The sequence below is a fragment of the Streptomyces sp. NPDC026500 genome, assembly GCF_055567635.1.
The window spans coordinates 171,497-286,839 of record NZ_JBVHQB010000011.1 but is presented as its reverse complement, the minus strand read 5'-3'; the positions used below and the strand labels follow the sequence as shown (position 1 = coordinate 286,839).

Annotated in this window: 85 protein-coding genes and 4 pseudogenes (2 of these 89 running past the window's edge); 44 read left to right on the top strand and 45 right to left on the bottom strand. The window is 70.6% G+C overall.

The features are described 5' to 3' along the window. Positions 1-282, top strand: partial view of a DUF6286 domain-containing protein gene (locus tag ACZ4N5_RS22005; RefSeq protein WP_467758745.1) — the final stretch only. The gene continues 411 nt to the left of window position 1, outside the view; only the last 282 of its 693 coding nucleotides appear in the window; its start codon lies beyond the left edge, outside the window; its stop codon occupies positions 280-282. 9 nt (positions 283-291) lie between these two features. Further along, positions 292-885 (top strand): alkaline shock response membrane anchor protein AmaP, encoded by a 594-nt coding sequence (gene amaP / locus ACZ4N5_RS22000; protein ID WP_467758744.1) that lies wholly within the window; start codon positions 292-294, stop codon positions 883-885. A 433-nt stretch (positions 886-1,318) separates the two neighbouring features. Here amaP and ACZ4N5_RS21995 read toward each other — a convergent pair whose 3' ends face one another. The 5 genes from ACZ4N5_RS21995 to ACZ4N5_RS21975 form a co-directional block, all read right to left on the bottom strand. Then, entirely contained in the window at positions 1,319-1,816 is a 498-nt protein-coding gene (locus tag ACZ4N5_RS21995) for a DNA polymerase ligase N-terminal domain-containing protein (protein ID WP_467758743.1), read from the bottom strand. A 208-nt stretch (positions 1,817-2,024) separates the two neighbouring features. Continuing rightward, positions 2,025-3,563 carry a sensor histidine kinase gene (locus tag ACZ4N5_RS21990; protein ID WP_467758742.1) on the bottom strand — a complete coding sequence of 513 codons (1,539 nt, stop codon included), beginning with the start codon at positions 3,561-3,563 and terminating at the stop codon, positions 2,025-2,027. Beyond that, positions 3,560-4,303, bottom strand: a complete 744-nt coding sequence (locus tag ACZ4N5_RS21985; protein ID WP_467758741.1) for a response regulator transcription factor — start codon at positions 4,301-4,303, stop codon at positions 3,560-3,562. The genes ACZ4N5_RS21990 and ACZ4N5_RS21985 overlap by 4 nt, the downstream gene beginning before the upstream one ends. 49 nt (positions 4,304-4,352) lie before the next feature. Further along, positions 4,353-6,596 (bottom strand): ArnT family glycosyltransferase, encoded by a 2,244-nt coding sequence (locus ACZ4N5_RS21980; RefSeq protein WP_467758740.1) that lies wholly within the window; start codon positions 6,594-6,596, stop codon positions 4,353-4,355. Positions 6,597-6,613: 17 nt separating this feature from the next. Next, positions 6,614-7,903 (bottom strand): bifunctional glycosyltransferase family 2/GtrA family protein, encoded by a 1,290-nt coding sequence (locus ACZ4N5_RS21975; protein WP_467758739.1) that lies wholly within the window; start codon positions 7,901-7,903, stop codon positions 6,614-6,616. Positions 7,904-8,304: 401 nt separating this feature from the next. Between ACZ4N5_RS21975 and ACZ4N5_RS21970 the strand changes: the two genes are divergently transcribed. Beyond that, on the top strand, positions 8,305-8,907 hold the full coding sequence (locus ACZ4N5_RS21970) for a transposase (RefSeq protein ID WP_467758738.1): 603 nt from the start codon (positions 8,305-8,307) through the stop codon (positions 8,905-8,907). A 13-nt stretch (positions 8,908-8,920) separates the two neighbouring features. Here ACZ4N5_RS21970 and ACZ4N5_RS21965 read toward each other — a convergent pair. Beyond that, positions 8,921-9,127: pseudogene (locus ACZ4N5_RS21965) on the bottom strand (IS256 family transposase); the annotation flags it as partial. A 343-nt stretch (positions 9,128-9,470) separates the two neighbouring features. Here ACZ4N5_RS21965 and ACZ4N5_RS21960 point away from each other — a divergent pair. Further along, complete coding sequence (locus ACZ4N5_RS21960) at positions 9,471-11,189, top strand: serine/threonine-protein kinase (protein ID WP_467758737.1); 1,719 nt, start codon at positions 9,471-9,473, stop codon at positions 11,187-11,189. A gap of 774 nt (positions 11,190-11,963) precedes the next feature. On the opposite strand, the gene ACZ4N5_RS21955 is transcribed toward ACZ4N5_RS21960, so the two are convergent. The 3 genes from ACZ4N5_RS21955 to ACZ4N5_RS21945 all read right to left on the bottom strand — a co-directional run bounded on the left by ACZ4N5_RS21955 (position 11,964) and on the right by ACZ4N5_RS21945 (position 18,778). Further along, on the bottom strand, positions 11,964-15,704 hold the full coding sequence (locus ACZ4N5_RS21955) for a substrate-binding domain-containing protein (RefSeq protein ID WP_467758736.1): 3,741 nt from the start codon (positions 15,702-15,704) through the stop codon (positions 11,964-11,966). Positions 15,705-16,040: 336 nt separating this feature from the next. Further along, positions 16,041-17,477 carry an SAV_2336 N-terminal domain-related protein gene (locus tag ACZ4N5_RS21950; RefSeq protein ID WP_467758735.1) on the bottom strand — a complete coding sequence of 479 codons (1,437 nt, stop codon included), beginning with the start codon at positions 17,475-17,477 and terminating at the stop codon, positions 16,041-16,043. Then, entirely contained in the window at positions 17,474-18,778 is a 1,305-nt protein-coding gene (locus ACZ4N5_RS21945; RefSeq protein ID WP_467758734.1) for a VMAP-C domain-containing protein, read from the bottom strand. The genes ACZ4N5_RS21950 and ACZ4N5_RS21945 overlap by 4 nt, the downstream gene beginning before the upstream one ends. A gap of 344 nt (positions 18,779-19,122) precedes the next feature. On the opposite strand from ACZ4N5_RS21945, the gene ACZ4N5_RS21940 reads away from it, so the two are divergent. Beyond that, a complete protein-coding gene (locus tag ACZ4N5_RS21940) occupies positions 19,123-19,545 on the top strand; it encodes a hypothetical protein (RefSeq protein ID WP_467758733.1) in 423 nt (140 codons plus the stop codon). Between the two features lie 19 nt (positions 19,546-19,564). Here ACZ4N5_RS21940 and ACZ4N5_RS21935 read toward each other — a convergent pair whose 3' ends face one another. Then, positions 19,565-24,565 carry a hypothetical protein gene (locus ACZ4N5_RS21935; protein WP_467758732.1) on the bottom strand — a complete coding sequence of 1,667 codons (5,001 nt, stop codon included), beginning with the start codon at positions 24,563-24,565 and terminating at the stop codon, positions 19,565-19,567. Between the two features lie 280 nt (positions 24,566-24,845). Next, the gene (locus ACZ4N5_RS21930) at positions 24,846-25,769 is read right to left on the bottom strand and encodes a LysR family transcriptional regulator (RefSeq protein ID WP_467758731.1); all 924 of its coding nucleotides are present in this window, start codon (positions 25,767-25,769) and stop codon (positions 24,846-24,848) included. Between the two features lie 131 nt (positions 25,770-25,900). On the opposite strand from ACZ4N5_RS21930, the gene ACZ4N5_RS21925 reads away from it, so the two are divergent. Continuing rightward, the gene (locus ACZ4N5_RS21925) at positions 25,901-26,734 is read left to right on the top strand and encodes an inositol monophosphatase family protein (RefSeq protein ID WP_467758730.1); all 834 of its coding nucleotides are present in this window, start codon (positions 25,901-25,903) and stop codon (positions 26,732-26,734) included. 41 nt (positions 26,735-26,775) lie between these two features. Then, on the top strand, positions 26,776-27,372 hold the full coding sequence (locus tag ACZ4N5_RS21920; protein WP_467758729.1) for an NADPH-dependent F420 reductase: 597 nt from the start codon (positions 26,776-26,778) through the stop codon (positions 27,370-27,372). A gap of 472 nt (positions 27,373-27,844) precedes the next feature. On the opposite strand, the gene ACZ4N5_RS21915 is transcribed toward ACZ4N5_RS21920, so the two are convergent. Next, entirely contained in the window at positions 27,845-28,954 is a 1,110-nt protein-coding gene (locus tag ACZ4N5_RS21915; protein WP_467758728.1) for an RNA-guided endonuclease InsQ/TnpB family protein, read from the bottom strand. A 195-nt stretch (positions 28,955-29,149) separates the two neighbouring features. Between ACZ4N5_RS21915 and tnpA the strand changes: the two are divergent. From tnpA to ACZ4N5_RS21900, 3 genes and pseudogenes are all read left to right on the top strand, one after another. Then, positions 29,150-29,377 (top strand): annotated as a pseudogene (gene tnpA / locus ACZ4N5_RS21910) (IS200/IS605 family transposase); the annotation flags it as partial. Positions 29,378-29,774: 397 nt separating this feature from the next. After that, positions 29,775-29,990: a DUF6243 family protein gene (locus ACZ4N5_RS21905; protein WP_467758727.1), complete on the top strand. Its 216-nt coding sequence runs from the start codon at positions 29,775-29,777 to the stop codon at positions 29,988-29,990. A gap of 591 nt (positions 29,991-30,581) precedes the next feature. After that, positions 30,582-31,295, top strand: a complete 714-nt coding sequence (locus ACZ4N5_RS21900; RefSeq protein ID WP_467758726.1) for a nucleoside/nucleotide kinase family protein — start codon at positions 30,582-30,584, stop codon at positions 31,293-31,295. Here the strand turns inward: ACZ4N5_RS21900 and ACZ4N5_RS21895 are convergent. Further along, a complete protein-coding gene (locus ACZ4N5_RS21895; RefSeq protein WP_467758725.1) occupies positions 31,282-33,114 on the bottom strand; it encodes a hypothetical protein in 1,833 nt (610 codons plus the stop codon). The two genes, ACZ4N5_RS21900 and ACZ4N5_RS21895, sit on opposite strands and share 14 nt — an antisense overlap. 183 nt (positions 33,115-33,297) lie before the next feature. Next, positions 33,298-34,068, bottom strand: a complete 771-nt coding sequence (locus tag ACZ4N5_RS21890) for a peptidoglycan-binding protein (RefSeq protein ID WP_467758724.1) — start codon at positions 34,066-34,068, stop codon at positions 33,298-33,300. A gap of 341 nt (positions 34,069-34,409) precedes the next feature. On the opposite strand from ACZ4N5_RS21890, the gene ACZ4N5_RS21885 reads away from it, so the two are divergent. Both ACZ4N5_RS21885 and ACZ4N5_RS21880 read left to right on the top strand, forming a co-directional pair. After that, the gene (locus tag ACZ4N5_RS21885; protein ID WP_467758723.1) at positions 34,410-35,090 is read left to right on the top strand and encodes a DUF6445 family protein; all 681 of its coding nucleotides are present in this window, start codon (positions 34,410-34,412) and stop codon (positions 35,088-35,090) included. A gap of 209 nt (positions 35,091-35,299) precedes the next feature. Further along, positions 35,300-35,659: a luciferase domain-containing protein gene (locus tag ACZ4N5_RS21880; RefSeq protein WP_467758722.1), complete on the top strand. Its 360-nt coding sequence runs from the start codon at positions 35,300-35,302 to the stop codon at positions 35,657-35,659. Positions 35,660-36,061: 402 nt separating this feature from the next. On the opposite strand, the gene ACZ4N5_RS21875 is transcribed toward ACZ4N5_RS21880, so the two are convergent. After that, positions 36,062-36,988 carry a hypothetical protein gene (locus ACZ4N5_RS21875; protein WP_467758721.1) on the bottom strand — a complete coding sequence of 309 codons (927 nt, stop codon included), beginning with the start codon at positions 36,986-36,988 and terminating at the stop codon, positions 36,062-36,064. A 714-nt stretch (positions 36,989-37,702) separates the two neighbouring features. Between ACZ4N5_RS21875 and ACZ4N5_RS21870 the strand changes: the two genes are divergently transcribed. Both ACZ4N5_RS21870 and ACZ4N5_RS21865 read left to right on the top strand, forming a co-directional pair. Continuing rightward, positions 37,703-38,389, top strand: a complete 687-nt coding sequence (locus ACZ4N5_RS21870; RefSeq protein ID WP_467758763.1) for a TetR family transcriptional regulator — start codon at positions 37,703-37,705, stop codon at positions 38,387-38,389. A gap of 175 nt (positions 38,390-38,564) precedes the next feature. Next, on the top strand, positions 38,565-38,948 hold the full coding sequence (locus ACZ4N5_RS21865; RefSeq protein WP_467758762.1) for a Zn-ribbon domain-containing OB-fold protein: 384 nt from the start codon (positions 38,565-38,567) through the stop codon (positions 38,946-38,948). 149 nt (positions 38,949-39,097) lie between these two features. Here ACZ4N5_RS21865 and ACZ4N5_RS21860 read toward each other — a convergent pair whose 3' ends face one another. From ACZ4N5_RS21860 to ACZ4N5_RS21845, 4 genes are all read right to left on the bottom strand, one after another. Further along, complete coding sequence (locus tag ACZ4N5_RS21860) at positions 39,098-39,916, bottom strand: pectate lyase (protein WP_467758720.1); 819 nt, start codon at positions 39,914-39,916, stop codon at positions 39,098-39,100. An 85-nt stretch (positions 39,917-40,001) separates the two neighbouring features. Next, complete coding sequence (locus tag ACZ4N5_RS21855; RefSeq protein WP_467758719.1) at positions 40,002-40,985, bottom strand: pectate lyase family protein; 984 nt, start codon at positions 40,983-40,985, stop codon at positions 40,002-40,004. A gap of 482 nt (positions 40,986-41,467) precedes the next feature. Further along, entirely contained in the window at positions 41,468-41,854 is a 387-nt protein-coding gene (locus ACZ4N5_RS21850; RefSeq protein ID WP_467758718.1) for a PPOX class F420-dependent oxidoreductase, read from the bottom strand. A gap of 55 nt (positions 41,855-41,909) precedes the next feature. Next, a complete protein-coding gene (locus ACZ4N5_RS21845) occupies positions 41,910-42,545 on the bottom strand; it encodes an HAD family acid phosphatase (RefSeq protein WP_467758717.1) in 636 nt (211 codons plus the stop codon). 240 nt (positions 42,546-42,785) lie between these two features. On the opposite strand from ACZ4N5_RS21845, the gene ACZ4N5_RS21840 reads away from it, so the two are divergent. Further along, on the top strand, positions 42,786-44,138 hold the full coding sequence (locus tag ACZ4N5_RS21840; protein ID WP_467758716.1) for an NAD(P)/FAD-dependent oxidoreductase: 1,353 nt from the start codon (positions 42,786-42,788) through the stop codon (positions 44,136-44,138). Between the two features lie 106 nt (positions 44,139-44,244). Here ACZ4N5_RS21840 and ACZ4N5_RS21835 read toward each other — a convergent pair whose 3' ends face one another. Further along, positions 44,245-45,018 carry a type 1 glutamine amidotransferase domain-containing protein gene (locus tag ACZ4N5_RS21835; protein ID WP_467758715.1) on the bottom strand — a complete coding sequence of 258 codons (774 nt, stop codon included), beginning with the start codon at positions 45,016-45,018 and terminating at the stop codon, positions 44,245-44,247. Positions 45,019-45,179: 161 nt separating this feature from the next. On the opposite strand from ACZ4N5_RS21835, the gene ACZ4N5_RS21830 reads away from it, so the two are divergent. Beyond that, a complete protein-coding gene (locus ACZ4N5_RS21830; RefSeq protein WP_467758714.1) occupies positions 45,180-46,574 on the top strand; it encodes a S1 family peptidase in 1,395 nt (464 codons plus the stop codon). Between the two features lie 135 nt (positions 46,575-46,709). On the opposite strand, the gene ACZ4N5_RS21825 is transcribed toward ACZ4N5_RS21830, so the two are convergent. From ACZ4N5_RS21825 to ACZ4N5_RS21815, 3 genes are all read right to left on the bottom strand, one after another. Further along, positions 46,710-46,898, bottom strand: coding sequence for a hypothetical protein (locus tag ACZ4N5_RS21825; RefSeq protein ID WP_355840429.1), 189 nt, complete (start codon positions 46,896-46,898; stop codon positions 46,710-46,712). Between the two features lie 71 nt (positions 46,899-46,969). Further along, a complete protein-coding gene (locus ACZ4N5_RS21820) occupies positions 46,970-47,665 on the bottom strand; it encodes a L,D-transpeptidase family protein (protein WP_467758713.1) in 696 nt (231 codons plus the stop codon). A gap of 154 nt (positions 47,666-47,819) precedes the next feature. Further along, entirely contained in the window at positions 47,820-48,674 is an 855-nt protein-coding gene (locus ACZ4N5_RS21815) for an SDR family NAD(P)-dependent oxidoreductase (RefSeq protein ID WP_467758761.1), read from the bottom strand. Between the two features lie 59 nt (positions 48,675-48,733). On the opposite strand from ACZ4N5_RS21815, the gene ACZ4N5_RS21810 reads away from it, so the two are divergent. Further along, positions 48,734-49,264 (top strand): hypothetical protein, encoded by a 531-nt coding sequence (locus ACZ4N5_RS21810; RefSeq protein WP_467758712.1) that lies wholly within the window; start codon positions 48,734-48,736, stop codon positions 49,262-49,264. Between the two features lie 15 nt (positions 49,265-49,279). Here the strand turns inward: ACZ4N5_RS21810 and ACZ4N5_RS21805 are convergent, their stop codons facing one another. The 3 genes from ACZ4N5_RS21805 to ACZ4N5_RS21795 form a co-directional block, all read right to left on the bottom strand. Continuing rightward, the gene (locus ACZ4N5_RS21805) at positions 49,280-50,206 is read right to left on the bottom strand and encodes an SDR family oxidoreductase (protein ID WP_467758711.1); all 927 of its coding nucleotides are present in this window, start codon (positions 50,204-50,206) and stop codon (positions 49,280-49,282) included. Between the two features lie 158 nt (positions 50,207-50,364). After that, positions 50,365-50,997 carry an MBL fold metallo-hydrolase gene (locus tag ACZ4N5_RS21800; RefSeq protein ID WP_467758710.1) on the bottom strand — a complete coding sequence of 211 codons (633 nt, stop codon included), beginning with the start codon at positions 50,995-50,997 and terminating at the stop codon, positions 50,365-50,367. After that, positions 50,994-52,079, bottom strand: a complete 1,086-nt coding sequence (locus tag ACZ4N5_RS21795) for an S-(hydroxymethyl)mycothiol dehydrogenase (RefSeq protein WP_467758709.1) — start codon at positions 52,077-52,079, stop codon at positions 50,994-50,996. Before ACZ4N5_RS21795 ends, ACZ4N5_RS21800 begins: the two co-directional genes overlap by 4 nt. A 274-nt stretch (positions 52,080-52,353) precedes the next feature. On the opposite strand from ACZ4N5_RS21795, the gene ACZ4N5_RS21790 reads away from it, so the two are divergent. Together ACZ4N5_RS21790 and ACZ4N5_RS21785 are read left to right on the top strand one after the other, a co-directional pair. Next, positions 52,354-53,865: a rhodanese-like domain-containing protein gene (locus ACZ4N5_RS21790; protein ID WP_467758708.1), complete on the top strand. Its 1,512-nt coding sequence runs from the start codon at positions 52,354-52,356 to the stop codon at positions 53,863-53,865. Next, positions 53,862-54,618 (top strand): annotated as a pseudogene (locus ACZ4N5_RS21785) (sulfite exporter TauE/SafE family protein). Before ACZ4N5_RS21790 ends, ACZ4N5_RS21785 begins: the two are co-directional and overlap by 4 nt. A 3-nt stretch (positions 54,619-54,621) precedes the next feature. On the opposite strand, the gene ACZ4N5_RS21780 reads toward ACZ4N5_RS21785, so the two are convergent. Next, positions 54,622-54,909 carry a metal-sensitive transcriptional regulator gene (locus ACZ4N5_RS21780; RefSeq protein ID WP_467758707.1) on the bottom strand — a complete coding sequence of 96 codons (288 nt, stop codon included), beginning with the start codon at positions 54,907-54,909 and terminating at the stop codon, positions 54,622-54,624. A gap of 81 nt (positions 54,910-54,990) precedes the next feature. On the opposite strand from ACZ4N5_RS21780, the gene ACZ4N5_RS21775 reads away from it, so the two are divergent. The 3 genes from ACZ4N5_RS21775 (at position 54,991) to ACZ4N5_RS21765 (ending at position 58,743) form a co-directional block, all read left to right on the top strand. Beyond that, positions 54,991-55,563, top strand: coding sequence for a rhodanese-like domain-containing protein (locus ACZ4N5_RS21775; RefSeq protein ID WP_467758706.1), 573 nt, complete (start codon positions 54,991-54,993; stop codon positions 55,561-55,563). A gap of 89 nt (positions 55,564-55,652) precedes the next feature. Next, positions 55,653-57,407, top strand: a complete 1,755-nt coding sequence (locus tag ACZ4N5_RS21770) for an ABC transporter ATP-binding protein (protein ID WP_467758705.1) — start codon at positions 55,653-55,655, stop codon at positions 57,405-57,407. A 355-nt stretch (positions 57,408-57,762) separates the two neighbouring features. Next, the gene (locus ACZ4N5_RS21765; protein ID WP_467758704.1) at positions 57,763-58,743 is read left to right on the top strand and encodes a helix-turn-helix transcriptional regulator; all 981 of its coding nucleotides are present in this window, start codon (positions 57,763-57,765) and stop codon (positions 58,741-58,743) included. 217 nt (positions 58,744-58,960) lie between these two features. Here ACZ4N5_RS21765 and ACZ4N5_RS21760 read toward each other — a convergent pair whose 3' ends face one another. After that, positions 58,961-59,257, bottom strand: coding sequence for a hypothetical protein (locus ACZ4N5_RS21760; protein WP_467758703.1), 297 nt, complete (start codon positions 59,255-59,257; stop codon positions 58,961-58,963). 172 nt (positions 59,258-59,429) lie between these two features. Here ACZ4N5_RS21760 and ACZ4N5_RS21755 point away from each other — a divergent pair, with 172 nt between their 5' ends. After that, positions 59,430-59,795 (top strand): nuclear transport factor 2 family protein, encoded by a 366-nt coding sequence (locus ACZ4N5_RS21755; protein ID WP_355840441.1) that lies wholly within the window; start codon positions 59,430-59,432, stop codon positions 59,793-59,795. Positions 59,796-60,140: 345 nt separating this feature from the next. Here ACZ4N5_RS21755 and ACZ4N5_RS21750 read toward each other — a convergent pair whose 3' ends face one another. Then, positions 60,141-61,127 carry a polyprenyl synthetase family protein gene (locus ACZ4N5_RS21750; protein WP_467758702.1) on the bottom strand — a complete coding sequence of 329 codons (987 nt, stop codon included), beginning with the start codon at positions 61,125-61,127 and terminating at the stop codon, positions 60,141-60,143. A gap of 194 nt (positions 61,128-61,321) precedes the next feature. On the opposite strand from ACZ4N5_RS21750, the gene ACZ4N5_RS21745 reads away from it, so the two are divergent. After that, positions 61,322-62,572 (top strand): glycosyltransferase, encoded by a 1,251-nt coding sequence (locus ACZ4N5_RS21745; RefSeq protein WP_467758760.1) that lies wholly within the window; start codon positions 61,322-61,324, stop codon positions 62,570-62,572. Positions 62,573-62,858: 286 nt separating this feature from the next. Here ACZ4N5_RS21745 and ACZ4N5_RS21740 read toward each other — a convergent pair whose 3' ends face one another. Further along, positions 62,859-63,530: a TetR/AcrR family transcriptional regulator gene (locus tag ACZ4N5_RS21740; RefSeq protein ID WP_467758701.1), complete on the bottom strand. Its 672-nt coding sequence runs from the start codon at positions 63,528-63,530 to the stop codon at positions 62,859-62,861. A gap of 238 nt (positions 63,531-63,768) precedes the next feature. Between ACZ4N5_RS21740 and ACZ4N5_RS21735 the strand changes: the two genes are divergently transcribed. After that, positions 63,769-65,028, top strand: coding sequence for a YncE family protein (locus ACZ4N5_RS21735; RefSeq protein ID WP_467758700.1), 1,260 nt, complete (start codon positions 63,769-63,771; stop codon positions 65,026-65,028). Between the two features lie 7 nt (positions 65,029-65,035). On the opposite strand, the gene ACZ4N5_RS21730 is transcribed toward ACZ4N5_RS21735, so the two are convergent. Both ACZ4N5_RS21730 and ACZ4N5_RS21725 read right to left on the bottom strand, forming a co-directional pair. After that, positions 65,036-66,904 carry a glycoside hydrolase family 5 protein gene (locus ACZ4N5_RS21730; protein WP_467758699.1) on the bottom strand — a complete coding sequence of 623 codons (1,869 nt, stop codon included), beginning with the start codon at positions 66,902-66,904 and terminating at the stop codon, positions 65,036-65,038. Positions 66,905-67,012: 108 nt separating this feature from the next. After that, on the bottom strand, positions 67,013-68,998 hold the full coding sequence (locus ACZ4N5_RS21725) for a GTP-binding protein (protein ID WP_467758698.1): 1,986 nt from the start codon (positions 68,996-68,998) through the stop codon (positions 67,013-67,015). Positions 68,999-69,245: 247 nt separating this feature from the next. On the opposite strand from ACZ4N5_RS21725, the gene ACZ4N5_RS21720 reads away from it, so the two are divergent. Continuing rightward, entirely contained in the window at positions 69,246-70,487 is a 1,242-nt protein-coding gene (locus ACZ4N5_RS21720) for an XdhC family protein (protein WP_467758697.1), read from the top strand. 63 nt (positions 70,488-70,550) lie between these two features. Here ACZ4N5_RS21720 and ACZ4N5_RS21715 read toward each other — a convergent pair whose 3' ends face one another. Beyond that, positions 70,551-71,060: a metallophosphoesterase family protein gene (locus tag ACZ4N5_RS21715; protein WP_467758696.1), complete on the bottom strand. Its 510-nt coding sequence runs from the start codon at positions 71,058-71,060 to the stop codon at positions 70,551-70,553. Positions 71,061-71,347: 287 nt separating this feature from the next. Continuing rightward, positions 71,348-73,789 carry a SpoIIE family protein phosphatase gene (locus tag ACZ4N5_RS21710; protein ID WP_467758695.1) on the bottom strand — a complete coding sequence of 814 codons (2,442 nt, stop codon included), beginning with the start codon at positions 73,787-73,789 and terminating at the stop codon, positions 71,348-71,350. Positions 73,790-74,003: 214 nt separating this feature from the next. Here ACZ4N5_RS21710 and lanKC point away from each other — a divergent pair, with 214 nt between their 5' ends. From lanKC to ACZ4N5_RS21690, 4 genes and pseudogenes are all read left to right on the top strand, one after another. After that, positions 74,004-76,814: a class III lanthionine synthetase LanKC gene (lanKC, locus tag ACZ4N5_RS21705; protein ID WP_467758694.1), complete on the top strand. Its 2,811-nt coding sequence runs from the start codon at positions 74,004-74,006 to the stop codon at positions 76,812-76,814. A gap of 41 nt (positions 76,815-76,855) precedes the next feature. Then, positions 76,856-76,969 carry a SapB/AmfS family lanthipeptide gene (locus tag ACZ4N5_RS21700; RefSeq protein WP_355840452.1) on the top strand — a complete coding sequence of 38 codons (114 nt, stop codon included), beginning with the start codon at positions 76,856-76,858 and terminating at the stop codon, positions 76,967-76,969. Between the two features lie 97 nt (positions 76,970-77,066). Continuing rightward, positions 77,067-78,899 carry an ABC transporter ATP-binding protein gene (locus ACZ4N5_RS21695; RefSeq protein WP_467758693.1) on the top strand — a complete coding sequence of 611 codons (1,833 nt, stop codon included), beginning with the start codon at positions 77,067-77,069 and terminating at the stop codon, positions 78,897-78,899. Then, positions 78,896-80,446 (top strand): annotated as a pseudogene (locus ACZ4N5_RS21690) (ATP-binding cassette domain-containing protein); the annotation flags it as partial. The gene ACZ4N5_RS21695 and the pseudogene ACZ4N5_RS21690, both read left to right, overlap by 4 nt. A gap of 279 nt (positions 80,447-80,725) precedes the next feature. Here ACZ4N5_RS21690 and ACZ4N5_RS21685 read toward each other — a convergent pair. Further along, on the bottom strand, positions 80,726-81,331 hold the full coding sequence (locus ACZ4N5_RS21685) for a response regulator transcription factor (protein ID WP_467758692.1): 606 nt from the start codon (positions 81,329-81,331) through the stop codon (positions 80,726-80,728). A gap of 285 nt (positions 81,332-81,616) precedes the next feature. On the opposite strand from ACZ4N5_RS21685, the gene ACZ4N5_RS21680 reads away from it, so the two are divergent. Beyond that, entirely contained in the window at positions 81,617-83,785 is a 2,169-nt protein-coding gene (locus ACZ4N5_RS21680) for a SpoIIE family protein phosphatase (protein ID WP_467758691.1), read from the top strand. 187 nt (positions 83,786-83,972) lie between these two features. On the opposite strand, the gene ACZ4N5_RS21675 is transcribed toward ACZ4N5_RS21680, so the two are convergent. Next, a complete protein-coding gene (locus tag ACZ4N5_RS21675; RefSeq protein WP_467758690.1) occupies positions 83,973-85,307 on the bottom strand; it encodes a S1 family peptidase in 1,335 nt (444 codons plus the stop codon). Between the two features lie 204 nt (positions 85,308-85,511). Here ACZ4N5_RS21675 and ACZ4N5_RS21670 point away from each other — a divergent pair, with 204 nt between their 5' ends. The 5 genes from ACZ4N5_RS21670 to ACZ4N5_RS21650 all read left to right on the top strand — a co-directional run bounded on the left by ACZ4N5_RS21670 (position 85,512) and on the right by ACZ4N5_RS21650 (position 92,695). Continuing rightward, a complete protein-coding gene (locus ACZ4N5_RS21670; protein WP_467758689.1) occupies positions 85,512-85,925 on the top strand; it encodes a PaaI family thioesterase in 414 nt (137 codons plus the stop codon). A 604-nt stretch (positions 85,926-86,529) separates the two neighbouring features. Next, complete coding sequence (locus ACZ4N5_RS21665; protein ID WP_328551944.1) at positions 86,530-86,745, top strand: type A2 lantipeptide; 216 nt, start codon at positions 86,530-86,532, stop codon at positions 86,743-86,745. Positions 86,746-86,836: 91 nt separating this feature from the next. Next, positions 86,837-87,646, top strand: a complete 810-nt coding sequence (locus ACZ4N5_RS21660; RefSeq protein WP_467758688.1) for a hypothetical protein — start codon at positions 86,837-86,839, stop codon at positions 87,644-87,646. Further along, a complete protein-coding gene (locus tag ACZ4N5_RS21655; RefSeq protein WP_467758687.1) occupies positions 87,643-89,865 on the top strand; it encodes an NHLP family bacteriocin export ABC transporter peptidase/permease/ATPase subunit in 2,223 nt (740 codons plus the stop codon). The genes ACZ4N5_RS21660 and ACZ4N5_RS21655 overlap by 4 nt, the downstream gene beginning before the upstream one ends. A 1-nt stretch (position 89,866) precedes the next feature. Then, entirely contained in the window at positions 89,867-92,695 is a 2,829-nt protein-coding gene (locus ACZ4N5_RS21650; RefSeq protein WP_467758686.1) for an NHLP bacteriocin export ABC transporter permease/ATPase subunit, read from the top strand. A gap of 4 nt (positions 92,696-92,699) precedes the next feature. Here ACZ4N5_RS21650 and ACZ4N5_RS21645 read toward each other — a convergent pair whose 3' ends face one another. Together ACZ4N5_RS21645 and ACZ4N5_RS21640 are read right to left on the bottom strand one after the other, a co-directional pair. After that, positions 92,700-93,236 (bottom strand): SRPBCC family protein, encoded by a 537-nt coding sequence (locus ACZ4N5_RS21645; RefSeq protein ID WP_467758685.1) that lies wholly within the window; start codon positions 93,234-93,236, stop codon positions 92,700-92,702. Positions 93,237-93,239: 3 nt separating this feature from the next. Continuing rightward, positions 93,240-93,665 carry an ArsR/SmtB family transcription factor gene (locus ACZ4N5_RS21640; protein ID WP_467758684.1) on the bottom strand — a complete coding sequence of 142 codons (426 nt, stop codon included), beginning with the start codon at positions 93,663-93,665 and terminating at the stop codon, positions 93,240-93,242. A 182-nt stretch (positions 93,666-93,847) separates the two neighbouring features. Between ACZ4N5_RS21640 and ACZ4N5_RS21635 the strand changes: the two genes are divergently transcribed. Continuing rightward, on the top strand, positions 93,848-95,350 hold the full coding sequence (locus ACZ4N5_RS21635; RefSeq protein ID WP_467758683.1) for an MFS transporter: 1,503 nt from the start codon (positions 93,848-93,850) through the stop codon (positions 95,348-95,350). Between the two features lie 23 nt (positions 95,351-95,373). On the opposite strand, the gene ACZ4N5_RS21630 is transcribed toward ACZ4N5_RS21635, so the two are convergent. Beyond that, on the bottom strand, positions 95,374-96,975 hold the full coding sequence (locus ACZ4N5_RS21630) for a phosphatase PAP2 family protein (protein ID WP_467758682.1): 1,602 nt from the start codon (positions 96,973-96,975) through the stop codon (positions 95,374-95,376). Positions 96,976-97,387: 412 nt separating this feature from the next. Further along, positions 97,388-97,822 (bottom strand): protease inhibitor, encoded by a 435-nt coding sequence (locus tag ACZ4N5_RS21625; protein WP_467758681.1) that lies wholly within the window; start codon positions 97,820-97,822, stop codon positions 97,388-97,390. Between the two features lie 343 nt (positions 97,823-98,165). On the opposite strand from ACZ4N5_RS21625, the gene ACZ4N5_RS21620 reads away from it, so the two are divergent. Both ACZ4N5_RS21620 and ACZ4N5_RS21615 read left to right on the top strand, forming a co-directional pair. Then, on the top strand, positions 98,166-98,717 hold the full coding sequence (locus tag ACZ4N5_RS21620; protein ID WP_467758680.1) for a hypothetical protein: 552 nt from the start codon (positions 98,166-98,168) through the stop codon (positions 98,715-98,717). A 162-nt stretch (positions 98,718-98,879) separates the two neighbouring features. After that, a complete protein-coding gene (locus tag ACZ4N5_RS21615) occupies positions 98,880-99,368 on the top strand; it encodes a TIGR03668 family PPOX class F420-dependent oxidoreductase (RefSeq protein WP_467758759.1) in 489 nt (162 codons plus the stop codon). A gap of 212 nt (positions 99,369-99,580) precedes the next feature. Here the strand turns inward: ACZ4N5_RS21615 and ACZ4N5_RS21610 are convergent, their stop codons facing one another. Next, positions 99,581-100,759, bottom strand: a complete 1,179-nt coding sequence (locus ACZ4N5_RS21610; RefSeq protein ID WP_467758679.1) for a PucR family transcriptional regulator — start codon at positions 100,757-100,759, stop codon at positions 99,581-99,583. Between the two features lie 113 nt (positions 100,760-100,872). On the opposite strand from ACZ4N5_RS21610, the gene ACZ4N5_RS21605 reads away from it, so the two are divergent. Beyond that, on the top strand, positions 100,873-102,042 hold the full coding sequence (locus ACZ4N5_RS21605) for a lactate 2-monooxygenase (protein ID WP_467758678.1): 1,170 nt from the start codon (positions 100,873-100,875) through the stop codon (positions 102,040-102,042). After that, positions 102,039-103,013 carry a 2-hydroxyacid dehydrogenase gene (locus ACZ4N5_RS21600; protein ID WP_467758677.1) on the top strand — a complete coding sequence of 325 codons (975 nt, stop codon included), beginning with the start codon at positions 102,039-102,041 and terminating at the stop codon, positions 103,011-103,013. Before ACZ4N5_RS21605 ends, ACZ4N5_RS21600 begins: the two co-directional genes overlap by 4 nt. 249 nt (positions 103,014-103,262) lie before the next feature. Here ACZ4N5_RS21600 and ACZ4N5_RS21595 read toward each other — a convergent pair whose 3' ends face one another. The 3 genes from ACZ4N5_RS21595 to ACZ4N5_RS21585 form a co-directional block, all read right to left on the bottom strand. Further along, positions 103,263-105,191, bottom strand: coding sequence for an RICIN domain-containing protein (locus tag ACZ4N5_RS21595; RefSeq protein WP_467758676.1), 1,929 nt, complete (start codon positions 105,189-105,191; stop codon positions 103,263-103,265). Between the two features lie 721 nt (positions 105,192-105,912). Further along, the gene (locus ACZ4N5_RS21590) at positions 105,913-106,521 is read right to left on the bottom strand and encodes a hemerythrin domain-containing protein (protein ID WP_467758675.1); all 609 of its coding nucleotides are present in this window, start codon (positions 106,519-106,521) and stop codon (positions 105,913-105,915) included. Further along, positions 106,518-108,131: an MFS transporter gene (locus tag ACZ4N5_RS21585; protein ID WP_467758674.1), complete on the bottom strand. Its 1,614-nt coding sequence runs from the start codon at positions 108,129-108,131 to the stop codon at positions 106,518-106,520. Before ACZ4N5_RS21585 ends, ACZ4N5_RS21590 begins: the two co-directional genes overlap by 4 nt. 189 nt (positions 108,132-108,320) lie before the next feature. Here ACZ4N5_RS21585 and ACZ4N5_RS21580 point away from each other — a divergent pair, with 189 nt between their 5' ends. After that, positions 108,321-109,292 (top strand): sigma-70 family RNA polymerase sigma factor, encoded by a 972-nt coding sequence (locus ACZ4N5_RS21580; RefSeq protein WP_467758673.1) that lies wholly within the window; start codon positions 108,321-108,323, stop codon positions 109,290-109,292. After that, complete coding sequence (qcrB, locus tag ACZ4N5_RS21575) at positions 109,289-110,872, top strand: cytochrome bc1 complex cytochrome b subunit (RefSeq protein WP_467758672.1); 1,584 nt, start codon at positions 109,289-109,291, stop codon at positions 110,870-110,872. Before ACZ4N5_RS21580 ends, qcrB begins: the two co-directional genes overlap by 4 nt. Here the strand turns inward: qcrB and ACZ4N5_RS21570 are convergent. Beyond that, the gene (locus tag ACZ4N5_RS21570; protein WP_467758671.1) at positions 110,783-113,875 is read right to left on the bottom strand and encodes a glycoside hydrolase family 2 TIM barrel-domain containing protein; all 3,093 of its coding nucleotides are present in this window, start codon (positions 113,873-113,875) and stop codon (positions 110,783-110,785) included. The two genes, qcrB and ACZ4N5_RS21570, sit on opposite strands and share 90 nt — an antisense overlap. A 256-nt stretch (positions 113,876-114,131) precedes the next feature. Here ACZ4N5_RS21570 and ACZ4N5_RS21565 point away from each other — a divergent pair, with 256 nt between their 5' ends. Next, positions 114,132-115,343, top strand: partial view of a SpoIIE family protein phosphatase gene (locus ACZ4N5_RS21565; RefSeq protein WP_467758670.1) — the 5' portion only. The gene runs 1,164 nt beyond the window's last position; the window shows 1,212 of its 2,376 coding nt (coding positions 1-1,212); it begins with the start codon at positions 114,132-114,134; its stop codon lies beyond the right edge, outside the window.

The window sequence follows — 115,343 nt, the reverse complement described above, 5'->3', positions numbered from 1 at the left end:
CCGCCCACCGGTGTCCCCGGGACAGGTGAGGTCCGCGCCGGGCTCGACCGCCGCGCAGCAGCCCTGATACTGCGTGACCGGGCCATGCGGGTGTCCGGTGTCCAGTCGGCACGGGTCGCTGTCGGCCGCCGGAAGGTCAAAGCCCGGGCACAGGCACATTTCCGCAATCTCGACGAGGTCCGCGCGGACCTGAACGCCGAACTGGGCCAAGCCGTGACGACTTTGGGTCTGGCCCGCCAGCCCACGCTGGCCGTGCGCGTCCGACGCCCCAAGAAGGGCTGAGGTGATCCGATGCTCAAGACGGCGAACCGGGTGCTGCTCGGACTGCTCGGCCTCGGACTGTTCGCCCTGGGCGGCAGCGTGCTGCTGGGCGCACTGGACCTGCAGCGCCACTGGGATTTCGAGGTGCCGGGATGGTGGCCCTTCCGTGGGCCGGACGATGTGGTGCTGGGCACCCAGGGACGCACCCGGTGGCGGGAAGAGGACTGGTGGTGGCCGACCGTCATCGCGGTGCTCGCCGTGCTGCTGGCCCTGCTGCTTTGGTGGCTCCTTGCGCAACGAAGACACCGCCTGGACCAGATCCCCGTCAACAGCGAAGACGGCGCGACGGCCAGACTCGACGGCCGCGCACTGGAGGACGTGATCAAGGAAGAAGCGCAAGTCCTGGACGGGGTCTCGCAGGCGCAGGTCCGGTTGACGGGCGGGCGTACCACTCCGACCGCACGAGTGCGGCTGTTGCTCGAGCCTCACGCGGATCCGGTGCAGATTCTGGGGCACCTGAGCCGGGAAACGCTCGTGCACGCACGAGAATCCGCGGGCCTGGACCGCCTCCCGTCGAAGATCCGACTCCGAGAAGTCCGCCACCGCGCCCGACGCGCCGCCTGAGATCCCCAAGGCTGAACCACCACGGGGGTACCGGCTGCGAGGCGTCCCGGATTCTTGGAACCCGAACGTCTGGGCATGCAGGCTGTACGTTGTCTGGCGCACTCGCCTCGCTGTCGGCGCGCTCGAAGACACCGGCCTTGGTTGTCGTCGGCATCATCCTGAGAACCCTGGGCTCGGTGGGACACGCCGTCGGCGGACGCCGCCACCTACTGGTAGAGGCCTGTGAGCCGGGGCCGTCACACCCCCCGGCGGCCACGATCCGCTCCCCGTCTGGCTGTGGACATCGGCACGAGGGCGGACGCGGCCTTTTTATCTGCGCCGAACTCGCACAGAACTGGGGCGTCCGCTTCAGTGACAACAGCAAGACCATCTGGACGGAACAGGAAAGCCCCCAGCCGGCATAGAACACTCCCCCCGCCTCCGAGGCGCTTCCTCAATCGCCGCCGCCGCTCCACCGGTCGGCCAGCGACTTCAGCGCCCGTGATCGCGCCTGGAAGTCTCCCGCCTGCCGCAGCGGCGCCTGTGAGTAGCCGCCGTGCAGTTTGTGGCCATCGAGCCAGAACGAGGCGTGGCCCTGCTCCAGTGCCTCGGCGAGCGGGATCTCGTGGCCTTCGCGGTCGGACGAGAGGTTGCGGTACGTGCCCTCGTCCCACACGATCACCGTGCCACCGCCGTATTCGCCCTCCGGAATGATCCCCTCGAAGTCGCGGTACTCCAGCGGGTGGTCCTCAGTAGGCGTCGCGAACCGCTTATCGTGCGGCTTCTTGGACGGCCCCTTGGACACGGCGAACGACTTCAGCACGCCGTCGGCCTCCCGGCGGAAGTCGAAGTGCGTGCTCCGCGCGTCGTGGATCTGCACGACGTACGACGGCGACCCGTCGGAGGACGGCTCCGCGCCCTGGCCCTCCGGCTCGGCCGTCTTGGAGGCCATCACGGGCCCTCGCGCCGAGGACCACCTGCCGCACACCGCACCTCACATCCCGCGCCGTCACCCCAAGGATTGTTCCGCACGCATCCGCTGAACGCACCGACCGCTGTGGCGCTCTCCGGCCGCATCGACTGTGGGTCATCCTCCCGATCCCGTCCGGGGAGCCGCTGTCGCTCTCGGTCCCTGAGGCCGCAGACCCGTACGCGCGGGATCAGCGGGGTTCGTGGCCGGAGTCGGCTGCGGGCAGAACCAGGCGGAAGGTGCAGCCGCGGCCGGTGCCCGTGTCGAGTTCGAGGCGGCCGCCGTGGCCCTCGGCGATGGTCGCGGCGATGGCCAGGCCTAGGCCGCTGCCGCCGTGGATGCGGGAGCGGGCGGGGTCGGCGCGGTAGAAGCGCTCGAAGACGAGCTCGGCGTCGACGGGTTCGAGGCCCGGCCCTTCGTCCGACACCTCGATCACGGTGATCGGCAGGCCCTCCGGCAGAGGCGGTGAAGCGGTGGTGCGTCCGGGTCGGTCCGTGCCTCCGGTTCCGGGACCCGCCTCGGTCGTGCCGACGTGAACATGGACGCGGGTGCCCGGCGGGGTGTGGGTGCGGGCGTTGGAAAGCAGGTTCTCCACGATCTGACGCAATCGGTGCGGGTCGCCGACAGTCTCCGCAACGTCGAGTTCCTCGGCCCCTGTGGGATCGGCCGGGGTGCGCAGCGGGCCGAGGTCGACGGGGTGGGACTCGCTGTGGACGGCGGCGGCGCTGACGGCGTCCGCCGCGAGGGACAGCAGGTCGACCCGCTCCCTGCGGTAGGAAGGTTCTTTGTCCAGGGTCGCGAGCAACTGGAGGTCGTCCACGAGCAGACTCATGCGTTCCGCGTTCTGTGCGATGAACCGGTTGGCCTCGTTTCGTTCGAGGGTCGAGCGCGGTTCGGGGCGGAGGGCGAGTTGGGCGTAGCCCTGGATGGCGGTGAGCGGAGTGCGCAATTCGTGCCCGGCGTCGGCGACGAACCGGCGAAGGCGGGCCTCCGAGGCCTCCCGGGCCAACAGCGCCCTCTGCAGGCGGTCGAGCATGGAGTTCAAGACCCGGCCGAGTCGTCCGATCTCGGTACGCGCATCGGTGTCTGCCAACCGCAGATCGAGCCGGCCCGCGGTGATGTCCTGAGCCGTCCGTTCCATTCTGGTCAGAGGCAGCAGCCCCAGACGAACCACCCATCGGCCCAGGGCGATCAGGGCGACGATCGTGACGGCGAGCAGCACGGCGTTCAGCCACAGGAGCTTCGACGTGGCGCCGTCGACGGTGTCGAGCGGAAGGGTGACCACCGCGCTCATGCCGTCCGGACCGGGGTTCAGCAGCGCCCGCCAGCGGCCGTCACCACTGATGGCGGGCACGGTTTTGGGGTGCCCGTCCTGCAACCCGAGGTCCTTCGCCTGATCGGCCAACCGGGGTCCTGGCTTGGTCTCGGACCCCAGGGAGTCGTTCAGACGGCGCCCGGAGGAGTCGTAGAAGTAGATGTGGAAGTCCGAGGGAAGCACGTCCGGGCGTTCTCCCGAGGGCGGGAGCCTGCCTTGGAGCGCGTCGTAATAGGCGGGAACCGGTGGATGGAACTCGACGAGCTGCTCGTCGACCCGGTCCAGCAGCCAGGAGCGAAGCACCACATAGCCAATCGCCTGGGAGGTCAGGACTGCCGCGGTGGCGAGCAGAGTGGCACCGAGGATGAGCCGCCGTCGCACCGACTTGGGCGGCCGGGGCAGGAACCGGGTCACTGGCCCGACGACCCTGCGTGGTCGCGGGGAAGCCGCAGGCAGTAGCCGACGCCGCGCACGGTGTGGATCAGTGGCGGCTCGAAGCAATCGATCTTCCTGCGCAGGTACCTGACGTACGTTTCGATGATCCGGGAGTCGCCCGCGAAGTCGTAGCTCCAGACGTGGTCGAGGATCTGGACCTTGCTCACCACCTGGCCCGCGTTCGACAGGAGATAAGCCATGAGCTTGAACTCGGTCGGAGACAGGGCGATGTACTGCCCTGCGCGGTGCACCTCGTGGGCGCCCTCGTCGAGTTCGAGGTCGGCGTAGCGCAGAACACTCTGCACCGCCTGCCATTCGGCGGCCGGCGCCGTGCGACGCAGAATGGCCTCGATGCGCAGCAACACCTCCTCGATGCTGAAGGGTTTGGCAACGTAGTCGTCCCCGCCGGCACTGAGGCCGGTGATGCGATCGTCGGTGCCGGTGCGGGCGGTCAGGAACAGGATCGGACAGTCGTTGCCTGCCGCCCGCAGCCTGCGGGTCACCTCGAAGCCGTCCAGGTCGGGCAGCATCACGTCCAGCAGCACCAGATGCGGTTTTAGACGTTCGACCTCCAGGAGGGCCGCCTGTCCGGTGTCGGTGCTGCTCACCTCGTATCCGGTCAGGCGAAGCGTTGCCTCCAGCAGGGTGCGAATGCTGGGCTCGTCCTCGACCACGAGGAGCCGATGTCGCGGCCGCGCGGCTGCGGGCTGCTCGGTCATGTGTCTGCTGGTCCGTTCTGCCGTGTCGCGACCGTCGCTTGGGCGTCGGCTACTTGGCGGCGCAGTCGTAGAGCACGTTGCCTCCCCCGGATCCCATCGCACCGCCGCCGTCTTGCTGTGACGACGTGCCGGAGGTGCCGCCGTATGCCGACGCCGGAACCTTGGTGCAGTGGTCGGCGATCCAGTCGGAGCGCTGCTTGGTGTATCCGCCAGACAGGCCCGGCGCTCCTCCGCCGTTCGTGTCGGAGCCCAGGATGTAGCGTAGTTCGCCGTCCTTGGTCCATTTCTCCAGCTGGGCCACCGACGGCGCGTTGTCGCTGTTGGTGAAGCCGCCCATGCCGATGACGGTCTCGTCGGTGCCCAGGATGAAGGCGCTGGCGTTGAGTGCGCCGCCCTCGACGGCGAGCTTGATGCGTGCGTCGGGTGCGTGCTCGACGGCGTACTGGACAGTCTTGCGCTGGTCGGCGGTGAGCTCCCCGCTACCGAAGCCGCCGCGCCCACCTGGGGCTCCTCCCGGGCCGGCACCTGGGAACGAGGGTGTGCCGCGGTCGTTCGAGCCCGCTTCCCCGGGTGCACCGGGCATACCGCTCGCTCCCCCTGTGGGCACGCTGGAAGGCACTCCACCGGACGGAAGTTCAGCAGTCTGTCCCGAAGAGGCGTCACCGCCGGGGAAGCCCGGCATGTTCGACGGCATCCCGGACGGCATGCCCGGGGGAAGGTCTCCACCGTTCGGACTCTGCCGGGGCATGCCACCGCCTCCGCCGAATCCGAACGTCTGCGGACCGGCCATCGGGTTGGAGCCCCCCGTGCTGGAGGAGCCGGGCACGGTCACCGCCCAGGCTCCCGGCGCCAGCAGAACCGATGCGACCGCGGCACAACCGGCAACCGTCAGCAGACGGCCACGGCGACGTGACAGCACCAGCAGGACGACCGCGGCGCAACCGACCAGCAGCACGGGCCACACCAGCCAGCCGTTCCAGTCGGGCTCACGGCGAACCAGCGCCACGGCCCAGGCGACGCTCACGACGACGGCGGCTACGCCGACCAGAGGCGCCCAGCGCAGGCCGGCGCGGTGGATGCGGACGAGGGCAGCCATCAGTCCGCCGCACAGGGCGGCGATCGCCGGGGCGAGCTGAGTGGTGTAGTAGGGGTGGAAGATGCCCTTCTGGGTCGAGAACACGGCCCCGCAGACCACCAGCCAGGTTCCCCACAGCAGCCAGCCGGAGGCGGGCAGTACGGCGGAGTCGGGCAGTGCGCCGCGTCGGCGCAGTACCGCGCCGGCGACGGCGACGGCCAGGGCCAGCGCGCAGACCGGCAGCAGCCAGCTGATCTGACCGCCGACCTGTACGCCGAACAGCCGGCCCAGGCCGGACTGACCGCCGAATCCCCCGGCGAATCCGCCCATCGTCTGGGGCGTTCCGTCGCTGGAGCCGAAGACCCTCCCCAGTCCGTTGTAGCCGATCACGAGGTCCCAGGCCGAGCCGTCCTTACTGCCGCCGATATAGGGGCGGTCGCCCGGCCACAGGGCCACCATGGCGACCCACCACAAGGAGGACGCCGCCAGGATGGCTCCCGCGCTCAGCAGACGCCGCACTCGCGGTATCCAGGGGCCGCGTCCTCCCACAAGCCAGGCGACGGCGAACGCGGGGACGACCATCCAGGCGGCGAGCATTTTGGTGAGGAATCCGCACCCGATCAGGAAGCCGCTCGCGCACAGCCACCAGGTCGCGGCCCGGCCCTCGGCCTGCAGCGCACGGGTGAGCGCGTACGCCGCCGACACCAGCAGCAGGACCAGCAGCGTGTCCGGGTTGTTGTCCCGGTTGATGGCCACGGTGATGGGTGTCAGGGTGAGCACGAGAGCCGCGATCAGTGCCGCTCCCTCCCCCGCCCAGCGGCGCACGGTGCGGTGCAGCACCAATACTCCGGCCACGCCTTCGAGTACCTGCGGCAGGATCAGCGCCCAGCCGTGCATCCCGAAGATCTTGCTGCTGATCACCTGCGGCCACAGCGCAGCTGGGGGCTTGTCGACCGTGATCACGCCGGCCGGATCGAAGGAGCCGAAGAGGAAGTTGGTCCAGCTCTTGCCCATCGACTTCACTGCCGCGGAGTAGTAGCTGTTGGCCCACCCCAGGGAGCCCAGTGCCCAGCCGTACAGGACGGCCGCGAGCACGAGGACGGTTGCGAGAGCCGCGGGTGCCGCCCAGGCGGGCAGCGAGCGGACCGTCGCACTCGTGTGCCTCCCGTCGTGTGCCGAGGCCGCCGGTGCGGGGCTGATGTGTGCGGAGTTGCTCATGTCAGGATTCGCTCTCATCAACGGGTACGGCTACGGGGGGCGGTGAAGACAGCCAGCCGCAGCACGGCGAAACGCACGCAGGTGACGGCCACGGACGCGGTGGCGAGGACCGCGGTCTCCGCGGCCGGTGAGGCACCGGGATCCAGCCACTTGAACCACAGCACCGCCGCGGAGGTGACCAGATAGCCGAGGACGAACAGACCCCCAGCACCGAGGTGCGCACGTGCGGGCGCGGTGGTGGAGTACCGGAAGGTGAGGCGTCGGTTCGCCTCGGTGTTGAGGACGGTGAGGACGAACAGCGAGATCAGGTTGGCGACGGCCGGAGACCACCACCCGCGCAACAGCCAATACAGCAAGGCCTGTCCGACCGTGGAGACGACACCGATCGCGAGGAAACAGCCGACCTCCCACGACAGCACACCGCGTCCGGTGGAGGGGGCGAGGACGGCGTCGGGGTGTTCGGCGGCCGGCTCGGGGCGCGGCCGCACCTCGACCCGGGCGTCACCGGACGCCTTGAGCCGCGCCATGCGCCACAGGCCCCGCAGGTCTTCCCTGGCGGTGTTCACCACATCCACCCGGGTGTCGACGTCCTCGACCCAGTCGACCGGGACCTCATGAATACGCAGTCCATTGTGCTCGGCGAGCAGGAGCAGCTCGGTGTCGAAGAACCATGCGTCGTCGCGGGTCACTTCCAGCAGCGGCCGGAGCACGTCTGTGCGGGCCGCCTTGAATCCGCACTGGGCGTCGGTGAAGCGGACTCCGTGGGTGAGCCGGATGATGCCGTTGTAGCAGCGGGAGATGAACTCGCGGCGCGGGCCACGGACCGTGCGTGCACCCGAAGCCAGCCGGGAGCCGATCGCGAGGTCCGAGTGGCCGCTGGCCAGGGGCGCGACCAGCGGGAGCAGTCCGTCGAGGCCGGTGGAGAGGTCCACGTCCATGTACGCCACGATGTCCGCGTTGCTGGCGCCCCAGACGGTGCGCAGCGCGCGTCCGCGCCCCTTGCGGTTCAGGTGGACGACGCCGACGCCGGGCAGCTCATCCGCGAGGCGGCGGGCGGTGGCGAGGGTTTCGTCCGTGCTGGCGTTGTCGGCGACAGTGATCCGCCAGGGGAAGGGGAAGCCCTGGGACAGGCGGGCGTGGAGCGTGCGCAGGCAGCCGGGCAGTGCTCGTTCCTCGTTGTAGACCGGAATGACGATGTCCACCGTCGCGGTACCGGCGTGTGGGAGAAGCGAACGTTCCACGGGCTGGAAGGGGGCGGGGCGCTCCACGCGGGCGTCGAGTTCGGTGAGGTGGGGGGTGGGAGTCATGGCTTCCTCAGGCATGAGGGGACGGCAGACTGCGGCTCACAGGCCCTGGTCCAAGGCCCGCGGCCTCACTGTTGCCGCCCCGCCTGTGGGGGCAACGGGAGAATAGCGAGAACTGACAGGGAGTCAGATCAATGGCCGAAAGCGCTCTCCCGATAGACCCTCATCCCCATGCGTTCCATAGAATCGCCGACAAGCCGTCAGCTGGGCGAGGACGTGCAGGTCAGAGCGCCTGCCGAGCGGATGAGCCAAGCGCCTTCTAAAACTTGTCCCGTAAGTGATGGCCGAGGCAGGTAGGGCAAGGTGCAGTGGCAAGATGACGGCTTCGATCATCCTGAGCGGTCATCCTCGTGCCCACGCCTGCCGACTACCTCGCACTGGCACATGCCGCGAAAGACAGCGTTGTGCTGCAGCCTCTCGCGCAATGTCCGTACCCCTTCGTCTGGCAAGCTCTGGCCGCCAATCCCCACACCCCGCCCGTATCCCTCCAGGAACTGAGCACGGCCCGAGACAGCGTTTGGAACGACAACAAGCTCTTGCGCCAACTCGCCTACGTCCTCGCCATCCGGGCCGATGTGACGGCCTACCCCTTCGACGCCAAGCCCGAAGCCCCGGCCCGCAAGGGGACGGTCGGCTGCTGGCCCCAGCCCCGCTATCGCCACCGGGCCCCCTCGGTGGCAACCCTTGCCGCAGTACTCGGGCGAGAGGCCTTCATCACCCTGACCTGGCGGCACGGCTCGCGAGGAGAGTTACGTTCGCGCTTCGCCGCCACCCGTGTCCGTCCGGCCGGCAAAGCCGACGAGCGCCCGGTCAAAGCCGCAGCCTCAGCCGAACAAGGCTGGTGGGACGGGATCCTGCCCGACTGCTGGCTGCTGGTCGAATGGCCCAAAGACGCCGAGGCTCCCACCGACAACACGACGTCTCCGACCATGGGACTGTCGAACGAGGAGTGCAACGGGGGTAGTTGGGGCTACTGGCGGTCTCTGAGAGGCGGCCACCGAAGATGACGTGGAAGGCGTTCAGCGTGGTCTTGGAGCGCGTGCCGTCACGGACGTTGCCGTTCTCGGGCCGCTGGTACTTCTCGTGCCCATGATGGTCAATCATCTCGCGTTCGAGGGCGGATTCGAAGATCCGCTTCGTCTGCTGCAGCAGCCCGCCCGCGCCAGTCAGTTGGATCCCGTCGGCCTTCGCCCGGTCCACCAGCTGACTGATCAACTGGTCGTCCAGCGCATCCGGCGCCCCGCGGTGGCCACTTCCTCGATTGCCTCGGACTCGGACGCGTTCTCACTGGTCATCGGCGCATCTTCCACGACCGGGAGTTGCACGACCCCGACGTCTCCGGGGACGGCTGAGGTGCCTACGACCGCTGCTGGGCCCCACCAACTCCAGAAAACTCATTGGGCAGACCCGCACGGCGTCGTGGGACCGCGCGTGACGCGGATCAAGGTCCAATCCGGCGTGCCCCCGCATGGGTGCGAACCACGCGTGCCAGCGTTGATCGCACCGGTCTGCGCGTGTTTGCGGTCACCTGCGTGGGGCCGTGCCACAGGTATCTCGTAGGCTTCCGGCCATGGACGAGGGGGATTCCGGCAGACGGGTCATAGAGGGGCGCTTCGAGCTGGAGACGCGGCTCGGTGGCGGTGGCATGGGCACGGTGTGGCGTGCACGCGATCTGGTCCTTGACCGGGCCGTGGCGCTCAAGGAGGTACGGCCGCCCGATCCGGGGCTTGCCGAGTACGACCCGCAGGGCGCGGCGATGCTCCGGGCCCGAGTGCTGCGCGAGGCACGGGCGCTGGCTCGCGTCGATCACCCCAATGTCGTGACCATTCATCACGTGGTGGACGGCGGGGAGTACGTCTACCCGTGGCTCGTCATGGAATTGGTGACCGGCGGGTCACTCCAGGACCGGCTCGACAAGGGACCGTTGGCGCCCGCCGACGCCGCCCGGCTGGGTCGCGAGGTGCTGGCCGCGCTGCGCGCCGCGCACGATGCCGGCATCCAGCACCGGGACGTGAAACCCGCCAACGTGCTGATGCGGCCCGACGGACGTCCCGTCCTCACCGACTTCGGCATCGCGACCATCAGGGACTCGACCGCCCTGACGGCGATCGGGTCGATCATCGGCACGCCCGACTACATGGCACCCGAGCGCATCTCCGGCGGCGAGGGCGGCCCGGGTTCCGACCTGTGGTCGCTGGCGATGATGCTGTACGTCGCCGTCGAGGGACATCACCCGCTGCGCAGGGGAACCACCCTCGCGACGCTGGCGGCGCTGCTGAGCGAGCAGCTTCCGCCACCCGTCCGAGCCGGAGTCCTGACCGGGTTCCTGAACGCCACGCTCGTCAAGAACCCGGCCGACCGGGTGGACGCGACGACCGCGGACCGGCTGCTCGCGGAGGCGATCGAGGGCGGCAGCACGGTTCCGAGTGCTCACGCCGGGGCGGACGGGGCCACGTCGTACAGGCTGGCCCCTCCGCCGGGTGCAACACCCGTTCCCTCAGCACCGGTTGGGTGCGGACCGTCTGCCGGCTTCGGACCGTCAACCGGCTTCGGGCCGACGGGCTTCGGCCCGCCGACTCCGTACCCGGCGGGCCCGACACGGCAGACGCCGACGGGGCCGGGCAACCGTGCGAAGAGCCGCATCGCGATCGCATCGTCGGTCGTCGGGACCGTGATGGCGGGAGTCCTGGTGTGGACCCTGCTGCCGGACGGAGGCGACAAGGACGGTGGAGGGGGCGCCGGTTCAGCCGGCGCGACCTCCTCGGCCAGGACGACGGACCCCGCGCGCACAGCGTCCCGCCCGACCCCGACCCCGACGCCTCAGGGCGACGCGAAGACGGATCTGCTCACCCCCGCCGGTATCCGGGCGGCGGTGAAGGAGATCAAGGCCGCGACCGGCACGGGCCGCGCATGCGAACTCACCGTCTATCCGACGTATGTCTCCGCGGACATCATGGTCAAGGGCAGCGACACCAAGTACGACAGCTACACCTACCGACCGGGCCAGGGCGTCGAGAAGGGCATCATCAGCAGTGCGATCATCGGCGGCGAACGCCCCTTCAGTCTCGACAGCTTCGACTGGGACGTCCTTCCCGCCTTGCTGAGGCGGGCGAAGAAGGACCTGAACGTACAGCGGCCGACCATGCGTTACGTCCTGGTCCGCCCTGCCGACGACACGTTCGGCACTCCGCTGGGACTGGCTGTCTATCTCGCCGACGACTACGTCACCGGCTATCTGGATGCCGACCTGAAGGGCAAGGTGACCCGGGTGATGCCGGCCCAGGCCTGAGCGGTCTGTCGGTATCGCCCGCGCCCTCGACTTGCAGTCGCACCTCGGGACGAGGCCGCCGCCGCGCTTCGGTTGTCAGGCCGCGTGGCCGCCGTCCACCGCGAACTCCGCCCCCGTGACGTATCCCGCCTCGCTTCCCGCCGGATACGCGACGCCTTGCAGGACTCCGCCATGGACGAGGAGCCGTTGGAGGCGTACGGGCGGGCCCTCGACGTCGCGCTCGACGATTGCCGTGCGGCCGTAGCCGTACGGGCGCCCCGGCGTTGGTGGACGGCCGGCTGACCGCCCATCAACGGTCAACGCCTTACCGAACCGCGCGTGGTGCGCGTGGCGTGAATGTCGGCCCGGCTGACAGCATTGCGACCTGACGAACCGGCCCCGGCGCGCCTTCGAAAGGGCGCGCCGGGGCCGGTTCCGGTGTGAATCGCAGCCGCCCTTACGAGCGGATGCCGTCGTCAGCGACGGGGTGAGTGGTGGCACTCCTGGTGGGCGGGGTGCCAGACGCGGATCCACTGGCCGGGGTGCCAGTGGTGGTGCCGGTCCCGGAACGCCGGGCGCCACTGCCGTGCCCAGTGGCCCGCCACCCTCTCGCAGTGGTGCGACCCCGCCGACGGCCGGTGGTCCTGCGACCCCGCCGACGACCGGTGGTCCTGCGGGGCGGCCGACGCGGTACCGACCGTACCGACGACCGCGCCCGCGGCCAGGGCCACCGTCGCCGCCCCCAGGGCCGCGGCCCTCGGTCAGGTCTCCTCATCGAGTACGCCAGGCGCGAGGCTAGAAGTTGGATATGACGTTGGCGAGAATGTCGGCGATGTCGGCGGGGTGGTCCTTCGCGTCGTAGGGGTGTGCGTCACTCTTATCCGCGATGTCCTCGAGGACGGTTTTGTCTGCGGTGACTCGCTCGTCAGAGCCGTTGCCATAGGCGATGGTGAACACCCGGACGGGTTTCCGGTGGTCACTGAGGCTGGCCAGAAGGGTGTCCAGGCCCTTGCTGTCCTTGGGATCGTTGCGGCCGTCGGTGAGGAGGACGACCGCGTTGATGGCCGACGGGTCGTAGTGGGCCCTGAGCTGGTCGACCGCGTCGCCGACGCATTTGTACAGCGCCGTTCTCCCGTCCGGCCTGAGGTGCGCAAAGGCGACGGTGAGCGCCTTGCGGCGCGGGACCCCGCCCCAGTCGCCGCTCATCGGCCCCATCGGAACGTTGTTCTTGTCGGTGTCGGAGAACTCCCAGAGACCGACCTGGTCGTTGTCGGCGAAACCGCCCGGGCCGAAGAGCTCGGGCGCGGCCTGCTTCAACAACTTCATCTTGCTCGGACTGTCCGGATCCGTCACGTGTTCGCCCATGGAGCCGGACGTGTCGATCAGGACGGAGACGTGAGCCCGCTTGCGGAGCTTGGGCCAGACGTCCAGGAGTGTGCTGAGCGCGGCGGGTTCCGGCGGCGGCAGCCGCTTGATGGGTGGGTCGCTCAGTGCCCCGTTGGCCGGCTTGAGCCAGGGTGTGGGTCGGTTGTCCCAGGTACGGAAGCCGAGCGGGTTGAATTTCTTCTGCACCTTTGCCGTGCGCAAGTAGGCGGCGAAGCCGTCGGCGACGGCTTTCTTCTCCTTGGACATGGTGGTCAGTTCGATGAAGGGGTGATCGGAGTACAGGATGCCGTCGCTGGGATAGATGGCGACCAGGGGCGTGTGGGGGCGTGTGGGGCGCTTCCTGCAGCCGCGTTCGGTGCTGAACGTGCCGCAGGGATAGCCCATGTTGTAGGCGACGACTGCTTGTTCTTCGACGGTGACAGCGGAGATGTAGTGCAGCGCCGCGTCCGGGTTGGCCGGGGTGGTGGCGTCGTCGGCGCGGCGCAGATTCTGCAGGAAGGCCAGCGTGGTGTCGCCGTAGTGGACGACTGCGCTCTCCGTGTCACCCATGAGGGATTTGGCGGCAGGCGAGGTGACGTCCTGGGGGGTGAGCCCGGTGCTGCTGCCGGTCGCGGCGACCGTTGTGGCCAGGGTCGCGTTGAGGCCGGACGTGGAGTAGTCGGGGTTGGTCTTGCCGAGTTTGAATTCCCCCCACGCGGGTCTTTTGTGGGAGGCCCAGAACGTCGTGGAGTGTCTCGCGGCATCCGCGAGGGTGCGCCACCCGATGTGCTTGTCGGACCGCTCAAGGTTTTGGGCCATCGGTTCCGGCATGGCGATCACGAGCGGGCTGGTGACGATCGGCTGCGGATCCTGGTCGGGGAATAGTTTCCTGGTCGTGGCGGTCGCCTCTTGTCTGGCGAGGCGCAGCCAGATCGTGCCGGCTGGGGACCAGATGTCAGGCTGCGGCTTACCGCCTGCCGGCCAGCCGCCGGCCAGGGCCCGCATCGTGGTGCCGGAGTTCTGCTTGTCCACCGTGATGCTGAAGCAGTGGCTTCCGCTCTTGTGAGCCTTGTAGTCCTTCGCGTCCTGGTCGAGCTGCCCGTAGAGGTCGGACGAGGCCGCAAGGTGAATCGCCTCGGGATGCGGCTGTGTGCACGTCGGCAGGGCAGGAGACTTCGGCGGATCCGTACCGGGCCGCAGCAATGTGATGACGACTGCGGCGACTCCGATGGTGGCCGGGACAGCAAGAGACATCTTGAGGCCGCGGCGCGGCGAGGGCGGCGGTGGCACTTCGCGAAAACTGCGGTCGGGCGCGGGATCATCCGCTGCGCGCACATCCCCGTGCCCCTGGCCCACAGTGTGCGGGGCTTCCCGCAGGGTCCATGCCGATGTTCGCTTCGGCCCCTTGCTGCGCGGTGCGCTGTGGCCGGTTGTCGCTGCGGGTTTCTTCAGCAGGCGCTCCGTCACCGCGTCGCTGTTGCCGAACTGCTTCAGGACCCGGACGGCTGTATTCCTGTCCTCATCACTCCAATGCCGCAGGAGACCGTCCGGTGCGAGGAACTCCGAGGCCACGCCTGCGGCGGCCGCGGAGACCTGTACCCGTTCCGGGGAGTTGGGAGACGGCCATCTGAACGTGCGGCAGGCTGAAAGCACCAGATGCTCGAAGTAGTGCTGCGGCCACTGTGCGCGGCAGTCGTCGGGCACCACGTTCCAGATCCCGCACCGTACCTGCCACAGGATCAGCAGGCAGCGTCCCAGGGCGGGTTGGTCCTCGCTCAGCACCTCGGCGAACGAGGAGGCCGCCGCCTGCAGTGCCTGCTCATTCCAGTGGGGGCGCAGCAGGGTCAGCAGGCCCAGGAAGCGTTGCAGAAGGATGACGTCGGGGAATGTCAGGCACTTGGCAACGCAGTCGCGCAGGATGCACATCTCCAGCCAGGAGATGTCCGCGAGCGTGAACGCGTCCTTGGTGAACGTCGCGAAGTCGATCAAGAAGGGAGTGTCGCCCGACAAGATCACGTTCCGAGGGTTGAGGTCACCGTGCGCGGGTGAGCGCACCCTCTTGCCGGCGTCAGCGACCAGCAGAGGGTGCAAGGCCGCGAGAGGGTGGCCGAAGACCGTTCCCTCATAGCGCAGGGTCTGACCGTCGGCGTCCTCTCGGAACGCGCCCGGGCCGTCGAAATGGTCTCCGAGGAAGGCCGACCACTCCTGCGCCCGTAGCGCGGCCAGCCGTCCCTGGACTCGGATGGTGCGACCTTCACGGATCCTGCTCGTCTGCTGCGGCTGGGCCGCTTTCCCCTCTAAGTTCACCTGCACCCGGGAGGAGCGGTACTCACCTTGCACCGACTCGCCTTTGACAGCGACGCCCTCCAGCATGATCTCGGCCCGATCCCCTATCCGCAGGGACCGTCCCGAGCCAGGAGGGGAGGTAGCGTTGCGTAGGACCTCCGAGGACGACGGCCGAGGAAAGATCTCATCGGCCCTGGGATTGCCGTCCACCAGACGGACCAAGGCGCCGCTGCCCTCGACCTTGTCGGCCGTGAGGTGCAGATCGACGCCAAGGTGTCGGTTCTCTCCCTCCAGGTCCAGTTCCTCGCATCGCACCGCGCCGTACAGATGCACGGACAACGACCGCAGCACGCGGGCCAGGATCTGCCGGCACTTCTCCAGCCGTTCCGGCGACGTCACGGCATCCGCAACAAGATCCTCCAACGACTCCAGGCGGCCCGGCACATGATCCCAAGCACTGACATGCCGGTACACCACCACGCTGCAGGGGATCTCGTCGTCGAGCCTTTCGTGGACGGCCCGGCTCACCGCAACGACCGGCACATAGAGCGAAGAGTCGAGCGTCGCCCGCAGGTCTCGGTAGGCCTCCCACTCCTTTACGGCCTCCTCGTACGGCATCAACTTGGCTGCCTGTAAGGACGCAGGACGGCCCGTGCGCGTAACGCTGATTTCCAGGACGTCCGCTCCACCACGGCCCCCAGCCAGTCGGCCGTGCACCAGAACCGACTTCACATCGGTTGGCCACCGGCCCTGCTCCCGGCACTGTGCCTCTCCGGCATGCGGGTCGTCACTGACCGCCACGTTCAGCAGCGCATCCTTGACATCCTCCTGCTCCTTGCTGCTCAGATCGCACGCCGCGTCAAAGGAAATCCTCGGCCGCCCCACCACTTACCCCCCGGCACATAACGAAGCTCCGTCCGCCTCCCTCACTGTGCAGACGTAGCAACGGCACGTAGCGTAGCGAGGATTGACGGGGGCTGCGTACAAATGCCCAGCAACGTCCCGCCTCCGGATGTTGCTGACTGGCAGTGAGCTTGTTCCGCTCTGACGAACACCGTCGGTGTGACGGAAGCTGCGAGTGCGGTCTCGTACTCGGCGGGACTGCGGAGGCCGAGACTGCCGTGCGGTCGGCACAAAGTTGTTCCGACAGGTGCTCCGAGCCGCTTCGCCCCCGGTGGCCCCGGCAAGCGCGACCCGCATCCCGCAAGCGGTGTTCTCGGGTCAGCGCACACCGTGGTGCTGGTGCTTGAACTGCCTGATGCTGTCGCTCATTCTCTGGATTGCTGCCTTCTCGGACCCTGGCAAGCGGGCTTCGAAGATGATCCGCTCCACTTCGAGGTAGAGCAGGTTCTGCTCGTTCACCTCGACGGTGTCCGGGGGTGAGAGATGTCGGATGCGTTCGGCCAGTCCCTCGACTCCGGGGACGGTCTCGGAAAGGTAGTCGTCGACCACCTGGGCCACGGAGACGCAGTCCTTTCGGCCATCGCGTTGGCGGGAGAGCAGTTCCCTGCGTACGCCGGGGAGGAAGTCGAAGACGACCTGGTGGAATGGGGCGTTGCCGGGGTCCTGCGTTCCCACCACCCGCAGCAGTCCGCTGCTGAGTATCTCGGCGAGGTGCTCCGGCCCGGTGTGCGGCATGAGGACGTCGGCGATCAGTTGCATGATGTGCCGGTTGAGCGGTGCAGCGGCCAGCAGCACGACCAGTCTGGCGGTGTCTGGCAGCGCCTTTTTGAGGAAGTCGACGACGAGGTCTTCCGCTGAGGCCGCTGTTGGGGCTTCGTCATGTGGTCTGGCGGGGCTGCCGAGGACAATGGCTTGCTGGCGTACTCGCTTGGTGGAGCTGAGCAGGCGGCACCATTGTTCGATCCAGCGCTTGCTGAGTTCCATGACGGGGACGACGAGACTGCCCTCGGCGATGGGGTCCGCTGGAGCGAGGGCGTCGAGTGAGGGGTCATCCGGCGTCTGGGTCTCGAAACTGGCGTTGGATCCGCCGAGTTCGGCCGAGCGGAGGGTGAGGATGCGGGTGACCAGCGCGGATCGGGTCCAGTGTGAGTAGGGCTGGACGTGGAGGATGGCGAGAGGGTGTTTGGCCGCCCATGCGGACAGTTGGTCCTTCAGCGGCTGACGGTTCCAGGCGGGGCCCACGGCGTCGGTAATGACGAGGATGAGTTTCTTGCGCCGGTCACCGCCGATGCCGGCGTGTCCGACTTCGGCCTTGTCGAAGAGTTGGCGTGTCGGGTCGAAGCCCTGGCTGTGCAGTTTGACGATGTGCACCTCGCCGAATGAGCGGAGTTTGTAGGCGCGTTCGACGAACGCGTTGATGCTCACGTGCCAGGCCGTCATGGAGGCGCCGGTGTCGATGACGAGGACCAGATCCCAGGCGGGCGGGCGGACGCGGGGATACGGACTGGCTCCGGGGACGTTGGGGATGGCGGGCGTACTGGCTCGGTGGGAGGCGGGGTCCAGTGCACTGAGGGCCTGGAGTGCGCTGGCCGCCGCGGGGGCGGCGAAGGCGGGAGTAGGGCGCGGCCATCCCTCGGGGGGCGCGGAGAAGACGGGCCGCGGGGGGAAGGCGCGGGCGTGCAGATCGACCCGCTGCGCGCGGTTGTCCTGGGGAGTGCTCGTGACGAGCCATCGGCAGGGGGTGGGGTCGCTCACAGGGTGCCGGCCTCACTGGGAGCTACCAGGGTGTGCAGGGTGGGCAGCGGGTTGTCGGGGTCGTCCCAGAGCAACGTGATGTCACGGTTGAACTCGTTGGGGGTGCTCGTATGCAGGGTTCCAGCGCGTAGGGCGCTGATGCGGTCGGGCAGTTCGTACAGCGGCCCGTCGTTGATCAGGTTGAGTGCGGCGTTGCGGAACGCGGGAGAGCAGTCCCGCCGGTGCCAGAGGATGGCAGGTGCTCCGCTGCGCAGGGCGTTGAGGAATTGGGTGCGGCCGTCCCGGTCGTCGGGCGGGCTGTCGAGGATGACGGGGTCGTGGCCGGTCTTGTCCGCGGTGACGTCGCGGGAGAGGGCGAGCGGCAGGGTGCGCGCAGGACGGGCGTCGGCGGTTTGCATGAGCCCCTCCCATCGCGCGCGCCACACCGATTCGATCGTCGGCAGCTGTTGCCGGTCGAGGCTGCGGATGCTGACGTTGCGGACGGTGGCGGCCGCCGGCAGGGCGACGTCCTTGCACCATTCCCATACGGGTTCGTTGACCAGGGTGATCGGCAGCCAGAACTCGATGGACAGATTGTGCAGTGTGGTGTCTTTGGTCTTCTGCAGCCAGGTCGTCAGGCGTTGGGCAACCGTTCGGGGCAGTTCGCCGCGGGAGACGGTCTGAGTGTCCTCGTCGCGTAGGGCGGGGGTGGTCTGGATGCCTTCGCGGTGCCACATCCGCAGTGTGTAGTAGTCCCTTTGCAGTCCGTCGGGCAGCAGGACGAACATCACGCGGGCCGGTGAGGGTTCGGGCAGGGTGAAGGATGCGGCCGCGGACCGGCAGGTCTGGAGTTCTGTGATCAGGCCCCAGCGCTCGGCGCGTCCACTCGACCAGTTTTGAAGGCCGTGCTGATGGTCCGGGCGTGCTGCGGCGAGATGTTCCACGAAGGCGAGCAGGGGTGGCAGGCCGTTGGGCAGCATATTGCGGCGCAGCAGATGCAGGACGGTCGGCCAGGTGTCGGTGCAGTGGCGTGGCAGGTCCGCGGACAGGCGTGGGAGGGAGGCCTGGGCGACGGTGCGGACGTCGTTGGCGGGCACGTCCTTGATCAGGTGGTGCAGTTCGCCTAACTCGGCGTCGGACAGCAGGCTGCGCGCGGCGAGCCAGTCGGCGATGGTCCGCAGCGGAAAGGTGGTCTCGGAGTCGTCGGTGACGTGATCGAGCGCCTCGGCGAGGGATTCTGCGCTGTCGGCCTGACTGGTGCAGGCGTTGAGGAGTTGCTGCACACGGGTCGCGGTAGGAGCCCCGTCATCGATCGTGAGCACGACGCGGCCGTGGAGGCGGTTCATGCGGGCTGCCAGCGCGGACCATGCCGCCTCGTTGGCGAGGGCAGGGTGATCGGTGAGGCGACGTACTATGGCGCGCTGAAGATCGCTCAGGCCCGGGGATGGTGGCGAGGGGTCTGGCGCTGTCGGTGCGTGGTCCGTCATAGCTGGTCACTCCTGCGATGCCGGTGGCGGGTGGGCTGGTAACGACTCGACCGGAGCGGGGTGCCTTCCGGTCCATGGTCTGCGATGGCGGCGCCCTCGGCTAGAGCGTGCGGGCGCGCGACCGTGATTTACGGTGATCGGCAGTGCGCTGGGCGTGACGTTGCAAGAATGAGCGGCCTATGGATATCAGTGGGCTGGCGGCCTGGGCCGCGGCGGTGACAAGCGCGGCAACATTGGTGGTCACCACCATGGTCAGCGGTCGACGGGAGCATCACCGGTGGATCCGTGACGCACTGACGGAGGCTTTCGTGGCCTTTTTGGAGGCGAGTTGGCGGCATTCCGACCTGGCTCGCGAGGCGGATGGGGGCGAACCGCTCACCGAGGGGCTGCTGAGCGAGTACCGGGAGATGCGTAAACAGTTGACACGGCTGCGTCTGCTGGCGACGGACGGAGTGATAGGCGCCGGCGAGGTCTTGTTGCAGCGCCAGCAGGATGTGCACGAGGCGCCGGTGGGAGTTCAGCGTGAACAGGCCCTGGTGGCAGCGTCGTTGGCCAGACGCACGGTGCTGGCGGCTGCGAAGAAGGAAATGGGGCTGCTCTGAGCCGTACACAGGGCGCAATTTAGCGGACATAGCGCCCCAATTGCGTCTCGGCGCTGTCGCGAATGTGCACGAGTGCCGCACGCGTGGGGGACGGGATGTCCCTTTGGCGCAGTCGTTCGCGGATCCAGCGTGCGACGCCTACCAGATGATCCTTTTCGCTGGTGGGGGGTGAACAGGGTCCGGGCAGCCAGTGCATCACGATGTTGTGGGCGGCATGGTGCATGACGGGGTCTTCAGGCTCGAGACGTTCGAGGATTTCCATCCAGTCCCCGAGGAATCCCATGCCGATGAGCCGGGCCCGGCGCAGGCTCACGTGGGCGGTGGCGAGGTCCGTGAACATCCGGTCCAGTTCCTTGTGCGCGCTGAAGGCCTTCTGGCTGGCGGTGGAGTGGTCCTCGGCTGCCAGCAGGCTCAGATAGCCGATGGCGGCGATGGCGTGTGCTGCGGGCACGACGGCGACCTCGCCGTGCAGAGGGTGGGAGTGGACGACTTCCGCGGTGGCGTTGTCGGGGTGCTCTGCCACGGTCCGGACGTAGTCGAGGGTGTGGTGCAGGCCGGTGGTGGCGGCCAGCATCACGAAGCGGTGTGCGTCCAGGCTGGTGGGATCCTCGGGCTTGAGATCCGCCAGGCGCTCGCGGTGGTCGTCGCTCAGCGGGAGGGGGTCAAAGGGCGGCGCATCCAGCAGGACATCCGTCGCGCTGATCAGTTTCAGTGCCTCGCCGTCGCTGAGCTGGGGTGCGTCGAGGAAGAGGGCGACATCCGTGCGGTCCGGAACGCTCTCCCTCCAGGCGGAGGTCCAGGGCCAGTACAGGCTGGGGGCAAGGCCGGGTCTGCGTGCGGCCTCTTCCACGAGCAGCGCCGCCCGCGGCCGCGCCTCGAGGTCGAGGTTGCTGACGGCGCCCACCAGGACAGACAGTGGCTCCAGATAACCCTCGTCGAGCTTGTCTGCGTAGGAGCGCACGATGTTGTCTACGGCTGACGCCTCGTCGCCGTTCAGACCGTGTACGAAGTGAGCCAGTGCCAGCAGTCGGGACGGGGAGGCTGCGGCAGCGGCCCGTCCCAGCACATCCACGGGCAGGCTCTGCCCCCGGTGCAGCAGTACGTGTGCGGCCAGCAGGGCGTGGGTTTCGTTCTCCGCCAGCAGCAGGGACAACCAGTTGGTGTCGTCACTGTCGAGCAGGCCGGTCAGCGCACTGTCGGTGCAGCGGCTGCCGGCACGAGTCACGAGGTCGTGCCAGGCGGCGTCGTCGGCCAGACCGGCGCGGAACCGGTGGCTGAGCACTCTTTCGAGATCACCCTCACCGGCCAGGACTGCCAGGAGTTCCCTCTGCTCCTGGCACAAGCCCTGGGCTGTGGTGGCGGCTGCCGCCCGGGACAGTTCCTGCTCTGCGGCCGCGAGCCTGGTCCGGCAGGCTTCGGCGTACACGGCACGCAACCTGCTGCTGGGTCTTACTCTCATCTTCTCCAGCGCCTGCCACGCCTGACGGATGACCGGCCACGGAGTGCCGCTGTGGATGCGGTCCCAGACGTAGCCCACCAGGGGACGCAGGCCGGCGGTGGCGATGCTGCGCACCGCCCGCACCGCCAGGTCTTCGCTGATCCCGTCGTCCGGCAGGTCGAGCAGGTGACAAAGGACCGTGCTGAGGACGCTGCCTGCATCGGGCACGAACCACTGGTGCATCATGACCAGCCCGTCCAGGGCTTCCGCCGCCGCCGGAGCGTCGATGTCGCGCAGGACAGCGTCTTGGAGAGCGGCCAGGGCTGTGGGGGTCCCGTACTTGGCAAGTCCGTAGGCGGCCTGCCGCCAGGCAGGCTGACCGCTGTCCTCTGCCTCGAGTTGCGCCGTCAGGGATTGCACGAGGTGCCCCCGCAGGTCGGTGAACTTGTCCGCGGGAGCCGCCTGCAGCAGCCATGCCCCATACACGGAGTTGGCGTCCAAGGCGGTTTCGAGGATGAGCCGGACCACGTCCTGAGGAGCCTGCGGGTTGGCGACCAGCAGCTGAGCCGCCTCGCGCCAGTGGAACTGCAGCACGCGGTCGGCCACCGTGCCAGGATCGGAACTCAGTACAGCCGCGGCAAAGTAGGCGTGGATGATGGGGTTGCCGAAGGTGATCCAGGTACGGGCGGGGTCGGTCACGATCGCCGTCGTGCGCAGCAGCGCCTCCAGCGTCAGGCCGGCATTGGGGGGTCTGAGCCTGTCGAGCGATTTGAGGGCATCCTCGTACCTGATCGCAGCGCCGAATTCGTCCATGTCGCGCGCGAGTTGCTCGAACAGCTTCATCCGGCGTTCACTCTCGCCGGCGTCGACGTCGCCCATCAGGCCCAGGATGTAATCCTCGACCAGCCGGCCGGGGTTGGTGGTGCGAAAGCTGTTCCCTTTGAGATGGTGCTCCACCATGATGCTCAAGAAGAGCGGCTTGGTGGCCAGGTCACGCAGGCCGCCGGCCTCGGGGTCCTGAAAAAGTGCCCGGTTGAGTTCCTGCATCCGCGGTCGCCAGGACAACGGCTCGTCCTGGCGGAGTCTGTCCTCGATGTATTCCTTCGCCTGCTGCGCGCGGACCTTGTGCAAGGCGATCGCCGGCCAGCGCAGGACGTCCGGCTGGTAGTCACTGGCGCGCTGACACACCGCGATCCGCACGGCGGGGTAGGCCTGGCTGAGTGCGGAGATCCAAGCCAGCACCACGGGTCTTTCCGCGGTATCGACCTTGTGCAGTTGGTCGAGGACGAGATAGACAGCACCGATGTCCAGCATGCAGGCCAGCACGGCTTCAGGCAGCAGCGGTATCGTGCAGCAGTTGCTGACGTCGCCGGCCAGTGTGCACGGCGGCGGTGCTGCTTCTGGATCCTCCTGCAAGCGCTGGTGCTCGGCCTTGAGGTGAGCACTGATCTGCTGGGCGCTGACCTCGATGGGCCAGTACGGAGGCAGAACGTCATCGCCCTGGCCGGGGTCGAGGCCGCCCCTGAGTAATCGAGCCTGCAACTCCTGCACGGTGACGGTCTTTCCCGCACCACAGTCACCGACCAGCACAACGTGCTGGTCGGTCCCGGCCAGCAGGTCCAGGGCCGAACTGGGTCCCATCGCCAGAGCGCCGTCCCCCTGAAGAAGCAACGGCTCGCCCGGAGGGAGCATCCGTCCCGTCAGCGTAATGAACGGCGAGTTCAGCGGGGTGTGCTCTCTTTGCTGCTCAAGCGGTGCATGCAGCGGACCACGCATCATCGCCCGCACCAGGGCGGTGTCCGCATCAGCGCCCCACCCCGGGTTGTGGGCGGCCCGGCACGCCAGGCGGATTCTGATCAATACATCCACGCAGCAGGAAAGATGAGCCTGGGAGGAGTCGAGCAGCGCGCTGCCAAACGCTGCGATCTCCCCGGGATCCCAGGCGGCGAACAGCGCGTCCAGCGGAGAGTGCAGCGCTTCCGACGCCACGCCTGCCACCACAGCGCAGACCGCGGCTTTGTACGGCGACTGATCGCTCTCCGGGAATTTCAACGGACGCAGCGCAGCCAGGGTCAGATGCTGGAAGAGATGCCGTTGTGCCGCCTCGGCAGGCACACCGGCGGCGATCTCCCTTTGCAGCGCCGCATGCCTGATCTCCCACAAAAGCGCCAGGCACCGGCTGGCGTGACCACCGCGGACATCGACGACCGCCGCGAGAATCTTGTCCAGGCAGTCGGAATCGACCTGCACGGCGAGCAGACTCAGCACGGCTAGCTGGCGCTGTAGCTGTATCAGCTCCAACCAGGTCAAGCCCGCCGACTCCAACTCACGCAGCACACAGACTTCCAGCCAGGCGTAGTCCGTCAGCAACAGTCCAGCGGACTGGGCGGAAGCGAAGTCGATCAGGTAGGCGCTCTCGCCGCGCAGCAGCACGTTGCGGGGGTTGAGGTCCCCGTGAACCGGGCTGTGGCCACGGTCTTCTTTGGCCGCCCGCAAAATGTCAAAGAGACTGCGCAGAGGATGCGCAACGGACACGCCGTCGCACACCAGTTCACGCTCTCGCTCCTCAACCGTGCCCAGGCCGTTCAGAAACGAGGTCATCAGCCGGGAGCGCCGCTGGGCGCGGGTGGCAACCACCGTCGCGTTGACAAGGAGGCTGGTCTTGTCTTTGAACTCGGCTCTCAGATTCTTCTTCAAGGCCGTCCCACCGGCTTCAGCCTGGACCGCAGCCGTGTCCACCCGGCCTTTGACGGCGTGCTCGGACAGGTCGAGGTCGTCCATGACCACTGTCACGCGCTGCCCGATACTCAGTGTGCGACGCCCGCCAGGCGGCGACGACGAATTGCGCAGCAGATCATCGGCGTGGCAGCGCTCCTGCTCGACTTCCTCCCGACTCGGGGAAGTTATCCCGAGGTCGAGACGGACCTCTTCGTCGTCCCCCGTCGGTCTGACCCGTTCGAACTTCAGATAGAGATCCGTGCCCAGTGTGTGGTTCAACGGACCCAGCGACGCCTGCTGACGACGTTGCGGCGTGTGCATCTGATCCGCCAGCTGCTCCATCACCTGCCGCAGCGACACACGCGCCGACTCCAGCTTTGACTCCTGCACCACCCCGGCCGCAATGACCTGTTCCAGGCCGCGGGTCGCACCACGGCCACCGTGGCGGTCGGCAACATGCTGGTAGACGACGGCCTGGAGTCCCTGTCCGTGAGGGCAGTTCGGGCTCTGGTCCAGTACTCCCCTGCTGGCAGCGACAATCGCCAGATGCATGGGAAACCGCTCGGGTTGGGCCACCTCGGCCGCGTTCATGTATTCCTTGATGGCCTCTGCCCGGTCGGACAACTTGGCCACCTGTAACCGGTGGGAACCGTCTTTCAGGTCCAGTCGCAGTTCAACGACCTCGGAACCGCTGCGCCCCCCGGCCAGCCGTCCCAGTACCCGCACCTCGTCCAGGCCGCCCGGCCAATGCCCCGCCTTCGGTGTATCGCTGCAGGCAATATTGCGCAGGGCCGACCGAATCTCACCCTGGCCTGTCTCCGCGATACCACTCGCGGGATCGAACTCGACAGTCCAGTCTTCCACGCGCACTCAACTCCCCCTGGCCGACACCGATGGACGCTCCGAGTGTCAGCTACGTCACACACGCGGCGAGTGTAGCGGCCGACGGCATATGACCACCCCGCTCTGCACAATTCCGTTATCGCACCGCCGATTTCGCCCATCCCAACCCAGCCGACCCGACCCGATGGCCTCCAGCCTCGTGTGCTGCTCGGAGGACAGCGAGGCATCGGGGGCACGCCTGATCACTCTCGGCAGCACCCGGAACCCCTTCAGCGTCGGCAGCGGCAGGCGGCTGGCGTGGTCAGTGCGTTGCCTGATTCAGGCCCCTCCCCGGACCGGCCAGCGCGGTTCGCGCCAGGTCACGTAGCCACACATGTGCGGGGTCGGTGTCGTAGCGCTGATGCCACGACAGGTACACCGGGGCCGGGGGCAGTTCGAACGGCAGTGGGAGGAGGGCCAGACCGAGATCCGCGGCGGCTGAGAGTGTCGTGGATTCGGGGGCCGTGACAAGGAGGTCGGACTCGCGCACGAACTCGAATCCGGCTCGTTCGGTCGGCGCGGTCGCCACCACACGTCGGGTGAGGCCAAGCCGTGCCAGAGCCTCGTCGAGAGCGTTGTCGAACCTTCCGCGCCGCGAGATGGTGATGTGCTCGGCCTCGGCGTACCGCGCGGCGGTGACGGCTTTGGCACGGACGAGCGGGTGCCCACGCCGCATGACGATGACCTGGCGGGTTTCGGCCACCTGGTCGGCGCTGATCTCGGGCTGGGCCGGGCGGTTCGCGTTCGCTTCGAGGTCGACTTCGCCGCGACGCAGCTCGGGGGTGTCGATACTCGATTCCGCGATGAAACGCAAACGCACGCCTGGCGCCTGCTTACGCACCTCCGCGAGGAGCGTGGGGCCGCTGAGGGCGACGAGAGAATCGTGCCAGCGGAGAGTGAAGGTGCGCTCGAGTGTCGTGAGATCGAGTTCACGGCTTGGTGCCAGCACGCTCTGGACCTGCTGCAGCAGGTCGTGGACCTGTTCCCGAACGGCGATCGCGTACGGCGTCGGGGTCATGGTGCGCCCGGTGCGCACCAGGATCTGATCGCCCGTCGCTCTCCGGATCCGGCCGAGGCTTCGGCTCATCGCCGGGGCGGTCACGTGCAGGCGTTCGGCCGCGCCGGTCACGCTTCCTTCCTCCAGGAGCGCGTCGAGCGCGGCGAGCAGGTTCAAATCCAATTGCATGTGAGTCACTCTAGCCGTGCTTTACATGCACTTGAGGTTAATGCTCGCTGCTCATACCTTCGAGGTGCGGGGCGCAAAGATCGACGGTTTCGCCCTCGGCTTCATCCCCCTGCTGAGATGGGAGTACCGCCATGCCCGAATCGATTCAGAGCACTGGAAATGCCGCGGTCGCTGGCTCCGTGTCCGACGCCGAACTGCTCGCGCAGATCGCGATCGCCGTAGGTGCGGCGGGCTCGGCGCTGCGGGAGCGGTTCAGCGGCGTGGTCCGCTACCGGACGCGCGAAGAGCTGATGCGCGCGCTCGCCGCCAACGACGAGGCGGCCCTCGATGTCCTGCGCCCACGCCTCGCGCTCCTGCGCCCGATGGCCGGCTGGGTTGAGGAAGAGCTCGAGGGCGGGGCCCTGCCTCCCGGCGAATGGTGGGTCGTGGATCCTGCTGAAGGTAACGTCAACCACCTGCACGGATTGCCGGAGTGGGCGGTGACCGCCACACTCGTGCGCGAGAACCGGCCGGTACTCACCGCGGTCCACCTGCCGTTGACCGGCGAGACCTACACCGCGCTCGCGGGCGGCGGCGCCTACCTCGACGGCCGGCCGCTGCGCGTTTCTGAGACCACGGACCTCGGACTGAGCCTCGTGGCCACGAGCCAGGCCAGGCCGGACGAAGACGAAGCGATCGTGCGGCGCATCGGTTCCTCGATCACCGCAATGCTGCTCGACGCTCTCGTGGTACGGACGTCTGTGCCGGCGACCCTGCACTTGCTGAACGTGGCTGCCGGGCGGATCGACGCCTTTTGGCAGTTCGCCGGGGCCCGCGCGGACCTGCTGCCCGGCGCACTGCTCGTAGCCGAGGCCGGCGGACGAATCTCCGACGCCGAGGGCCACCCCTGGACGCCGGAGAGCGAGAGCTTGCTGGCCGCTACACCCGGTGTGCACGCCGATGCTGTCGCCACACTCTCGCGCTGACCACCCCTAAGAACCATAAGCACTGGAAGGACCAGATCGACATGACCATGATCGCCGTACTCGGAAACGGCCGCGTCGGCGGCAGCCTGTCCGCAGCCCTCACCCGGGCCGGGCATGAGGTGACCGTGGCGGACCGCTCGCCAGGCGCTGCCGGCGACGCTGCCCGGACAGGGCAGATCGTCATCAACGCCACGCCGGGCGCCGGCTCGCTGGAACGGCTCCTCGCTCTGAGCGGGGAGCTGGAGGGCAAGATCCTCGTAGACGTCTCCAACGCCACCCTCGACGGACCGGACGGACTGCCCGCCAACCTGCTCTACCCCGGCTCAAGCCTCGGGGAGCAACTCCAAGTTGCGCTCCCCCGCACGCGCGTCGTCAAGACGCTCAACACAATGCTCTACACGGTGATGACAGCGCCTACCGCACTCGTCCAGTCGCCCACCGCCTTCCTATCCGGTGAGGACCCGGGGGCCAAGCAGGCCGTCCGCGGGCTTCTCGAAGACCTCGGCTGGCACCGGGAGTGGATCACGGACCTCGGCGGGATCGAGACCGCGCAGGCCGTCGAGGCCGCAATCCTGTTCGTGCCTCACGTGATCCGGTCCAGCGGATTCGCGCCCTTCGCCATCTCGATCGCCCGCTGACTGGACGAAAAGCTGTGAGCCGCGACCAGGCATCTCTGGTCCCAGTGGATCTGCCCGCAGCGGTGCGCTCATTGAGCCACCGTTGCGGCCAAAACCAGCTCCACGCCAGCGGACGCGGCGGATGTTGTCGTTCCGGGCAGGCGGGCCCATGGGGGCGCCCTGGCGCGGAATTGACGCACCAGCAGCCGAAGGGCGTAGCCGCCTCTGCGCCCCGCCCCAGTTGCCGTGCCAGCCGGGCGGCCGCTGGCCGAGAGCCGGCCGCGCTTTCTCTGGCCTCGCACACCTCGGGCGACGCCGGCAGTACGGACCTCGATGTCTTCGCCCGACTCTGCGGTCGCTCACCCCGGCAGGCCGCGGAACTCCTCGACCTGCTCGTGGCGTCTCACGCCTGACCGTCTTTGACATCCTCCGCCCCTGAAGGGGGCAGAATCCCATCCGTGTCGCAGTGCGGCCGGGTGGGTGGTTGACGCTTCTAAGACCGGGTAACCCCGAGGTCTCCACGTCCTGACACCGCATGTCCTGCGGTGTGTTCGATGTTGCGGGCGGCGTTGGTGTCCGCGTTCGCCTCGTATCCGCAGTCGTCTGCCTTACAGACGAATCGGGCCTGGCTTTCGCGACTGCCGGGGGTGATGAACCCGCAGGCCGAGCAGCGCCGGGATGTGTTCGGGGCGGGGACCTTGACCAGGTGGCCGCCCCGGTCGGTCAGCTTGTATTCCAGCAGGGTGACCGTTCGGCCCCATGCCTCACCGCTGATCGACCTGTTCAGCCCGGCTTTCTGCCGGACGTTGGTGCCGGGGGCTTCCACGGTGCCCTTGGCGGACTTGACCATGTTGGCGATGGCCAGGTCTTCCACCCCGATGACGCCGAAGGTGTCGGCAAGTTCGGTGGTGGTCTTGTGTGCCCAGTCGAGCGATCGGCGCGTGGCTGTTGCGCGGAGTTGCTTGATCTGGTCGTACGTGCGGCGCAGGCGGTTACTGTTGCGCTCGCCTCGCTTGCGGTGGCGGCGCTGACGCTCCCGCTTCTGTTCCAGCCGCTTGAGCCTCTTGGTCTCACCAGGGGTGAGCCACGGGCCGTGTTCGCGGAAGGAGCCGTCGGAGAGGGCGAGGGGCTTGGTGATGCCCCGGTCGATACCGGTGATCGGCCCCTCATGGGGCTTCGGCTCGTCCGCCTCGGTCTGCACGCGGAAAACGATGTGCCAGCCGTTCGCTTCCCTGACCAGCCGCGCCCCGGTGACCCGGTTGAGCTTGTCGGCACGCTTGCCGTGCGGGAGGTCTTTGGTCCATCGGAAGCGGACCAGGCCGACCATCGGTATCCAACACTGGCCCCAGTGGCGGGAAAGGCGGCTGACGCGCAGGTCTCGGCCCTGGGGGATGTCGACGGCGCGGCGGGCGGTGCGCTTTTTGAAGGTCGGCGCTTCGGCGCGGCCTTCCCAGCAGTTCACCCACGCCCGGTGATACGTCTTGAGGACCTGCTGTGCGGCCTGCGCGGGTACGGCCTTGAGCCAGGGAAGGTCCTTGCGGGCCTGGCGTATCGCCTCGTCCATGCGGGCGAGGACCGCTGACACTTCGGCGTCATCTGCCACAGCTCGTGCAGCAGATTCCACATCGCACGGGCGCCATGTCCCTGGTCGTCGACCTGGGCGAGCTGACCGGGGAGAAGGTAAAGCCGGGCCTTGTGGCCACGCTGACGCTTCAACTTCCCTCCCCGTCCTACTCTTTGGTAGTTTCGCTGATCACACTAGCGTTGGTGCATGTCACCGCGATGGGAAGCGTCTCACCACGTGCACCTGTTGGTGCACTACCCGCCGAAGGTCGCCCTCTCGAAGCTGGTCAACAGCTTGAAGGGCGTCTCCTCCCCGCGGCTCCGCTTCGAGTACACCGGCAAGGTGAACCGGGCGATCATGCACGGCCGGTTCTGGTCTCGCTCCTACTTCGCTGGGTCATGCGGCGGCGCACCGATAACGGTGGTCCGCCAGTACGTCGAGAACCAGCAGCGTCCGTTGTGACCTGTGGGTTAGAGCAGTCTTGAGATGACCTACACCCCCCGCCTGAAGGCGGGGGCACTAGCCAAGATCATTGGTAGGCACAACCGGGAGACAGGCGAGGTCTTCTGATCGCTGCCGGGGTCAGCCGAGGCCGACTGCTAAAAGGGCGAACCAGTGCGCGACAGGACCGTCCTGAAGCAGATGAACCCCGGGCGCTCGCCGAAGGCCCGGCCGACGCCGGGGCCGCGAAAGGGTTGGTGTGCGGGGCTGGCAGAACCGGGTAACGTCTTTGTCATGTTCTTCCAGACACCGATTCACGAGTGAGAGCGGATGGGCCCCCGCTGACGTCCTTAGACGTCGCCGCCCGTCGCCCACCGATGAATCCGTAGATCACTTCACATCATTACCGGGAGAACCCGTGACCGTGAGCAAGAACATCAACAACCCCGTGGGCATGGGCGGCGGCCAGCGCAAGAAGCTGTCCCGCGCCGAACGGCAGAACAACGGTCCGCACCGCAACCTCGACCGCCAGGGTGCAGCCGACCAGAAGGCGGAGCTGGTGCGCAAGATGCGCGAGAAGACAGGCGCAGCTGAGGGCGCCGGGCAGGCGGGCGACGACACCGCAAAGAGCTGACGCACCGCCGCCGCAGGGCGGCACCGCACGGGGCAGGGCCCGGACCGCGACGCGCGGTCACCAAGACCACCGTCGTCACCTCCAGCGTCTTCCCATCCACCACCCCGTCCATCTCCCCGGTCGGCGGCCCGGGCACCGCGGACGTCAGGTGGGGCAGCAGCGGGTACCAGTTCCGCGGTTCGGCCGCGGACGTCCAGCTCGACGGCACCGAGTCCGTCGTCGGTACCTTCGTCCACCGCAATCTGCCCACCAACGTCAGCCCGAGCCGGTTCAACGTCATGCTCGCCATCAGCGTCATGTTCGAGGACGGCAGCGGTCGGCACGGCAGCGGACAGGGCGGTCGCGAGGACGGCGGCGACGGCGGCCGCCATGGTGAGCAGACGTCGGGTCAGATGCATACACGGTCAACCCCGCTCCCCACCCGCCCGGTCACGCCACCCCTCTCAAGATCACTCGCCAGGGGCAGCCGGGCAGCTTGTCGGTTTCAGTCGTGCTGCCATCGCCCCCCAGGAACAGGACTTCCCTCGCGACCCGCGTCGCCGATACTGGGGACATGGAAATCGCTGTCCTCGTGCTCCGGTCCGGGCTCGTATGACCGAGGCGGGTCCGACCTTCGACGACCTGGTGGAGCGGGCCGCATCGCTCGTACGTCCCGGCCGACGCGCCCTTCTCGGTATCGCCGGCAGCCCCGGGGCGGGCAAGACGACGCTTGCCGAGCGTCTGGTCCGGCGGCTCGACGAGGACGGGCCCTTCCGCGTCGCGCACGTGCCGATGGACGGGTTCCATCTCGCGGACGCCGAGCTGGACCGGCTGGGGCGCCGTGACCGGAAGGGGGCGCCGGACACCTTCGACGCGGCGGGGTACGCGGCGCTGCTGCGCAGGCTCCGCGAGGACGAGGAGGATCTCGTCTACGCGCCCGGCTTCGAGCGGGTCCTCGAACAGCCCCTGGCGGGAGCGATTCCGATTCCGCGGGCCGCCCGTCTGATCGTCACCGAGGGGAACTATCTGCTGCTGCGCGAGGACGGGTGGACGCGAGCCCGCGCGCAGCTCGACGAGGTCTGGTTCTGCGAGCTCGACGAGGCCGACCGCATCCGGCGGCTGGTCGCACGCCACGAGCGGTTCGGGAAGGATCACGACACGGCGGTGGCGTGGGTGCTCGGAACGGATCAGCGCAACGCCGAGCTGGTCGCCGCGACCCGGGACCGCGCCGACCTGGTGGTCGGGGCGGGGGCCGTCGGGGCGGGGGTCGTCGGGGCGGCGGTCACCGGAGACGCGGCCACGGAGCCGGCGGTCACCGAGGGCTGATCTCCAGTTCGGGTTCCCCGTGGGCATCGCCCGCGGGATCGCCGATCCGCGCGGTGAACGCCTCGGTGCGGACGGTCAGTCGGGCCGACGTGCCCGCGAACGTGGGGGCATAGGGCCCTCCGGGTCCGTACCGGACGGCGAACACGTGCAGGGCGTCCGGGGCGCCGGGCACGGGGTCCGCTTCGATGGCCGTGGAGGAGACGAGGTGGCGCCAGCCCTCGTCCGGGTTGCCGTAGCCGCGCAGGTCGGCGGCGAGCGCGAAGGCCGCCTGTTCCTGGGTGGTCCGCGTCCGGGCGTCGAAGTGGTCCACGTCCTCGGCCCGGGGGTGTTTCAGGCGCAGGGCAGCGGCGGACCTCACCTCGGCCTCGGCGGTTCTGCGCACCCGCTCGCCGTCGTCCGCGGCGTACGGCATCCCGGCGAGGAGATAGGGACTCCCCGGGAGGCGTTCCACGGCGACCGTCAGCCACAGGCGCGTGCCGTCGGTGACGTACAGGGACCGGACGTGGCGCAGGACGTGATCGCGGCCGACGACCGGCTTGGTGACCAGCTTGCCGGTCAGCGGGCCGCTGCGCAGGTCACGGACGCGGACCTCGCCCAGGGGACGGCAGTACAGAAAGCCGTCGACGACCGGGCCGAAGCCGTGCTGCCGGTTCACCGCGGCGGGCAGGCAGTAGGTGCCGGCGGCCTCGACCAGGGCGGGCGTCATCCGGTCGTCGAAGGCCACCGAGACGCGGCCCGCCCGGAGTTGGTGCCGTACCGGGTCCTTCGAGGGGAGGCGGTGCCAGCGTGTGCCGTCCTGGATCTGCCAGACCAGCATGAACGCGAAGTGGCCGTCGACGCCGCCGTCGCGGTGGACCGCGTGCCGGCCCCAGCGGGTGTCGCCACGGTAGCGGCCGAGGTCGGCGCCGACGCGGTGGCCGAAGTAGCGCAGACCGAGGACGGCCTCGAAGCCGCAGTGCTGCTCGCTGTACCGGGGGCCACCCACGTCGAACCCGCCGACGGTCAAGCGCGCGTCGATGTAACGGGCGAGCGCCTCGCCGTCCGCGGCGAAGACGTCCTCGCCGCTGATCCGGTGGGCCTGGGCGAGAAAGGACAGGGAGATGGGCCCGTAGTTGTTGTCGTACGCGCCGCCGTGCTCGGGTGGCAGCAGAGCACCGCGGTCGCGCACACGGCGGGCGTGGATCTGCTCCAGGTACAGCCGCATGGCACACGTGCGGACCGACGCGGCGTCCGGGGCGGGGAGTTGTCGCGCGACCATCAGGCCGCCGACGACACAGCCGATCGCCTGGTTGCCGGCTTCCTGCGGGTTGAAGTAGGTCACCTCGGTCAGCCAGCGCCAGTAGCCGTGGGCCAACTCGACCAGTTCGCGGTGCTGTTCGGCGTCGAGGATGCCGTCCCCGGCGTCCAGGATGTTCACGGCCTGGAGCAGCGCCCACACCGTGCTGGGCCAGTCGCCGAGCGGGTGCGCACCTGCCTTGAGTACGTAACGGGCGTACGGTTCACCGGAGTTGCGGCGCCGCAGATTCGGGTAACCGGGGTTGTCCTCGGTGTGGACGCGCTCGCGCAGGTGGAAGGCGAGGCTGCGGCGGACGGCTTCCGGCAGGCGGGGGTCCTTCGTGCGCTGCCAGGCGAGGGCCAGCAGGGAGGTCGTCCCGAGCGAGGTGTCGCCAATGTCGTCGCCGGCGGCGGGGTGTTCGAGGTTCCCCTCGGGGGTGAGGCGGGCGAGGGCCTCCTCGGCGACGGCGCCGAGGACGGCGTCGTAGGCGGCCGGATCGTCGGGGAGATCGTGCAACGGGCCCCGCTGGTAGGGAAGATGCACGCGCGATCAGCTCCTCGTGCCGGAGGTCGCCATGTCCTCGGCCAGGATCGCACGGAGGCCGAGTGGGCAGATGAGCGCGAGCGGGAGCGCGCGCGTCGGTCCGACGAACATCACGGTGTCCGTCGACGCGAGGGGGCCGGGGCGGGGGGAGCGACCGTCACCGCGCCGCCCGCCCCGGCCGTTTCAGGGGGCCGCCGTCCTGGATTCCAGGTCGGCCCGGGTGTCGTTGCCGTAGACGCCGGACTCGTCGCCCCGGATGCCGTACCAGACCTGGAAGCGGGCGACCGCCGCGGCGAGCGTCGCGTCGTAGGTGCCGCTGGTGCTGCCGTGGTCGTACACGTTCGGGATGTGGAGCAGGCGTTGCTGAAGGGCCGTCACCTCGGGGCCACTGTCGCCCTCCCGGAGAGTGCCGGCGCCGTCCGGATCGGTGGCGTCCCCCGAAGCGCGGTCGGCCGGTGCGGTCGAGGCGTTCACTCCGGCTCCCGCCGGGGACGCGTCGTCCCGGCTCGCGCCCGGCACCAGGAGGGCGAGCGCGAAGCCGATCAGGGCCGCCGCGACAACGGCGACCGTGATCGCCGCGCGGCGCAGGCCCGCGTCGCGGCCGAGGCCGTGGGCGCCTTTGGGCCTCTTTCCATTCGGGTGTCCGCTTCCGGCGGCGGGTCCGTCGGCCGTGTCGGCTCCGTCCACCCGCGGGGCGTCGGCCGTGTAGTCCTCTCCCGCCGGAACCGGGGGCAGTTCCTCGGTCTCGTCCTCCTCGGGGGCGGGCAGAAGTCGTATCGCGGCCGCGGGCGCGGTGAGCGACTCGTAGTCCTCGTCCGCGTCCGTCATCCCCTCCTGCTCGCGCACCTGCCGCAGCAGCTCCGCCAGGGACTCGGAGCGGCGGCGGCGCTCGATGTGAGTGGGTTCGATCACTGAGCGCCCGGTGGACTTCCCGCGTTCGGGCCGTGTCGACACACTGCTCTCCTTCCGTACACGCGGTCTCCCGCCGTCCCTGCGCAGTGATACGGGGCTGCGGGCCCCGACGTTCAGCGCGCCGACGCACCTCGATGATCACCGCCGGGCCGGGCCGATCACCGCCGCGACTCGGGCCCGCGGGCGAACTCGGGTGAGCTCAGGTCACGTTGGCAGCCGGCGAACGCGGTTGAACTCAGGTCACGTTGAGAGCCGGAGACCGCGCGTGAGTCTTTGCGGAGGCGGGGCACCCGCTCACCATGGACAATCCATGAAGCCGAGTTGGCGGAAGGTTGACCAAATCCCTGGAGATCGCTGACGGACGCGTCTATAAGGTCGGCCGCATGCCCCCACAACCCCCTGGAACACCGGCGCTGCCGGTCCTCCCTTATCGGAAGCCCACCCGTGACCGGGACTACTGGGTCTTCGACGACGTACTGCCCGACGCGGATGCCGTACGGGCCCGGTGCGTCGGCAAGGACGACTGGGTCAAAGGCCATCCGTACACCTCGGAGAGCTGGCCGGGGCTGCGGACGATGCCCGGACTGGAACCGGACGAATTGACGCGCGTAGAGCGACTGGTGAAGAAGGCCACCGGTGCGCAGAAGCTCTGGCAGCAGGCGACTCCGTCGGGCGCCACGCTCAACCACAACTGCGTCCAGGTCGTCGGCAAGGACGAGGGCGAACCCCGCCCCCACACGGACTCCCGCGCCCTGTGCCGTTACGCCGCGGTGCTCTATCTGAACCCGAACGTCCCCAAGGGCTGCGGAACGAGCTTCTTCCGGCAGAGCCTGCCCGGCGGCCGGCTGGGCGGCAACGTCGTCGTCGCACCCCACAACAACCTGGTCGAGGCCCTCGGTACACGCTTCGTACCGCCGGACTCCTTCGTCGAGGACATCCGAGTCCCGCACCGCTTCAACCGGCTGCTCCTCTACAACGCCAACCTGATGCACAGCGCCACCGACTACTGCGGGACCACCATGGAGGACAAACGGATGACCGCCGTCTTCTTCTGGATGGCGTGATCCGGACCGGCCGCCAGGCCTGCTCCCAGCGTCGATCGCGGCCCCGGACCATGGAGTCCGGGGCCGCTCTCCTTTGCCCCGGGCCGGAAAGCGGACAGATGAAGACAGGCTTCGATTTCGCAGCGAAAACCGGACATTCCCAGACTGCGGAGGGATTACATCTCCCCGAAGTCCTGGTGGCCGGGAGGTGTGCTCGTCATGATGGGCGCATGACCTTGGCCTCCAGAGCCATGACGCGACTGGCCAACTGGCCCGACCTCGCGGAGTCCCCGCCGAGTTGCGGCACGGGACGCGCGCTGTGCGCGGCGCGGTGCGAGATCGTCCACTTCCATTCGGACCACGATGTCGACTTGCACCTCACGGACCGGGCGATCCGGCGCTTCGAGGACCACCTCAAGACCTCCACGGCCATCCGCATGGTGCCCGGCTCCCGCTGGGTGACCATCCATCTCGAAGTCGACTCGGACATCGACCTCCTGCTGACCCTGGTGAGCGTCGCCCTGCAGGCCCATCTGAACGGGCACATGGCGGGCGACGACACCTTGTCGGCGAGTTGCAACGACCGCTGACCGCCCAGGTCGAGCTCCGCCGAGAACCGTGGCAGTCCTGTCGAGCACCGTCGCGGCCGAACGCTCCTCGCGTTGTCGGCCGGACCCGGCAACCGGGGCTGTCACCCCGGGAGGGCCGGCAAAGGGCTGTCCCGCAATCCCCGGTGGATCAGCGCGCGGCGTCAGATGCGGTGCGTCGCAAGGCGGAGGGCCGTCCTCACACTGGGCGTATTCGGGCGATCCGACAACGCGGCGTGGAGGTCCCCACTGCTCGAAGAGCTTGGGGAAGTGCCGTAGCTGTCGTCGCGCGCCCGCCGGGGATTACGGGACAGCCCGAGGGACACGGACGAGCCCCGGCACTCGCGCGGGAAACGAGTACCGGGGCTCTTCACCGGGTCATCGGGGCGGCGATGACCCGGTGCGTCAGGAGCGCGTGCCCGTCGCGCGCCGACGGCGGGTGGCGACGGTGATCGCGGCACCGGCCGCGAGGACGGTCACGGCCGCGCCCGCGATCGGCAGGGTGTTGCCACCACCGGTCTCGGCGAGACCGCCGGACGGGGTCGACCCGCCGCCGTTCGGCGTGGGGGCGGCCGGCGTGGCCGACTCGGGGGCGGACGGGGCGGCGGACGTCTCGGGAGCCGAGGGCGTCGCCGGAGTCGCGGGCGAGGAGGAGACCGGAGCACCCGGCGTCTGCGCGGGCGCCGTCGAGGCCGGCGGGGTCTCGGGGGTGGTCGGCTGCGCGGTGCAGTCCTTCTTGCCGCCGTTCCAGGCCATGATGAGCTTGTCCTTGATGACCGCGTGGTCCGGCCCCGCCGGCAGGTCACCGTGCTCGAAACCGTCCTGGGCGTCACCCTTGCCGTCGAACTTGACGGCGCCGCGGTACAGGTCGATCTGCGCGAAGCAGCCGGCGTCGGGCACCGAGATGTCGAGGGAGTCCGTGGCCCCCGGCTTCACCGAGACCGTGTCGAAGTCGTGGAAGACCTGGACTCCTGAGGTCTTGAAGGTGTCGCCGTGCGTGCGGTACGCGGCCAGCGAGGCGGTGCAGTTGCCCGCGTCGTCCGCGGCGCGCACCTTGATGTGGACCTTGCCGTCGTCGGTCGGCTTCAGGTTCTCGTCGTCGACCCGGACGGAGTCGTAGAAGTGCGTACCGTCCAGGGAGAACTGGCAGCGGTCGGTCGCGGTCGCCGTACCGGCTCCCTGCCCGGGGGAGAAACCGCTGCCGGTCTTGTCCCAGCCGTCACCGCCTGGCTTGTCGGTCGCCGACGCGGTCGTGGTGACCGCGCAGAGAGCGAACGCCGCCGCGCCCGTCCCCAGCAGGCAGCGAAGGGTGACACGTCTCGCTTTGGACATGCGGATCCCATCCTGATGATGCGAGACCCGGTCGACGGCAGCGGGGCAGCACTCGGCAGCCTGGGGCCGTCCCGGGGATAGGTGGTCGAAGCACGCTGGACCCCTTGGTCATGTGGGCCACAGCTCGACCACATATTCGATCACTGCCTACGGACTGTCAACTTCGCTTCATACGCCGGGACTTCACGAGTGAACACGAATCAGCCACATAAGGAATCACGCACTCCGAGGCGGCCGGCCCGGCGGGAGACGACGGGCGTCACAGGCCAGCGGACAGGCAGCACGCAGCAGACCGAATGACCTTCGAGACAGATTCGACGAACGCGACTCGGCGCGGGCGCTTCATGAGGGCGGCTCGGCGCGGCGCGGGCACTACGGGAGGCGGCTCGGCGCGGCGTGGGCGCGTCGCGAACGAAGCTCGGCGCGAGCACTTCGCGAGCGCAGCTCGGCGCGGGCATATCTCGAACGCGGCACTCGGCGCGGGCGTCCCGGCCAAGGCAGATCGGCGCGGGCGTCCCGGCCAAGGCAGATCGGCGCGGGCGTCCCGGCCAAGGCAGATCGGCGCGGGCTGTGATCTCGGAATCGGTCAGGGAACTCAGTTCCCTGCTCGGAGCGCACCGAGTGCCACCCCCTCGGCTTCGATGCTAGTTTCCGACCATGAACGAGGCACCGGGCCGCCGCGAGCCCGCCGACGCGACCACCGTCAAACCACCGATGCGGGACGCCCTGGTGGGAGCCGCCTTCCAGCTCTTCCTGGAGCGCGGCTACGAGGAGACCACGGTCGACGACATCGTGGCGCTCGCCGGCGTCGGCCGCCGTTCGTTCTTCCGCTACTTCCCCTCCAAGGACGACGTGGTCTTCCCCGACCACGAGCGCTGCCTGGCCGACATGACGGCGTTCCTGAGCGAGGAGGCCGACATGGACGACCCGGTGCAGCGCGTCTGCGACGCCGCCCGGCTAGTCCTGCGCATGTACGCCGAGAACCCGACGTTCTCGGTCCAGCGTTACCGCCTCACGAAGAGGGTCCCGGGCCTGCGCGCGTACGAACTGTCGGTCGTCTGGCGCTACGAGCGTGCCCTCGCCGAGTATCTGCGCGGGCGCTCCGCCGGGACCCGCGCGGACACGCTTCGCGCCGATGTCGTGGCCGCGGCGGTGGTCGCCGCGCACAACAACGCCCTGCGCTCCTGGCTGCGTTCGGACGGCACGGGGGATGCCGAAGTGGCGGTCGACCGAGCGCTCGGGTACGTGCAGAGCACATTCGGCTCCGCGCCCGGCGAACCGGCGCACAAGGAGCCGGAAAAGCCGGAGGAGCCGGAGGACGTGGTGATCGTCGTCTCGCGGCGCGGAGCACCCATGTGGCGCGTGGTCCAGGAGATCGAGTCGGCCTTCGCGCGGGACTGAGCGGGAGCCGAGCCGTTCGCGCCCCTCCTCCAAATTTGAGGGTACGCAGTGCCTTTACTGGTGACACTCAGTGCCATAACCTGTGATCGTGCACGGCGATCCGCGCACATCGGATTCCGGCTGAGCGCAGGGAGATGGCATCGTGTACCACCCAGGAATCGCTCTTCACCCGGGCATCGACCCCGTGACGGACGTGCTCGACCACGGTTCAGCGGAGCACACCGGGGACGTCCTGCTCTTCCAGCGGTGCCACTGGTGCGCCACCGCCATGTTCAACCGCCTCCTCTGCCCCGTGTGCGCGGGCAGCGACCTGCGGACCGAGGCGAGCGCAGGCACGGGCGTCGTGCGCCACTCCACGGTGATCCACCGCAACACCCCGGCGGCCCGCAACGTCTCCCTCATCGAGATGGCGGAGGGGTTCACGGTCCGGGGCCGGGTCATGGGATCGCCCGCCACCATCCACAGCGGCGACCGGGTCCAGCTCTCCACCGCCCAGGACCCGGTACGCCGGCAGCCCGTGTTCCAGCTCGTCGACGGCCCTTACGGCGGCTGGAACTGAGCACGGCGGACGGTCCGCACCACGCGCCGCCGTCCGCCCGGGCCACGCGACGGCAGGCCGAATGCCGACGTGCCGGGAAACGGACAGCCGTGCGCGGCTGAACGAACCGGCATGCGGGACCGGTCCGTTCAGCCGCCGGGCGACGACCGTCAGCCGTAGGTGATGTCGGACGTCGCGTACTTGCAGTAGGTGCTGTCGGGGCCGCTGCCGTTCGTCGTCGGCTCCGCCCCGGTGTTGTTCCCGATGTACTTCTGGCAGGGGACGATCTTCTTGCTGCCGTCCCCGACGATCTTGATGGATTTGAGGGTCGCGCTGTCGCCGTAGTTGGTGTTGATGCCGACGAGCCTGCTTCCCTTGTAGGTCGCTTCGATGGTGTTGAGATTGATCGTCCTCTTGTACTGCGTCTTGCAGTTGCCGCAGGACCGGACGAACGTACCGAAGGTCTGCACCGCGAAGTTCGACACGTTCAGCGTTCCGGCGCCGTTGAACTGGAACACCTTGTCACTGGCCTCCTTCGCGCCACCGCCGCTGACGGTGTAGACGTTGGACGACGAGGAGCCGAGGAATGTCGCCGCGTCCTCGCCGACGTCCTCCCACCAGACGTTCTGCAGTGTGCAACTGCCCAGGCAGTGAATGCCGTCGGCGGCGGGCGCGCCGATGATGACGTTCTTCAGGACGGTTCCCGCCGCCAGTTCCAGGATCGGCCCCTGGTCCTCGTCCTGGCTGCCCGAGCCCAGGTCGCCGGTGCCGTAGAGCCGCTTCATCCCGTAGTCCTTGGTACCGGAGACCGAGATGGTGGAGGAGACGGCCTGACTGCCGGTCGCGGTGGGCCAGGTGGCGGCGCTCGCCGGTGTCAGGGCGCCGTCGGCCATCACCATGGCGGCCGAGAGACCGAGCGCGGTGAGGGCGCCGGTGAGGGCGCGCCGTCGGGCGCGTGGGCGTGGGCGTGGGCGTGCTGATGACGTCATGTCCCGATGCCTTCTTCCAGGTGGGGGTGGTCGGGTAAGGATGGCCGGGCAGGGGTGGCCGGGTGGGGATGCCCGACGGCGGAGGTCAGAGCTTTCCGGTGCCCGCGCCCGACGTCACCGAGGCGACGACGGTCGAGGCCGGCTCGGCGGTATAGCTGTAGGGCGGCTTCGTGAACGTGCCGACCTGCGAGATCTCGGTGGCGGCTCCACCGAGGTCGTTGCCGGTGAGGTTGGCGTAGCCGTCCACGTCGCTGTCGCGGTTCGTGGTGACGGCGACGGCCGTGCTCCGGAAGACGTTGTTCTCGACGAGCATCTGGGCGCCCATGCGGGAGTGCACGGCGGTGTCGGCGCCGACGACGTAGTTGTCGTAGAAGTGCCCGGTGCCGAAACGCAGGCTGGGGATGCGGGAGTTGACGTTGTTGAACCAGTTGTGGTGGTACGTCACCCGCAAGTGCCCCGTGTCCTCACTGGCGTTGCTGTCGCTGTGGCCGACGAGCGAGCCCTTGTAGTGGTCCTTGAAGGTGTTCCAGGAGAGGGTGACGTAGTCGGAGGCGTGGGTGATGTCGACCAGGCCGTCGTAGTAGTCCTTGCCGTGGTCGAGGTCGGACGAGAAGGCGTTGTGGTCGATCCACACCTTCGTCGAGGCCTGGACGGTGATGCCGTCGGCGGGGGCGACCGGCTTGCTGATGTTCAGGTTGCGGACGACGACGTTGGTGACCTTCTTCAGGCGCAGTCCGCCGCCGGTGAACCCGGATGCCGAACCGACGCCCAGGACAGTGGTGTTGGAGCCGACGTCGACCTGGCCGCTGAGTGAGATCAGACCGCTGACCTTCACGACCTTGGCCGTGTCACCGGTGACGGCGGTCTTGAACGCGGCGAGCGTCGTGACGGTGACGGCGGTCGCGCTGCCACCGCCGGTGGTCCCGGCGCCGAAGCCGACCGGCGTGGTCTCGGCCGCCAAGGCCGACTGCGGCAGGACGAGCGCCGTGGTGACCGCCAGGGTGGCGGCCCCGGCTGTCAGCAGGGCTGGGCGGGAGCGGGAGCGTTTCAGTGGGGGGCGAGTACGCATGCGGGGGTGTCCCTTCAGAGTTGACGTTGGCCAGATACACGGACTACATCCCTGTATCTGAACGACGCATGGCGTGCGGCACGACATGCACGAACTGAACGCGGGCGGGAGACGGCGACTTGCCCAGGTGGTGCGGCTCGGAGATCTGATGTCTCGTATACGAGATGTCACACACGGGTCACGCTGCTGAACGGGAACGTAAGCGGTAAGCGCTTTCCAGTCAACGCTTCCCGCAGAACACATCCGGCCAACTCACGAACCAGGTGGATACCCGCACCCCGACGAACCGGACCGGTCTGCCCTTGTGCGCGCCGCGGCCTGCCCCTCGGGGCACCGCGGCCTGTCCTGCGGCCCGCCCCGGAAAGCCGAAAGCGGTCGTACGGGGGTCCCGAAGCGCGGGACCCCCGTACGACCGCGGAACTCACGCAGTCACGACGTCACAGAGAGACGTCACAGAGAGCTGGTGCGCCGGCGATACGACGTCACGAAGAGAGGGTGATGCGGATGCCCACCGTGCCGCTCTCGCCGCGGCGCAGCCGGCTGCCGAACAGGGTGAGACGGCCCATCACCCCGTACTTGCGGGCGATGAGCTTGCGGTAGCGGGCGGTCTGCTCCGCGTCGACGATCTCGGCCGTGGCGGGGACCGGCTCCCCTGTCGGCCTGCCGCGCACGTCGCACGGGCCGACCATGACGTCGGCCCGGTTACGGATGCGCTTCACCTTCCAGCTGTCCGCGACGGTCCAGGCGCCGAGCGCCGTACCGTCCGGCACCACCCACACCGGCGTGGCCACCCCCGTACCGTTCTTGCGATAGCTGGTGATCAGCAGGTACTTGCCCGATCCCAGTGCGTCCAGCGAGGCCTCGTCCATGGCCGCAGTGTAGGCGGACCCGTCCGCGAACCACGCGGCGCCCGAGCCGTCCGGGTCAGGACAGCTGACCGTCGTAGTCCGGCAGCTTGAACGTGCGCTCGGCGTGGCCGCCGACCAGGTCGGTGGTGTTGTTGCCGACGTTGGCGATGATCGTGTAGCCGAGGGACTCGATCTCTTCGCGCTTGCCGGTCTTGTAGGCGCCGACCTCGTCGAAGAGGTCCGGCAGGTCACGCACGTAGAGCCCGTCGACCGGATAGCCGACGCTCTTCAGGTTCCACTTCGTCTCACTGGCGATGATGCCCGGGCGAGCGGTCACGAAGAAGACGGCGACACCGCGGGAGTGCGCGTACCGGGCCAGCGCCAGCGACGCCTTGACCGCCGGGGTGGGCAGCTCGTACCAGGGGTGGAAGTCCGTCTCCAGCGTGGTGTTGTCGATGTCGAAGACGACCGCGAGCTTCTGGCCGCCGGCGTTCGCGGTGCGCTGCCCGACGTACGGCACCGCCTGGTCGATGACGGCCTGGACATCACTCTGCCAGGTGGCGTAATCGACGCCGGCCGTCGCGGACGTGCTCGCCACCGCCTGGACCGGGGCCGCGGCGGCGGACCCGGCCGCGGTGACCGTCCCTCCGATCCCCAGCGCCACGACCGCCGACACAACGCCTATCCGGCGTCCCACACCACGTCCTGTCATGCCTGTCCCCTATTCACATCTGTTGGTCGAGTCCACACATCGCGACGGCGACGGTGCCTGGGACCGTCGCCGCGGCAGACATGATCCTGGCAGCGCGTGTACGGAGGGGGAAGAGGTAGTTACCGATCGGTAGAGATCGTGCTTCGTGCGACCCGGGTTGCCCGCGGTGCGGTGGCAGCCGTCCGGGACCCGTGTGAGCCTAAAGATCGCGGCTGGCACCAGTGGAAAGAGGCTGCTCGGATGCAAGGACCGAACATCGTCATCGTCGGCGCGGGTTTCGCCGGAGTCGAGGCCGCCCGGGGTCTCGAACGGACACTCACCCCCGGCGAGGGCCGGATCACCCTGATCAGCCCCACCGACTACCAGTTGTATCTGCCGCTGCTGCCGCATGTCGCCGCCGGTGTCGTCACTCCCCAGTCGGTGGCACCCTCGCTGCGCCGGATCCTGCGTCGCACCGCACTGGTGCCGGGCGGGGTGATCGGTGTCGATCCCGGGGCCAAGGTCTGCGTCGTCCGCAAGATCACCGGGGACCTCGTCGACCTGCGCTACGACTATCTGCTCCTCACTCCGGGGAGCGTGACCCGCACCTTCGACATCCCCGGCCTCGCGGACGAGGCACGCGGTATGAAGACGCTCGCCCAGGCCGTGTATCTGCGCGACCACGTGATCGCCCAACTCGACCTGGCGGCGGCCACGTCGGACGACGACGAGCAGGCGGCACGGCTTCAGTTCGTGGTGGTCGGCGGCGGATACGCGGGCACCGAGACGGCTGCCTGTCTGCAGCGCCTGACCACCGCGGCGGCCAAGCGCTACCACCCCCGCATCGACCCCGGCCTCATCAAGTGGCACCTGGTCGACGTCGCCCCGAAACTGCTGCCCGAACTGGGCGACAAGCTGGGCCTGAGCGCGCTGCGGATGCTGAGCGACCGCGGCGTGCAGATCTCGCTGGGCACATCCGTGGCCTCCGTCACCAGGGACGAGGTCACCCTCACCGACGGACGGGTGCTGCCCTCGCGGACATTGGTGTGGACCGCCGGCGTCGCGGCCAGCCCCCTGGTCGACTCACTGGGCGCCGAGACCGTGCGCGGGCGGATCGTCACCGAGCCCGACTTCAGGGTGCCGGGGCTCGACGGGGTGTTCGCGCTGGGTGACGCGGCGGCGGTGCCCGACCTGGCCAAGGACGACGGCTCCCCCTGCCCGCCGACCGCCCAGCACGCGGCCCGGCAGGGCCGGCACGCCGCCAAGGTCCTGGCGGCGAGACTGCGCGGGGAGCCCACCTATCCGTACCGGCACCGGGACCTCGGCCTGGTCGTCGACCTCGGCGGCCACGACGCCGTGTCCAAACCGCTCGGCATCGGCCTCAAGGGCGCGCCCGCGCAGGTCGTGGCCCGCGGATACCACCTGTACGCGCTGCGCACGGGTGCCGCCCGGTTCCGTACGAGCGCCAACTGGCTGCTCAACGCGGTCGCGGGCGACGACTTCGTCCGCACCGGCTTCCTCGCGGACCGCAAGGGAACCCTGCGGGACTTCGAGCGTACGGATGTGTATCTGACGCGGGACGAGGTGATCGCCCGGACCCGCGCCCGCGCTTAGGTACGGCCGCTCGGACTCGGGGCCGCACGTATGTGCTGCCGCTCGGGCCCGCACATGGGTGCCGCCGCTCGGACCCGGGCTCGCGCTCGGGTGCGGCCCGGCCCCATCAGGTCGCGCCGCCCTCGCGGGCGGGTGTGCCCCGCAGCAGGTCGAGATAGCGGCGGCCGAACAGATGGGCGTCCCCGGGCCAGCGGGCGGAGAGGTAGTGGCCGTCCTGGACGACGAAGGCATGGGTGTCGTCGGTGGCGGTGCCGCGCCGGGTGAGCGTGCGCGGACCGCGTTCGAACGTCCCGCCCGGCTCGGTGAGAGCCGCCCTGACCTCGTCCTCGACGTAGGCGGGGTAGGTGCGGTAGTAGCGCCCGAGACGCCAGGCCGTGGTGAAGTACGCCGTCCGTTCCATGTACTTCGGCAGACAGGTCGTACGGCGGTCGGCCAGGACACTGCGGCCGGTTGCGGGGTCCTGGGCACGGGCCAGGACGAGGACGCCGTGACAGATCGCGCCGACGGGCCGCCGCAGGGCCCAGAACCGGGCGATCTGCCGTTGCAGCGGCACTGATCCGAGGTATTGCCGCATGCCCGGCGCGTGTCCGCCCGGGAGCAGCAGCCCGTCGAAGTCCTCCACGACCAGATCGGCCCAGGAGACGGTGGCCCGGAACTCGGCGGACTCGGTCAATTCCCCGTAGAAACGGCGGGGTTCCGGTTCCGCGCCGAGCTGTCCGAACAGGACGCCCGTCAGCAGCCGCGGGTCCGCCTCCGGCCGAGTGCCGGCGCGCTCGGTGGCGAAAACGACGTCGTGGCCCTCTTGTGTCAACATCCGCCAGGGAACGGCGACTTCGGTGACGTCGAAGTCGTGGTCGGGGAGCGGGATCAGCACACGCATGCGCTCATCATGTCAGCCCGTTCCGACACGAACCGGCCACCTCTACGAGACCTCCCGTCGGTGGTGAACACGCGGGCGTGGGCGCACGTATGAGTGGAGGGTCCTCGACCGGGACCCTCGGCGTTGGTGACGCCGCTCCGTACGGCTTCGGGAGCCCATGCATGAGGCACGCACGACGACGGATCGTCCGACGGGGGGCGCGCCTCGCAGCCGTCGGCGGGCTGCTCTGCGGAGGGTTCATGGTGACGCGCGCCATGGCGAGCGAACCGTCCGACGCGTCGCGTACCACGGCGAGTTCGGCGCAGACCGCGGCGAAGACGGGTGCCGGGCTCGTGTCCCAGCTGGGCACCTCGCGGACCGCCGGCAACTGGATCGCCGCCGACGGGCGTCCCGTGGTCGCGGTCACCGACGCGGACGCGGCGGACGCGGTGAAGCGGGCGGGTGCTCGCCCGAAGGTCGTCACGCACAGCATGCAGGACCTCAAGGCCGCGGCGCAGACGCTGAGTTCGGCGCCCCGGGTACCGGGCACGGCCTGGGCCGTGGACTACACGAAGAACGAGGTGGTGGTGCAGGCCGACAGCACGGTCTCCGCCACCGAATGGTCGACCATGAAGACGCTGGCCCACGGCATCGGCGACTCGGTGAAGATGCAGCGGACGCAGGGCACGTTCACCACGCGGGTGAACGGCGCACAGGCGATCTTCTCGACCGGCGGGCGCTGCTCGGCGGGGTTCAATGTGACCAACGGGCAGAGCGAGTTCATCCTCACGGCCGGGCACTGCGGCCCCGCCGGATCGGTCTGGTTCTCCGACAACACGGGTCGCCAGCAGGTGGGCCGCACGGTCACCACGGCGTTCCCCGGCAGTGACTTCTCACTGATCCAGTACGACAGCGGGCAGCAGACGTCGCCCGGGAGCAACGTCGTCGCCATCGGCGGCGGCAACGGCGTACGGATCACCGGCGCCGCCGATCCGACCGTGGGCCAGCGGGTCTTCCGCAGCGGCAGCACCAGCGGGCTGCACGACGGCAAGGTGACCGCGCTCAACGCGACGGTCAACTACCCGGAGGGCACGGTCACCGGGCTGGTCGAGACCACGGTGTGCGCCGAACCGGGCGACAGCGGTGGCCCGTTGTTCTCCGAAGGCATCGCGCTGGGGGTGACCTCGGGCGGCAACGGGGACTGCAAGAGCGGCGGTACGACGTTCTTCCAGCCGGTCACCAAGGCGCTGACTGCGCTGGGAGTGACGCTCGCGGGCCAGCCTCCACAGGGCTCCGCCGGTGGTGCGGCCCAGCCCTCCCTCGCGCCCTCCACGTCGGCTTCGGCCATGGCGTCGCAGGGAGGAGCGCCGGGTGCGGCGGCACCGGGTGCGGTGGAGGCGGTGGGCAGTACGGGGACGGCCCAGACGTTCGTGACCGAACTCACCGACCCGCAGAACGTCGGCCCCGGCCTGCTGGTCATCGGGGGAAGCATCATCGCGCTGGTGGCGACCCGCTTCATCCGTACCGAGCAGGACCGCAAGGCCTATCGGCGGCAGTATTCGCAGAGTTGGGGCTGAGCGGCTCGGAGTTGGGGCTGAGCGGCTCGGAGTCGAGTCCGGGTGACCGGAGTTGGAGCCGAGCCGCCGGGGGGCGGTGCCGAGGTCCGAGGCGGTGGCTCCCCTGGATCGGGGAGCCCGGCCGGACGCGGAAGGTCAGGCGGCCCGCGTCGCCGACGACGGGGCGGCTTCCGCCCATTCGAGGACGAGGCGCTGGTACTCGCGCCGCTCTTCCATGCTCAGCGTCCCACCCGCCCGGAACCAGAGGGCCCGGATCTCCTCGTTGACTTCGGCAGCGGAGCGCTGAGTGTCGTTGTCAAGAGTGGTGCACATGGCGTGAAGCATACGGTCCTTGACGTGAAGATGATGTGAGTAAAGGCTCATCAGGCGACATAACGGACCGTGAAGCTCGTCACTCAGGTGCCGGGCTTGCGGCCGTACACGGCGACGTCGTCGCCGTTCTTGAGCAGCGACCAGTACTTCTTGGCCGTGGTCGGGGTCATGTTGACGCAGCCGTGCGAGCCGGGCGGGTTCCACATGCTGAGCCCCACCGAGTGGAAGGCCTGACCGCCGTCGAAGAACTGGCTGTACGGCATGGACACGTTGTAGATGCTGGAGACGTGGTCGATGTCACGCCAGTAGATCTTCTTGAGGCCGGTGCGGGTCTCGTAACCGTCCCGGCCCGTGCGGACCGGGACCGGCCCGTAGACCAGCCGGCTGCCGTCCTGGATCCAGCTGAGCTGGAGCGTGAGGTTGACGCAGGCGATACGGCCCTTGTTCACCGGGCACTTGCCGTCCCGGTTGGGGTTGTTGCCCACGGCCTTCTGCTTGTTCATGAGATCCATCACGCCCCAGGTGACGGGGCCCGCGTACCCGATGTTCGGGGTGATGCCGTGCTTGGTCTGGAAGGCCTGGATCGCCTTGCAGTCGGCGGCGGACTGCCGGCCGTCGACGGGCCGCCCGAGGAACTTCTCCACCTGCTTCTGGTTCGGGCCGGTGGCCGTCGTGCAGCTCGCGGCCTGCGCGGGCGTCGAGCCCAGTGCGAGGGTGAGCGGTGCGACCAGTCCGGTGAGCCCGAGCGCGACGGCTCCTCGTCTGCGTATGTCCCCCATGGCGGGCCTTCCTTTCGTGTCCGTCTTCTGTCTGCCTACTAGACCGTGCTTGAGGGTATTGCGTTGTACGGCCGGCGAGGCCGGGACGAAACAGTGACATTCCTCGCCGGTACGTCGACGCGGACCCGGACCGGGTGTTGGACCCCGTCGAGCGTCACTGCGCGGAGCCGCGCGTCCGGGCACCCTCGCTCCCGCTCTCGGCGTCACCCTCACCGTCGCCACCGTGCAGCCTGACCGCCTGCCGGAACGCGGTGTTCACGCCCGTCAGGCCGCCGTCGACGCACAGGGTCGTACCGGTGATCCAGGACGCGTCGCGGGAGGCGAGGAAGGCGACGGCGGCGGCGATGTCCTCCGGTTCACCGACCCGGCCCAGCGGATACAGCCCGGCCGCGATGGCGAGATCGTCCTCGCGGCCCTCCCAGGCCTTGGTGCGGACGGTTCCCGGCGCCACCAGGTTGACGCGGACACCCCGGGCGGCCGCGTGGCCGGCCAGGGTGCGGGTGAGCGACATCAGTCCCGCCTTGGCCGCACTGTAGGCGTGGTTGCCGAAATCCTGGATGCCGTTGACGGAGCCGATGGTGACGATGGACCCGCGGCCGGAGGCGACCAGGTGCGGGAGCGCGGCGCGGGCGCAGCGGTAGGCACCGGTCAGGGTGATGTCCAGGTCACCGGCCCACACCTCGTCGCTCTCGTCCTCGAAGAGCAGGGCGTCGGGGCTGCACCGGAAGGCGTTGTTGACCAGGACGTCGAGCGAACCGAAGGAGTCCACGGCGTACGCCACCGCGGCCTCGACCTGTGCCCGCTCCCCCACGTCGCAGGTGAACGCCTCGGCCCGCGCGCCGAGTTCGCGCAGCGCGGCGGCCGTCCTCTCCGCCTCCGCCGAGTCCACGTCGGTGACGAGGACTTGAGCGCCTTCCTCGGCGAGGCGGCGGGCGGTCGCCGCGCCGATACCGCGCGCCGCACCCGTGATCAGAACCCCATATCCCTCGAAACGCCTCAGCGCAGTGATCGCATTCATGGCAGGGAAGGTACTGCCGTGATCGTCGCGACGACAGATACCGTGCGCCCATGTCCGCCTTCCTGCAGCAACTCCCGGCGCTGATCGGCGTGGTCATCGGTGCCCTCGGTTCGTATCTGGCGATCGTGCGGGGCGACCGGGCCCGCTTCGGCCGCGAGCAGGCGGCCCGCTGGGAGGAGCGGCGACTCGCGGTCTACTCCGACTACGCGCGGTGCCTGAAGAAGACGATCACGTTGACGTACCGCGTCGCCGCCCATCTCGGCGACGACCCCCACCCGCATCCGCTCTCGCCGGAGGAGGCGGCTCCACTCATGGCGGCGGCGCTCGACGCACGGGATCCGGCCTGGGAGGCGCTGCTCATGCTGGGCACCCCGGCGGTGGTGGAGAAGGCCCGCGAGTGGGCCCTCATGACGATACGGATGGAGAGCTTCCCGAACGAGCGGGTGCGCGGCCAGGACGCCTGGCAGGACCTGCTCGAACAGCAGCGCGCCGCGCGAGAGGCGTACTACACGGCGGTCCGCGACGACCTGGCTCTGCCTCCGGGCCACTCGGCGCGTTGGCAGCCGTACGCGCCTGCCTGATCCGGGCCGATCCGCTCAGCGGTACCCCGTCGCGTTCGCCGGTTTCCCCTTGTCCTGCACTTCGACCATGTACCGCCAGCAGTCCGGACGGCTGCCGTCGCGGTCGGTGAAGCCGTACACCTGGGCGAGCTGTCCGCTGGAGAGGGATTTCCCGTTCCAGCGCGCGAGTTCGGGGTCGGCGGCCAGTGCGGCGACCGCGCGTCCCACGTAGGAGGGCGTCTCGGAGATTCCGAAGTGCGGGACGCGTTGCTCGGCGTCGCGCCAGTTCTCCTCGGTCACGCCGAAGGCTTCGAGCATCATCTCCGAGCGCAGCCAGCCGGGGGTGAGGGCCACGGCGGTGGCGCCGCGCGGGCCCAGTTCGTGTCCGAGGGCGAACGCCATGCGCAGCACGGCCGTCTTGGCGATGTCGTAGAAGAACGAGACCCGGTAGGTGTCCCGGTTGTACTCCGCGGTGCCGTCGGTCATCTCGACGACCAGGCCGCCGGGACGGCGCAGCAGCAGCGGCAACGCGTGGTGGCTGGTGATCGCGTGGGTCTCCACGGTGAGCCGGAGCATCCTGAGTCCGTTGTCGAGGTCGTGCTCCCAGACGGGGGCGTCCCACTCGAAGAGCTTCTCGGCGCCCCAGATGTCGTTGACCAGGATGTCCAGGCGGCCCTGCTCGTCCGCGATCCGGGCGACGAGCGCGGCCACCTCGGACGGCACGAGGTGGTCCGTGGGGACCGCGATACCCCGCCCGCCCGCCTCGGTGACCAGGTCCGCGGTGTCCTCGATGGTCTCCGGACGGTCGTACTCCGAGCGCCGTTCACGTGTGCTGCGCCCGGTCACGTAGACGGTGGCGCCGGCCGCGCCCAGTTCCACGGCGATTCCGCGGCCCGCGCCCCGGGTCGCGCCCGCCACCAGGGCGACCCTGTCCCGCAGTGTGCCTTCCGACGGCCCTGACATGTCCGACCTCCGCGCGCGTAGCGTCCACGGGCTGCTGTCACCCGTGTCTCCCTACGAGCGTCTCCCGGAAGCCGGACATCTTCTGTCAGGTATCTGTGTGCCGTTTCAGCCGTGTCGCGGCACGGCGGCCGAGGACCTCCCGGCAGGGCCGGGCGGCGTCAGTGGCCGCGTGCGATCCACTCCTCCAGGTGTGGAGCCTCCTCGCCGATCGTGGTCGAGTCGCCGTGTCCCGTACGGACGACCGTGTCGGCCGGCAGGGAGAGCAGCCGGTCGCGGATCGACTCGATGATCGTCGGGAAGTGGGAGTAGGACCGGCCGGTCGCCCCCGGGCCGCCCTGGAACAGGGTGTCGCCGGAGAAGAGGGTGCCGAGGCCCGGGTCGTAGAGGCAGACAGCGCCCGGGGCGTGGCCCGGGGTGTGCAGGACGGTCAGGTCCGCGCCCGCCGCCTCGATCACCTGGCCGTCCTGGAGCCAGGCGTCGGGCAGGCGGTCCGGGTGGGTGAACTTCCACAGCGGCAGGTCGTCGGGGTGGAGCCAGATGGTGGCGCCGGTGCGCTCCGCCAGGGCGGGGGCGGCGTCGATGTGGTCGTTGTGGGCGTGCGTGCACACGATCGCCCGCAGGCGCCGGTCCCCCACCGCTTCGGCGATGGCGTCGGCGTCGTGAGCGGCGTCGATCACGATCGCCTCGTGATCGTTTCCCACGATCCACACGTTGTTGTCGACGTCCCAGGTGCCGCCGTCCAGCGAGAACGTGCCCGAGGTGACGAGGTGTTCGATGCGGGTGCTCGTCACAGGATCACCACCGAGCGCAGCACGTCGCCCTGGTGCATCCGCTCGAAGGCCGGTTCCACGTCGTCCAGGGTGATCGTCTCGCTGACGAACGCGCCGAGGTCCAGGCGCCCTTGGAGGTGCAGGTCGATCAGCATCGGGAAGTCGCGGGAGGGCAGACAGTCGCCGTACCAGGAGGACTTGAGGGCGCCGCCGCGTCCGAAGACGTCGATCAGCGGGAGTTCGAGCTTCATGTCGGGGGTGGGCACGCCGACGAGGACGACCGTGCCGGCGAGGTCGCGGGCGTAGAAGGCCTGTCGGTACGTCTCCGGGCGGCCCACGGCCTCGATGACGACGTCGGCGCCGAAGCCGCCGGTGAGTTCGCGGATCGCCTCGACGGGGTCGGTCTCACGGGAGTTGACGGTGTGCGTCGCGCCGAGCTTCTCGGCCGTGGTGAGCTTGCGGTCGTCGATGTCCACGGCGATGATCTTCGCCGCGCCCGCGAGCCGCGAGCCGGCGATCGCCGCGTCGCCGACGCCGCCGCAGCCGATCACCGCGACGGTGTCGCCCCGGCCGACGTTGCCCGTGTTGATGGCGGCCCCGATGCCTGCCATCACACCGCAGCCGAGCAGTCCGGCGACCGCCGGGGAGACCGAGGGGTCGACCTTGGTGCACTGTCCGGCCGCGACCAGCGTCTTCTCGGCGAAGGCGCCGATCCCGAGGGCCGGGGACAGCTCGGTGCCGTCCACCAGCGTCATCTTCTGCTTGGCGTTGTGGGTGTTGAAGCAGTACCAGGGGCGCCCGCGCAGACAGGCACGGCACTGTCCGCACACCGCACGCCAGTTGAGGATGACGAAGTCGCCGGGCGCCACGTCCGTGACACCGGCGCCGACCGACTCCACGATTCCGGCCGCCTCGTGACCGAGCAGGAACGGGAAGTCGTCGTTGATACCGCCCTGCTTGTAGTGCAGGTCCGTGTGGCAGACCCCGCAGGCCTGGATCTTCACAACGGCCTCGCCCGGCCCCGGATCGGGCACGACGATGGTCTCGACGCGCACCGGCTCGTTCTTGCCCGGTGCGATCACGCCCCGCACTTCCTGCGCCATGTGAGTGAGCCCTTCCCTAGGTCGACGTTCCGTCAACCGACCCTACGGTGTGACCGGCCGGTAGAAGGCCAGGTGGCCAGCGGCGGCCCCGCTCCCGGTACGGCGAACGGCCGCCCGCGCCCGCTGCAGACGCCCGCGACCCACCCGCGCCGAAGACCCAGCGCCTCTCAGATACCCCCGGGGGTACCTCTGCTACCGTGGAGATATACCCCCGGGGGTAATTTCCCGTAAAGCCGTGAAGCCCTGGGGCTTCGCGCAGGAGAGGAGTGCTGCCGTGTTCTTCGTCGACACCATCGAGGTGGCGGGCCTGGGCAACCGGAGCTATCTGGCCGGCGGCCCGCGTACCGCTGTCGCCGTCGATCCGCCCAGGGACATCGAGCGGGTGATCACGGCGGCGGCCCGGCGGGGCGTGCGGATCGCGTATGTCGTCGAGACGCACCTGCACAACGACTATGTGAGCGGCGGCCTGGAACTGGCCCGGCTCACCGGGGCCGCCTACCTGGTCCCGGCCGGCGCCCGGGTCGCGTTCGAGCGGGTGCCGGTGGCCGACGGGGACACGGTCGAGGTGGACGCCGGGCTGACGCTGCGCGCGCTGGCCACCCCCGGACACACCCCGCACCACACCTCGTACGTCCTTCAGGAGAGCGGGCGCGCCCTCGCGGCCTTCACCGGCGGCTCCCTGCTCATCGGCACGGTCGGCAGGCCCGATCTGGTGGAGCCGCGGCTGACCGGGGAGCTCGCCCGCGCGCAGCACGCGTCGGCGCACCGGCTCGTCGCGGAACTGCCCGACGACACCGCCGTCCTGCCCACCCACGGCTTCGGCAGTTTCTGTTCCGCCGGAACCGCCGACGGCGACGCGACGACGATCGGGCGTGAGCGCGACAGCAACGAGGCCCTGGTCAAGGAAGTCGACGCGTTCGTCGCGGACCTCCTCGCCGGGCTCGACGACGTACCCGCGTACTACGCGCACATGGGCCCCGCCAACGCGGCGGGCCCGGCTTCCGTCGACCTGACCCCGCCCGCGCTCGCGGACGCCACGGAGATCGCCGCGCGGCTCGCGGCCGGCGAGTGGGTCGTGGACCTGCGCAGCCGGCTCGCGTTCGCCGCGGGCCATGTCGCCGGGGCGGTCAACTTCGAGGCGGACGGTCAGCTCGCCGTCTATCTGGCCTGGCTGCTGCCCTGGGGCAAGCCGGTCACCCTGCTCGCCGAGTCTCCGGAACAACTCGCCCATGCGCAGCGGGAGTTGGTGCAGGTCGGCGTGGACCGGCCGGCCGCGGCCGCGATCGGGTCACCGGCCGACTGGGTGCGTGAGGGGGAACGGCCGCGCACCTTCCGGCGCGCCGGCTTCGCCGAACTCGCCGAGGCGTACGCCGTCCTGGGCCGGACCGTGATCCTGGACGTCCGGCGCGACTCCGAGCGCGCCGGGGGCCATATCGCGGGATCGGTGCACATCCCCGTCCACCAGGTGCGCGACCGGCTCGGGGAGATACCCGCCGGGACCGTCTGGGTGCACTGCGCGGGAGGCATGCGGGCCGCCATCGCCGCCTCGCTGCTCGACGCGGCGGGCCGTGAGGTCGTGGCCGTCGACGACTCCTTCGCCGCCGCGGGCACGTCCGGGCTGCCCATGGCGCGGATCGCGCCGGCCGGGGTCCAGGCGCCCACGGGCCCCGGGGCCGGTGCGGCCATCGTGGGGGCGCGCGAACCGGACGGACGGGCTGGAGCCCCCGCCGACGGCCCGGCCGTGCTCGGCGCGGCCGCACGTGCGTTCGACGGCCCCGCGGCGTGAGCGTCCTGATCCTCGCTCTCGTCGCCGGAGCCGTGACCGGGCTCGCGCTCGGGGCGCTGGGCGGTGGGCGGTGGGCGGTGGGCGGCAGCGTGCTGACCGTGCCTGCCCTGATCTATCTGCTGGGCTTCACTCCCTCGGCGGCCACCACCGCGAGCCTGGTCATCGTCACCGTCACCTCGGCGACCGCGCTGTCGGCGCACGCCCGGGAGGGCACCGTCCGCCGGCGTGCCGGCGCACTGTTCGCGGCGGCGGGGCTGATCCCCGCGGCACTGGGCGGGGCGGTCTCCGGGCAACTGCCTGCCGCCGTCCTGACCGGCGCGTTCTCGCTGATCGCCGGCCTCGCGGCGGTCCGGATGCTCCGGCCGGCTGCCGGTGAGCCGGGTGCCGTGCCCGCGCGGACCGGCCGGATAGCCGGGCGCGGGGCTCGGTGCGGTGACCGGGGTCCTGGGCGTGGGCGGCGGCTTCCTCGCCGTACCGGCCCTGGTGAACGTCGTGGGTCTGCGGATGCGGGCCGCCGTCGGCACCAGCCTGCTGGTGATCACGGCGAACTCCCTCGCCGCGCTGCTCGCCCGCGCGGGAACGGCACAGAGCCTCGACTGGGCTGTGGTGGCGCCGTTCGCCGGGGCGGCCGTCCTCGGCGCGTGGGACGGGAAGCGTCTCGCGGCCCGGGTGTCCGGCGGCACGCTGCAGCGGATCTTCGCCTGGGCCCTGCTGGCCGTGGCCGCGCTGATGCTCCTGGACGTCGTGCTGTGAGGCTCAGGCCAGCGACAGGAAGAGCTTCTCCAGACGGGCCCGCATCTGCTCCGTGGTCTCACCGTTCTTCGCGCCGTTCTCGACGCTGGTCAGACACTGCTGGAGCCCGGTGGCGATGATCGCGAAACCGGCCCGGTCCAGGGCGCGGGAGGCCGCGGCGAGCTGGGTGACCACTTCCTCGCAGTCGCGTCCCTCCTCGATCATCCGGATCACTCCGGCGATCTGCCCCTGCGCCCGGCGCAGCCGGTTCAGCACGGACTTCAGCTCGGCACCCGCGAGTTCCAGTTCCACGAACACTCCTTAAGCCATACCCCTAGGGGTATCGTACTCCGCCCCGCGGGGCACCCCCGAAGAGCAAGGATGACACTCCCCATGAACACCCCCCTCTCCCTCGACGTCGACCAGGCCCGCGGCCGTCTCGCCGAGCTGACCGTCATCGACGTGCGCACCCCCGGCGAATACGCCTCCGGCCATCTGCCGGGTGCCCTCAACATCCCGCTGGACCGACTCCACCGGGTGCTGTCCGTGCTCGGGGACGCCCGGCCCGAGCTGCTCGTGGTCTGCGCCTCCGGCGCCCGCTCGGCGAACGCCTGCGCCCTGCTGGCCGAGCACGGTGTGCCGGCGGCCACCCTCACCGGGGGCACCAGCGCCTGGGCGGAGGGCGGACATGAACTGCACCGCCCGGCAGGCTCCACGCGGGCGGGCTGGTCCATGGAACGCCAGGTCCGGTTCACCGCCGGCACCGTCGTCCTCGCTGGCCTCGGCCTCGGACTCCTGCACCCCGCCTGGCAGTTGCTCTCCGCCGGTGTGGCGGGCGGCCTGGTCTTCTCGGCGCTCGCCGACACCTGCGGGATGGCCGCGCTGCTCGCCAGGCTCCCGCACAACCGGCCCCGCCCGGCGGACCTCGACGCCACCCTGGCGGCACTTGGGGAGCGCGTGTCCTGAGTCCGCGCGGACTCGGGGCAGTTGGGATCGGTCCGGGCGTGTCGCCGACGTAGCCTGAGTGCTCCGTCTCAACTCCCGCAAGGAGCGCCGTGAGCCTGACCGAGGCCGAGCCCGAGGTGCCCGCGTGGCGCCTGTTGCTCGGATATGTACGACCGCACCGCTGGGCGCTGTTCGCGGGCGCGCTGCTGGCGCTCACCACCGGGGCCACCGGCCTGCTGCTGCCGCTGGTGGCGCGCGGGCTCATCGACGACCTGTCGCACGACCGGCCGATCGGACGGGCACTGCTCGGCATGGCGGCCCTCGTGGTGACCAACGCGGCCGTGGGGGCGCTGGGTTCGTACGTTCTGCGGCGCACCGCGGAGTCGGTGGTGCTCGGCGCTCGACGCGCCCTCTCGTCGTATCTGCTGCGGCTGCGCATACCCGCCGTGGACCGCAGCGAGCCCGGCGACCTGATGGCCCGCATCACCTCCGACACGACCCTGCTGCGCGAGGTCACGACCGATTCCCTGGTCGGCCTCGGCACCGGCGGCCTCACCCTCGTCGCGACGGTGGTGATGATGGGCCTGGTCGACGCGGTGCTGCTCGGCGTCACGCTGGGCGTGGTGCTGTGCGCGGGCTCGGTGCTCGGCCTGATCGTGCCGCGCATCAACCGGGCGAGCAGGCAGGCTCAGGACGCCGTCGGGGTGATGGGGGCCTCGCTGGAGCGGACCCTCGGCGCCCTGCGCACGATCAAGGCGTCCGGAGCCGAGCAACGCGAGGAGCGGACCGTCCACGAGGCCGCCGAGGAGTCCTGGCGGCAGAGCGTGCGCGCCGCCAAGTGGTCGGCGGCCGCGGGCAATACGGCCGGTCTGGCGATGCAGATCGCCTTCATCACGGTCCTCGCGGTGGGCGGCGCCCGTGTCGCGACCGGCGCCATCGACGTGGGCACACTGGTCGCCTTCCTGCTGTACGTGTTCTACCTGATGTCACCGATCCAGCAAGTGGTCGGCGCGATCACGCAGTACCAGACCGGCGCCGCCGCCCTCGCCCGTATCCAGGAGGCCCTGCGGCTGCCGGCGGAGCCTGCCGCCCTGCCCGCGCCGCTGCCGGCCCCGGACGCCGAACCGGCGGCGCTCGCCTTCGACGACGTCCGCTTCCGGTACGCCGACGATCTGCCGTACGTCCACCACGGGGTGACGTTCACCGTCCCGGCCCGTGGCCTGACCGCGTTCGTCGGCCCGTCCGGCGCGGGCAAGACCACCGTCTTCTCCCTGATCGAGCGGTTCTACGATCCCGAGGCGGGCCTCATCACCGTGGACGGCCGCGCGCTGGAGGAATGGGATCTGCCCCGGCTCCGGTCCGCCATCGGTTATGTGGAGCAGGACGCGCCGGTGCTGTCCGGCTCCCTGCGCGACAATCTCCTGCTCGGCAATCCGGACACCGACGAGGGCGAACTGACACGCGTCCTGAAGACGACCCGCCTGGACGGTCTGGTCGCCAGGTTGCCGCGCGGCCTGGACACGCTGGTCGGCCATCGCGGGACCAGGCTGTCGGGCGGCGAGCGCCAGCGCGTCGCCATCGCCAGGGCCCTGCTGCGCCGCCCCCGGCTGCTGCTCCTCGACGAGGCCACCTCGCAGCTCGACGCCGTCAACGAGGCCGCGCTGCGCGACACGGTCGCCGATGTGGCCCGCACGACCACGGTCCTGGTGGTCGCGCACCGGCTGTCCACCGTCACGACGGCCGACCGCATCGTCGTGATGGACGCGGGCCGCGTACGCGCCGTGGGCAAACACCGCGAACTCGTCGCCGCGGATCCGCTCTACGCCGAACTGGCCGCCACCCAGTTCCTCGCGACCGCCGGATGACCTCGGCACCATGACCTCAGCTCGGCGCCGTGTTCCGGACCTCGGCGCCGTGTTCCGGCGGAGGAAGCCGGCGACGGTGTCGCGGGTCGGCGGGCGGCGCCCCGGGTACGCCATCGGGCCCGCCCGGCACCCGGGCCGACCGCTCTGAAGGTGACCGCCGAGCCGGAGTACCCACCGAGCTCACCGAAGTCCCGGAAGATTCCGGTACGTCAGCGATCTCCTTGAATTCCTTGGCCATGGACCGGCTCTGCTCTATGGTGATGCCCTCTTTCCGCCACCCGGGGCGGTCGTCCGTCGGCGACCACCCTCAATCAGGCGGGGAGGCACGTCCCCCCGGATACACAGGCGACTGATCATGGTCAAAAACCGACACCCGGCCGGGCAGGCCATCTCCGAGATCATCTTCGCGGGCCCCGTCGGCACACCCGCCGGACTGGAAGTGATCTCGCTGGCCGCGCTGCGCACCCGGTCCCGTGCCCACGGCACCGATCCCGCCGTGCCGCAGCGCCCCGCCTTCCACCAGGTGCTCACCCTGGCCTCCGGCACACTGCGCCAGACCGTGGACTTCACGGCCCGCGACGTCGAGCGGGGCTCCTGGCTGTGGACGCGACCCGGGCAGGTCCTCCAATGGGGAGATCTCACGCGAGCAGAGGGGACGCTGATCGCCTTCGAACGGGACTTCCCGGGCGCGGCCACCGTCCGCGCGGCCCGGCTCGACGATCCGCACGCCCGCGTGCTGCGCACCCCGAAGGCCGAGGACGCCACGTCACTGCGGGTGGCCACGGCGCATCTGGAGCACGAGTTCCTGACACCGGGGCGACTGCCGCTCGACGCGCGCGTCGCCGTACTGCGTCACCTGCTGGACGTGCTGATCCTCCGCCTGGCTCACCTGGAGGAGCCCGACAGTTCGGCCACCGGACCAAGCGAAACCTTTCTTCGCTTCCGGGACACCGTCGAGCGGGACTTCGCGCACACCCGCCGGGTGGACGACTACGCCCTCGCCCTCGGCTACTCCGCCCGCACGCTGTCCCGGGCCGCCCTCGACTCGGCGGGGATCGGCGCCAAGGAGTTCATCGACCGCCGGGTCGTCCTGGAGGCCAAGAGGCTGCTCGCCCACACCGACCTGGCCGCCGCCCGCATCGCCGCCCAGCTGGGCTTTTCCAGTGCCACGAACTTCGCCAAGTACTTCCACCAGCGTGCCGGCCAGGCACCCATCGCGTTCCGCACGGCGGTACGCGGACAGGGCACGGGTATCCCGAGGGCACGAGACGAAGTGGATTTCACCCCGCGAACCGGAGCGCCCGACCGATCCGCGAGCGAGCCACCCGGTTCGTGAGCGGACCACCTGGTCCGTGAGCGGACCGGCCGATCTTTGATCGGACCGGCCGGGGTCGACCGGGCCGGGCCGTACCGGGGCCGCGGACCACGGGCGGCGGGCCCCGGCGGAACGTCACTGTTCCGCCGGTGCCCGCCGAAGCCGCGTCCGACGCGGCCGCCGCCCACTAAGTCGCGTTACCCACCAGCTCCCGTTACCGACTGGCTCTCGATGCCGACTAGATCCCGATACCGCCGAGCAGTCCGGTGACAGGCGCGGCGAGGTCGGTGAGCTGGTGCAACTGGTTCAGGTCGTTCAGCCGGTTCAGGCCGGCGAGCTGGGTGGAGGGCCGCGGCAGCTCGGCCTGGTGCTCGGCGGGGACGTCGCTCAGCGCGAGCGAGTCGAGCGTGGAGACGGGGTTCAGCTTCCCGGCGTCGTGGGCCTCGGAGCCCGCGGCCGTCGCCATCGGCGCGGCGAGTCCCGTGACGCCGACGGCGACACCAACGGCGGCGACGATACGTCGTGTTGAGATCATGCAATGAGCAACGGCGTCGGCCCCCGGACGGACACGGCCCGGTCCCCGCGCTCACCCGAGAGGCGCATCGGGCCCTTGCGTTTGCCGTGGGCCCCGGGGCAGAGGACGCTCGGTAATGAGGCGCTTCGCGGTCGGCTCCTGGCCGGTCCGCGCCTTCCTGAGGAGGTCACCCATGGGCACAGCGACAGCCCCCGCCTTCGACACCGAGGCGCTGCGCCGGGGCATTGAAGGACACAGTGCGGCAGATCTGCTGTCGCTCTACGCGGACGACGCGGAACTGCGCGTCGTGGACCGCAATACGCAGCCCAGTCACCCGATGGTCAAACACGGTCGCACCGAGATCGCCGAGATGCTCAACGACGTCTACAGCCGGGACATGACGCACAAGATGGACCAGTGCGTCGTCCAGGGCGACCACGTCGCCTTCACCGAAACCTGCGTGTACGCGGACGGGGTGCGGGTGATGAGCACATCGATGATGTCGTTGCGCGACGGGAAGATCATCGAGCAGACACTGGTACAGGCATGGGACGAGTAGGGAGGAACTGGCCGAAGGTCCAGGTCAAATCTCGTCTGACCTGGACCTTCTCGGCAACTACGGCGATGGGGAGGTCCCGTCCGAACCGACCTCGACGACGCCGACCGGTTTCCGCGGCAGGCCTCCGCGTGACCGCCTCCCTGCTGGACTCGATGCTGCGGACAGCGCGTTCGCACCCGCATCCTCCGACTCCGCGCGGGGCGCGGAGGCTGCGCATCCGGCCCCGGTGAGCCGCGCCCCTACCGGCGGCGGTCGGCCGGCGGGGCGCTCCGGATGACCGGTCCGGCAGCGCCCGGGAGGAACTCGCCTCCCGCGCCCAGCTCATGGACAGTGGCGGTCGCGCCTTCAGTGCTGGGCCGGAACCGCTCGGGGGATCGGCTCCGCCGCCTGAAGAAGCATCGGGGAGGCCCGGTCCACGAGGTCGTGCAGGACGGACAGATGGGCCGCGTCGCCGCCGAGTTCGCGCAGCAGGAGGTGCGCCCTGTCGCGGAAGACACTGATGTCCTGCTCGTACTGACGCAGCACGTCCGGTGCGAGAAGGCCGGCGGTGAGTTCCGCGCGGGCGTCGGGCGAGTGGCGTGCGGCGGCGTGCAGTTGCAGGACGCGGCTCGCCGCATCGGGATTCTCCAAGGCGCACGCCAGCAGATACGTCACCGTGCCGTTCGCGAGGTCTTCGTTGCGGCCGGTCAGGATGTCCTGCTGATCGTTGAACAGCTGCCACAAGATGCCGAAGACATTGCCGAACTCCCGCCAGCGTTCGACTCTTTCGTCCGCACGGCCCGCCAGTTGCGCGGCCATGGCCGTGACCATGCTGAACGGCGCACCGGACTTGCCGAGATACGCGGTGACCACGGCGTCGCGGGTGGCCGCGCCCAGGTCCGCGCGAAGGTCCCTCAACTGCCCCTCGGTCGCGGTGATCCAGCACTTCACGATCTCGGCCGACAGCGGCCCGCGTGCCGTCTCGGGAATCCGCGGGGACTGAACGACGAGCAGGGGGAGCGGAATTCCGCTGATGACCGTGGCGAGCAGCGCCTCGCTCTCGCCGAGAGCACCGGCGGCGAAGACGGCCTGACCGTCGGCGAGGTCGTCCAGGTAGCACGCGGAGGTCCACCACAATTCGTGGACGACGGCCAGCGGAACAGCCGGTCCGGGCGCCCCCGTCTCCACGGCGTGGACGATCACCGGCAGTACGGACAGGGGGTAGGCGAACGTCCGGTGTTTCAGAAGTTCGGCGACCGCGGCCCGGACCGAGGGGGCCGATGGCCCCAACAGGTCGAGTGCGGATTGCCGCTCCGCCTCGATGTCCGCGGACATCTCCCGATGCAGATCCATGTACGACTTCGCCCGCACGCAGTCCACCCCCACCACCGAATTAATCGAGCACCGATTCGATCATTCGCCATGATGGGGAGCTAGAGCAACATTGCGCCATGGCCTGTTCATTGCGAGCGCCCTTGCCCCTCCGGTGAAGCGGCGGACCTCCGGCCGCGAACCCCGCCATACTGACCGTCGTGCGAGTAGCGATCATGACCGCCGGCTCACGGGGCGATGCGGCGCCGTTCACCGGCCTCGGGCACGGCCTGGTGCGGGCCGGGCACGAGGTGACACTGGTGACGCACGGATGCTTCGCGGACCTGGTGTCGGGTTCGGGGGTGGGGTTCCACGCGCTGCCCGTCGATCCGCGGGCCGAACTGGAGTCCGTGCGCGGACAGCGGCTGCACCGCAGCGCCACGGGAGTCGGAAAGATCATCGGGCTCGTCGAGATGACCCGGTCGCTCGTCGGGCGGCTGACCGACGACATGATCACGGCCGCCCGCTCCAGCGACGTACTCCTGCTGTCAGGTTCGCTGGGGCCGCTCGGGTACACCGTCGCGGAGGGGCTGGCCCTGCCCAGCATGGGAGTACATCTCCAACCGCTGTCCCCCACAAGGGAGTTCGCTCCTCCGGTGACCGGCGTCCGCTCATGGGGGCCCGCCGTGAACCGAGTGGCCGGGTACGGGGTGAACCTGGCCGGCGAGCGGGTCTTCGCCGAGACCGTGCGGAGCTTGCGGAAACGGCTCGGCCTCCCGCCCGTCGGTCCCTTCGCGGCCCACCGCGCCCGCGAGCGGCAGGCGTGGCCGGTGCACCACGGGTTCAGCCCCCTGGTGGTGCGCCGGCCGCGGGACTGGCGGCGCGGTCTCGACGTGTCCGGGTACTGGTGGCCCTACGACGGCGAGGACGCCCGACTCCCCTCCGCACTGCGGGACTTCCTGGACGCGGGCCCCGCTCCGGTCTTCGTGGGCCTGGGCAGCGCCACCGTCCCCGATCCCGAGCGGCTGAGCACCGAGGTGGTGCGCGCGCTGCGGGCCGCCGGGCTGCGCGGCGTGATCCAGCGGGGGTGGGGTGAGCTGCGCGCCACCGGGGACGACATGTTCACGGTCGGCGAGGTGCCGCACTCCGTCCTGTTCCCCCGGATGGCCGCGGTGGTGCATCACGCCGGGGCGGGTACGACAGCGGCGGGGCTGCGGGCCGGGGTCCCCGCGGTACCCGTGCCGATCCAGTTCGACGAGGGGTTCTGGGCCGCCCGGCTCGTCGCGCTCGGCGTCTCGCCCGGCGCCCTGTCGCTGCGGGAGCTGCGTGCCGAGCGGCTGACGCCGGCTCTGGTCCGGGCGACCACGGAACCCTCGTACCGCCGGCGGGCGCAGGACCTGGCGGAGCACCTTCGCACCGAGGACGGGGTGGCGCCGGTCGCGGAGGCGCTCGCCCGGCTCGAACGACTCGGACGACACGAGAACTGACAGGGAAGCACCCGGCGTCGACGCGCGCCCTCCGCCACCTGCGGACGCGCGACCCACCGCGCCCGAGTTTGTGGCCATGTGCCCCCATGCGCTCACGCCCGGCCCAGCTCACGAGCTCCCAGCCATGTCCGCCTGCGGACGCGTGACCATCTCCGCTGGTGGGCTCGCGGCCACCGCCGCTGAAGGGCTGGTGGCCACGTCCGCCCAAGGGCGGGTGGCCGTCGCTCCGTCCATGGGCTCGTGGCCACGTCCGCTCGCGGACTTGCCGGCACCTGACCGTCCTCGCCTACGGCCTCGTCGCGCCCTCCCCGCCCCAGCCGACGGGGCGCAGGATCCCGAGCAGCTGGCGGACCAGTTCCTCCACCACCTCGTCCAAGGTCGCGTCCACCCATCCGGCGTTCCAGTCGTGCAGCAGACCGTTCACGCTGCCGATGAAGGCGGTCGCGGCGAGGCGATAGTCGCGCGGCGCCGCCTCCCCGCGGGCGACGGCGGTCGCCGCCTCGCCGCAGATGAACTCCACCCAGCGGGCCCGGCGGGCGAGCCGCTGCTCCTCCAGCCGCGCGCTCACGCCGATGATCTCCACGAAGGTGATGCGGATGCGGCGCGGATCGCTCGTCACGTTCGCCGCGTAGGCGTGGAAGAGGGCGGTGGCGCGCTCGGCGAGCGGCAGTTCGCCGGCCTCGGTGAGCGCGGCCAGGGCGGCTTCCTCGGCCCAGTCGTTGACCTGGAGATGGAGGGCCGCCAGTACGTCTTCGAGGCTGCGGAACTCCTCGTAGAACTGGCGCGTGGACAGTCCCGCAGCCTCGCTGAGGGCCGCCACGGTCGTGGACCGGTACCCGGGTCCGGCGCCGAACAGCTGGAGCCCGGCATCGAGAAAACGGCGGCGCCGCTCCGCCTGCCGCTCCTCGGCCGTTCTGCCGCCGTATCGGCCGGTGGGCTGTCTGAGCCTGCCCGCCACGTGTTCCTCCCTCGGCGCCGACACGAACCGGCGTTCGCCCCTTCGACGATTTTGTCGTGTGCCGCCCCTTGTGGAGAGGCTCCCCACTCCTTACTTTCCAGTAAGTGCACTTTGAAAGCGGGCGTGTTCAGATTTCAGCTTGTCATGCTCTCGACATTTCAGCACGTTGCCAGTCACCGCACGCTCCGGGTTCACCGTGCCCGTCACCCGCACTCCCCCACTACGACAGGGACCCTCCATGTCCGTCCTCAGAGCCAGGCACCTCTGTTCTCTCGCCGCGGCCCTCACGCTCACCCTCGGCGCCACGGCGACCGCCGCGTCCGCCGTCACCGCGCAGGTCTCCGCCACGGATCTGCGCGAGGTGATGTTCGTCGGCAACAACTGGGAAGGCACCGCGGACGTCATCCAGTCCACCGGCGACTTCGCGAAGGTCGGTCGGATCAACGTCATCCCGGACAAGGCCGAACGGCTCGCGGCGATCAACGCCGACCCCATCAAGTGGGCCTACTTCATGGGAATCCGAAGCGGCGTCGGCGAGGGGCACGACCAGTTCGTCGACGACATGTACTCGACGCCCGACGGCAGGTCGGTGGTGGTCTCCCGCCCGAGTTTCGCCGACGTCGTCTCGATCGACCTCGCCACCGGACGGATCAACTGGCGTTTCCCCGTCGCGGGTTACCGCTCGGACCACATGGCCGTGTCCCCCGACGGCACCCGGGTCGCGGTCTCCGCCTCGACCGCGAACACCGTGCACGTACTCGACATCACGACCGGCAGGCAGCTCGGTTCCTTCGCCACCGGCGACAAACCGCACGAGAACATCTTCACCCACGACGGCAAGTACATCTGGAACATGGCCATCGGTGACGTCACCACCGCACTCGACGACCCCTGGCTGGACTGGACGAAGGGCGACCGGAAGATCACCGTCGTCGACGCGACCACCTACAAGCAGGTCAAGGTGATCGACATGCGCCAGCGCCTCGACGCGATCGGCCTCACGGACTTCTCCGACGCCGTGCGCCCGGCCGTCTTCTCGCCGGACGAGTCGAAACTGTACTTCCAGGTGTCGTTCTTCAACGGCTTCCTGGAGTACGACGTCGCCACCGACCGGATCACCCGGGTCAAGACCCTCCCGAAGAACCCCGCCACCAGCAGCGACCGCACGACCTGGGTCAACGACTCGCGCCACCACGGCATTTCGATGAACCCGTCGGGCACCAAGCTGTGTGTGGCGGGGACGATGGACGACTACGCGACCGTCGTGGACCGCGCGACCCTCCAGGAAGGCCCGCTGGTTCCGGCCTCCAAGCCGTACTGGGCGACCGTCAGCGGTGACGGCACGGACTGTGTCATCTCCGAGAGCGGCGCCGACCAGGTCACCGCCATCGACTTCGCCACGGGGCAGAAGACGGTGTCGGTGCCGGTCGGCGACCACCCGCAGCGGGTTCGCCTCGGCCATGTGGAGGCGAACTGGAGTGGCCCGTCCGGCAGTTGACCGGTGCTCAGCCGAACCGCGCCGCGGCCCAGGCGGCCAGTTCGGTGCGGGCCCCGTTCAGCAGGGCGGAGGACGGGGCGCTCGCCCCGTTCGTGACCAGCGCGTAGTGCAGGGTTCCCGAGCCGGTTGCGGTGAGCAGGAGGCGGCGGCTTCCGGTGCCGCCCGGCTCGGGAGCCACGGCGACGGGTGTGGTCGAGGTGTAGGCGGGCGGGGAGACCGTCGCTCCGAGGTCGGACACCACCGTCGTGGCCGAGGCCGGGAAGGAAGCCGGCAGATGGAGTTCCGTCGGAGCGGTGCCGCCGTCGGAGCGCCAGACGAGCAGACCGTACTGCCCCGCTCCCACCAGCTGGGAGACCTGCGGCAGGGTCGAGGGAACCGGGTTCCAGGTCAGCGTCGTGGAGCCGTCGCGGGAGCGGTCCTCGTAGGTGAAGGCGAGGGCGGAGCCCGCGGTGGCGCTGGGGTAGAGGCGGTCGAGGAGCCGGGCGTCCTGGCGCAGCACGACCGTGCCCGAGTCGTCGAGGCGTACGGCGGAGAGATCCTCGTCGTTCCAGGCGTCACCCGAGGTCAGGACCTTGTCGGGGTTGTCGTTCATCAGCTCGTGGTGACGGCCGCTGTAGATGTCCCACTGCCATTGGGTACCCGACAGCACCGGTCCCGACGAGGCCGTTCCGGTCCACCAACTGGAGCCGGGGAGGCGGGAGTCGAGTGCCTGGTACATCGCCTTGTCGACGGTCGGGGCCTTGTCCGAGACCGTTCCCGAGAGCGGGTGGCCGAACTCGCTGACGACCGCCGTCGTCCCGGCGGCCGAGGCCCGGTCCCGGACCCCGGCGAAGTCGGTGGCGTACTGGCCGTCGCCCGCCTTGCCCCACATGAGGATGCCCGAGATGGCCTTCTGGTCGTAGAAGTGGGTGTTGAACACAAAGCGGGGGCCGAGTGTGCCCGCGTCGAGCAGGCCGCCCTCCTGCTTCTGGGAGCTGATGTTGGAGTTCCAGAAGAGGTTCGGTTCCACGAAGGCCGGCTTGTCCTGCCAGCCGGCCGCGTCCATGCGGGCCCGGAACTTCTCGTAGAACGGCCAGAGCAGGTCGCGTTCCCAGGTGCGGCTGGTCTGGCCCGAGTCGTAGGTGCCCGCGTAGGGCTCGTTGAACGGGTCGAAGCCGGCGACCCCCGCGAACTCGGCGGTGGTGAGGTGCTGTCGGACGTACGTCATGGCGGCCTGGGCCGTGGCGAGGAAAGCGTCCTGGAGCCCGTAGGAGTTGTGCCAGAAGTCGTACTGGGCCGCCTTGACGGCACTGTTCTGAGTTATGTTCTGGCCCCAGAAGAGGCAGATTCCACAGGACTCCTGAGGGTAACCGCCCGCGGTCACGGCCCACTTGGGGGCACCGTCGCCGGAGTACCAGCTGCCCGTGTTGAAGAGGTGGCGGGAGTAGAGGTCCTGGTGGAAATCGGGGAAGACGCGGATTCCCGCGTCGAGGAAGGCGCGCATCTGGCCGGTGGCCGCGGCGAGATAGGCGCTGTCGACCTGGCCGCGGGCGGGTTCGGCGTGCGCCCAGGAGAGCAGGAAGCGCACGGAGTTGCCGCCGCCGAGGGCGCGCAGCGCCGTCGCGGACTTCGCCGCGTCGGCGGCCGACGCGAAGGGCAGTCCGCTGTTCTCCTCCAGCTTGGTCTCGCCGGAGACGTTGTAGCCGCGCAGTACGACCTCGCGGCCGAGGCCGTCAGTGAAACGGCCGTTCGCGACCGTGAGGGTGGCGGCGGCGGGTTGGTCGAACCAGAGGGAGTCGGGGAGTCCGTCCGCTGCGGCGGGCCGGGCGCCCGCCGCCGTGAGGAAACCGGTGAGGAGTACGAGGACGCCGAGCAGACGCGCACGTAACTTCGTCATGTCCACAACAGTCCCGCCCGCCCCGGGAGGCGTCAACACCCCTGACTCATGAGTAAGTTTCTCGTTTCACCCGCCTCTTCGCGTGTCGCCCGCATCACGGTGGTCGGCTCACCCGCCGACCCGGCGCGTCAGACTCAGCAGGTACTCCTTGCGGTCCAGCGGGTTCAGATCGGTCCGGGGACGGTCCGGGATCGCGCCGTGCGCCACGGGCGCGTAGTGGTCGAAGGCGCACTCCAGCTCACCCTCGCCCCGCGTCAACCCCGGTAGCTGCTGCTCCAGTTCATGGGCCCGGACCACCGGCAGAACACCCTCCAGCACACACGAGGAGTGGTGCAGTCGTGTGGTCTGCCGTACGGCTCGCTGTCGGGCCAGCACCGGCAGCACGGCGCCGAGCGTGTCCGCCGGGGCCTCCAGGCGGAAGTGGTGCATCGGCTCGTACACCTGGCTGCCGGCCGCGCGCAGCGCGTCCATCAGCACCAGCGGGGTCAGGCCCCGGAAATCCGCACCCGTGCTGGACATGCTCTTGTCGAATCCCTGGTGCGCGTGGCTCTGGCGCGGCGAATAGCCCGAATGCGTCATCGTGACGACGCAGTCGGTGACCTGCCAGCCGTGCACACCCTGCCCCAGCGTCTCCTCGACGGTGTCCTCGACCGCCTTGAAGAACGCGTACGGCATCGATCCGAGTTCGACCTCCAGCCGGAATTCCACGCCGGAGCCGATCGGCGCCGGCTCGACGCGCAGTCCGACGGTCGCGAGAAACGGATTCTGGTCCTTCTTGTTGAACTCGACCGACGCGCCGGTGCCGACGGGCCGTTCGACGCAGAGCGGGGTCGTCTCGCGGAACAGGACGTCGATGCCGAATTCGTCCGCCAGGGTCGCCTGGAGGACTTCCTTCTGCACCTCGCCGTAGAGCGACACGGAGATCTCCCCGCGCAGGGCGTCGTGACGGAGGTTGATCAGCGGGTCCTGCTCGGCGAGCTGGGTGAGCGCCAGATGCAGCGCGCTCCTGTCGGCCGGTCGGCCGGGAGAGACGACGGTTTCGAGAGTCGGCGGGGCGAAGTGGTGTTCGACCGCCGCCGACGGCCGAGGTTCGCCGATGGTGTCACCGATCCGGATCGCGCCGAGTCCCCACAGCTTGCCGATGCGTCCCGCGCTCACGCACGCCTCACGGACCGCCGAGCCCTGCTCGAAGACACTGATCGCGGTGACCTTCCCCTCCTCGCCGTCGCGCAGGGCGAGCCGGTCGCGGGTCCGCAGGGTTCCCGAGAACATCCGCGCGTACGCGATCTTCTCCCCGGCCGCCCCCCGCTCGACCTTGAAGACGGTGCCCGACACCGGTCCGTCGGACTCCGCCTCCGCTGCGGGCAGCAACTCCCGGATCCCGGCGATCAGTTCGTCGACTCCGGCGCCCGTCATGGCCGATCCGAAGAACACGGGGTGCACGAGGGCACGCCCGGTCTGCGCGACGAGAGCGGCGCGCAGTCGCTCGTACGACACCCCGTCCTCGATGTACGCGGCCAGGAGTTCCTCGTCGTGCTCGGCGAGCGGATCGACGAGGTGCGGCCGCAGTCGGGCGGCCGGGTAGGGGGTGAAGTACGCGGTGCGCGTGCCCGGTTCGCCGACCTCGCCCATCGGGACGATCGCCGGGGTGAGCCGCTCGGAGATCTTCTCCAGGACCTCGTCGTGACGCGCCCCGCGGCGGTCGATCTTGTTCACGAAGATCAGCGTCGGGATGCGCAGCCGCTGGAGCGTCCTCATGAGTACGCGGGTCTGCGCCTGGACGCCCTCCACGGCCGACACGACGAGGACGGCGCCGTCGAGCACGCCGAGGACCCGTTCCACCTCGGCGATGAAGTCCGGGTGACCGGGGGTGTCGATCAGGTTGACGGTGAGGTCGTCGATCGCGAACGAGACGACGGCGGATTTGATCGTGATGCCGCGCTGCCGCTCCAGCGCGAGGAAATCGGTCCGGGTGTTCCCGTCGTCGACGCTGCCGATCTCGTCGATGACCCCGACCGTGTGCAGCAGCCGCTCGGTCAGGCTTGTCTTACCGGCGTCTACGTGCGCCAGAATTCCCAGGTTGAGCATATGCACCGGGTGTCATGTCCTTTGAAGTGAGAGTGATTCCTTCCTGGGTGGACATGAACGGTGCGCGCATTTCTGCTCCTCGATCCCGGTGAACGTGTCCCCGTAGTGGAGCAGGCGGCCGCCCCGGACGGCAACGCATTAACGCTCAACGAAATCCTGTCGCGGGGCGGATCCTTGAAGGTGACCGGATCCTGGTCCTTGAAGGCGACCGGATCCTTCGGACGGGCCCGGCCCGCGGCGAGAGGAGCGGACGATGCGTGACATCCTCCCCGCGCTGTACGAGTGGTACACCGCCGGATCGCCCTTCGGGCTGGCCACGGTGGTGGCGGTCAGCCGCAGCGCGCCCCGCGACCCGGGCGCGGCCATGGCGGTGGGCCCGGGCGACGAGGTCGTGGGCAGCGTGTCCGGCGGCTGCGTGGAGGGCGCGGTCTTCGAACTGGCCCAGGAGGTGATCGCCTCGGGGGTGGCGCGCCTGGAGACGTTCGGATACAGCGACGAGGACGCCTTCGCCGTGGGACTCACCTGCGGCGGTGAGATCACGCTGCTGGTCCGGCGGGTGTCACCCGCCGACGATCCGACCTTCGCCGCGGTGGCCGAGTCGGTGTCCGCGGGCCGCCCGGTGACGGTGGCGACGGTGATCGACGGACCGGCACCCCACGGCGCCACGCTCGCGGTGTGGCCGGAGAGGGAGCCGGGCCCGGACGGTGGGGTGCCGGCCTCACTTGGCTCGTCCGGCCCGGACGAGCCGGACGAGAACGCAGAGTCGCCCGGCGGGGTGGCCGGTTCGCTCGGCTCGACGGGCCCGGACGAAGAGACGGGGCCGCCCGGCGGGGTGTCCGGTTCGCTCGGCTCGACGGGCCTGGATGTCGCCGTCACCGCCGACGCGCGTGGCGAGCTGGCCCAGGGCGCCACCGGACGACGACACTACGGCCCGCACGGCGAGCGCCGCGAGGACGCCGTCACGGTCTTCCTGCACTCCTTCGCGCCGCCGCCGCGCATGCTGGTCTTCGGCGCGATCGACTACGCGGCCGCCGTGGCCCGCATCGGCGCCTTCCTCGGCTACCGGGTCACGGTGTGCGACGCCCGCCCGGTCTTCGCCACGCCGAGACGGTTCCCGGCGGGCGTGGAGGTCGTCGTGGACTGGCCGCACCGCTATCTGAGCGGCACGACGACGGACGCGCACACGGTGATCTGCGTCCTGACCCACGACCCCAAGTTCGATGTGCCGCTGCTGGAGGAGGCGCTGCGCCGCCCGGCCGCGTACATCGGGGCGATGGGCAGCCGCCGTACCCACGACGACCGTGTCGAACGGCTGCTCGCGTCCGGCGTCTCGGAGCGCGAGCTGTCCCGGCTGCGCTCCCCCGTCGGCCTCGACCTCGGGGCCCGTACACCGGAGGAGGTGGCCGTGTCCGTGGCCGCGGAGATCGTCGCGCTGCGCTGGGGCGGCAGCGGGCTGCCCCTGACGGCGCGGGGCGGGGCGATCCACCCGCGGTAGCCGTGGATCGGAAGTCGGGGTTCGGAAGTCGTGGATCGGTAGTCGTGGATCGGTAGTCGTGGATCAGCCGGTGCGCGGGGGCAGTCGGTGCAGGATCACATCCGTGAGCCGGCCGTCGTCGGTCACCGTCGCCGTCATGTACGTGCAGAACGGCTGGCTGCGGCGGTCGGTCGGCGAGCCGGGGTTGAGCATGCGCAGGCCGGTCGGCGCGGTGGTGTCCCAGGGAATGTGGCTGTGACCGAAGACGAGGACGTCGAGGTCGGGGAAGCGTTCCGCGCAGCGCTGTTCGCGGCGCTGCGCACCGCCGGTCTCGTGGACGACGCCGAAGCGCAGGCCGCCCAGTTCTGCGCGGGCGATCTCGGGAAGGCGGGCCCGCAGGTCGGGGCCGTCGTTGTTGCCGTACACCCCGATGACCCGACGGGAACGGGCCTCCAGCAGGTCGAGGGTGGCGGTGTCCACCCAGTCCCCCGCGTGGATCACGACGTCGGCGAGCGGGAGTTCGGCGAGCAGCGGGGCGGGGAGTTCCCTGGCCCGCTTCGGGAGGTGGGTGTCGGACAGCAGCAGAAGGCGCACGGTTTCAGGGTGTCACTTCGGTGTCGCCTCGAGTGTCCCTGCCGCTGCTTCCGGGGCCCTTTGGCCGTCCCTGTAGCCGCCTGCAGTCGTCCCCGTAGCGCCCCGTAGTCTCGTCCCCGTAGCTGCCCCGCAGTCGTCCCCGTAGCGCCCCGCAGTCGTCCTGTGGCCGTCTCCTCGGCCGTCGCTCCAGAGCGGGCCCCCTGCCTCCGGCACGGTCTCTCGTCACCCGTGCACGGTCCCGCGTCGCTCCCGCGCAGGACCCTTCCGCCGGTCCGGCACGGGACCGGTCAGTCCAGCGCGTCCAGCGCGATCTCGCTCCAGACCTGCTTCCCCCCGCTCACCGGAACGGTGCCCCACGCAGCCGACATCGCCTCGACGAGGAGGATGCCGCGGCCTCCGGTGGCCTCCCAGCCGATGCTGGTGGGCTTGATCGGCGTGCGGGGCGAGTTGTCGGCGACCGAGATGCGCAGACGGTGGTTGATGAGGGTGAGGTCGAGCCTGACCTGGCCGTCGGTGTGCACCAGGGCGTTGGTGACGAGTTCCGAGACGATCAGCAGGGCGGCATCCGTGTAGGCGCCGACGCCCCAGGCGCGCAGGGCGCGCCGGGTGTACCGGCGGGCGTGCCGGACCGCCTCGGGGACTCGCCAGACGGTCCAGCTCTCGCGGAGCGGGAGCACCTCCATGCCGTCGTAGCGCATCAGCAGGAGGGCCACGTCGTCGCTGCGGTTGGCGCCCGTGAGCAGTTCATCGGCGACGAGACCGAGGTGGGCGGGGTCGGACCCGGCCAGGCCCGCGGCGAGCCGTTTCAGACCGTCCTCGACGTCGACCTCGACGGACTCGACGAGACCGTCGGTGGTCAGCGCCACGATGGTGCCGGGCTGGAGCCGCAGCGGACTCATCGGGAAGTCCGTCTGCCGGATGACGCCGAGCGGCGGCCCGGGCTCCGACTCGGGGACCTCGGTACCGCCGTTCGGGTGACGCAGCACCGGTGGGATGTGTCCGGCGCGCACATACCAGGCGGACCCCTCCTCCATGTCGACGTCGACATAGCAGCAGGTGGCGAACAGGTCGGTCTCCAGATCGAGCAGGAGCCGGTTGGCGTGCGAGACCACCACGTCCGGAGGATGGCCCTCGACGGCGTAGGCGCGCAGGGCGGTGCGCATCTGGCCCATGAGGGTCGCGGCCGAGGCGTTGTGTCCCTGGACGTCACCGATGACGAGGGCGACGTGGTTGTCGGGCAGCGGGATCACGTCGTACCAGTCGCCGCCGACGTCCAGGCCCGACGTGGTCGGCAGATAGCGGGCGACGGCGACCCCGCCGGGAAGCCGGGGCAGCCGGCGCGGGAGCAGGGTCCGCTGGAGCATGCCGATCAGTTCGTGCTCGGCGTCGAAGGCGTGGGCGCGGACCAGGGCCTGCCCGGCGAGGCCGGCGGAGGCGGTGAGCAGGGCGCGCTCGTCGGGGCCGAAGTCGTGCGGGGTGTCCCAGCCGATCAGGCAGGCGCCGGCCATGCGTCCGCCCGCGGGGAGCGGCAGGACGGCAAGGCCGCCGGGGCCGACATCGGCGAGCGCGGGTTCCAGGTCCGCGCCGGCGGGCCAGATGGCGGGGCGCCCCTCGCTGAGGGCCGCCGCGAGCGTCGGCATGGCGCGGACCGGTGCGTCGGGCCACTCCGAGCGCCATTCGCTGCGCCACAGCTCCGGCCAGGACTCCGCCTGGGGCGGGTCCAGGAGCGTGACGACGAGCCGGTCGCCCTCCAGCTCGGCGACGGCGATCCGGTCGGCCTGGAGGGGTTTGCGCAGGGCGGTGACGACAGCCTGGCCGACATCGCGGACGCTGCCGGCGGTAGCGAGGGCGGCGGCGAGCCGCTGGACACGGCCCACGTCGTTCAGTCCGGAGCGCAGCTTGGAGGCGTCGGAGACGGTGCCCACGAGCCGTGCGGGGCGCCCCTCTCCGGAGGGCAGCAGGCGGGCGCGCAGCCGGAGCCACTTGTGTCCGCCGGACGGCTGGAGGATGCGGAACTCCAGCTCACGGTCGCCGACGGTCATGTGGTCCGGTTCCACCGCGGACATCAGCGAGGGGAGGTCCTCCGGGACCGTCATCGACAGCAAAGTCTCGACCTTGCCGTCGAAGGCGGTGGAGGCGAGCCCGAACAGGTCGAGCACCTCGTTGTCGACCTCGACCCGCCCTGTGTCCATGGCGAGGCTGAACGAGCTGGCGGGCAGGTCGGCCGCGTCCTCCGGCAGCGGGGCCGGCGGGCAGACGATGGCTTCGGCAAGCATCGCGAGGCAGGCCCGGTCCTCGGGGCCGAAACCGTCGGGGCCCTCGCTGACGGCGACCATGCAGCCGTTGTCCCGCAGGGGCAGCACGGCCAGCGAGAAGTCCTGGGAGGACAGCCGCCGGGAGTCGGAGCAGCGGGCGAGCTCCTCCGGGCCCAGCCAGCACGGCTGTCCCGAGCGCAGGGCCTCGGCGGCCGGGGAGCCGCCGGACAGGGGGTAGCTGTCGCGGAGCCCGTACAGCGTCCTGGGCACTCCCGCGGACTCGGCCAGATGCAGTTCGCCGCCACTCACACTCGGTGAGTACACGGCGGCGACGGCGGCACCGGTGAAAACGAGTGCCTGTTCGAGCAGGCGGTGCAGCCGTTCGCGCGGGTCGAGGTCCGCGGTAAGCGTCTTCAGGGCAAGTTCGGCGCGCGACGTTCTCGTTCCGCGTTCCGCAGCACCCTCACTGACCACGCCGCAATTACAGCGCTTCCCGGGCTCCGGCGCAGCCCCTGTGACCATTCCGGACCTGTCGGGCCTGCCGGGGAGCCCATGCGGTACGGCCAATCGAACGAAATCGAATCCATCTTTATTCATGCGTTTCGCACAGCGATCTCGTGACAGGCGTGACTGTCCGTGCCTCCTGCCGACTGGAAGCCTCGGTGACACCGGGCCGAGGGGAATGGGCATGGACAAGCGGTACGAGGTCTACGCACTCGCCGACCGACACTTCTACGAGACCCCGGACAGGCTGTCCGGGGGCGGGCGGAGCACTCCGCCCGCGTACGGGGCGGCGCTGCGCGAGGTGCCCGAGGGCTGGCGTTCGGCACGGATCGGCGACTGGCTGACGCTGACACCGGTCGACCGGGACGGCGACGCGCTCCCTGGGCCGGCCCAGGGCTGGAAGGTCCACGCCTCGGCCACCCGGGAGAACGCGGAGAAGATCGCCGCGATCGTGTGGGACTACTGCGTGCCGCGCGGCATCCCGTTCAAGTTCGTGCCGGGCCCGCACCTGCTGCATCTGCGGAACACCAAGTACGCGGCCCGCGACACCAGCGGCAAGTTCGTGACGGTCTACCCGGCGGACGAGGATCACCTCCACCAGGTGCTGCGCGAGCTGGGCGCGCTGCTGGACGGCTTCGAGGGGCCGTACATCCTCACCGATCTGCGCTGGAACGACGGCCCGCTGTACGTCCGGTACGGCGCGTTCGCCCGCGCCTTCGTCGTCGACGAGCAGGGGTCGCTCGTTCCGGCCGTGCGGGACGACACCGGAACGCTGGTGCCGGACCGGCGGCAGCCCTCGTTCCGGGTGCCGGATTGGGTGCCACTGCCCGCGTTCCTGGAACCGCAGCTCGCGGCGCGGAACACGACGACGGTCGGCGACCTCCCGTACCGCGTCGAGAAGGCCCTGCACTTCTCCAACGGCGGCGGCGTGTACGCGGGCACCGACACCCGCGACGGACGCAGGGTCGTGCTCAAGGAGGGACGGCCGCACGCGGGCCTCGCCGCTGACGGCGCCGACGCGATCACCCGTCTCGAACGCGAGAAGCGGGCCCTGGAGCGGGTGGCCGGACTGGACGTGGTGCCCGGGGTGCGGGACTGGTTCACCCTCGGTGACCACCGCTTTCTCGTCATGGACTTCCTGGAGGGGCGGCCCCTCAACTCCTACTTCGCCGAGCGCCATCCGCTGCTCACCCCCGAACCGGCTCCGGACGCGGTCGCCTCGTACACGGCCTGGGCGCTGCGCGTCCATCGCCGGGTCGAGGAGGCCGTCGAGGCGGTGCACGCCCGCGGGATCGTCTTCAACGACCTGCACGTCTTCAACATCATGGTGGCGCCCGACGGGGAGTCGGTGTCGCTGCTCGACTTCGAGGCCGCGGCGCCGGTCGAGGAGAACGGCCGCCAAGTCGTCGCCCACCCGGGGTTCTTCGCACCGCGGGACCGCAGAGGCACCGCCGTCGACCGGTACGCGCTGGCGTGTCTGCGGCTCGCGCTGTTCCTGCCGGTCACCACGCTCTTCGTGATCGACCGGGGCAAGGCCGCACATCTGGCGGAGGTCATCGCCGGCCAGTTCCCGGACGTGCCCGAGGCGTTCCTCGCGGAGGCGGTCGCCGAGATCACCGGGGACGCCGGTGACACAACGGCTCCCGCTCCGGACGGCGAAGGGGACGCCGGTGACACCACCACTACGGCTCCCGGCGACGAAGGGGCCGGCGCGCCCCCGCCCGTCTCTCGCCCCAGGGATCCGGTCCCCTCGCCCGGCCGTGAGCCACTCCCCCCGGGCCCGCGGGCAGCGGTCTCCGCGCTCCGCCGGGAATCGGGCCCCGCACTCCGCCGGAAATCGGTCTCCTCGCTCCCCGAGCCCGGTGACTGGCCGGCCTCCCGCGACTCGATGGCGGGGGCGATCCTGGCGTCGGCCACACCGGAGCGCGACGACCGGCTCTTCCCCGGCGACATCGCCCAGTTCTCCGACGGCGGCGGGCTCGGACTCGCACATGGCGCCGCGGGCGTGCTGTACGCGCTGACCGCGAGCGGGGCGGGCCGCTACGAGGAGGGCGAGCGCTGGCTCCTCGACCACACCGACCCGGTGCCGGCCGGGACGCCGCTCGGGCTGTACGACGGGCTCGCGGGCGTCGCGTACGTCCTCGATGGGCTCGGGCACCGCCGGCGCGCGCTCGACCTGATCGACGGCATCCTCCGGGAGCGGTGGCAGAACCTCTCCTCCGACCTGCGCGGCGGCCTCGCCGGACTCGGTCTGGTGCTCGGACACCTCGCGCGCACGACGGGCGAGCCGGAACTGGCCGAGCGCGCCGCCGAGGCCGAGCGGATTCTCGTCGACCGGCTCACCGGACCACGCCCCGACGCCCCGCGCCGGAGGGCCGGTCTGCTGCGCGGCGCGAGCGGTCCCGCACTCTTCCTGCTCCGCCGCTACGAGCACACCGGGGACCGGGCGCTTCTCGCCGCGGCCGGGGAGGCGTTACGCAGTGACCTGGACCGCTGTGTCGTCCGCGAGGGCGGCGCCCTGGAGGTCGACGAGGGCGGGCGCACCCTGCCCTATCTCGGCGACGGCAGCGCCGGCGTCGGCATGGTCCTGGACGACCTGCTCGTCCACGCGGTGCCTGACCGCGAGGAGTTCGAGCGGGCGCGTTCCGGGATCCTCACCGCCGCGACCTCCCGCTTCTACGCTCAGCCCGGCCTCTTCCAGGGCCGCGCGGGGATGATCCTGCACCTCGCCCGCACCGGTACGCCGGGCGCCGTACCGGAGCGGCTCGCCGAACAGGTCGCCGGGCTCGGCTGGTTCGCGATGTCCTACGACGGCCGACTGGCCTTCCCCGGGCACCAGATGATGCGGCTCTCCATGGACCTGGGCACCGGAACGGCAGGGTGCCTGCTCGCGCTCGGCGCGGCGCTGGACGGCGCGGTCCCCGCCCAACTGCCGTTCCTGCCGCCGCTCTGCGGCGGTCCCCCGCACGCGGCTCCGCACCAGGCGGAGTCGTGACTCGACCAACCCCCGTCCCCGATCAAGGGAAAGGAAACGAGATGGCACTTCTCGACCTGCAGACGATGGAGTCCGACGAGCACACCGGTGGCGGTGCCAGCACGGTGAGCCTGCTCTCCTGCGTCTCCGCCGCGAGCATTCTGCTCTGTCTCTGACGGCAGCGTGCCGGTACGGCCCCGGGCGGTTCTCACCCCGAGAGGAGAGGCCGCCCGGGGTCCCGCCCGGCGCCGGGACACGAGGGACCTCCACCGCGTGACCACTCCAGCCGACACCTTCACCGCAGCCGAGATCCGGACGTCTCCCGGCGCGCCGCTGCTGCGCGCCGCCACCCGACACAGTGGCCACCGCTGCGTCGTCCTGTGCCTCGCGAGCACGGCCGCGACGGCCGCGAACCTGTTCCTGCCTTTCGCGCTGGGCCGGGCACTGGACCTCGTGCTGGCGGATCCCGAAGGCGCGCGGGCCACCCGCTGGGTGCTCGTCTGCACCGCCCTCGTGCTGCTTCTCGCCGTGCTCGACGCGGGCGAGACCGTCCTCGGCGCGACCACCACCGCACGCGTCACCGCCTGGCTGCGGCTGCGACTGGTCGGCCATGTCCTGTCCGCCGGGCCCCGGGCCGTCGGCCGGTTCGGGCCGGGCGACCTCGTGGCGCGGCTCGTCGGCAACGCCGCGCAGGCGGGCACGGCGCCCGCGACCGCCGCGGCACTTCTCGCGGCGCTCGCCGCGCCGGGCGGCGCGATCGTGGCGCTCTGGCTCGTCGATCCGCGACTGGCGGCGGTGTTCCTCTGCGGGGCCCCGGTACTGATGTTGCTGCTGCGCGCCCTCACCCGCGATTCCTCGCGCTGCGCGGCGCGCTACCAGGAGGCGCAGGGTCTGATCGCGGGCGGTCTGGCGGAGGCGATCGGCGGATTCCGTACGATCGCGGCCGGCGGGACGGTCGGCCGTGAGACAGCGCGGATACTCCGGCCGCTGTCCGACCTCTCCCGCGAGGGCCGCCTCATGTGGCGGGTCCAGGGACGCGCCGCCGCGCGGGCCGTCACCGTGGCCCCGCTCCTGCAGATCGGGGTGCTGGCCGTCGCGGGCGTGCTGCTCGTCCACCACCGGCTGTCCGTCGGCGATCTGCTGGCGGCGTCCCGGTACACGGTGCTGGCGACCGGAGTCGGCGTCCTGGTGGGGCAGTTGTCCGGACTGGTCCGCGCCCGGACGGCGGCACGACGGCTCGCCGAGGTGCCGGCGGTGCCGCCGATGTCCTACGGGACTCTCCCCCTGCGGTGGGGGCAGGGGGAGTTGGAGCTGCGTGGCGTGACCGTGCGGCGCGGTGGGCGTCCCGTACTCGACGGGATCGACCTCACCGTTCCCGGTGGCGGCACGCTCGCCGTCGTGGGCCGCTCGGGATCGGGCAAGTCCCTGCTCGCCGCGGTCGCCGGGCGGCTGGCCGACCCGGACGACGGCGAAGTCCGTCTCGACGGCGTGCCCTTGAACGCGTTGTCCCATGACGCGTTGCGCGAAGCGGTCGGCCACGCCTTCGAACGGCCCGCCCTCCTCGGTGAGACCATCGCGGACACCATCGCGCTCGGTGTCCGCGCGGCCTCCGCCGACCGTGTCCGGAACGCGGCGCGCACCGCCCGTGCCGACTCCTTCGTGCGCCGGCTCCCGCAGGGGTACGACTCCCGCTGCGCCGACGCTCCCCTGTCCGGCGGCGAAGTCCAACGCCTCGGCCTCGCCCGGGTGTTCGCCCACGGCGGCCGGCTGCTCATCCTCGACGACGCCCTGTCCAGCCTCGACACGGTCACCGAACACCACATCACCGAAGCCCTCTTCCGGCCCTCCCCCGACTCCAGCCGCCTGGTCATCGCCCACCGGGCGTCCACGGCGGCGCGCGCGGACCGGGTGGCCTGGCTGGACGGCGGACGGGTGCGGGCGCTGGGACCGCATACGGAGCTGTGGCGCGTACCGGAGTACCGCGCCCTGTTCGGCGCGGCCGAAACGGTGCGGGGCGCGAGCGGCACTCCCCGGGCGGCCGGCCCCGAGGAGGACGAAGGCGATGACCTCGCAGCGGCGGCCGGGCGGAAGGACGGCCCCTCATGACGGTGTACCGGCGCGGGCTGAGGTTTCTGCGTGCCCGTCGGCGTGCGGTCGCGGCGCTCGCCGCCTGGTCGGTGGTGGAGGCGGGGCAGACCTTCCTCATGGGCTACGCCCTGGCGCGGGCGCTCGACGAGGGATTCCTGGCCGGCCGGGCGCGTACGGGGCTCGGCTGGCTGGGCGTCGGAGCACTCGCCGTCGTCGTCGGGGCGTACGGCACGCGGCGGGTGTACGGGTGTGTCGCCGCGCTCGTCGAACCGCTGCGGGACCAGCTCGTGCGGCACGTGGTGGCGCGTGGAGTGCGGGAGGGCGACGGTGGCGCCCTCTCCGGGCTCACCCAGCAGGTGGAGATCGCCCGGGACACCTTCGCGGGCCTGGTGATGGTCTCGCGTTCCTTCCTCTTCACGGCCTCGGGCGCCCTGATCGGGCTCTGCTCGCTCGACCCGCTTCTCCTCCTGGTGGTGGCACCGCCACTGGCGGCCGGAGTGGCCCTGTTCGCCCTGACGCTGCGTCCGCTGGCGCGCAGGCAGGAGGCGTTCCTCGTCGCCGACGAGGAGATCGCCGCCCACCTGGGCCGGATCTGCCCGGGGTTGCGGGACATCACGGCGGCCGGGGCGGAGGCCCTGGTCACCGCCGAAGCGGGGGCGCGCGTCGCCGTCGAGCTGCGGGCGGCGCGGTCGCTGGCCCGCTGGGGGGTCCTGCGCGTGGCCTGCCTCGCCGTCGGCGGGCAGCTCCCCCTCGTCCTGCTGCTCGCGACCGCGCCCTGGCTGCTCGCTCACGGCGTCACCCCCGGGGCGCTGGTCGGCGCGCTCGCCTATGTCACCCAGTCCCTGCTGCCGGCCCTGCAGAACCTGGTCCACGGCCTCGGCACCAGCGGTTCCCGGCTCGCGGTGGTGCTGCGCCGGCTGACACCGGACCCGCCCCCGGCGGCGGCCGGCCCGGCCGTTGCGCGGCAGGCGGCAGGGCCAACGGCCGACGGACCCGCCCCGCCGTCCACGCGGCCCCGCCCTCTCGGCGTTCCGGCCTGCGCCGCTCACCACGCGGACTGCCCCGCGGTCTCCGTCAGCGCCCTCACCTTCGCCTACGGCCCCGGCGCCGTCCCTGTCATCGAGAACCTCGATCTCCGTGTCCCCCAGGGCGCCCACCTCGCGGTCGTGGGCCCCAGCGGCATCGGCAAATCCACGCTCGTGGCACTCGTCGCCGGACTCCTGGAGCCGACGAGCGGCACGATCCGGGTGCACGGACAACCGGTGCGCGGCCGGGCGGCACCCGGGCGGGAGGAACACGGTCGGGGGGCGCGGGGAGGGTCGGCGCGGATACAGCCGATGCGCGGTCCGACGGCTTGTGGACAGCGGGTCCTCATCCCTCAGGAGGCGTACGTCGTCACCGGCACGCTCGCGGAGAACCTGGGGCAGCTGCGGCCGCGTCCCGTACCGGAGACGGAGCTGCGCGCCGCGGCCGAGGCGGTCGGACTCGACGGTCTGATGGAGCGGCTCGGCGGCCCCGCGGCCGAGGTCGACCCGCGGGCCCTGTCCGCGGGCGAGCGACAGCTGATCGCGCTGACCAGGGCATATCTCTCGTACGCTCCCCTCGCACTGCTGGACGAGGCGACCTGCCACCTCGATCCGGAGGCCGAGGAACGCGCGGAGCGTGCCTTCGCCGCACGACCTGGCGGCACCCTCGTGGTGGTGGCGCACCGCATCAGCTCGGCGCGCCGTGCCGCGCGGGTGCTGGTCCTGGACGGCCGCCGGGCCGTCCTCGGCGACCACGACGAACTCGTGGAGCGATCACCGCTCTACCGCGATCTGACCGGCAGCTGGTCGCGGACGGACTCACAGCCAGCCCTCCCCCTGCGAGATCCGGATCGCGTCGATGCGGTTACGGGCCCCGGTCTTGCGGGTGATCGCCGCCATGTAGTTGCGCACGGTCCCGTGGGACAGATGCAGGCTGCCCGCGATCTCGGCGATGGAGGCACCCGCGGCCGCGAGGGATAACACGCTCAGCTCGCGCCGGGTCAGCGGCATCTGCGCGGCCTTGAGGAAGCCGAACCCCAGCGACTCGTCGACGAAGCGTTCTCCCTCGGCGACCCGGCGGATCCCCGACAGCAGGCGCTCGGGCGGGCCCTCCTTGTCGACGTAGCCCACGGCGCCGGCCTCCGCGGCCCGCCGGAGCAGTCCTGGTCTGTTCGCGCTGGCGAGAACGAGAAGTCTCGGCGCCGGGGTTCCCGTGCCCCGGCCGCACAGGTCGGAGAGCGGGATGCCGTCCGAGCCGGCGCAGTCCAGGTCCGCCGCGCACACGTCCGGTACGACCGACCGGACCCGGCCGGGCGCGCTGTCCCACGGGGTGTCGTACACGCCGAGGTCCGGCGTTCGGTCCAGCCACTCGGCCAGCACCTGCCGCACCAGACACGCGTCGTGCACCAGTAGTACCCGGATCACGTCGACTCCTTCGGGTGACCTCGCGACGGCGTACTCGCCCTGTGCGCGTGCCCATTGTTCGGCGCTTGCGACCGCGCGCCGTCGCGAAGAATCGGCCAAAAGGTGGCTCGGGGGCGCGCGCGAGGGCCGGCGCGCCGCTCCGTCCCTCCGCCCGGTGAGCGTGGCCCTGAGCCCACCGGGCGGTGCCCTGCGGGTCCGCCGACTCCGCTCGCCGTGCGCGATGGGCCTTCAGGGGGGAGCCTTGATCCCTGGAAGTGCGGAGGCCGTCGACGGCCCCGCGAGGAGGTGGTCGGCGTGTCCGACGGGCAGGAGGCCGCACAGGCGCCGGCCGGCCGACCGACCCCGGTGGGGCGGCCGCTGCTGTCGCTGACGCTGGCCGCGATGCTGGACGATGTGCACGCCCACTCGGGAGCCGTGTACCTGCTGGCCTCCCACGAGCCGGTGCTGGAGATGGCGGTCTCCGCCGGGCTGCCGCGGGCCTTCGCGGCGCCTTGGGAACGCGTGGGGCTCAGCGCTCCGATCCCGGTCGCCGACGCGGTACGGGAGCGGCGGCTGATCTGGGTGGGGGGCGAGCACCAGATGGCTCGCAGGTATCCCCGGATCGCGGTGGTGCTCCCGTACCCCTTCGCCCTCGCGGCGCTTCCGGTGGCGACGGCGACCACCGTGTACGGCGCCGTCTACGTGACCTGGCCCGGCTCCCATCCATCGGACCTCTCCGACCGGGAGCGGGAACACCTCACCGCGGCCTGTGACCGGCTCGCGCTGCGCCTGGAGCGGGCCGCCGTGGAGAACCGCCCGCCGCACCCCGAGCCCGACCTCCTGCGGCCGGGCGCGGCGGCGCCGGCCGGCACGCTCGGCACGGTGGAGGCGACGCGGATGGTGGCGCGACTGCCGTACGGGCTGTGCTCGCTGGATCTGCACGGACGGGTCGGTTTCGCCAACGCGGCGACGGCCGAGCTGCTCGACGTGCCCGTCAGCCAGCTCCTGGGCACCCAACTGTGGGCGGCCGTGCCCTGGCTGAACGACCCGGTCTACGAGGACCAGTACCGGGCGGCCCTGATCAGCCAGCACGTGACCTCGTTCGTCGCACTCCGCCCCCCGGGCGAGTGGCTGTCGTTCCGCCTGTATCCGGGTACGACCGGGTTGAGCGTCCGTATCTCGCGGGCCCGGCCGGTGTCCGAGATGACACGGGCGGGGCCGCAGCCGAGCGACGGCAGCCCGCGCCTGGTGACGATCTCCCACGTGCTGAGTCTGGCGAGCGCGCTGACCGAGGCGGCGGGCGTGCAGGACGTGGTGCAGCTGATCGCGGACGAGATCTCGCCCGCCGTCGGCAGTCAGGCCCTGGTCGTCCTCGGCACCCGGGCCGGCCGCCTGCACGTGCTCGGGCATCGCGGCTATCCGGACGCACACACCGTGGAACGCTTCGACGGGCTGCCGATGAGCGAGCAGACCCCGGGCACCCAGGCGCTGAACACCGGTGTGCCCGCGTTCTTCGACTCGCGCGAGCAGCTGGAACGGCTGTATCCCTCGCGGTACTCGACACCCGACGGCATGGGCGCGTGGGCCTATCTGCCCCTGATCGCCTCCGGGCGACCGGTGGGCACCTGCGTCCTCGGGTACGCGCAGTCCCACCACTTCGCGACCGACGAGCGGGCGGTGCTGACCAGTCTGGGCGGGCTGATCGCCCAGGCCCTGGAGCGTGCTCTGCTCTACGACGCCAAACTCCAGCTGGCGCAGGGTCTGCAGGCCGCGCTGCTGCCGAGCTCGCTTCCGCCGCTGGCCTCGATCGAGGCGGCCGCGCGCTATCTGCCGGCCACCCGGGGCATGGACATCGGCGGGGACTTCTACGACCTGGTGTCCTCGCAGGGCCGGGCGGCGGCCGTGATCGGGGATGTGCAGGGGCACAACGTGACGGCCGCCGGCCTCATGGGGCAGATCCGCACCGCCGTACGCGCGTACACGGCGGTGGGCCAGGCGCCGGAGGAGGTGATGGGGAGCACCAACCGGCTGCTCATCGACCTCGGGGCCGAGCTGTTCGCCAGTTGTCTGTATCTGCGTCTGGACCCGGCACGCGGGGTGGCCGTGATGGCGCGCGCGGGGCATCCGCCGCCGCTGCTGCGCCGGCCGGACGGCAAGGTCAAGGTGCTCGACCTGGCCGGTGGGCCGCTGCTCGGGATCGACGCCGACGCCGTCTATCCGACGACGGAGGTGCCGCTCGTCCCCGGGTCCGTGCTCGCCCTCTACACCGATGGCCTGATCGAGTCCCCCGGCGTCGACATCGAGGACGCACTCGCCGACCTCGCGCGACGCCTCGCCGCGACCGGGGACCAGCCCCTGGACGAGCTGGCCGACAGTCTGCTCCAGCGGGGCGAGGTGGGCGGCCAGGAGCGGCCGGACGATGTCGCGCTGCTTCTGCTGCGGGTACGGACGCCGGCTGACACGGCCCGCCCGTAAACGCTGACCCGGCTCGTAAACGCTGACCCGGCCCGCGAGAACCGGCACGGCTCGTGAAAGCCGGCACGGCTCGTGAAAAAAGGAGCGGTCCGACCCTCCCGCCGGAGGGCCGGACCTGTCCACTGTCGACCGGAATTCCCTGTTCCGTTGGCCGGTCAGTGGGTCTTGATCGCCGGAGTCACCGGCTTCAGGGAGTGGCCACCACGCTCGAGCCGTCGTTCATCCCGGCACCGGACTGGTCGCCCGCCGCGCCGGACTGGTCGCCCGCCGCGCCGCTCTGGTCTGCAGCGCCGCCCGCCGCGTCACTGGCGCTCGCGCTCGGGTCCGCCGCGCCGCTCTGGTCTGCTGCGCCGCCCGCCGCGTCACTGGCGCTCGCGCTCGGGTCCGCGGAGCCGGCCCCGGCGCCCGCGTCTCCCGCGCCCAGCGTCGCGCCGACCGCCGCCAGCGCGGTGGTGACCGGCTGGAAGAAGGTCTCGCCGCCGGCGGTGCAGTCGCCGCTGCCGCCCGACGTCAGGCCGACCGCGCCGCCGTCCTGGGTGAACAGGGAGCCACCGCTGTCGCCCGCCTCGGCGCACACATCGGTCTGGATGAGACCGGTGACCGTGCCCTCCGGGTAGTTCACGGTGGCGTCGAGGCCGGTCACGTTGCCGTTGTGGAGACCGGTGGTGCTGCCCATCCGGAAGACCTGCTGGCCCACGGCGGCGTCGACGGCCTGGTTGATCTGGACGCTCTGCCCGTTGCCGACGTTGACCGCGCTGTTCGTCTGCGTGGCCGGGTCGTCGTACTTGACGAGGGCGAAGTCGCCATTGCCGGGGAAGGTGGCCTGGTCGACGGTGGCGATGGACGCACCGGTCTGCGAGTCCGACCACTTGGCGGCGGCTACACCGCAATGACCCGCGGTGAGGAAGGCGGGGGTGCCGTCGCCCGCGGTGACGTTGAAGCCGAGCGAACAGCGCACATTGCCGCCGAAGATGGCGTCGCCGCCGTCGACGAAGGTCTTGAAGGTTCCCGCGGACTTCTTGAGGGTCGCCACGCCCGAACCGAGGTTCTTGACCGTCGACTCCACGGTGTTCCACTTGGTGCCCGTGACGGTGGAGTCCGCGGTCACCTGGATCTCGTTGGTCTTCGGGTCGACGGCCCATGCCGTGCCGGGGATCGTCGCGTCGGCCTTCAGCGTCTTGGCGGCGGCCTGCAACGCCGAGGTGCTGTTCTGCACCTGGTGCGCCACGGCGCCGGCCTGCTCGATCTGATTGACGACGTTGCTGTTGTTACCGACGACATTGATGACGAGCTGCTTCTTCGCCGCGTCGTAGTACGACCCCGCGAAGGCGTCGCCCAGTTGGGTGGCGAGCATGTTGGCGACACCCGAGACATCGGTCGCCTTGAACGTTCTGGGAGCGGCGTCGTCCCCGTGCGACTGCGACGCGTTGGCGTGGGGCAGCAGAAGAGCCGCTGCTCCGAGGGCCGCAACGCTGCCCACCGCGATGGCGGCCTTGCGCTTGGGTATCCGTTTGTGACTCAACTCTTGACCTCCTGGGGACGGGGTCGATGCCGCGTCCGGCAGCTGACTGGGGGGCGCCTGGTTGCCTGTTGATACGCGTGCGTCACCCGGGGCGTTCAACTGCCATTGCAAATTGCGGGAGTTGGTCTCACCAAAGGCATTGATTGCGGAGACAATCGGGCGATTTCCTCCGTACGGGGCCGGGAATTCGAAGCAATGCGCCGTATGACATTGACGCTCCCGGAAGCCGACGAGATCCTCGCCGCCAACTTCGCCCCCTGGGTGCTCGACCTCGGTCTGTCGGTGGCGGAGCTGGACGACCACCGCGCCGTCCTGCGCCTGCCGTGGTCCGCGCGACTGGCCCGGGAGGGTGGTTCCCTGTCGGGCCAGGCCCTGATGGCGGCCGCCGACACGGCGACGGTGATCGCGGTCTCCGCGGCCCGCGGCGCCTTCGTCCCGATGACGACCGTTCAGCAGTCCACGAGCTTCCAGCGGGCGGTGACGGACGCCGACGTGCTGATCGAGGCGGTCCTCACCAAACTGGGCCGCCGCATGGCCTTCGCGGACATCACGATGACCGCCGAGGGGTCGACGGAGATCGCGGCGCGGGCGAGCACGGTGTACGCGATCCTCGGCTGAGCGACGACGGCCGCGCCCCCGGGCCGCCCGCGCCCCGCCCACCGGGCGGCGAGTCCTGTGCACGGCGGGCGGCCCTCTCCCTGCCCGGGCGGGCGGAGTTCGCCGCCCACCCGGCCGACGGGCGCCCGCCATGCCACCCACCCGTCGCCACGGTGCGCAACCGAGTGGCGACGCTCCGTCGGCGATCAAGAACGGAATCCCGGGTTCAGGGAATCTGCACAGCCCATGCTCATGGAGGGCACCGCGTACGAGAGATCTGCACAGGCGTGCGCCCCCCTGCGTGCCATTGGACCGGGACTGTCCCATTCGGTACGGGAGCGGCAAGGGTTCGCGTGGATCGATGCCGCGCAGCATGTGAAGAAGTGGCCGCAGAGGCGTGTGGACACCTGCACGGTTCACCGCCCGCGGAGCACAAGTGCCCAGGTGAGAGCCCTGGTTGATTGGAAGCGCGCCCCGCGCCCGTGCTTTGATCCGTTGCACCGCGGAGGTCGCGGCACCGCTCCCAGGAACGGGAGCCGCACCCCTGCGGTGGCGGCCGTCATCTGTCCCCCAGAGGGGGGCCGCTCTCCCCCTTGTGAATATCCATATGAAGGGAAGTTCCATCATGAACTCCACCCCCCGTGTCGAGACCGCCGAGATCTCCGACGCCGACCTCGACAACGTCTCCGGCGGCCTCGCGCTGAACGCCGTCGGCACCGTCACCGGCCTGGTGGACAGCGTTGCCCCGGTCTCCGGCATCGTCGGCACGGCCGTCGGCACCGTCGAGGGTGTGACCGGCCTGAACACCGCCCCGGTCACCGGCCTGGTCGCCGGTCTCTGATCGCGTTTCACGCCGCCGAGTCCCGGAACCGCCCCACCGGTTCCGGGACTCTCGGGTGCCATAGGCCTCTCGAACAGGTGAGGGAAGTCCCGTGCAGTTCCGCCAACAGGCCCTCGCCAAGCTGCGGTCGCCCGAAGAGCTCGACCTTCCGGTGCGCTTCGCCCGCCCGCAGGGCTGGCTCGTCCTGTCCGTGACGGTCGTCGCCATGGCCGCCGCGTCCGTCTGGGCCGTGACCGGCAGCGTCGCCTCCACGGTCGGCGCGCCCGCCGTCCTCACCCACGCGGAGGGCAGCTACATCCTGCAGAGCCCCGTCGCCGGCCAGGTCACCGCGGTCCTCGCGAAGGAGGGCGAACGGCTCCCCGCGAACGCCCCCGTGCTGAAGGTCCGTACGGCGCAAGGGGAGACGGCCGTCGTCCGCACGGTCGCCGCGGGCCGTGTCACCGCGCTCGCCGCCACGATCGGCGCGATCATCTCGACCGGCGCGAACGTGGCCGCCGTGGAGAAGGTCGCCCACGCCGACGACCCGCTGTACGCGACGGTGTACGTCTCCGCCGGAAGCGCCGCCACGATTCCCGCCGACGCCGCCGTCGACCTCACCGTCCAGTCGGTGCCGGCCCAGCGGTACGGAGTACTGCGCGGCCATGTGAAGACGGTGGGCCGCCAGGCGCAGACCGGGCAGCAGATCGCCGCCTACCTCGGCGACAGTCAACTGGGCCAGCAGTTCACCGACAAGGGCAGGCCCGTGGCCGTCCTGGTCCGGCTCGACCGTTCGTCCGCCACCGAGAGCGGCCTCAAGTGGTCGTCCGCCGACGGGCCGCCGTACGCACTCACCTCCATGACCCTCGCCACGGCTTCGATCCGGCTGGCCGGTCAGCGCCCCGTCGATTGGCTCCTGCCGTGACCACCGCACCGGACACCCGCAGCAGACGGCGCGCCGCCCCGCCCCGGCGCAGCGTTCCCAAGGGCCGGGTCAAGAGCGTCCGCACCCCCACCGTTCTCCAGATGGAGGCCGTGGAGTGCGGTGCGGCGTCGCTCGCCATGGTGCTCGGCCACTACGGCCGGCACATCCCGCTCGAAGAGCTGCGCATCGCGTGCGGTGTCTCGCGGGACGGTTCGCGGGCGAGCAACCTGCTGAAGGCGGCGCGCAGTTACGGCCTGACCGCCAAGGGCATGCAGATGGACACGGCCGCGCTCGCCGAGGTGCGGGGGCCCGCGATCCTGTTCTGGGAGTTCAACCACTATGTCGTGTACGACGGCATGGGGCGCCGCTTCGGGCGCCGGGGCGTGCACATCAACGACCCCGGCAAGGGCCGTCGTTTCGTACCGATGGAGGATTTCGACACCGGCTTCACCGGAGTCGTCCTGGTCATGGAGCCGGGCCCCGACTTTCGCAGGGGCGGCCGGAAACCGGGGGTGCTGGGCGCCATGCCGGCCCGGCTGCGCGGCACTTCGGGCACGATGCCCGCCGCCGTGCTGGCGAGCCTGCTCCTGGTGGCGGTCGGCGCGGCGGTGCCCGCGCTCAGCCGGACGTTCATCGACCAGTATCTGATCGGCGGTCAGAGTTCGCTGCTCGGAGTGCTGTTCGCGTCGATGGGCGCCTCGGTGCTGCTGACGGTGGTGCTGACCTGGTTGCAGCAGGCGAATCTGCTGCGCGGCCGCATCATCTCCTCGACGCTCTCCAGCGCCCGTTTCCTGCGCCATCTGCTGCGGCTGCCGGTCACCTTCTTCTCCCAGCGCAGCCCGGCCGACCTGGTGCAGCGGCTCCAGTCGAACGACGCGGTGGCCGAGACGCTGGCCCGCGATCTCGCCGCCGCGGGTGTGGACGCCGTCGTCGTCGTCCTGTACGCCGTGCTGCTGTACACGTACGACCCGCAGCTGACGGCCGTCGGCATCGGTGTCGCGCTGCTCAACGTGGTGGCGATGCGGGTGGTGATCCGGCTGCGCGCGACCCGCACCGCCAAGCTCCGCGCCGACACCGCCCGGCTGACCAACACCGCCTATACCGGGCTCCAGTTGATCGAGACGATGAAGGCCACCGGTGGCGAGGACGGCTACTTCCGCAAGTGGGCCGGACAGCACGCCACCACACTGGAGGAGCAACAGCGGCTCGGTGTGCCGAGCGCCTGGCTCGGGGTGGTCGCTCCGACGCTCGCGACGCTCAACAGCGCGCTGATCCTGTGGATCGGCGGCCTGCGGGCGGTCGAAGGTCATGTCTCCGTGGGTCTGCTGGTCGCCTTCCAGGCACTGGTCACCCGCTTCACCGCGCCGATCACCCGGCTCAACGGCGTCGCGGGCCGTATCCAGGACTTCGCCGCCGACGTGGCCCGCCTCAAGGACGTCGAGAACTTCCGGGCCGACCCGCTCTACGCCCGCCCGGGCACCGGCGACTCGACCCGGCGGCTGCAGGGTCATGTGGAGCTGGAGAACATCACGTTCGGCTACAGCCCGCTCGACAGGCCGCTGCTCACCGGGTTCTCGCTGACGGTCGGCCCGGGGCAGCAGGTCGCGCTGGTCGGCGGCTCGGGCAGCGGCAAGTCGACGGTCTCCCGGCTGATTTCGGGCCTGTACGCACCGTGGGAGGGCACGATCCGCATCGACGGCCGACGTCTGGAGGACATCCCGCGCGGCGCGCTCGCGGCCTCCGTGTCCTTCGTCGACCAGGACGTCTTCCTCTTCGAGGGAACGGTCCGCGACAACGTGGCGTTGTGGGACCCCTCGATCCCGGACGACGCGGTGGTCGCCGCCCTTCAGGACGCGGCACTGTACGACGTCGTCACGCGCCGTCCCGGCGGGATCCACAGCCGGGTCGAGCAGGACGGGCGGAACTTCTCCGGCGGTCAGCGGCAACGCCTGGAGATCGCGCGGGCGTTGGTGCGCAGGCCCAGCATCCTGGTGCTGGACGAGGTGACCAGTGCCCTGGACGCGGAGACGGAGCAGACCGTCATGGACAACCTGCGCCGGCGCGGCTGCGCCTGCGTGGTGATCGCCCACCGGCTCAGCACCGTGCGGGACAGCGACGAGATCGTCGTACTCGAACACGGCACGATCGTGGAACGCGGGCGGCACGAGGCACTGGTGGCGGCCGGCGGTCCGTACGCCGGTCTGGTCAGGGAGCGTTGAGATGACCACGGTTCACGAGGGTGTCCACGAGCAGGACGTCGTGCTCGGCGCGCTCGGCGGTATGGGTGTGCCGGTCGGGTGCGTGGGGCTGAGCCGTCTCGATCTGGAGGGCCCGCAGGTCCTGTGGCTGGTGGCCGCTGGCGCGATGGACCTGTTCGCGGTCGACGCCGCGCAGCAGGGGCACTGGCATCACCTCGGCCGGCTCGAAGCGGGCTCTTTGCTGCTCGGTCCGGTGACGGGTCCTCAGCACACGCTGGTCGGCAGGCCGTTGCGCGACTGCGAGGTGCGCAGGATCGGATTGCGGGAGCTGTATCAGCAGGCCGACACGACGACCTGGTCGTACGACGCCTACGGCAACCCGCAGTACGTGCCGCCGACGGAGAGCCCGCTGGAGTACGCGCTCTCCCTCGGCGTCGGACGCAGTCTGTCCATCCTCATCCAGGCCCCGACGGCCACGGAGCACGCGGCGGCGCCCACCGACGACGATGTCTTCTGGATGCAGGTCCCGCCGGGAAGTGTGCAGTACGGCTCCCTCTACGGGGCCGAGGCGGCGGCCGATCTGCTGATGGACTCCGGGGTCTGGCAGGGCATGGTCGACCAGCAGTACCGGTTGCTGTCCACGCTCGACCGCTGGATCGAAGAGCTGGAGGCCGGTCACGAGGACCGGACGGCGGCGGGTATCAAGGCCGGTGAGGCCGTCCGCGCCCAGGCCGACCGCACGCTGCTCGCCTCGATCGGCAGACCGTCGGCGAAGCGCCCGACCGCGGCCGAGACGGACGCCACGTACGCGGCCTGCGAACTGGTCGCCCGCGCGGCCGGGATCACCCTCGCCGAGCGGGCGGGCAGCGGCACGGAGAGCGACCGGCTCGACCCGGTCGAGCGGATCGCGCTGGCTTCGCGGGTCCGTGCCCGTGCGGTGCGTCTCGACGGGCGCTGGTGGCGCGACGACATCGGCCCGCTGGTCGGCCACCGGGCGGTGTCCGGTGCGCCGGTCGCGCTGCTGTGGCGGCGCGGCGGATATGTGGCCGTGCAGCCGTCCTCCGGGCGGGAGACTCCGGTCGAGAAGGCCAACGCGGCGGAGTTCGAGCCGCGGGCCGTGATGTTCTACCGCCCGCTGCCCGAACGGAAGTCGACTCCGCTGCGGCTGCTGCGCTTCTGTCTCGCGGGCACCGGCGGAGATCTGCGGAACCTCGCGGTCAGCGGGCTGGTGACCGTCGCGATCGGCGCGCTGGTGCCGATCGCGACCGGCAGGGTGCTCGGCGAGTACGTTCCGAAGGCCGAGCACGGCCTGATCGTGCAGGTCTGTCTCGCGCTCATGGTCACCAGCGTCGTGTCGGCGGCGTTCATGCTGTTGCAGAACCTCACGCTGCTGCGGATGGAGGGCCGGATCGAGGCGAGTCTCCAACCGGCCGTCTGGGACCGGCTGTTGCGGCTGCCGACGGCGTTCTTCGCCGCCCGCTCGACCGGTGAGCTGGCCAGTGCCGCGATGGGCATCAGCGCGATCCGCAGGCTGCTCGCGGGGGTCGGCCCGACGCTCGCGCAGGCGGCCACGGTCGGCGCGATGAACCTGGGTCTGCTGCTCTGGTACAGCGTGCCGATGGCGCTGGCCGCGATCGGCATGCTCGTGGTGATCGCCGCCGTGTTCCTCGGTCTCGGTCTGTGGCAGGTGCGCGGACAGCGCCGTCTGGTGGTGCTCGGCAACAAGCTCAACAACCAGGCCTTCCAGACCCTGCGCGGTCTGCCCAAGCTGCGGGTCGCGGCGGCCGAGAACTACGCGTACGCGGCCTGGGCGGGCGAGTTCGCCCGCAGTCGTGAGCTCCAGCAGCAGGTCGGCCGCGTCAAGAACCTGACGACGGTGATGGGCGCGGTGTATCTGCCGCTGTGCTCCCTGCTGATGTTCATGCTGCTGGCGGGCCCGGCGCACGGCTCGCTGTCGGCCGCCGGCTTCCTCACCTTCAACACGTCGATGACGATGCTGCTGACCTCGGTCACCCAGATCACCGGCGCGTTCGTGTCGGCGGCGGCCGCGCTGCCGATGTTCGAGGAGATCAGGCCGGTGCTCGACGCGACACCCGAGGTGCGCGGGGCGAGCACCCGTCCCGGTGTCCTGTCCGGCGGGATCGAGGCGCGGCGGCTGTCGTTCCGGTACGCCGACGACGGTCCGCTCGTCCTCGACGACGTGTCGTTCGCGATCCGGCCCGGAGAGTTCGTGGCGATCGTCGGCCCGAGCGGCTGCGGCAAGTCCACCCTGCTGCGGCTGCTGATCGGCTTCGACAGACCGGTGTCGGGCAGTGTGCTGTACGACGGCCAGGATCTGGGGGCCCTCGACCAGTCCGCCGTACGCCGTCAGTGCGGAGTGGTGCTCCAGCACGCGCAGCCGTTCACCGGGTCGGTCCTCGACTGCATCTGCGGCACCGAGCCGTACACGCCGGAGGAGGCGATGGAGGCGGCCGAGATGGCGGGACTGGCCGAGGACATCAGGCGGATGCCCATGGGCCTGCACACCCTCGTGTCGGGCAGCGGCGCGATCTCGGGCGGCCAGCGCCAGCGTCTGATGATCGCCCAGGCGTTGATACGACGGCCACGCATCCTCTTCTTCGACGAGGCGACCAGCGCGCTCGACAACGCGACGCAGCGCACGGTGATCGAGAGCACCAAGGCTCTGAACGCGACCCGGGTGGTGATCGCGCACCGGCTGTCGACGGTGCTGGACGCGGACCGTGTCATCGTGATGGAGAACGGCCGGGTGGCTCAGCAGGGCCCGCCCGCACAGCTGTTGGCGGACACGGGCGGGCGGCTGCACGAGCTGGTGCGGCGGCAGCTGGCCTGAGCGGTCAGTCCGTCCCCGGGACCGGCGCGCCGGAGGGGACACCGGCCTCGACGTAGGCCTCGTAGATCTCCTTCCAGGCCGTCCTTCCCCCGGCGTGCGGGCCGTCGGACCGTTCGCCGCGGGCCGTCGCGTCGAGGGCGGTGAGGCACACCTCCCAGCCGGCGCCGTTGCGGGCGGCCGTGTTCCGCTCGGCGAGCACGTTGGTGAGCGTGAAGCGGGTGTGCCCGCCGTCGACGGCTTCGAGGTCGAAGCGCAGCTCGTCGCCGCCCCATTCGAAGGAGAGATGGCGGGGCGGGTCGACGGCGAGGACGCGGCCCGTCGACTCCGGCATGTTCGGATCGCCGCTGAACGTGATCGTGCCGCCGGGGCGCAGCTCCATCTCGGCGCGGGAGGGGAACCACGCGGCCAGTTCGTCGGGCTCGGTCACGAACCGCCAGACGCGGTCGACGGGGTGGTCGTAGGTGCGGCTGAAGCGGACGGCGGGGCGGCCGTCGTCCAGGGTGAGGTACGTCCCGGTGCGGGATGTGGCTTCGGCGGACATGGCTCAGTCCTTCGGTGAGGGTGCTTCCGATGAAGGTGCGTCCCCTGGGGGTGCTTCGCCGTTCGGCCGCCTTCGATCGTGCGGGAACGGCTCTTCGGGGTGGTCCGACGGCTCGCCCGCCGCGGCGTCCAGGCGGTGGCCGAGGGCGTCCAGGCTCTGGTTCCACAGCGTGCGGTACGGGGTGAGCCAGGCGTCGAGTGCGGCGATCGGGGCCGGGTCGAGGGCGTAGACCCGGCGTTGCGCGTCCTGACGTACCCGGACGAGCCCCGCGTCGCGCAGCACCCGCAGATGCTTCGAGGTGCCCGGCTGGCTGAGCCCGCACGCCTCGACGATCTCACCGACGGCCCGGGGGCGCTCCAGGAGGAGCGCGACGATCGCCCGCCGGTGGGGGTCGGCGAGGGCGGCCCAGAGAGAGGCGTCGTCGGACATGGCTTCAATATGCCTCAACGGTTATATGACCGTCAAGGAATAGATGGGACGGGGGTCACACCCGACCCCCTAGCGAAACGTTGCCGTTTCGCTCGACGGGGCTTAAGGTCGAAACGTCGATGTGTACGAAACCGTTTCGTTTACGTACACGCAATGAGCGACTTCCCTGGAGTGCTTCTCCCATGTCCCAGAGCCTGACCAAAGTCACCCACGCGGGTGCCGCGGACACGACGTCCGCACTCGCGTCGAAGCGGCGATGGTGGATCCTCTCGATCATCGGCATCGCCCAGCTGATGGTGGTCCTCGACGCCACCATCGTGAACATCGCCCTGCCCTCCGCCCAGGCGGACCTCGGCTTCTCCGACGGCAACCGGCAGTGGATCGTCACCGCCTACTCCCTGGCCTTCGCCTCCCTGCTGCTGCTCGGCGGCCGTATCGCGGACCTCTTCGGACGCAAGCCCGCCTTCCTGGTCGGGGTCGCCGGATTCGCCGGCGCGTCCGTCCTGGGCGGTGCCTCGACCGGCTTCGGGATGCTGGTCACCGCCCGCGCCCTGCAAGGTGTGTTCGGCGCCCTCCTCGCGCCGGCCGCCCTCTCCCTGCTGAACACGACGTTCACCGACGCCAAGGAACGCGCCAAGGCCTTCAGCGTCTACGGCGCGATCGCCGGTGCCGGTGGCGCGGTGGGCCTGCTGCTCGGCGGCGTGCTGACCGACGCGCTCGACTGGCGCTGGACGCTGTTCGTCAACCTCGTCTTCGCGGTCGTCGCCTTCGCCGGCGGCTGGGTCCTGCTGAACGGTCATCGTGACGCGGCGAACTCCAAGCTCGACCTGCCGGGCACCCTGCTGGTCTCCACCGGCCTCTTCGCCGTGGTCTACGGCTTCTCCAACGCCGAGACGCACGACTGGAGTTCACCGGCCACCTGGGGCTTCCTCGTCGCGGGCGGAATCCTGCTGAGCGCGTTCACCTGGTGGCAGACGCGGGCGAAGCACCCGCTGCTGCCGATGCGCGTCCTGCTCGACCGCAACCGGGCCGCCTCGTTCCTCGCGGTGCTCATCACCGGCGCGGGCATGTTCGGCGTCTTCCTCTTCCTCACCTACTACCTTCAGCTGAACCTCGGCTTCAGCCCCACCAAGACGGGTGTGGCGTTCCTGCCGATGATGGCGGCCCTGATGGTCATGGCCCAGGTCTCCACCACGGTCCTGGTGCCCCGGATCGGGCCGAAGGCGGTCATCCCCGCGGGCTTCGCGGTCGCCGCGCTCGGCATGGCCTGGCTGACCGGCATCGGCATCGGCTCGTCCTTCTCGACCGACGTCCTGCCGCCGCTGCTGCTGATCGGCGCCGGCCTCGGCATGGTGATGCCGCCCGCCATGTCACTGGCCACCGGCGGGATCGCCCCCGAGGACGCGGGCGTCGCCTCCGCGACCGTCAACACCATGCAGCAGGTGGGCGGTTCGATCGGTACGGCCCTGCTGAGCACGCTCGCCGCGAGCGCCTCGACCAGCTACCTCGCGGGCAAGGACGCGACGGACAAACTGGTCCAGGCCCGGGCGACGATCGAGAGCTACACCACCGCCTTCTGGTGGTCGGCCGGATTCTTCGCCGCCGGAGCGCTCATCGCGCTCGTGCTCTACCGCCGCGGCAACCCGGTCCAGGTACCGGACGCCGCACCGGTCGTGCACATGTGACCGGGTCCTGACCCGGTCACCCATCAGGTCGAGGGGCCGCCGTCCGCAGGGAGACGGCGGCCCCTCACCCGTCGCCGGTAGCGGGCCGTCGCGGCGACCCGGCGCGCCTCCAGGACCTGTTCGCTGCGCGGCCGGGCGGGCCGGTACACGACCAGGGCGCGATGCTCCTTCTCCAGCCGCAACCCGGCCGCGCCGGGGTGGACCTCGCCGTCGTACGCGAGGGTGTCCGCGCCCAGGACCCCGTCCAGCTCCACCCAGGGAACCCGCTCGGCGCCGTAGACCCGTGAGCGCCCCAGGGTCCCGAGGACCGAGGACGCGACGAGGCGAGTACGGGCGAGGCGGTGGTCGGCGTCGACCAGGCGTACATCGAGCAGCCCGTCGTCCAGTCGCGGCCGGAAGGCGGGGGCGAGGCCTTCGGGGACGTACCGGCCGTTGCCCGCGAGGAGCAGCCACACGCGGCGGGGCCGGCCGTTGACGTTCAGCTCGACGGGACGCGCGGTGCTCAGCACCCGGACCAGCGCGACGGCCGCCGCCGGCCCGCTGCCCAAGCGCGTCTCCAAGTCCTCCCGCAGACGCACGAGTGCGGGGTACGGCCCGATGCTGAACGTGTTGAGGAACGGCATGTCCTGACCCGTCGCCGAGCGGGCCACACCGATGTCCACCGACACCGCCTCGCCCCCGGCGACCGCGACGGAGGTGTCCTCGAAGTCCCGGGCACCCACGTCCAGCGCGAAGTGGTTGAGCGTGCCGCCGGGGAACACGGCCAGCGCCAGGCCCCGTTCGGCCGCCGCGCGGGCAGCGGCGTTGGCACTGCCGTCGCCGCCGCAGACGCCGAGCGCGCCACCGATCTCCGCGGCCCGGTCGGCCGCCGCGGCGAGCAGCTCCGCGAAGTCGTCGCCAGGACCTCGCTCGATCAGCTCGGCCTCGGGCAGCAGGGCGCGCAGCCGCCCGGCGGGCGACATCGGTGCGGCGGGCGCGCCGGCGCCGACCCCGGCCCCGGCCCCGACACCGGCCCGGTCGTTGACGAAGACGACCAGCCCCTTGCCGAGCGGCAGCGCGGGCGCCCGCGCTGCGGGCCGTTCCCGCGCCGGTACGACGGGGCGCGGCGGCCACCAGCGGCAGGTGAGGGCGGCCGCGCCCGCGCCGATGGCCACGCCGGCGAGCACGTCTCCCGGGTAGTGGACCCCTACGTAGACACGCGAGAAGGCGACGGCGGCGGCCACGGGCGCGACCAGGGCGCCGTAGCGCGTGGACTCCATGGCGACCCCGGTGGCGAAGGCCGCGGCGGAGGCGGAATGCCCGGACGGGAAGGACGTGGTGTGCGGCTGACGGGTCAGCTGCCTGATCGCGGGGACGCCTTCCAGCAGCGGGCGGGGGCGCCGGGCGCTCCACTTCACCAGCGTGTTGACGGTGAGCGAGGCCAGCGCCAGTGAGCCCAGGCCGCGGAGCGCCGCCCGGCGCCCGGCGGGCCCGCCGACCAGGCTGATCCCCGCCGCCGTGCCCAGCCACAGGCGTCCGTGGTTGGCCGCATGGCTGAGCCGCCGCAGCGCCGGATCGGCTCCGGGCACCCGCACCGCGGCCACCCGTGTGAACAGCCGCTGGTCCCATTCGAGGAGTACACCCATGCTCCACCGCTACGCCGCCTCGGCCGCGTCGGCATCCCGAGTGACTCGCAACGGTGACGCGCGTGGGCCGTGCGGCGCACGGATCGCACCGGTCGGGGCGGACGGACCGGTCGCGGAACGCGGGGCTCCTGGGAGAGACGCCTCGCGGAACGCGGGGCCCTCCGGGAGAGCCGGGTCGCGGAACGCGCGGCCCTCCGGGAAAGCGGGTCGTGGCACGGCATCACACCTCGGGGTGTGATGCCGTGCCACGGTCGTTCCGGTCGTGCACGCAGAAATGCCGAGGGCCGGCCGACGGCCCCACTCCGTCTGACCGACCCTCGGTGCGAAATCACATGGCGCCTCGCGACGGGGCCCGCACTCCCCAGCTACGGATCCCGGTCCATGTCCACGACGGCCACGCGATCCCGGTCTCTCAGAACGCGAAGACGGTCATCCCGTAGGAGTTCTTCACGCACTCGTTGGCGAAGGTGTGCTCGTACGAGACGCGCTTGCCCTGCCAGACGCCGACCGCCGTGACGACCACAGGGTCGTACTGCCTCGTACAGAAGACGTCGTTTCTGGGTGTCAGTTCGTCGAAATCGCCCTTGACCGCCCGGAGTTCGGCACAGGCGTCGACCGCGGCCGGGTGGGTCCCGGAGGCCGTCGGGGCGCAGTTGAGGGTGACGGCGCGTTCTGGAGTGGTGACGGCCGCGCTCTGGCCGTGGCCCGTGGTGAGCACCAGGGCGGAGGGGGCGTAGAGCCCGGACGGGCCGAGGGCGGGGGCTGCGTGGGCGGACCCCATGAGGGGGCCGCAGACGGCGGTGGCCGTCAGGGTGAGAGTCGCTGCCCAACGCGCGGTGTTCGGCATTGTGTGCATCCTTCCGCTCGATCGAATGCGATACCGGCTCGGTCGAGTGCCGGTTCGGCGAGCGCGAGTCTGCCGAGTCCGCACAGGAAACACACATCGACCCCACGCGTTTCGGTAACTTTGAGTATTGAATCAGTGGCGCGAAGTTACAGAATTCGAACGTCTGGGGCCCGGAACTGAGCGGTTGTTGATCGCCGCCGACGGCCACCTGGCCGGATTGACATGCCTCAGCAATAGGCCTGAAACATTCCGCTTCACCCGGCATGCCGCCTCGACTTCCGCTTACGGCGGACTTCTTCCCGGAGCTCTTGCATCTTGTTCGCAATGGAGTAATCGTCATTACATGATTACAACGGAGCAACGCGAGAAGCTGCGCGGCTGGTTCGCAGGCCGCCTGCCCGACGATCTCTTCGAGAGCCTGGCGGAGGTGACGGTCGACCGTGAGGAGATCACCGTCGTCGGCCGCATCCCCGAGCCGAAGCTCGCCGAAGGCGCCTCGGACGCCGAGAAGGAGGCGGCGCTCCAGGCCCGTATCCAGGAGTTCCGCGAGCGCACCCGGGACGACCGCGTCGAGGTGGCCCGCGAGGCGGAGCACCGCTTCCGCAAGAAGGTCTCCTGGGGTGTGGAGTGCGGCACCGAGCGTGCCCTGTTCACGCATGTCGCCGCGCCGGTGATGACCCGGCTGCGCCAGCCCGAACGCGAGGTCCTCGACACGCTCATCGCGGCCGGGGTCGCCCGCAGCCGCAGTGACGCGCTGGCCTGGTGCGTCCGTCTCGTACAGCGGCACACCGACGACTGGCTCGGCGAACTGCGGGACTCCCTGGAGCATGTGCAGCGGGTCCGCTCACAGGGCCCGGACGCCGAACCGCAGGACGTTCCCGGCGACGAGGAGTGACCCGGCCGGCGGTGCCCTGACCGCGCCGCTCCGGGATACCGCGCCACACTGGCAGCAGGTGCCGACGGGACGAGGCAACGCGGAGGTCGGCGCCGCCGCGTCCGTCCGTCCATCGCGGACGGCGGCACGGCCCGCGGAGAACCGGAGCCGCTCGTGCCCGACATGGACGAGGACCAGGCGCGCCGCCACTTCCTGGCGGCGCGGGTGGCGACTCTCGCGACCGTGGACACCGAGGGCCGGCCGCATCTGGTGCCGCTCGTGTTCGCGCGCTGCGGCGACGAACTCGTCTCCGCCGTCGACCACAAGCCCAAGCGGTCGCCCTTGCTGCGGCGGCTGCGCAACATCGCCACCCACCCGGCCGTCTGTCTGCTGGTGGACGCCTACGACGAGGACTGGGAACGGCTGTGGTGGGTGCGGGCGGACGGCTACGCGCGCGTCGTGCCACCCCCCGGCGGGCGGGAGCCCGGTGACCCGCCGGGTGAACGGAAGCCCGGTAACGGGGAGCCCGGTGAAATCCCGCACGCCTACGCCGCCGCGATCCACGCGCTGCGGGACAAGTACCCCCAGTACCGGAACCGGCCACCGGACGGTCCGGTGACCGTGATCACCGTCCACCGCTGGCGCGGCTGGCAGGCCGCACCGGACCGTTGAGCGGCGCCCCCGGGGTACCGAGGGAAGTTCGCCCCCTCCGCCCCTGCCCGTCCCGTCCTGGGGCTCCGCCCCGGACCCCGCTCCTCAATCGCCGGAGGGGCTGAACTCTCCCGTCCGGCGCTGGGTAGTGGCCGAAGCGAGGGTCCGGGTGCGGCAGCCCCCGGGGTCGGGACGGGCAGGGGCGGAGGGGGCGAAGACAGCCCGGCCGGTGCTCAGTCGCGGATCGTGCGGGCGATGTCCAGGGTGAGGCGGTGCCACGGGTCGCGCGGGTCGCGGCCGGTCAGTTCGTGGATGCGGCGCAGGCGGTAGCGCAGGGACTGCGGATGAAGGTGCAGGGCCCGCGCGGCGGCGTTCGCCGATCCCGAGTCGATGTACGCCGTGAGCGCCTCCAGCAGATGGCGCTGAGCGGCGTCGGTGAGCGGCCCGAGCACCAGCCGGGCGATGTGATCCGGCGCGGCCGCCGGGCGCCCCGCGAGTAGGGCGAGGACCTGCGCGTCGGCATCCGTGAGGACGTGCCCGGACCGATGGGCGTGGGCCGGCGCGGTGTCGAGGGCGTCGGCGGCGAGCCGGTGCGCGAGGGCGACCCGGTCCAGGCCCTCGCCGGTGATGACACACCCGCGCCAGGATCGTTCGCCGAGGACCGCCCCCACGTGTGCCGCAGCCGCGAGCGGCAGCAGCAGAACGGCCCGGGAGCCCCGTACCGTCGCCAGGGATGTCACCTCGCCCCCGGGACCGGCCAGCGCGTCGAGCAGTCCCGTCGCCGTCTCGTGCGCGAGGTCGGGCCGCTCCGCGGCGACCGGTTCCGCCGCCAGCAGGCAGCAGGGGTCCGGAAGCTGGATGCCCAGCCGGGCGGAGCGGTCGGTGAGCGCGCCCACCGAGGCGTGCCGCCCGGCGATCAGGTCGTCGAGCAGCAGCCGCAGCGCCCGGGTCCGGTCACCGGCCAGGTCCTCGCTGGTGGCGGCGTACGCGGTGGCCATCTCCTCGGAGAGGGTGTCGAGGGTGACGAGCAGCATGCGGGTGAGTGCGAAGGCGTCGGCGGCGGCGAGCCGGGGCGCGCGAGCGGCGACCTCGTCCGTGAGGACGGTGCCCGCCACCCGGTAGGCGCGCAGCACCGCCTGCACCGGGCGCCCGTCCGCAGCACGGGCCGACGCGATGCCGCGGAAGCGCCGCAGATCGGCCGGCCCCAGTGTGCCGTCGGTGGCCCACAGGTGCAGCAGCCGCTCAAGGCCCCAGGCGGCGATGGCGCGTACCTCGGGCAGCCGGCTGTCGTCGAGTGCCGCGTACACCGGGACCTGTTCGTGGACCGCCGCGACGATCGCCTCCACGACGCGCGGGTCGGCGACCATCTCCTGCCGGATGCGTTCGCGGACCTCGGACAACTTGTTTGTCACAGGGTGATGATTCCAGCCGCACGTTGTGCGCACCACAGTGGACGGGACTTGTCACAGTCGCCAGGATCGACCTCGTACAGCGCGGTCTCAGGGACGAGAGGCGGGACGTACGGATGGCGAAGCATTGGGCCGACTTCCAGTACGAGATCTATCTGAACGGAATGACGGGCGCCGTACCGCGGCTGCCCACCGATCTGACACGGCTGGAGGAGCTCACCGAACAGCGGCTCGGCCCCGGACCGGTCGGCTATGTGGCGGGCAGCGCGGGCAACGGCAGCACGGCGCGCGCCAACCGGGACGCCCTCGACCGGCGCCGGATCGTGCCGCGCATGCTGCGGGACGTCCACGAACGCGACCTGTCCGTCGAGGTGCTGGGGCGCCCGCTGCCGGCGCCGCTCGCGCTCGCGCCGATCGGCGTGCTGTCGATCATGCACCCGGACGCGGAGTGCGCCGCGGCGCGGGCCGCCGCCGCGCAGGGCGTCCCCTACATCCTGTCCTCCGCCTCCAGCACCCCCATGGAGCAGGTCGCCGAGGCCATGGGGGACGCCGAACGCTGGTTCCAGCTGTACTGGGCGAAGGACCGCGAGGTCACCCGCAGCTTCCTTGACCGGGCGAAGGCGGCCGGGTTCACCGCGCTGTTCGTCACGCTCGACACGCCGCTGCTGGCCTGGCGCCCGCGCGATCTGGACCAGGCGTACCTGCCGTTCCTGCACGGCGTGGGCACCGCCAACTACTTCTCGGATCCGGCGTTCCGGGCCGGTCTGGCCAAGCCGGTGCACGAGGACCCGAACGCGGCCGTGATGCACTTCGTGAACATGTTCGCGGACCCCGGCAAGACCTGGCCGGATCTGGCGTTCCTGCGGGAGAACTGGGACGGGCCGATCGTCCTCAAGGGCGTCCTGCACCCGAACGACGCCCGGCGCGCCGCCGAGGCCGGGATGGACGGCGTGGTGGTCTCCAACCACGGCGGCCGGCAGGTGGCGGGGTCGGTCGCGGCCGCCGACGCGCTGCCCCGCGTGGTGGAGGCGGTGGGCGACCGGCTCACCGTGCTCTTCGACAGCGGTATCCGCACCGGCGACGACATCTTCAAGGCGCTCGCCCTCGGGGCGCGGGCGGTGCTCGTCGGACGTCCGTACGCCTATGGGCTCGGCCTCGACGGGCAGGCGGGCGTCGAACACGTCGTCCGCTGTCTGCTCGCCGAGTTCGATCTCACCCTCGCCCTGTCCGGGCACGCCCGCCCGGACTCCCTGCGCCCCGACGACCTCATCGAGGAAACCGCATGACCGTCACGAAGAACGTGCTCGCCGTCGTCTCTCCGCATGTCGGCGGCCGTACGGCGGGAGCCGCGCTCGCCACGCTCTTTCCCGGGCAGGTCCGCGTCACCGTCGTGGAGTCGACGGACGAGGACCCCGCCGCGCTGCGCGAGGCCCATGTCGTCGTCACGGGCCTCGGCCCGGTGACCGCCGAACACATCGCCGCGGCACCGGACTTGGAGCTGATCCAGTGCGCGAGCCACGGCTTCGACTACGTCGATCTGGACGCGGCCCGCGAGCGGGGCGTCCCCGTGTGCAACATCGGTTCCAGCGGCGCCGAGAAGCAGAACGTGGCCGAGCAGACCTTCGCCCTCATGCTCGCCCTGGCCAAGCAACTGGTGCCCGCCCACACCGCGTTGACCGAGGCCGACTGGGCGCTGCCCCGGCTCCAGCAGTCGATCACCGAGCTGTCCGGCAAGACGCTGGGCATCGTGGGACTCGGGCACATCGGCGAGGAAGTCGCCCGGCGCGCGGTCGCGTTCGACATGAGCGTCGTGTACTCCGGGCCCACGCCCGCGTCCGCCGAGACGGAGGCCCGGCTCGGCGCCCGTCATGTCGAACTCGACGAACTGCTGCGCATATCGGACTACGTCAGCCTGCACGCGCCGCTCACCGAGGCGACCCGGCATCTGCTGGACGCAGAGCGGCTCGCTCTGCTCAAGCCGACCGCGTTCGTCGTCAACACCTCGCGGGGCGCCCTGATCGACCAGGACGCCCTCGCGGACGCGCTGCACGCGGGCGCCCTCGCCGGAGCGGGCCTCGATGTCTTCGACCCCGAACCGCCCACCCCGGCCCTGCGGTTGCTCAAGGCGCCGAACGTGGTGCTCTCTCCGCACGTCGCCGGTGTCACCCGCGAGACCCTGGTACGGATCGCGCTGGCCGCCGTCCAGAACGCCGCGGACTTCCTGGCGGGCAAGCCGCCCCAGGACGTCGTCTCCTAGGGCCTGTCCGACACTTCGCGTCGGATCAGGCAGCGGCGTCCGGTGCCGTGCGTCGCAAGGCGGAGGGCCGCCCTCGTACCGGGCGTACTCGGGCGTGCCCGACACAGCGGCGTGGGGGTCCCCCCTGCTCGAAGAGCTTGGGGGAGTGCGGTGCCAGACGCCGCGGGCCCGGCGGGAACGGTCAGACAGGCCCTGGCCGCGCTCCCGTCGGCCCTGGTCCGCGACGGGCGGCAGCGGATCGGGGGGCCGCTAGCCGGCCTCGGTCCGCCAGCGCTGTATGTCGGAGTAGTCGCGGACCTTGACCACGATGTCGGCGCCGGGGTCCGTGGACGCGGGTGCGACGGCCAGTCCGTCGCGCCCGCGGGACAGCAACTCGCCCTCCTCGGTGAGGTCGTAGCGCATGTCCTCGCGCTGCTTCGCGTCCTCGCCGGCACAGCGGTCGAGCAGGAGGACACCGTCGTCGGCACGCGCGTCGAGGCAGAGCCCGGGACTGGCGACGCTGCGCAGCAGTCCGTCCCGCTCGTACACCCACTGCTGGGTCCAGGCGGACGAGCACACGTCCAGCGTGGCCTCGGCGCCTTCCACGGCCCTGGAGTCCCGGACGTCGAGGCACATGTCGGCGTCCATGTTGCGCAGCCGGGCCCGGTCCCCCTTGACGAAGACTCCGGCCGCGGTGGACGGGGTGGACATCACGGGCGGGACCTGAGAACCCTGGGTGGGTGACAGTGTCCGGCTGCTGCTCGCGCCGATGGCGGCCGCGGGGTCGGCGGCGCCCTCCTCGTTCGGCCACAGGCTGACCGCGAGGACGGTCGCCAGCAGGGCGGCCGACAGACCGGCCCCGGTGACCAGTGCCTGCTGCGGTACTTCCACCGGCCCGGCGGCGCGGCGCCCCGTCGGGGCGAACGGGGACACGCGACGACGGCGGCCGCCCGCACCGGGGCGCCCACCGGACGCCGGGCGCCCACCGCCTTCCGGGCGCACGTCGTCCCCGAAGCGTTCGCCCACCACCGGACGCCCACCGTCCGCCGACGCCTCACCACTCTCCAAGCGCAGGTCGTCTCCGAAGCGCTCACCCGCGCCGGGTCGCCCACGACCCGCCAGGGTCTCACCATTCTCCAAGCGCACGTCGTCCCCGAAGCGTTCGCCCACCACCGGACGCCCACCGTCCGCCGACGCCTCACCACTCTCCAAGCGCAGGTCGTCCCCGGAGCCCCCACCCGCGCCGGGTCGCCCACGACGTCCCAGGCGTCCGTCGTCCACGGGACGTTTGCCCTTGCCGGGGCGCTCACCGCCTCGCTGTCGTCGGCCGCCAAACGGGGACGCGCTCCGGTGCCGTAGTGCCTGCCGCCCGCGGCTCCGGCGGGAGTCGAAGTAGCGACGAGCGCCCCAGCCGAGCACGGACTCGGCGATCAGGACCCCCAACCCTCCCTCAAAATGGCCGAGTTGAGCCGCCGCGTAGCGGCAGTAGGAGCACTCCGCCAGATGCTGCTGGACGTCCGGCAGCAAGGCTCCACCGCGCCGGATCGGCGCGTCGAGGAGCCGGTTGTGGAAACCGCATTCTCTGGTCGGGGCGAGTTCCAGATGGGCGCGCAGGCAGGCCTGGCGAAATTGCTCGCGGGCCTGATCCCAGGCGGCGAACGCGGTGTCGGCGTCCATTCCCAAAAGGCCGGCCGGCACGGACAGCGACTCGTCCTCCACCTCGGTGTGCCACAACAGGCATCGGGCGGCGCCCGGAAGAGCGAGGAAAGCATGTTCGGCGAGCTTGCGGTTTTCGGCCGTCATGGACTTCGCCAGGCGCATACCGCGGCCCCCCGCGGGTTTCCTCAAGGCCGGCAGGGCTTCTGATATCCGGTCGTCCGCCGCCCAGTTCCGGACCGTGTCCCGTACCGTCACGAGGAGTCGGGGCCGCAGCGCGAGAGCCTGCTCGCCCTCGGCGAGGCGGTCGAGCACGTGATGGAAGGACGCCTCGGTGACCATGGAGGCGACCTGCGACGAAGTGGCGAGGCAGATCACCGCGTAGTCGTACGCCGGCCGCCAGTGCCGAGCCGTCAGCAGAGCGACGGAACGGGTGGCGTCAGCCTCCGCCCCGCCTCTCAGCACAGCGGCGAGCTCCTCGTCGGATTCGCCGAAATATCCGCCGGGCGGATGGGCGGGAAGCGGTGGGTGGGGGGTACGCACGGCGAGCGGGTTCCTTCCGAGGTGCAAAGTGGCACACAGTATGTGCTTGCCCGTCGAAAAGGAGTCCTGATTGGTGTGGACCTTTTTGACGGAGCGCCGGGAAACGGCCGGGGACGAAGGCCGTGCGGCGACCGTCGGTCAGGAGCCTCTTGAGCTCGTCGACAGCCAGGAATGGCGAACAGCGATTCAGACCCGGCCATTGGCCAAGCGCAGGAGGCTCACCTTCGCACAACACACTCGTGACCAACAAGGCGCACCAGTGAGATCGACCTTATTGAAAGAATGTCAAAAGCGGTCGGCAACTCAGCCAGGTCGTACCGGCTTTCGATATTTCATGCGCCCCGTGTGAACCGTGCGCACGCGCCGGGCTCTCTCGCACGCTCCCGGCGCACAGAACTCCGTAGTCCACTGAGACCGGCCCTTCTCGAAGGCCCCGCGCGGGACGGCGGCTCTCCCGCGCGAAACCGGCCGCCGACCCCGATCTTCCCGCCCTCGGTCGGCGGCCCCGAGAAGGCTCGGGTTCCCCGTATGGGAGCCCGAGCCCCCGGCGCCCCGCACGGTCCGGGCGCCCCGCACGGGCATCCCCGCACGGTCCAGGCGCGCCCCGCACGGGCACCCCGGACAGTCCAGGCGCGCCGCACGGTCCGAGCGCCCCACGCGGTTCCGGCGCCCCGCGCCACCTCGGCGCGAACCCTGCCTCGGATCTGCCCGCGCCGCCGGGTCAGCTCCCCCACACACCGCGCCTGCGGTAGCCCGGCTCCCAGACGAGCCGGTTGAGGACGCGGACCGGCGGGGGCAGCGCGCCGAGGAACACGGCGCGGTCGGCGGGCGGGATGCCGTCCACGATCCACGGCACGAACACGGCCGCCCCGCGCAGGCCCTGCGTCCTGCGGATGGCTCCGGTGAAGGCGGCCCAGTCCGCGGGGGTGAGCACCTCCTGGATGAGCGGCAGGGCGCTCCCCTCCTCGTGCGCGAGGTGGTCGTCGAGCGTGGTCGCCAGGGTGTGCACCAGCGCGGGGAGTTCGGCCGAGCCGTCCCGCAACGCCCTTTCCACGGCGGCCAGTTGCGGGTCGAGCCGGGCGTGTTCGGCCTCCATCTCCGCGAGCAGGGCGAGGTCCCGGGGGCGGCCCTCGACCCTGCGTGACACGCGCGGCCACAGGTCGCTGTCCTCGGCGGTGTGGTGGATGTGCAGCTGGTGCGTGAAGTCGGCCCAGCCGGCGCGGACCGGTGGGGTGAACGCGGTGCCGTCCGCGGCCGCCTTGCCGAGCCGGTCCAGGTCGCGCCGGAAGGCGTCGTGGGCGGCGTACATGATGGTGAGGTCGATGCTCATGAGCTCGCTTCCTCCAGTTCGGGTTCGTACACGGGCAGGGCGTGCGGGTTGGCGGACGGGCCGCGGTGACGGCGTACGGAGAGACAGGCGAGCGCGCCGGTCAGCAGGACTCCGGCGGAGACCAGGACGGCGGGGCCCATCGCGTCCACGAAGCCGTGGCCGAACACCTGGCCGCCGAGCTCCCGCATGCGGTCGGCGATGTCGTGCGGCACGCCGGCCGGGGCGCCGGTCGTCTGCCGGGCGGACACGTCGGACTCGGCCCGGGAGAAGGCCGCGACGAAGCCCTCGCGGTATCCGGCGGGGAGCTGTCCGGCGCGCTGCCGTGCCTGGTCGGTGAGCGAGTGGGCGAGCTGTGCCTGGAGCACGGCCCCGACGACGGCGCCCGCGAGGACCGAACCGACCTGCCGCAGCGCGTTGTTCACGCCCGCGGCCGCGCCGGACAGCGGTGCCGGGACATTGCGCATGACCTCGGTGGCCATCGGCGCGAAGGTGCAGCCGGCGCCCAGCCCGGCCAGGAAGAGCGGGAAGGCGACCGCCGTCCAGCTCGATCCGACGTCGGTCGCGGCCACGATCCAGACCAGGGCGGCGGCCCAGGCGAGCAGCCCGCTCATCAGGATGTACTTGCCGCCGATCCGGTCCGCGAGGACTCCCGCGGGTCCGGCCATGACGAACGAACCGAGGGCGAGCGGCAGCATCACGAGTCCGGACTTGAGCGCGCTGAAGCCGAGGACGGACTGGAGGTAGATGGTCAGGGGCAGGAACATCCCGATGACGCCGAAGGAAACCGTGACGCCCACGAAGTTGATGAGAGTGAAGTTGCGGTCCTTGAAGAGCGAGAACGGGACGAGCGGATCGCGGGTCTGCCGGCCGCGCTCATGGACGAGGAACCCGGCGAAGAGAGCCGCGGCCGCGCCGAACAGCGCCCGGATCCAGCCGTTCCAGTCGTAGCGCTGCCCCTCGGTCAGGCCGAACGCCAGACAGAACAGGGCGCCTGAGGCGAGCACGACGCCGAAGGTGTCGAAGCGGTGCCGTACCGAGCGTCGGGTGCCCGGGATGATCGCCAGGGCGAGCACCAGCACCAGGACGCCGAGCGGCAGATTGACGTAGAAGATCCAGCGCCAGTCGAGATGAGTGATCAATGCGCCGCCGATGATCGGCCCGAGGGCTCCGGAGATCCCCGCGACGGCACCCCACACACCCATCGCCGCGCCCCGCCGGTCGGCCGGGAACACCTCGGCGATGATCGACAGGGTCTGCGGCATGAGCAGCGCGGCGCCGAGGCCCTGCACCGCGCGGAACGTGATCAGCTGCGCCGGGCTCTGCGCGAGGCCGCAGGCCAGGCTCGCGACCGTGAAGAGGGCGACGCCCGCGACGAAGAGGTTCCGTTTGCCGCGCAGGTCACCGAGGCGCCCCGCGGTGATCAGCAGGACGGCGAGGGCGAGGGTGTAGGCGTTGACGACCCACAGGATCTCGTCGAGGGAGGCGTCCAGGTCCTGGCCCATGTCGGGGATCGCGATGTTCACGATCGTCAGGTCCAGGAGCGTCATGAAGAACCCGAGGGAGAGCGTGACGAGGATCGCCCAGGGGTTGCCGTGCCATTTCTTGAACACGATGCGTGTCTCCTTGTGCCGGGGCATCGGAGTGCCGCGTAGGCGGACTCGCGATCAAGAGGGCGGTCGGCGCGGCCGGTGTGACGCACGGAACCCGGCATGAGACGTACGTCACATTTCGGCCGTCTGATGTCACATTCGGGCCCTCTTCTCCCCTCGCAGTGGTGAGCGCATCAAGGGAGGCGAGCCATGTCCGAAAGTCCCGAGGCCGTCGTCGACGGCCCGACGCGGGTCTTCGTCGAGCACCGCGAGCTGCTGTTCGCGATCGTCTACAACATCCTCGGAACCGTCGCCGACACCGAGGACGTGCTCCAGGAGACCTGGCTGTCATGGACAGGCCGCGCCCGGCGCGCTCCCCTCGAGGACATCGGCAACCCGCGCGCCTACCTCGTGCGCATCGCTGTCAACCACGCGCTCGCCCGGCGCGCCGCCATCACCCGCCGACGCGAGACCTATGTGGGCCCCTGGCTGCCGGAGCCCCTGCTCGACGAGCCGGCCACCGCCGAGCGCGCCGACGACCGCGCCCTGCGCTCCGAGTCCGTCTCGCTCGCGATGCTGGTCGTCCTGGAGTCGCTGACCCCGCTGGAGCGCGCGGTGTTCGTCCTCAACGAGGTGTTCGGCTATCCGCACACCGAGATCGCGCAGGTCATCGACCGCAGTCCCGCGGCGGTCCGCCAGCTCGCGCACCGCGCCCGGGAACACGTGCACGCCCGCCGTCCGCTCTACCGGGCCCATCCCCGTGTCCGCAGGCAGGCGACCGAACGCTTCGTGGACGCGGCGCTCGGCGGTGACATCACCGCGCTGATGGAGATCCTCGCGCCCGATGTCACGGTGTGGACGGACGGCGGCGGCAAGGCCCGCTCGGCCGGTCTGCGGCCGGTGCGCGGACGGGACAAGGCGGCACGTCTGCTGGCCGGCTACGCCACCCGCCGTGGTGCCGGTCTCGACGTCCGCTACCGGCGGGTCAACGGCGACGACTCCGCGGTGGTCTTCGACGGCTCCTCGCCCTACGCCGTCATGGTCATGGACCTCACCCCGGACGGCGAGCAGGTGTCCGACGTCTACATCGTCACCAATCCCGAGAAGCTGACGCACGTCCGGCGCGACGAGGAAGCCGATGCGGACGGGTTCGGCGAGGCGGCCGAGGGGAGGCGCGCATGACGGCCCCCGGCACCGGACGAACGGGCGAACGGGCGGCCTCCGGCGGGCGGGCGGCCTCCGGGGAGCGGGTCGCCGACTGGCTCGACGGCCGCCTCGGTCTCCACTCCCTCGGCAGGCGGTACCTGCGCAAGGTCTTCCCGGACCACTGGTCCTTCCTTCTCGGCGAGATATGCCTCTACAGCTTCGCCGTCCTCGTCCTCACCGGCGTCTACCTCACTCTGTTCTTCCATCCGTCGATGAACGAGGTGGTCTACCACGGCAGTTACGTCCCGCTGAACGGCATCCGGATGTCCGAGGCGTACGCCTCCACGCTGGACATCAGTTTCGACGTGCGGGGCGGGCTGCTCATCCGGCAGATCCACCACTGGGCCGCGCTCGTGTTCGTCGCCGCGATGCTCACGCACATGATGCGGCACTTCTTCACGGGCTCGTTCCGCAAGCCCCGCGAGGTGAACTGGGTCTTCGGCTGGACGCTGCTGCTCCTCGGCATGTTCGAGGGCCTGTTCGGCTACTCGCTGCCGGACGACCTGCTGTCCGGGACGGGGCTCAGGTTCGTGAACGGGGCGCTCCTCGCGACGCCGGTCGTCGGCACGTACCTGTCCCTCTTCCTGTTCGGCGGGGAGTTCCCGGGGCATGACATCGTGGCCCGCTTCTACGCGCTGCACGTCCTGCTGATCCCGGGCATCATGGCGGCGCTCGTCGTGGCCCATCTGATCCTGGTCGTGTACCACAAGCACACCCAGTTCGCGGGGCCGGGAAGGACCGAACGCAACGTCGTGGGAACGCCGTTCATGCCGGTCTATCTCGCGAAGGCGGGCGGCTTCTTCTTCCTGGTGTTCGGTGTCCTCGCGGTGATCGCGGCGGTCGCGACCATCAACCCGGTCTGGGCGTACGGCCCTTACCACGCCGACCAGGTGTCGACGGGCGCCCAGCCCGACTGGTACCTGGGATTCGCCGAGGGACTGGTGCGGGTGATGCCGGGCTGGGAGATCACGTTGTGGGGCCACACCCTCGTGCTCGGTGTGCTCGTCCCCGTCCTCGTGTTCCCGCTGCTCCTGATCGCCATCGGCGTGTACCCGTTCGTCGAGGCCTGGATCACGGGCGACCGGCGCGAGCACCATCTGCTGGACCGGCCCCGCAACCGGCCGGTCCGCACCGCGCTCGGGGCGGCCTGGATCAGCCTGTATCTGATCCTGCTCGCGGGCGGCGGCAACGACATCGTCGCGACCCGCTTCCATCTGTCGATCAACACGGTGACGTGGACGGTGCGGATCTCCCTGCTGGTCGTCCCCGTCGTCGCGTTCGTCGTGACACGGCGCTTCTGTCTGGGTCTGCAGCTGCGGGACCGCGAGCTGGTGGCGCACGGCCGTGCGACGGGCGTCGTCAGGCGCCTGCCGCACGGCGAGTACGTCGAGGTGCACCGTCCGCTCGGCCCGGCCGAGCTCCACACGCTCACCGAGCACGAGCGGCGGGCCCTCGCCCCCGGCCCGTCAGACGACCGGGACCTCCAGCCGGCTGATCCGCAGTCCGCCGTCGGCGGCGCCCGGGTGCCCGCTCGCCATGACGAGACGCAGCCGTGAGCCGCGTACCGCGTCGAAGGTGATCACGGTCGGCGCGTCCGCCGTCGTGGCCCAGTCGACGGCCGCCCCTCGCACCGGCACATACCGCTCGCCGTCCCACACCGAGACCTCCACGCCGGCCGGGCGGGTGTGGGTCGCGTCGACGGTGAAGGAGACCTCGACCCGGTCCACGCGGCGGGGGCGCGCCCAGGTGACCGAGACCCAGTCCTCGGGGCGGGCCCCGCTGAACGCGGGAAGCAGCGCCGTGGCGGACTTGTAGAAGGCGTTGGACCAGCCGGTGGCCGCGTCGCCGTCGAGCATCGCGGCCGGCAGCGAGTCCGGGCGGCCCGAGTAACCGGCGTCCGCGTAAGGGTAGTCGGGGGCTGCCGGGTGGTCGGACGGGAACGGCGTCGCGGGCGTGGTCGCCCGGGACCCGGCGGGGGTGGCGCGTACGGTCGTGGAGCCCGTACGCAGTCCCGGAGCCCGCGCGGTCACCTTCAGGGCGCACGGCTTCGTCCCGGAGCGGACGACGGCAAGTGCCTTGCCGTGGAAGGCGGTTCGGGTGCTCGCCTGATAGCGCTCGGCGCTCTCCTGGCGGCCGTTGTCGAGGCCGGCGAGGGATCCGCCGTCGACGTCGAACGCGATCGGGTGTTCCGCGTCGGGCACGACGACACCATGGGCGTCGACCACTTCGGCGGTCACGAACACCAGCGAACGGCCGTCCGCCCCGAACGAGGTACGGTCCGGCGTCAGCCGGATCGCGTGCGCGGCCCCGGCCGTGTGCAGGACGTCCGTCGCGACCGTCCTGCCGTCGTGCCGGGCCACCGCCTTCAACTCCCCGGGCGCGTACGGGACTTTCCAGACGAGATGCAGTTTGCCCGCGCTGCCGTTCGGACTTGTGTAACTCCCGGGATACGGGCCGTCGGTGAAGGTCTTGTCGTCGCCGGTCGCTTCCGTGGTCTCCAGGTACGTACGCCCGTCGGTGGTCTTCTTGGTGTCGAACGTCCGCGTGCCGAGCGACTTCCCGTTGAGGAACAGTTCGACGGTGTCGACGTTCGCGTAGGCCCAGACCTCGACGGTGTCCCCCACCGTGTGGTTCCAGCTCATGGGCAGCAGGTGGACCATGGGCTCGCTCGTCCACTGGCTCCTGAACAGGTGGTACATGTCCTTCGGGAAGCCGGCGGTGTCGACCGCGCCGAAGAAGGAGGCCTTCACCGGGAAGACGTCGTACGGCGTGGGCTCGCCTATGTAGTCGATGCCCGACCACAGGAACTCGCCCGCGAACCACTTGCGGTCCCGGTCCTTCTTGTGACCGTACTCGCCGCTCATCGTCCAGGAGGCGAGGTTGTTGTCATAGGAGGAGACCGCGCGCCTGCCAGGGGTGTGGTTCTCCCCGGTGTTGAGGTGTTCCGGCTCCTGGTACGCGGAGCGGGTCGAGGTCTCGGACGACGACTCGGACTCGAAGAGGAACAGGCGGGGGTAGGCGGCGTGCAGCGCGTCCACCGACTTGGCGGTGTTGTAGTTGAGGCCGAGACCGTCGAGCTTGGCGAGCATGAGGTCGGCCGCGGAACCCTTCGCGGGCACGCGGCGGTACTTGTCCGAGCCGATGACCAGCGGGCGGGTGTCGTCCGCGGCCCTGATGGCGCCGATGACCCGGTCGGCCATGGCGAGCCCGGCGGTGGAGGTGGAGTCGGGAATCTCGTTGCCGATGGACCACAGCACCACGGCGGGCGAGTTACGGGCCGCGAGGACCATCTCGGTGGCGTCCTTCTCGCACCACTCGTCGAAGAAACGGCCGTAGTCGTGGGCCGTCTTGCCGGTCCGCCAGCAGTCGAAGGCCTCCACCATCATCACGATGCCGAGCTCCTCGCAGACCTGGACGATCTGCGGCGAGGGCGGGTTGTGGGAGGTGCGGAACGCGTTGACGCCCATCGACTTCATGATGGTCATCTGGCGGCGTACGGCGTCGATGCTGATCGCCGCGCCGAGGGCGCCCTGGTCGTGATGCAGGTCGACGCCCTTGATCTTGGCGTACGTTCCGTTGAGGTGGAATCCCTCGTCCGGGTCGAAGCGGACCGTGCGGATGCCGAACGGCGTGCGGAACGTGTCGACGACGGCGCTGCCGACGCGCAGTTCGGTCTCCAGGGTGTAGCGGTGCTCCGGGGTGGCGAAGTCCCACAACTTCGGTTTGTCGACGGTGAGTTCGTGGGTCTCGTCGGTCCGTTCGCCGACGGTGACCGTGGTGGCCGTACGGGCGGCGGTCCGGCCGTCGGGGCCGACGATCCGTGAGACCACCTGGACGTCGGCCGGGGCACCGGTCTCGTTGACGACCGTGCTCCGGGCCCGGACGACGGCACGCTCCCCGTCGACCTCCGGCGTCGTCACCCGGGTCCCCCAGCGCGCGACGTGGACCGACTCCGTCACGACCAGTCGGGCGTCGCGGTAGATGCCGCTGCCCGAGTACCAGCGGCTGCTGGGGAGTTGGTTGCGCACCTGGACCGCGATGACGTTCGCGGTGCCGCCGTCCGTGTGCAGCAGGCCGGTCAGGTCGAACGCGAAGCCGGTGTACCCGTAGGGGTGGCGGCCGACTTCCTCGCCGTTGCAGTAGACGGAGGCGTCCATGTACACCCCGTCGAACTCCACGGAGATCCGTTTGCCGGCGAAGGCGGACGGCAGAGTGAAGGCGGTGCGGTACCAGCCGAGGCCGCCGGGGAAGAATCCAGTGCCACTGGTGGTGCCGTATTCCGTGGTGGGGGCCTGCTCGATGCTCCAGTCGTGCGGCACGGCCACCGCGCGCCACGCCGAGTCGTCGTAACCGGGCTGCTCGGCCCCCGTGTAGGCGCCGGTCGGGTCGGTGATGTTGCCCGGGTCGACCAGCGCGAAGCGCCAGCCGTCGCGCAGCGCGAGTGTGCGCCGTCCCCCGGCGTTCCCGGCGGACGCCGGCCGGGCGTCGGCGGCGCCCGGGAGCGCGACGGCGGGTACGGCCGTTCCTGCGATCAATACCGATCTTCGAGTGACCGTCACGGCGGCTCTCCCTCATCAGGTCCCATAAGTGATCACAACTGATCGCGAACAAACAGATTCTGACGGAGGGACACACAGCGGCGTCAAGGGTCAGGCCGTCACTTCCGTACGGCGAGCCTCAGCGGCCGAAAACGCGCCGTACGAATGGCTGTCCGAGCCGTCCACGTTCGGGGGTGCGCGAGACTCCCAGCCACTAGGCTGGAACCCGGACGACGCGCTTGTTCACGGTGAGTGTGCACAAGGGAAAGTGGCGACGATGAGCCCGGTCCACCCTCTCGACGAGGCCGCCACCGCGCGGGCGGTCATCGACGGGAACGGCACCCTGATCCGCTGGAGCGAGGGCGCCCGTCGGCTCCTGGGCTACGCACCCGAGGAGGTCGTGGGCCGCCCGGCGGCGGATCTCCTCGCCCCCGCGGACACCGCCCCGCCCACGGGGTCCACCGGCGACCGCCGGAACGGGGTGCTCGCCCTGCGCCACCGCGACGGCCGGGTCCTGTCCGTGTGGCTGCTCGCCCACCGCCTCGACCGGAGCGGCGAATGGCTCGTGCTCACCCCGCTGGACGGCCGGGAGCCACCCACCGTGGACGACCCGCTGATCCGCGCGGTCCTCGCCCAGGCACCCTGCGCCATGGCCGTCTACGACGAACGGCTGCGGCTGTACGGCATCAATGACGCGATGTCCGAGGTGGTCGGCCTCCCGGAGGACCGCATCCGGGGTCTGCGGATCTCCGAGATCGGCGACCGGCGGGCCGGCGAGCAGCTGGAGCGCGAGATGGCCGCGGTCCTCGCCTCCGGCCGGGGGCGTGACGTGGAGACGTACGCGCGCAGCGGCGGTGAGGAGCGGGCGCACCACTGGCTCGCGCGGATCGCCCCGTTGACCGACACCCACGGGCGGGTGCTCGGCGTGTGTCTGGCCGCGCACGACTTCACGGAGCAGTACCGGGCCCGGAAGCGGCTTCAGCTCGTCAACGAGGCGAGCGAGCGCATCGGCACCACCCTCGACGTCACCCGGACGGCCCAGGAGCTGGCCGACGTCTGCGTCCCCGCGCTCGCCGACTTCGTCAGCGTCGATCTGCTGGACCCCCCGGAGAACGGCGGCGAGTACCGCGTCGAACCGCCGACCGCCCCGATCATGCTCCGCCGCGCCGCCCACCGGTCGGTGCACACCGGCGATCCGGAAGCGGTCGTCGAACCCGGCGACGTCGACGTCTATCCCGCGTCCTCCCCGCAGGCCGACTCCCTGATCGCCGGCCGGCCGCTCGTCGCACCGAACGCGACCGGCACGCTGGAGGAATGGCTGAGCTGGGACGGACTGCGCGGCAAGCAGGTCCGGGAGTACGGCATCCACGCCACCATGTCGGTACCCGTCCGGGCCCGCGGCCGGACCCTCGGGGTCGTCGTACTCAGCCGGTTCCGGCGGCCCGAACCCTTCACCACCGACGACGTACTGCTCGCCGAGGAGGTCACG

Bases quoted from the DNA above. Each gene is read 5' to 3' on its own strand.
- ACZ4N5_RS21645 (WP_467758685.1), bottom strand. From the start codon at position 93,236: ATGTCCGCCGAAGCCACATCCCGCACCGGGACGTACCTCACCCTGGAC.
- ACZ4N5_RS21750 (WP_467758702.1), bottom strand. From the start codon at position 61,127: ATGGATCTGCATCGGGAGATGTCCGCGGACATCGAGGCGGAGCGGCAA.
- ACZ4N5_RS21635 (WP_467758683.1), top strand. From the start codon at position 93,848: ATGTCCCAGAGCCTGACCAAAGTCACCCACGCGGGTGCCGCGGACACG.
- ACZ4N5_RS21720 (WP_467758697.1), top strand. From the start codon at position 69,246: ATGCGTGACATCCTCCCCGCGCTGTACGAGTGGTACACCGCCGGATCG.
- ACZ4N5_RS21640 (WP_467758684.1), bottom strand. From the start codon at position 93,665: ATGTCCGACGACGCCTCTCTCTGGGCCGCCCTCGCCGACCCCCACCGG.
- ACZ4N5_RS21870 (WP_467758763.1), top strand. From the start codon at position 37,703: ATGCGGGACGCCCTGGTGGGAGCCGCCTTCCAGCTCTTCCTGGAGCGC.
- ACZ4N5_RS21745 (WP_467758760.1), top strand. From the start codon at position 61,322: ATGACCGCCGGCTCACGGGGCGATGCGGCGCCGTTCACCGGCCTCGGG.
- ACZ4N5_RS21925 (WP_467758730.1), top strand. From the start codon at position 25,901: ATGCCCGAATCGATTCAGAGCACTGGAAATGCCGCGGTCGCTGGCTCC.
- ACZ4N5_RS21880 (WP_467758722.1), top strand. From the start codon at position 35,300: ATGACCTTGGCCTCCAGAGCCATGACGCGACTGGCCAACTGGCCCGAC.
- ACZ4N5_RS21620 (WP_467758680.1), top strand. From the start codon at position 98,166: ATGATTACAACGGAGCAACGCGAGAAGCTGCGCGGCTGGTTCGCAGGC.
- ACZ4N5_RS21795 (WP_467758709.1), bottom strand. From the start codon at position 52,079: ATGGCGCAGGAAGTGCGGGGCGTGATCGCACCGGGCAAGAACGAGCCG.
- amaP (WP_467758744.1), top strand. From the start codon at position 292: ATGCTCAAGACGGCGAACCGGGTGCTGCTCGGACTGCTCGGCCTCGGA.
- ACZ4N5_RS21875 (WP_467758721.1), bottom strand. From the start codon at position 36,988: ATGTCCAAAGCGAGACGTGTCACCCTTCGCTGCCTGCTGGGGACGGGC.
- qcrB (WP_467758672.1), top strand. From the start codon at position 109,289: ATGACGGCCCCCGGCACCGGACGAACGGGCGAACGGGCGGCCTCCGGC.
- ACZ4N5_RS21825 (WP_355840429.1), bottom strand. From the start codon at position 46,898: ATGCTTCACGCCATGTGCACCACTCTTGACAACGACACTCAGCGCTCC.
- ACZ4N5_RS21850 (WP_467758718.1), bottom strand. From the start codon at position 41,854: ATGGACGAGGCCTCGCTGGACGCACTGGGATCGGGCAAGTACCTGCTG.
- ACZ4N5_RS21920 (WP_467758729.1), top strand. From the start codon at position 26,776: ATGACCATGATCGCCGTACTCGGAAACGGCCGCGTCGGCGGCAGCCTG.
- ACZ4N5_RS21995 (WP_467758743.1), bottom strand. From the start codon at position 1,816: ATGGCCTCCAAGACGGCCGAGCCGGAGGGCCAGGGCGCGGAGCCGTCC.
- ACZ4N5_RS21975 (WP_467758739.1), bottom strand. From the start codon at position 7,903: ATGACTCCCACCCCCCACCTCACCGAACTCGACGCCCGCGTGGAGCGC.
- ACZ4N5_RS21605 (WP_467758678.1), top strand. From the start codon at position 100,873: ATGGCGAAGCATTGGGCCGACTTCCAGTACGAGATCTATCTGAACGGA.
- ACZ4N5_RS21830 (WP_467758714.1), top strand. From the start codon at position 45,180: ATGAGGCACGCACGACGACGGATCGTCCGACGGGGGGCGCGCCTCGCA.
- ACZ4N5_RS21755 (WP_355840441.1), top strand. From the start codon at position 59,430: ATGGGCACAGCGACAGCCCCCGCCTTCGACACCGAGGCGCTGCGCCGG.
- ACZ4N5_RS21885 (WP_467758723.1), top strand. From the start codon at position 34,410: ATGCCCCCACAACCCCCTGGAACACCGGCGCTGCCGGTCCTCCCTTAT.
- ACZ4N5_RS21930 (WP_467758731.1), bottom strand. From the start codon at position 25,769: ATGCAATTGGATTTGAACCTGCTCGCCGCGCTCGACGCGCTCCTGGAG.
- ACZ4N5_RS21700 (WP_355840452.1), top strand. From the start codon at position 76,856: ATGGCACTTCTCGACCTGCAGACGATGGAGTCCGACGAGCACACCGGT.
- ACZ4N5_RS21760 (WP_467758703.1), bottom strand. From the start codon at position 59,257: ATGATCTCAACACGACGTATCGTCGCCGCCGTTGGTGTCGCCGTCGGC.
- ACZ4N5_RS21820 (WP_467758713.1), bottom strand. From the start codon at position 47,665: ATGGGGGACATACGCAGACGAGGAGCCGTCGCGCTCGGGCTCACCGGA.
- ACZ4N5_RS21775 (WP_467758706.1), top strand. From the start codon at position 54,991: ATGAACACCCCCCTCTCCCTCGACGTCGACCAGGCCCGCGGCCGTCTC.
- lanKC (WP_467758694.1), top strand. From the start codon at position 74,004: ATGGACAAGCGGTACGAGGTCTACGCACTCGCCGACCGACACTTCTAC.
- ACZ4N5_RS21985 (WP_467758741.1), bottom strand. From the start codon at position 4,303: ATGACCGAGCAGCCCGCAGCCGCGCGGCCGCGACATCGGCTCCTCGTG.
- ACZ4N5_RS21580 (WP_467758673.1), top strand. From the start codon at position 108,321: ATGTCCGAAAGTCCCGAGGCCGTCGTCGACGGCCCGACGCGGGTCTTC.
- ACZ4N5_RS21670 (WP_467758689.1), top strand. From the start codon at position 85,512: ATGACATTGACGCTCCCGGAAGCCGACGAGATCCTCGCCGCCAACTTC.
- ACZ4N5_RS21980 (WP_467758740.1), bottom strand. From the start codon at position 6,596: ATGAGCAACTCCGCACACATCAGCCCCGCACCGGCGGCCTCGGCACAC.
- ACZ4N5_RS21840 (WP_467758716.1), top strand. From the start codon at position 42,786: ATGCAAGGACCGAACATCGTCATCGTCGGCGCGGGTTTCGCCGGAGTC.
- ACZ4N5_RS21600 (WP_467758677.1), top strand. From the start codon at position 102,039: ATGACCGTCACGAAGAACGTGCTCGCCGTCGTCTCTCCGCATGTCGGC.
- ACZ4N5_RS21845 (WP_467758717.1), bottom strand. From the start codon at position 42,545: ATGACAGGACGTGGTGTGGGACGCCGGATAGGCGTTGTGTCGGCGGTC.
- ACZ4N5_RS21765 (WP_467758704.1), top strand. From the start codon at position 57,763: ATGGTCAAAAACCGACACCCGGCCGGGCAGGCCATCTCCGAGATCATC.
- ACZ4N5_RS21900 (WP_467758726.1), top strand. From the start codon at position 30,582: ATGACCGAGGCGGGTCCGACCTTCGACGACCTGGTGGAGCGGGCCGCA.
- ACZ4N5_RS21665 (WP_328551944.1), top strand. From the start codon at position 86,530: ATGAACTCCACCCCCCGTGTCGAGACCGCCGAGATCTCCGACGCCGAC.
- ACZ4N5_RS21960 (WP_467758737.1), top strand. From the start codon at position 9,471: ATGGACGAGGGGGATTCCGGCAGACGGGTCATAGAGGGGCGCTTCGAG.
- ACZ4N5_RS21835 (WP_467758715.1), bottom strand. From the start codon at position 45,018: ATGCGTGTGCTGATCCCGCTCCCCGACCACGACTTCGACGTCACCGAA.
- ACZ4N5_RS21940 (WP_467758733.1), top strand. From the start codon at position 19,123: ATGGATATCAGTGGGCTGGCGGCCTGGGCCGCGGCGGTGACAAGCGCG.
- ACZ4N5_RS21810 (WP_467758712.1), top strand. From the start codon at position 48,734: ATGTCCGCCTTCCTGCAGCAACTCCCGGCGCTGATCGGCGTGGTCATC.
- ACZ4N5_RS21630 (WP_467758682.1), bottom strand. From the start codon at position 96,975: ATGGGTGTACTCCTCGAATGGGACCAGCGGCTGTTCACACGGGTGGCC.
- ACZ4N5_RS21855 (WP_467758719.1), bottom strand. From the start codon at position 40,985: ATGCGTACTCGCCCCCCACTGAAACGCTCCCGCTCCCGCCCAGCCCTG.
- ACZ4N5_RS21860 (WP_467758720.1), bottom strand. From the start codon at position 39,916: ATGACGTCATCAGCACGCCCACGCCCACGCCCACGCGCCCGACGGCGC.
- ACZ4N5_RS21650 (WP_467758686.1), top strand. From the start codon at position 89,867: ATGACCACGGTTCACGAGGGTGTCCACGAGCAGGACGTCGTGCTCGGC.
- ACZ4N5_RS21735 (WP_467758700.1), top strand. From the start codon at position 63,769: ATGTCCGTCCTCAGAGCCAGGCACCTCTGTTCTCTCGCCGCGGCCCTC.
- ACZ4N5_RS21625 (WP_467758681.1), bottom strand. From the start codon at position 97,822: ATGCCGAACACCGCGCGTTGGGCAGCGACTCTCACCCTGACGGCCACC.
- ACZ4N5_RS21805 (WP_467758711.1), bottom strand. From the start codon at position 50,206: ATGTCAGGGCCGTCGGAAGGCACACTGCGGGACAGGGTCGCCCTGGTG.
- ACZ4N5_RS21615 (WP_467758759.1), top strand. From the start codon at position 98,880: ATGGACGAGGACCAGGCGCGCCGCCACTTCCTGGCGGCGCGGGTGGCG.
- ACZ4N5_RS21590 (WP_467758675.1), bottom strand. From the start codon at position 106,521: ATGAGCATCGACCTCACCATCATGTACGCCGCCCACGACGCCTTCCGG.
- ACZ4N5_RS21730 (WP_467758699.1), bottom strand. From the start codon at position 66,904: ATGACGAAGTTACGTGCGCGTCTGCTCGGCGTCCTCGTACTCCTCACC.